This window comes from Anaerotignum propionicum, assembly GCF_024461735.1.
Classification (GTDB): Bacteria; Bacillota; Clostridia; order Lachnospirales; family Anaerotignaceae; genus Chakrabartyella.
The window spans coordinates 173,015-288,357 of sequence record NZ_JANGAD010000002.1 but is presented as its reverse complement, the minus strand read 5'-3'; the positions used below and the strand labels follow the sequence as shown (position 1 = coordinate 288,357).

General features: G+C 39.3%; 108 protein-coding genes, 2 other RNA genes, 1 pseudogene, 3 riboswitches and 1 other annotated feature (1 of these 115 cut by a window edge). Of the genes and pseudogenes, 45 read left to right on the top strand and 66 right to left on the bottom strand.

The genetic code is table 11. The annotated features are described in order from the left end of the window. The first annotated feature begins 457 nt into the window (after positions 1–457). The 5 genes from NE558_RS03945 to NE558_RS03925 all read left to right on the top strand — a co-directional run bounded on the left by NE558_RS03945 (position 458) and on the right by NE558_RS03925 (position 4,021). Positions 458–598, top strand: coding sequence for a hypothetical protein (locus NE558_RS03945; RefSeq protein ID WP_256148609.1), 141 nt, complete (start codon positions 458–460; stop codon positions 596–598). Between the two features lie 2 nt (positions 599–600). Next, the gene (locus NE558_RS03940; RefSeq protein WP_256148608.1) at positions 601–1,638 is read left to right on the top strand and encodes a hypothetical protein; all 1,038 of its coding nucleotides are present in this window, start codon (positions 601–603) and stop codon (positions 1,636–1,638) included. A 172-nt stretch (positions 1,639–1,810) separates the two neighbouring features. Next, entirely contained in the window at positions 1,811–2,920 is a 1,110-nt protein-coding gene (locus NE558_RS03935; RefSeq protein WP_256148607.1) for a stalk domain-containing protein, read from the top strand. A gap of 129 nt (positions 2,921–3,049) precedes the next feature. Next, positions 3,050–3,256: a hypothetical protein gene (locus NE558_RS03930; RefSeq protein ID WP_256148606.1), complete on the top strand. Its 207-nt coding sequence runs from the start codon at positions 3,050–3,052 to the stop codon at positions 3,254–3,256. Positions 3,257–3,508: 252 nt separating this feature from the next. Continuing rightward, positions 3,509–4,021, top strand: coding sequence for a hypothetical protein (locus NE558_RS03925; RefSeq protein WP_256148605.1), 513 nt, complete (start codon positions 3,509–3,511; stop codon positions 4,019–4,021). Positions 4,022–4,506: 485 nt separating this feature from the next. Here the strand turns inward: NE558_RS03925 and NE558_RS03920 are convergent, their stop codons facing one another. Next, the gene (locus tag NE558_RS03920) at positions 4,507–6,150 is read right to left on the bottom strand and encodes a glycosyl hydrolase (RefSeq protein ID WP_256148604.1); all 1,644 of its coding nucleotides are present in this window, start codon (positions 6,148–6,150) and stop codon (positions 4,507–4,509) included. 117 nt (positions 6,151–6,267) lie between these two features. Here NE558_RS03920 and NE558_RS03915 point away from each other — a divergent pair, with 117 nt between their 5' ends. The 3 genes from NE558_RS03915 (at position 6,268) to NE558_RS03905 (ending at position 9,699) form a co-directional block, all read left to right on the top strand. Beyond that, on the top strand, positions 6,268–6,984 hold the full coding sequence (locus tag NE558_RS03915; RefSeq protein ID WP_256148603.1) for a LytR/AlgR family response regulator transcription factor: 717 nt from the start codon (positions 6,268–6,270) through the stop codon (positions 6,982–6,984). After that, positions 6,981–8,291: a sensor histidine kinase gene (locus NE558_RS03910; protein ID WP_256148602.1), complete on the top strand. Its 1,311-nt coding sequence runs from the start codon at positions 6,981–6,983 to the stop codon at positions 8,289–8,291. Before NE558_RS03915 ends, NE558_RS03910 begins: the two co-directional genes overlap by 4 nt. A gap of 103 nt (positions 8,292–8,394) precedes the next feature. Beyond that, positions 8,395–9,699 (top strand): sensor histidine kinase, encoded by a 1,305-nt coding sequence (locus NE558_RS03905; protein WP_256148601.1) that lies wholly within the window; start codon positions 8,395–8,397, stop codon positions 9,697–9,699. Positions 9,700–9,800: 101 nt separating this feature from the next. Here the strand turns inward: NE558_RS03905 and NE558_RS03900 are convergent, their stop codons facing one another. The 6 genes from NE558_RS03900 to NE558_RS03875 all read right to left on the bottom strand — a co-directional run bounded on the left by NE558_RS03900 (position 9,801) and on the right by NE558_RS03875 (position 16,041). Next, positions 9,801–10,490, bottom strand: coding sequence for a stalk domain-containing protein (locus NE558_RS03900; protein ID WP_256148600.1), 690 nt, complete (start codon positions 10,488–10,490; stop codon positions 9,801–9,803). Between the two features lie 34 nt (positions 10,491–10,524). Beyond that, complete coding sequence (locus tag NE558_RS03895) at positions 10,525–12,417, bottom strand: hypothetical protein (RefSeq protein ID WP_256148599.1); 1,893 nt, start codon at positions 12,415–12,417, stop codon at positions 10,525–10,527. A gap of 232 nt (positions 12,418–12,649) precedes the next feature. Continuing rightward, the gene (locus tag NE558_RS03890) at positions 12,650–13,555 is read right to left on the bottom strand and encodes a hypothetical protein (RefSeq protein WP_256148598.1); all 906 of its coding nucleotides are present in this window, start codon (positions 13,553–13,555) and stop codon (positions 12,650–12,652) included. Between the two features lie 108 nt (positions 13,556–13,663). Then, positions 13,664–14,659, bottom strand: a complete 996-nt coding sequence (locus tag NE558_RS03885; RefSeq protein ID WP_256148597.1) for a stalk domain-containing protein — start codon at positions 14,657–14,659, stop codon at positions 13,664–13,666. 87 nt (positions 14,660–14,746) lie between these two features. Beyond that, complete coding sequence (locus tag NE558_RS03880) at positions 14,747–15,712, bottom strand: hypothetical protein (protein WP_256148596.1); 966 nt, start codon at positions 15,710–15,712, stop codon at positions 14,747–14,749. Positions 15,713–15,879: 167 nt separating this feature from the next. Then, complete coding sequence (locus tag NE558_RS03875; protein WP_256148595.1) at positions 15,880–16,041, bottom strand: hypothetical protein; 162 nt, start codon at positions 16,039–16,041, stop codon at positions 15,880–15,882. A 135-nt stretch (positions 16,042–16,176) separates the two neighbouring features. Here NE558_RS03875 and NE558_RS03870 point away from each other — a divergent pair, with 135 nt between their 5' ends. The 3 genes from NE558_RS03870 to NE558_RS03860 all read left to right on the top strand — a co-directional run bounded on the left by NE558_RS03870 (position 16,177) and on the right by NE558_RS03860 (position 18,851). Next, positions 16,177–16,500 (top strand): helix-turn-helix domain-containing protein, encoded by a 324-nt coding sequence (locus NE558_RS03870; protein WP_256148594.1) that lies wholly within the window; start codon positions 16,177–16,179, stop codon positions 16,498–16,500. Between the two features lie 266 nt (positions 16,501–16,766). After that, positions 16,767–17,711 (top strand): hypothetical protein, encoded by a 945-nt coding sequence (locus NE558_RS03865; protein ID WP_256148593.1) that lies wholly within the window; start codon positions 16,767–16,769, stop codon positions 17,709–17,711. 198 nt (positions 17,712–17,909) lie between these two features. Next, the gene (locus NE558_RS03860; protein ID WP_256148592.1) at positions 17,910–18,851 is read left to right on the top strand and encodes a tyrosine-type recombinase/integrase; all 942 of its coding nucleotides are present in this window, start codon (positions 17,910–17,912) and stop codon (positions 18,849–18,851) included. Positions 18,852–19,121: 270 nt separating this feature from the next. On the opposite strand, the gene rnpB is transcribed toward NE558_RS03860, so the two are convergent. The 8 genes from rnpB to NE558_RS03820 form a co-directional block, all read right to left on the bottom strand. After that, an RNA gene (gene rnpB, locus NE558_RS03855) (RNase P RNA component class A) lies at positions 19,122–19,453 on the bottom strand. A 33-nt stretch (positions 19,454–19,486) separates the two neighbouring features. After that, positions 19,487–21,148 (bottom strand): nucleoside kinase, encoded by a 1,662-nt coding sequence (locus NE558_RS03850; protein WP_256148591.1) that lies wholly within the window; start codon positions 21,146–21,148, stop codon positions 19,487–19,489. Positions 21,149–21,168: 20 nt separating this feature from the next. After that, positions 21,169–22,293 (bottom strand): Nif3-like dinuclear metal center hexameric protein, encoded by a 1,125-nt coding sequence (locus tag NE558_RS03845; RefSeq protein WP_256148590.1) that lies wholly within the window; start codon positions 22,291–22,293, stop codon positions 21,169–21,171. Beyond that, positions 22,284–22,970, bottom strand: coding sequence for a tRNA (adenine(22)-N(1))-methyltransferase (locus tag NE558_RS03840; RefSeq protein ID WP_256148589.1), 687 nt, complete (start codon positions 22,968–22,970; stop codon positions 22,284–22,286). The genes NE558_RS03845 and NE558_RS03840 overlap by 10 nt, the downstream gene beginning before the upstream one ends. Positions 22,971–23,210: 240 nt before the next feature. Further along, complete coding sequence (gene rpoD / locus NE558_RS03835; RefSeq protein ID WP_066046721.1) at positions 23,211–24,284, bottom strand: RNA polymerase sigma factor RpoD; 1,074 nt, start codon at positions 24,282–24,284, stop codon at positions 23,211–23,213. Positions 24,285–24,323: 39 nt separating this feature from the next. Continuing rightward, positions 24,324–26,102, bottom strand: a complete 1,779-nt coding sequence (gene dnaG / locus NE558_RS03830) for a DNA primase (protein ID WP_256148588.1) — start codon at positions 26,100–26,102, stop codon at positions 24,324–24,326. 330 nt (positions 26,103–26,432) lie between these two features. Then, positions 26,433–27,446: a deoxyguanosinetriphosphate triphosphohydrolase gene (locus tag NE558_RS03825; RefSeq protein WP_256148587.1), complete on the bottom strand. Its 1,014-nt coding sequence runs from the start codon at positions 27,444–27,446 to the stop codon at positions 26,433–26,435. Between the two features lie 216 nt (positions 27,447–27,662). Further along, positions 27,663–28,451 carry a metallophosphoesterase gene (locus NE558_RS03820; RefSeq protein ID WP_256148586.1) on the bottom strand — a complete coding sequence of 263 codons (789 nt, stop codon included), beginning with the start codon at positions 28,449–28,451 and terminating at the stop codon, positions 27,663–27,665. A gap of 126 nt (positions 28,452–28,577) precedes the next feature. On the opposite strand from NE558_RS03820, the gene NE558_RS03815 reads away from it, so the two are divergent. After that, complete coding sequence (locus NE558_RS03815) at positions 28,578–28,952, top strand: hypothetical protein (protein ID WP_256148585.1); 375 nt, start codon at positions 28,578–28,580, stop codon at positions 28,950–28,952. Positions 28,953–29,318: 366 nt separating this feature from the next. Here NE558_RS03815 and NE558_RS03810 read toward each other — a convergent pair whose 3' ends face one another. Together NE558_RS03810 and NE558_RS03805 are read right to left on the bottom strand one after the other, a co-directional pair. Further along, complete coding sequence (locus NE558_RS03810; RefSeq protein ID WP_256148584.1) at positions 29,319–29,579, bottom strand: hypothetical protein; 261 nt, start codon at positions 29,577–29,579, stop codon at positions 29,319–29,321. Further along, positions 29,576–30,043: a hypothetical protein gene (locus NE558_RS03805; protein ID WP_256148583.1), complete on the bottom strand. Its 468-nt coding sequence runs from the start codon at positions 30,041–30,043 to the stop codon at positions 29,576–29,578. Before NE558_RS03805 ends, NE558_RS03810 begins: the two co-directional genes overlap by 4 nt. Positions 30,044–30,166: 123 nt before the next feature. On the opposite strand from NE558_RS03805, the pseudogene NE558_RS03800 reads away from it, so the two are divergent. Beyond that, positions 30,167–30,379, top strand: a pseudogene (locus tag NE558_RS03800) (hypothetical protein); the annotation flags it as partial. A 253-nt stretch (positions 30,380–30,632) separates the two neighbouring features. Here NE558_RS03800 and NE558_RS03795 read toward each other — a convergent pair. The 3 genes from NE558_RS03795 to NE558_RS03785 are packed head-to-tail and all read right to left on the bottom strand — an operon-like array spanning position 30,633 to position 33,564. After that, a complete protein-coding gene (locus NE558_RS03795) occupies positions 30,633–31,922 on the bottom strand; it encodes a TRAP transporter large permease (protein ID WP_256148582.1) in 1,290 nt (429 codons plus the stop codon). Next, positions 31,919–32,407 (bottom strand): TRAP transporter small permease, encoded by a 489-nt coding sequence (locus NE558_RS03790; RefSeq protein WP_256148581.1) that lies wholly within the window; start codon positions 32,405–32,407, stop codon positions 31,919–31,921. The genes NE558_RS03795 and NE558_RS03790 overlap by 4 nt, the downstream gene beginning before the upstream one ends. A 20-nt stretch (positions 32,408–32,427) precedes the next feature. Then, positions 32,428–33,564, bottom strand: a complete 1,137-nt coding sequence (locus tag NE558_RS03785; protein ID WP_256148580.1) for a TRAP transporter substrate-binding protein — start codon at positions 33,562–33,564, stop codon at positions 32,428–32,430. Positions 33,565–34,115: 551 nt separating this feature from the next. Here NE558_RS03785 and NE558_RS03780 point away from each other — a divergent pair. Continuing rightward, positions 34,116–34,829 carry a GntR family transcriptional regulator gene (locus tag NE558_RS03780; RefSeq protein ID WP_256148579.1) on the top strand — a complete coding sequence of 238 codons (714 nt, stop codon included), beginning with the start codon at positions 34,116–34,118 and terminating at the stop codon, positions 34,827–34,829. A gap of 143 nt (positions 34,830–34,972) precedes the next feature. Here the strand turns inward: NE558_RS03780 and thiE are convergent, their stop codons facing one another. The 4 genes from thiE to NE558_RS03760 form a co-directional block, all read right to left on the bottom strand. Then, complete coding sequence (thiE, locus tag NE558_RS03775; RefSeq protein ID WP_256148577.1) at positions 34,973–35,614, bottom strand: thiamine phosphate synthase; 642 nt, start codon at positions 35,612–35,614, stop codon at positions 34,973–34,975. Continuing rightward, positions 35,601–36,428, bottom strand: a complete 828-nt coding sequence (thiM, locus tag NE558_RS03770; protein ID WP_256148576.1) for a hydroxyethylthiazole kinase — start codon at positions 36,426–36,428, stop codon at positions 35,601–35,603. The genes thiE and thiM overlap by 14 nt, the downstream gene beginning before the upstream one ends. Before the next feature lie 186 nt (positions 36,429–36,614). Then, positions 36,615–36,721: riboswitch (TPP riboswitch) on the bottom strand. A 47-nt stretch (positions 36,722–36,768) separates the two neighbouring features. After that, a complete protein-coding gene (locus tag NE558_RS03765) occupies positions 36,769–37,683 on the bottom strand; it encodes a recombinase family protein (protein ID WP_256148575.1) in 915 nt (304 codons plus the stop codon). A 317-nt stretch (positions 37,684–38,000) separates the two neighbouring features. Beyond that, positions 38,001–38,270: a hypothetical protein gene (locus NE558_RS03760; protein ID WP_256148573.1), complete on the bottom strand. Its 270-nt coding sequence runs from the start codon at positions 38,268–38,270 to the stop codon at positions 38,001–38,003. A gap of 77 nt (positions 38,271–38,347) precedes the next feature. On the opposite strand from NE558_RS03760, the gene NE558_RS03755 reads away from it, so the two are divergent. Both NE558_RS03755 and NE558_RS03750 read left to right on the top strand, forming a co-directional pair. Beyond that, complete coding sequence (locus NE558_RS03755; RefSeq protein WP_256148572.1) at positions 38,348–39,073, top strand: S8 family serine peptidase; 726 nt, start codon at positions 38,348–38,350, stop codon at positions 39,071–39,073. Further along, the gene (locus NE558_RS03750; protein WP_256148571.1) at positions 39,073–39,510 is read left to right on the top strand and encodes a hypothetical protein; all 438 of its coding nucleotides are present in this window, start codon (positions 39,073–39,075) and stop codon (positions 39,508–39,510) included. The genes NE558_RS03755 and NE558_RS03750 overlap by 1 nt, the downstream gene beginning before the upstream one ends. A gap of 106 nt (positions 39,511–39,616) precedes the next feature. Here NE558_RS03750 and NE558_RS03745 read toward each other — a convergent pair whose 3' ends face one another. Further along, on the bottom strand, positions 39,617–40,336 hold the full coding sequence (locus NE558_RS03745; protein WP_256148569.1) for a helix-turn-helix domain-containing protein: 720 nt from the start codon (positions 40,334–40,336) through the stop codon (positions 39,617–39,619). A 703-nt stretch (positions 40,337–41,039) separates the two neighbouring features. On the opposite strand from NE558_RS03745, the gene brnQ reads away from it, so the two are divergent. After that, on the top strand, positions 41,040–42,344 hold the full coding sequence (brnQ, locus tag NE558_RS03740; protein WP_256148568.1) for a branched-chain amino acid transport system II carrier protein: 1,305 nt from the start codon (positions 41,040–41,042) through the stop codon (positions 42,342–42,344). A 118-nt stretch (positions 42,345–42,462) separates the two neighbouring features. Here brnQ and NE558_RS03735 read toward each other — a convergent pair whose 3' ends face one another. From NE558_RS03735 to rpoN, 5 genes are all read right to left on the bottom strand, one after another. Further along, complete coding sequence (locus NE558_RS03735) at positions 42,463–43,845, bottom strand: NAD(P)/FAD-dependent oxidoreductase (RefSeq protein WP_256148567.1); 1,383 nt, start codon at positions 43,843–43,845, stop codon at positions 42,463–42,465. A gap of 469 nt (positions 43,846–44,314) precedes the next feature. Beyond that, the gene (gene alaS / locus NE558_RS03730; RefSeq protein WP_256148566.1) at positions 44,315–46,957 is read right to left on the bottom strand and encodes an alanine--tRNA ligase; all 2,643 of its coding nucleotides are present in this window, start codon (positions 46,955–46,957) and stop codon (positions 44,315–44,317) included. 66 nt (positions 46,958–47,023) lie between these two features. Further along, positions 47,024–47,246: a binding site (T-box leader), on the bottom strand. A gap of 325 nt (positions 47,247–47,571) precedes the next feature. Beyond that, positions 47,572–47,781, bottom strand: a complete 210-nt coding sequence (locus NE558_RS03725; RefSeq protein WP_256148565.1) for a hypothetical protein — start codon at positions 47,779–47,781, stop codon at positions 47,572–47,574. Positions 47,782–47,934: 153 nt separating this feature from the next. Continuing rightward, on the bottom strand, positions 47,935–49,371 hold the full coding sequence (locus tag NE558_RS03720) for a PLP-dependent aminotransferase family protein (protein ID WP_256148564.1): 1,437 nt from the start codon (positions 49,369–49,371) through the stop codon (positions 47,935–47,937). A 20-nt stretch (positions 49,372–49,391) separates the two neighbouring features. Continuing rightward, a complete protein-coding gene (gene rpoN, locus NE558_RS03715; RefSeq protein WP_256148563.1) occupies positions 49,392–50,753 on the bottom strand; it encodes an RNA polymerase factor sigma-54 in 1,362 nt (453 codons plus the stop codon). Positions 50,754–51,259: 506 nt separating this feature from the next. On the opposite strand from rpoN, the gene rsxC reads away from it, so the two are divergent. From rsxC to NE558_RS03630, 17 genes are all read left to right on the top strand, one after another. Beyond that, the gene (gene rsxC / locus NE558_RS03710) at positions 51,260–52,651 is read left to right on the top strand and encodes an electron transport complex subunit RsxC (RefSeq protein ID WP_256148562.1); all 1,392 of its coding nucleotides are present in this window, start codon (positions 51,260–51,262) and stop codon (positions 52,649–52,651) included. Between the two features lie 18 nt (positions 52,652–52,669). Further along, a complete protein-coding gene (locus tag NE558_RS03705; RefSeq protein ID WP_256148561.1) occupies positions 52,670–53,632 on the top strand; it encodes an RnfABCDGE type electron transport complex subunit D in 963 nt (320 codons plus the stop codon). After that, the gene (locus NE558_RS03700) at positions 53,629–54,168 is read left to right on the top strand and encodes an RnfABCDGE type electron transport complex subunit G (protein WP_256148560.1); all 540 of its coding nucleotides are present in this window, start codon (positions 53,629–53,631) and stop codon (positions 54,166–54,168) included. The genes NE558_RS03705 and NE558_RS03700 overlap by 4 nt, the downstream gene beginning before the upstream one ends. Further along, positions 54,168–54,767 carry an electron transport complex subunit RsxE gene (gene rsxE / locus NE558_RS03695; RefSeq protein WP_256148559.1) on the top strand — a complete coding sequence of 200 codons (600 nt, stop codon included), beginning with the start codon at positions 54,168–54,170 and terminating at the stop codon, positions 54,765–54,767. The genes NE558_RS03700 and rsxE overlap by 1 nt, the downstream gene beginning before the upstream one ends. Before the next feature lie 17 nt (positions 54,768–54,784). Then, positions 54,785–55,363, top strand: a complete 579-nt coding sequence (gene rsxA, locus NE558_RS03690; RefSeq protein WP_256148558.1) for an electron transport complex subunit RsxA — start codon at positions 54,785–54,787, stop codon at positions 55,361–55,363. 19 nt (positions 55,364–55,382) lie between these two features. Then, on the top strand, positions 55,383–56,279 hold the full coding sequence (gene rnfB, locus NE558_RS03685) for an RnfABCDGE type electron transport complex subunit B (RefSeq protein ID WP_256148557.1): 897 nt from the start codon (positions 55,383–55,385) through the stop codon (positions 56,277–56,279). 471 nt (positions 56,280–56,750) lie between these two features. Then, positions 56,751–57,008: a DUF4321 domain-containing protein gene (locus NE558_RS03680; protein ID WP_256148556.1), complete on the top strand. Its 258-nt coding sequence runs from the start codon at positions 56,751–56,753 to the stop codon at positions 57,006–57,008. Positions 57,009–57,215: 207 nt separating this feature from the next. Continuing rightward, positions 57,216–58,244, top strand: coding sequence for a rod shape-determining protein (locus NE558_RS03675; RefSeq protein ID WP_256148555.1), 1,029 nt, complete (start codon positions 57,216–57,218; stop codon positions 58,242–58,244). Positions 58,245–58,290: 46 nt separating this feature from the next. Beyond that, positions 58,291–59,136: a rod shape-determining protein MreC gene (gene mreC / locus NE558_RS03670; RefSeq protein ID WP_256148554.1), complete on the top strand. Its 846-nt coding sequence runs from the start codon at positions 58,291–58,293 to the stop codon at positions 59,134–59,136. After that, the gene (mreD, locus tag NE558_RS03665) at positions 59,133–59,645 is read left to right on the top strand and encodes a rod shape-determining protein MreD (protein WP_256148553.1); all 513 of its coding nucleotides are present in this window, start codon (positions 59,133–59,135) and stop codon (positions 59,643–59,645) included. The genes mreC and mreD overlap by 4 nt, the downstream gene beginning before the upstream one ends. 96 nt (positions 59,646–59,741) lie before the next feature. Continuing rightward, a complete protein-coding gene (locus NE558_RS03660; RefSeq protein ID WP_256148552.1) occupies positions 59,742–62,579 on the top strand; it encodes a penicillin-binding transpeptidase domain-containing protein in 2,838 nt (945 codons plus the stop codon). A gap of 14 nt (positions 62,580–62,593) precedes the next feature. After that, complete coding sequence (minC, locus tag NE558_RS03655; protein WP_256148551.1) at positions 62,594–63,226, top strand: septum site-determining protein MinC; 633 nt, start codon at positions 62,594–62,596, stop codon at positions 63,224–63,226. 143 nt (positions 63,227–63,369) lie between these two features. Then, a complete protein-coding gene (gene minD / locus NE558_RS03650) occupies positions 63,370–64,167 on the top strand; it encodes a septum site-determining protein MinD (protein WP_256148550.1) in 798 nt (265 codons plus the stop codon). Positions 64,168–64,200: 33 nt separating this feature from the next. Continuing rightward, positions 64,201–64,485, top strand: coding sequence for a cell division topological specificity factor MinE (gene minE, locus NE558_RS03645; protein ID WP_066046648.1), 285 nt, complete (start codon positions 64,201–64,203; stop codon positions 64,483–64,485). Between the two features lie 98 nt (positions 64,486–64,583). Next, a complete protein-coding gene (gene rodA / locus NE558_RS03640; RefSeq protein WP_256148549.1) occupies positions 64,584–65,732 on the top strand; it encodes a rod shape-determining protein RodA in 1,149 nt (382 codons plus the stop codon). Further along, the gene (locus tag NE558_RS03635) at positions 65,729–66,124 is read left to right on the top strand and encodes a methylglyoxal synthase (RefSeq protein WP_066046645.1); all 396 of its coding nucleotides are present in this window, start codon (positions 65,729–65,731) and stop codon (positions 66,122–66,124) included. Before rodA ends, NE558_RS03635 begins: the two co-directional genes overlap by 4 nt. Before the next feature lie 4 nt (positions 66,125–66,128). Then, positions 66,129–66,440, top strand: coding sequence for a DUF1294 domain-containing protein (locus NE558_RS03630; RefSeq protein ID WP_256148547.1), 312 nt, complete (start codon positions 66,129–66,131; stop codon positions 66,438–66,440). A 197-nt stretch (positions 66,441–66,637) separates the two neighbouring features. Here the strand turns inward: NE558_RS03630 and spoIIR are convergent, their stop codons facing one another. The 13 genes from spoIIR to tenA all read right to left on the bottom strand — a co-directional run bounded on the left by spoIIR (position 66,638) and on the right by tenA (position 84,001). Then, positions 66,638–67,321 (bottom strand): stage II sporulation protein R, encoded by a 684-nt coding sequence (spoIIR, locus tag NE558_RS03625; RefSeq protein ID WP_256148545.1) that lies wholly within the window; start codon positions 67,319–67,321, stop codon positions 66,638–66,640. Between the two features lie 56 nt (positions 67,322–67,377). Then, entirely contained in the window at positions 67,378–68,445 is a 1,068-nt protein-coding gene (locus NE558_RS03620) for a Ger(x)C family spore germination protein (RefSeq protein WP_256148544.1), read from the bottom strand. Then, complete coding sequence (locus tag NE558_RS03615) at positions 68,438–69,541, bottom strand: GerAB/ArcD/ProY family transporter (RefSeq protein ID WP_256148542.1); 1,104 nt, start codon at positions 69,539–69,541, stop codon at positions 68,438–68,440. The genes NE558_RS03620 and NE558_RS03615 overlap by 8 nt, the downstream gene beginning before the upstream one ends. Positions 69,542–69,544: 3 nt before the next feature. Continuing rightward, positions 69,545–71,017 (bottom strand): spore germination protein, encoded by a 1,473-nt coding sequence (locus tag NE558_RS03610; protein WP_256148541.1) that lies wholly within the window; start codon positions 71,015–71,017, stop codon positions 69,545–69,547. Between the two features lie 136 nt (positions 71,018–71,153). After that, positions 71,154–72,371 carry a TolC family protein gene (locus tag NE558_RS03605; protein ID WP_256148540.1) on the bottom strand — a complete coding sequence of 406 codons (1,218 nt, stop codon included), beginning with the start codon at positions 72,369–72,371 and terminating at the stop codon, positions 71,154–71,156. Between the two features lie 215 nt (positions 72,372–72,586). Next, positions 72,587–75,502: a copper amine oxidase N-terminal domain-containing protein gene (locus tag NE558_RS03600; protein WP_256148539.1), complete on the bottom strand. Its 2,916-nt coding sequence runs from the start codon at positions 75,500–75,502 to the stop codon at positions 72,587–72,589. 584 nt (positions 75,503–76,086) lie between these two features. Then, positions 76,087–78,321 (bottom strand): copper amine oxidase N-terminal domain-containing protein, encoded by a 2,235-nt coding sequence (locus NE558_RS03595; RefSeq protein WP_256148538.1) that lies wholly within the window; start codon positions 78,319–78,321, stop codon positions 76,087–76,089. Between the two features lie 566 nt (positions 78,322–78,887). Then, complete coding sequence (locus tag NE558_RS03590) at positions 78,888–79,718, bottom strand: YihY/virulence factor BrkB family protein (RefSeq protein ID WP_256148537.1); 831 nt, start codon at positions 79,716–79,718, stop codon at positions 78,888–78,890. An 8-nt stretch (positions 79,719–79,726) separates the two neighbouring features. Beyond that, on the bottom strand, positions 79,727–80,479 hold the full coding sequence (locus NE558_RS03585; protein WP_256148535.1) for an SDR family NAD(P)-dependent oxidoreductase: 753 nt from the start codon (positions 80,477–80,479) through the stop codon (positions 79,727–79,729). 319 nt (positions 80,480–80,798) lie between these two features. After that, the gene (locus tag NE558_RS03580; protein WP_256148534.1) at positions 80,799–81,827 is read right to left on the bottom strand and encodes an ABC transporter substrate-binding protein; all 1,029 of its coding nucleotides are present in this window, start codon (positions 81,825–81,827) and stop codon (positions 80,799–80,801) included. Then, positions 81,824–82,567 (bottom strand): ABC transporter permease, encoded by a 744-nt coding sequence (locus NE558_RS03575; protein WP_256148533.1) that lies wholly within the window; start codon positions 82,565–82,567, stop codon positions 81,824–81,826. The genes NE558_RS03580 and NE558_RS03575 overlap by 4 nt, the downstream gene beginning before the upstream one ends. Continuing rightward, entirely contained in the window at positions 82,564–83,319 is a 756-nt protein-coding gene (locus NE558_RS03570) for an ABC transporter ATP-binding protein (RefSeq protein ID WP_256148532.1), read from the bottom strand. The genes NE558_RS03575 and NE558_RS03570 overlap by 4 nt, the downstream gene beginning before the upstream one ends. 16 nt (positions 83,320–83,335) lie before the next feature. Further along, entirely contained in the window at positions 83,336–84,001 is a 666-nt protein-coding gene (gene tenA, locus NE558_RS03565; protein ID WP_256148531.1) for a thiaminase II, read from the bottom strand. 205 nt (positions 84,002–84,206) lie between these two features. Further along, a riboswitch (TPP riboswitch) is annotated at positions 84,207–84,315 on the bottom strand. A gap of 242 nt (positions 84,316–84,557) precedes the next feature. On the opposite strand from tenA, the gene NE558_RS03560 reads away from it, so the two are divergent. After that, positions 84,558–85,313: a threonine/serine ThrE exporter family protein gene (locus NE558_RS03560; protein ID WP_256148530.1), complete on the top strand. Its 756-nt coding sequence runs from the start codon at positions 84,558–84,560 to the stop codon at positions 85,311–85,313. Positions 85,314–85,326: 13 nt separating this feature from the next. Further along, the gene (locus NE558_RS03555; RefSeq protein WP_256148529.1) at positions 85,327–85,794 is read left to right on the top strand and encodes a threonine/serine exporter family protein; all 468 of its coding nucleotides are present in this window, start codon (positions 85,327–85,329) and stop codon (positions 85,792–85,794) included. Positions 85,795–86,016: 222 nt separating this feature from the next. On the opposite strand, the gene recR is transcribed toward NE558_RS03555, so the two are convergent. From recR to dnaX, 3 genes are all read right to left on the bottom strand, one after another. Continuing rightward, a complete protein-coding gene (gene recR / locus NE558_RS03550; protein ID WP_256148528.1) occupies positions 86,017–86,613 on the bottom strand; it encodes a recombination mediator RecR in 597 nt (198 codons plus the stop codon). Between the two features lie 16 nt (positions 86,614–86,629). Beyond that, positions 86,630–86,965: a YbaB/EbfC family nucleoid-associated protein gene (locus NE558_RS03545; RefSeq protein WP_256148527.1), complete on the bottom strand. Its 336-nt coding sequence runs from the start codon at positions 86,963–86,965 to the stop codon at positions 86,630–86,632. 75 nt (positions 86,966–87,040) lie between these two features. Beyond that, positions 87,041–88,633, bottom strand: coding sequence for a DNA polymerase III subunit gamma/tau (gene dnaX, locus NE558_RS03540; protein WP_256148526.1), 1,593 nt, complete (start codon positions 88,631–88,633; stop codon positions 87,041–87,043). Positions 88,634–89,053: 420 nt separating this feature from the next. Between dnaX and NE558_RS03535 the strand changes: the two genes are divergently transcribed. Beyond that, on the top strand, positions 89,054–89,389 hold the full coding sequence (locus NE558_RS03535) for a hypothetical protein (protein ID WP_256148525.1): 336 nt from the start codon (positions 89,054–89,056) through the stop codon (positions 89,387–89,389). Between the two features lie 170 nt (positions 89,390–89,559). On the opposite strand, the gene ffs is transcribed toward NE558_RS03535, so the two are convergent. The 5 genes from ffs to NE558_RS03510 form a co-directional block, all read right to left on the bottom strand. After that, positions 89,560–89,823, bottom strand: an RNA gene (ffs, locus tag NE558_RS03530) — signal recognition particle sRNA large type. Between the two features lie 167 nt (positions 89,824–89,990). Then, positions 89,991–90,458, bottom strand: a complete 468-nt coding sequence (tadA, locus tag NE558_RS03525; protein WP_256148524.1) for a tRNA adenosine(34) deaminase TadA — start codon at positions 90,456–90,458, stop codon at positions 89,991–89,993. Between the two features lie 13 nt (positions 90,459–90,471). Beyond that, positions 90,472–91,800, bottom strand: coding sequence for an FG-GAP repeat domain-containing protein (locus NE558_RS03520; RefSeq protein ID WP_256148523.1), 1,329 nt, complete (start codon positions 91,798–91,800; stop codon positions 90,472–90,474). A gap of 127 nt (positions 91,801–91,927) precedes the next feature. Next, a complete protein-coding gene (locus NE558_RS03515; protein WP_256148521.1) occupies positions 91,928–92,461 on the bottom strand; it encodes a spore maturation protein in 534 nt (177 codons plus the stop codon). A 4-nt stretch (positions 92,462–92,465) separates the two neighbouring features. Beyond that, positions 92,466–93,041, bottom strand: coding sequence for a nucleoside recognition domain-containing protein (locus NE558_RS03510; RefSeq protein WP_256148520.1), 576 nt, complete (start codon positions 93,039–93,041; stop codon positions 92,466–92,468). 352 nt (positions 93,042–93,393) lie between these two features. On the opposite strand from NE558_RS03510, the gene NE558_RS03505 reads away from it, so the two are divergent. The 3 genes from NE558_RS03505 to NE558_RS03495 all read left to right on the top strand — a co-directional run bounded on the left by NE558_RS03505 (position 93,394) and on the right by NE558_RS03495 (position 95,886). Next, a complete protein-coding gene (locus tag NE558_RS03505; protein WP_066046600.1) occupies positions 93,394–93,654 on the top strand; it encodes an AbrB/MazE/SpoVT family DNA-binding domain-containing protein in 261 nt (86 codons plus the stop codon). A gap of 203 nt (positions 93,655–93,857) precedes the next feature. Beyond that, positions 93,858–94,670, top strand: a complete 813-nt coding sequence (locus tag NE558_RS03500; RefSeq protein WP_256148519.1) for an AAA family ATPase — start codon at positions 93,858–93,860, stop codon at positions 94,668–94,670. Between the two features lie 16 nt (positions 94,671–94,686). Beyond that, positions 94,687–95,886, top strand: coding sequence for a vWA domain-containing protein (locus tag NE558_RS03495; protein ID WP_256148518.1), 1,200 nt, complete (start codon positions 94,687–94,689; stop codon positions 95,884–95,886). 707 nt (positions 95,887–96,593) lie between these two features. On the opposite strand, the gene NE558_RS03490 is transcribed toward NE558_RS03495, so the two are convergent. From NE558_RS03490 to NE558_RS03425, 14 genes are all read right to left on the bottom strand, one after another. Continuing rightward, positions 96,594–97,535 (bottom strand): L-lactate dehydrogenase, encoded by a 942-nt coding sequence (locus NE558_RS03490; protein ID WP_256148517.1) that lies wholly within the window; start codon positions 97,533–97,535, stop codon positions 96,594–96,596. Positions 97,536–97,589: 54 nt separating this feature from the next. Further along, complete coding sequence (locus NE558_RS03485; RefSeq protein WP_256148516.1) at positions 97,590–99,128, bottom strand: L-lactate permease; 1,539 nt, start codon at positions 99,126–99,128, stop codon at positions 97,590–97,592. A gap of 137 nt (positions 99,129–99,265) precedes the next feature. Beyond that, complete coding sequence (locus NE558_RS03480) at positions 99,266–99,487, bottom strand: hypothetical protein (protein WP_256148515.1); 222 nt, start codon at positions 99,485–99,487, stop codon at positions 99,266–99,268. 263 nt (positions 99,488–99,750) lie between these two features. Continuing rightward, complete coding sequence (gene trxA / locus NE558_RS03475; RefSeq protein ID WP_066046587.1) at positions 99,751–100,065, bottom strand: thioredoxin; 315 nt, start codon at positions 100,063–100,065, stop codon at positions 99,751–99,753. Positions 100,066–100,417: 352 nt separating this feature from the next. Beyond that, positions 100,418–100,765, bottom strand: coding sequence for an Hpt domain-containing protein (locus NE558_RS03470; protein WP_256148514.1), 348 nt, complete (start codon positions 100,763–100,765; stop codon positions 100,418–100,420). Then, entirely contained in the window at positions 100,713–101,846 is a 1,134-nt protein-coding gene (locus tag NE558_RS03465; RefSeq protein ID WP_256148513.1) for an HD-GYP domain-containing protein, read from the bottom strand. Before NE558_RS03465 ends, NE558_RS03470 begins: the two co-directional genes overlap by 53 nt. A gap of 239 nt (positions 101,847–102,085) precedes the next feature. After that, complete coding sequence (murI, locus tag NE558_RS03460) at positions 102,086–102,889, bottom strand: glutamate racemase (protein ID WP_256148512.1); 804 nt, start codon at positions 102,887–102,889, stop codon at positions 102,086–102,088. Positions 102,890–102,907: 18 nt separating this feature from the next. Further along, the gene (locus NE558_RS03455; protein ID WP_256148511.1) at positions 102,908–103,981 is read right to left on the bottom strand and encodes a D-alanine--D-alanine ligase family protein; all 1,074 of its coding nucleotides are present in this window, start codon (positions 103,979–103,981) and stop codon (positions 102,908–102,910) included. Between the two features lie 199 nt (positions 103,982–104,180). After that, on the bottom strand, positions 104,181–104,765 hold the full coding sequence (locus tag NE558_RS03450) for an ECF transporter S component (protein ID WP_256148510.1): 585 nt from the start codon (positions 104,763–104,765) through the stop codon (positions 104,181–104,183). A gap of 191 nt (positions 104,766–104,956) precedes the next feature. Further along, positions 104,957–105,073: riboswitch (FMN riboswitch) on the bottom strand. Positions 105,074–105,608: 535 nt separating this feature from the next. Beyond that, positions 105,609–105,839 carry a 30S ribosomal protein S18 gene (gene rpsR, locus NE558_RS03445; RefSeq protein WP_066046580.1) on the bottom strand — a complete coding sequence of 77 codons (231 nt, stop codon included), beginning with the start codon at positions 105,837–105,839 and terminating at the stop codon, positions 105,609–105,611. Positions 105,840–105,866: 27 nt separating this feature from the next. Next, entirely contained in the window at positions 105,867–106,298 is a 432-nt protein-coding gene (locus tag NE558_RS03440) for a single-stranded DNA-binding protein (protein ID WP_066046578.1), read from the bottom strand. 15 nt (positions 106,299–106,313) lie between these two features. After that, positions 106,314–106,601: a 30S ribosomal protein S6 gene (rpsF, locus tag NE558_RS03435; protein ID WP_066046575.1), complete on the bottom strand. Its 288-nt coding sequence runs from the start codon at positions 106,599–106,601 to the stop codon at positions 106,314–106,316. Positions 106,602–106,756: 155 nt separating this feature from the next. Next, complete coding sequence (locus tag NE558_RS03430) at positions 106,757–107,194, bottom strand: DUF6773 family protein (protein WP_256148509.1); 438 nt, start codon at positions 107,192–107,194, stop codon at positions 106,757–106,759. A gap of 17 nt (positions 107,195–107,211) precedes the next feature. Further along, entirely contained in the window at positions 107,212–107,412 is a 201-nt protein-coding gene (locus NE558_RS03425) for a helix-turn-helix transcriptional regulator (RefSeq protein ID WP_256148508.1), read from the bottom strand. A gap of 172 nt (positions 107,413–107,584) precedes the next feature. Between NE558_RS03425 and NE558_RS03420 the strand changes: the two genes are divergently transcribed. The 3 genes from NE558_RS03420 to NE558_RS03410 all read left to right on the top strand — a co-directional run bounded on the left by NE558_RS03420 (position 107,585) and on the right by NE558_RS03410 (position 111,481). Then, the gene (locus NE558_RS03420) at positions 107,585–108,625 is read left to right on the top strand and encodes an MBL fold metallo-hydrolase (protein WP_256148507.1); all 1,041 of its coding nucleotides are present in this window, start codon (positions 107,585–107,587) and stop codon (positions 108,623–108,625) included. 54 nt (positions 108,626–108,679) lie between these two features. Next, entirely contained in the window at positions 108,680–110,824 is a 2,145-nt protein-coding gene (locus tag NE558_RS03415) for a Tex family protein (protein ID WP_256148506.1), read from the top strand. 156 nt (positions 110,825–110,980) lie between these two features. Further along, positions 110,981–111,481, top strand: coding sequence for a hypothetical protein (locus NE558_RS03410; protein ID WP_256148505.1), 501 nt, complete (start codon positions 110,981–110,983; stop codon positions 111,479–111,481). Positions 111,482–111,585: 104 nt separating this feature from the next. On the opposite strand, the gene NE558_RS03405 is transcribed toward NE558_RS03410, so the two are convergent. After that, positions 111,586–114,180, bottom strand: a complete 2,595-nt coding sequence (locus NE558_RS03405; protein ID WP_256148504.1) for a cation-translocating P-type ATPase — start codon at positions 114,178–114,180, stop codon at positions 111,586–111,588. A gap of 365 nt (positions 114,181–114,545) precedes the next feature. Here NE558_RS03405 and NE558_RS03400 point away from each other — a divergent pair, with 365 nt between their 5' ends. Together NE558_RS03400 and NE558_RS03395 are read left to right on the top strand one after the other, a co-directional pair. After that, a complete protein-coding gene (locus NE558_RS03400) occupies positions 114,546–114,776 on the top strand; it encodes a hypothetical protein (RefSeq protein ID WP_256148503.1) in 231 nt (76 codons plus the stop codon). 237 nt (positions 114,777–115,013) lie between these two features. Then, a protein-coding gene (locus tag NE558_RS03395) for a DUF805 domain-containing protein (RefSeq protein ID WP_256148502.1) crosses the window boundary here: on the top strand, positions 115,014–115,343 show its 5' portion. The gene runs 93 nt beyond the window's last position; 330 of the gene's 423 nt are visible here — the first part of the coding sequence; it begins with the start codon at positions 115,014–115,016; its stop codon lies beyond the right edge, outside the window.

Sequence of the window (115,343 nt, the reverse complement as noted above, 5' to 3'; positions counted from 1 at the left end):
TTTGGGTTTTCCAAAGTTTTATTTCCTTATTATTTTTTATTATATTGCCTTTTTATACGCTCGTCTTGCATTCATACATTTTTGGATTAAAGAAAGATAATGCCAAAAGTATGATAATTTATGAAAACAAATCATTATAATGCAGTACTGTATGCAGTTTGAACTGCCTTATAATAATGTTTGACACACATTTGAAGGGAGGTATACTTATGAATCCTAAATATATAAAATATCATTTAATCATAATTTACATTTTGCTTGCACTGATTTTATACTTTTGTATTAGGTCTTTTGAGCAGAATGAACTTCTTAGACGGATGATTTTAGTGCCAGAGCTATTCAAGTAAACATCGTTAATTTTAATAAAGCAACAAATGATCATTTAACGAAATAGCATTTTAACTGGGGTTAATAAGCTGTCATAATTTGAATCATTTGACAAGGAGATTATATTACTATGAAAAAGTTATTTGTATTGATGCTATGCTTTTTATGTTTTACTGGCTGTACAGCAACATCAGCGGAAATTAATGCGAAAAAAATTGATGCTTTTGCTCCAATGGATATAGTATCAATCAATCCGATACAGAAAAAATAAATTTGCCAAATGAAGCAGATATACTTTTCTTTGATGATAAACAAATTATCTATTCCATAGAAGAGTGGGATAAGAGCAATGAATTTTTAAATATACGATTTTATAAGTACACTATTGAACAAGATACAGCTGTAAAGTTATTTGACCTCACAGACTATAAATTTATTTCTGGGCGAATATCTAGTTATGATGGCAAACTGTATATCCCTTGCTTATTTAAGAATGATATAAATAAAATTTTTGTGGTGAATTTGTCTACAGGAGATACCTCTGCATTCTATGAATGGACTGGCAATACATTTATTTGCAATACGTATATAGAGAATAACACCTTATTTGTATTTGAAATCATTTCCGCAGACGAAAATGCATCAAGTGAAGGTGGTACCAATTACAAAGTCACTGCGTTTAACCTGCAAAATGCTTCTCAAAAAGAAGTTTTGTCTGGTAAGTATCAGAATGGGACGGGAGATGTAATTTCCTGCATTACTGTAAATGACGGCGCAATGTATCTATACACATTGAAATATGATAATTACAACGAGAGCACTCACATATTAACTTACAATATATCCTCAGAGAAGTTTGCTGAACTACCCCAAATCTCAAGTAAACTATCAAAAATTGGTGATGATCCAGTTATGGATATGTATGCACTTGGAAATAATTTAATTTTCCATACTCTAAATGGACAAATATTAGTAGAACAAATTCAGACCAATAAAGATTTGGTCCCTTTGATGATTCCGGATGAATTGGGTTCTGACATAAGTAGTCGTTATACAGTATTAGATTCTTTAGTAAATACAGATGATTATTTATACTTTGCAACTACAAATACTCAAGAAAATACTATTTACAAGTTCGACTATGCGAAACAAAAATTTGTACCAATTCAATTTAACTTTTATCAAGATAAATTGAATATTTTAAATCATTATTTCACAAATCCATCTGGGGATATCCTCATGAAAAGCAAGAATGACTCTAACGCAGAAGTAAATTATTTTTTTGTAAAAAAAGAACTTCTTGAGAAATGACCCTTTAAATACTTTAATTACTTCATTGTACTAAAATTTAAGAAATCATAACCCATAGCCAGTTTTGCTTAAGTTCTGTATGGATAAAAAATCAACTAAAAATATAGTTGGCAAAGGGAAAATTTTCACGAGATCTTCCCTTTAAACTAACATACTAGAGGTGTTATTTATAATGAAAAAAAATATTTCAAAATTCGTCAGCATAATTTTAGCTAGCAGTTTATTTTATACTTCTGCCTTTGCTATGAACGATACATTGGTTGCTAAACCATCAAAAAACACTATAATTTTAGAAGAAGATGGCGGACAAAGAGAGATTTCAAACATTTCAATCTTTTCAATTAAAGATAAAAATTATTTTATGCTAAAAGATATTGGCTTTCTTCTAAATTTAGGAGTTAACTGGAACAGTAATAATAAAAAAATTGAGGTTTTATTATCAGAGCCATATAGCCAATTATCTCCCAATTTAAATAAACATATCGAAGGTAGACAGATCATACCAGCCACACAAACAATTTCAGTAGATGGCAAAGATAATACTTTAAACGGGTATAATATTGATGGATATTTATATTTTCCAATAAGTGATATTGCACAAGCACTAAACTTTTCGTGTAAATGGGATAAAAATACGAAAACAGTTGTGATAAGCAAAGAAAAAAAATTGCCTGATGATACAGAATTAAAGGTACCGGAAAATATTGATGATTTAGTAAATTTATATCTTGACGAGAGAATTGAACATAAAACGATTGAAACAAATGATGTGACTTATATTACCGGTTCAAAAAATTATGATTCAATTGAGAAATACATCAAAGAGAATATTGATAAAAAGTTTAATATGAAAGATTTTGTGGTTAAGGAGTCTTCTCCAATAAATAATGTTTCAATTTATTCCGATAATGAAGAATCACAGGAATACATAAACCAGTTTGTTTCTCCAATAAATATTTTAGATGTACGCTTCTATGTGGACGGTTATCCCACATTCTACGGATACCGCATCTATGTATTTAGTGGCTATGCTAAAATAATTAATTACATGGGTAAATGGAATAATGATTTTGACAAGTCAAAAATTCAAGCCTTTAAATATACCGACGAAGAGCTGAAGCAGATGGCCATAGATAAAGATGGTTTTCAGAATAAATACCCTATTAAAGATGTACGGATACAAAGATTCTTTGATATGGAAACATTAGAGTTTAAAGCAGACGTTGAAATTGTATATTTACAAGACAATAGATATGCAATTGTAAAATCTAATAGATTTTAAATAATGGTTTTCGTTATTGCGTTTTAATACCCCAAAAATATTAAATTTTAGAGTTAAGAAAATAACAGATAAATTATACCCTAATCTTCAATTTGAATTCTAAGTAGTGAATTTTTAAAGGAGCCTAGTATGAAAAATAAAAGAAAAAACATTAGAACATTAACAATTATTTTAATTCTATTCAGCCCTTTGTTTGGAGGGCTTATTGGTAGATTTGTTGGATATTTAAATATCTTAAATATGCCTCATATATATTTAGATGCTGGATTGTGTTATTTAGGGGCTATTGCTTGGATAGTAGCATCGCTATTCTTTTATTTTACTTATGAAGAATAGTCGAAGAATTTTTATCATTTTGTATAACTACATAACTCAAATTTTTCATTAAATTTTATACCTAATGCCCTCAAAAAACATCCCCATCTAATTTGCATTAGATGGAGATGTTTTAAAGGATTACATTACATAAAGGGGATTTGTAGCAATATATTGTAGTATTTGATACTAAAAAACTATAATGATACCTTATCATATGATAATGGTATCATTATAGTGGTCAAGCTTTTATTACTTAAATCGAGGGATCATATGAATTTATTAGATAGTCTAAAAACAAAAAAATTTTTTATAATTTGTATTAGTATAATATCATTATTGGAATTATACTGGGGATTTCAAGTGAGCAAAGAGTATAGAGGAAGTTATTCTGTGTCTATTTTTATTCCATTCTTAATACAACCCTATTGGTATTATATATTATTGTTTAGAAAGCAGAGAACTTTTTTAAACATAAGAATTTTGGGAATTGCTCTGATATCATTCATTTTACCTTTATTAATTTATTGTACTATCCCAAATTATACATACGATGACGGAAAACGTCTTATAGAACAGTATATGAACTTGGATAAAAAAGCTGAATTTATTAAATATTCGTACAGTGAATCTACGATACCTGTACTTAATTGTGAAAAATCATTGTTAAGTTCTAAACGAGAGTATTATTATGGTATAAAACTAGATAAAGATAATGAATATGTTACAGTAAATGCTGTATCCGGTAAAGTAACACCTTTATCAGAAGGATATTGGGATGAATAAGTTAGTACGTTTCCCCCTATTAATATGTACGGCGTGATTAGCTTAGTTAATTAATAAATAATTTCCGTTTTATCCTTAGTATAAAAATTACTACTTTGCTTGCATCTAAAAAAGTTAATGTATTTCTTCCATTAGTGTTTTAAAGGTTGGTTATGTTTATAACACTTCCCACATTTCTTGTTTTGTTTTATCCAAATTAATACTGGCTATAGGTAAATATAATTACCAGCTTTATTATTTAATTTCAAAAAACAACCCCATCTAATTTGCATTAGATGGGGTTGTTTTAAAGGATTTACATTACATAAAGGGGATGTGTAGCAATAAACACTTAAATTTCCAGCTCTGTCGCAGGAAAAAAAATAAAACTGCTTAACTTTTAATTTAAGAAAACAAATTCTGTGACTGCCTTAGTCTCCATGTTTTTGTTGTTTATTATTACATACTATAATATGCAAATAAAAAACCAAATATAACTAAAACTCCTATTTTTCTTTAATATTTATCAAATTATTTTCTTGCTTTGTTAACGTATAAGCTTTTGTCTTATTATAACCATTGCTAGACTTAATCAAGACCTTTAACTCATGGATTCCTGTGGACACTGTGCTTGCATCTATATTGCAGGTATAAGGTATTTGTCCTTGAGAAGTAACCTTTTTGCCATCAAATGAGTATTCGACTGTCACAGGAATATTTCCAGGCAAAATACAATAGGTTGCCAGCTCAATCACAGGAAGATTATCTTGATAGCTTCCTGCATTCACATAAGCCTTTGATGTACCCCCCATTTGTTTAATAAAACCCTCGTTACTTTCAACGAATGCTTGATATTGGTTCATCATTTGTGAGCTATTGCTTAATGAATATAAATATTTATTGCTACTTCCTAAATCCACATCAAAGTAAACAATACCCTTCACTTGAGGATATAGCATATTGGCATAGGAATACAGCATTTGGATTCGTTCTTTTGCAAAAGAATTTAAGTCCAGAGTTTTCCCATTAATTCCATAGCCCACACCACATTCTGTAATAATAATGGGTTTCTTGCTCCCGTATCTGGCAACGATATTCTTAAGCTTTGTAAGGGGATTTGCGTATGCCCCATTTCCATAATACATTTCCTCAAAATCTTTACCTACTACAGGATTTTGAGGATTTCTATATTTATTTGTATACAGAGACACACCCACCCAGTCAACATAACTGTCCCCTGGATAGTAGTCAGAAATATCAACGTTCCAATTTGACACGTCATTGGGGGAGAACACCAATGCAACATTCGGCGCTGTCTTCCTTGCAATATTAGCTATCTTAATGTATGCCTGTTTATATAGACTAGGGTCCGCAAGGTTCTGCCATACGTTCATCTCTCCACCAATTCTAAGCAAAACCGGTGCATCTAAAGACTTTAAATACTCCATGGTTTCTTTTAAGTAAGCATCAGCATCTGACTGCATGACAAGCTTTAACGTATCATTTTCCCCTGGCATATTCATGGCAATATGTATCAGCCTATTCCCGTCTGCATAAGGTCGAATCATATAATCAAAATCTTCTAAGTTATCTTGCAAACATTCAAAGTAGAAAGAAACTGCTGTTTCGTTTTCCATGGGTGCAACACCGCCACTGGAATAAACTCTGCCGTAATATGTACCGGTCTTTGGCTCATTTTTCGCCCCATAAAACGGAATAGATGCTGTGTTTTGGGTTACAGCATACACTTGTGTCATAGGATTAATTTTGTTGATTCTCTCCTTGGCAAGCTTAACCCCATCCGCAAACCCTAAATATTCCCCATAGGGAATTTGTGCCTTTAATATTTCAATTGCATTTCCATAATCCGCAGTATTTTCAAAGGCCTTATACATGGCCTCATACGTCGTGTATAAAATCTCCGCCCTGTCCTTATCCATAGGCTTGTCCTTAAAAATAGCTACTATTTCCTTCCCATATTTTATAATATCACTATTATTTTCTGAATTCCTTGCATTAATAAAAGGCTGTTGCACCTTCCAGTATGCACTGGGAATTGCTCCAAAAGCACATACAGAAAACAACAAAGATACCATAGTGCTCAGCAAAATAAAAATAACATGTTTGCCTCTTTTTGTTCCAAATCTCATCTTTATCTCTCCTTTTTCTATTGAACTTTAATCTAAGTAGATTCTTATTTGACAAATCTTTATTATTGCGACAAATCACAATATGTGGTAATATTACCCTTGTTTGGGGGAATTTTCATGTATTCAATTGCTTTGTGTGATGATGAAGAACACTTTTTAACCTTATTAGAACAAGAAATTAAAAAAAGTTTTCACTTTCATAACATGGACATTAATTTATTAAAGTTTTCAAGTTCGTATGATTGTTTGTGCTCATTCAAAAGTAATATGTTTGATATTATTTTTCTAGATATTAATATGCCTCATATAAATGGATTTGAGCTTTCTTCTTTACTTAAAGAACTCAATAAAAATATAGAAATTATTTTTATTACAAGCCTAGATGATGTTGTCTACAAAGCCTTTGACTATAAACCTTTTGGATTTATACGTAAACAGTATCTTAAAGAAGAAGTTAAGAATCAAGTAAATCGTATCATGCAACTGGCGCAAAAACAATGTGCAAATATTCTTGTTGAAGATAAAGACAATAACTGTGTCTTGCCCGTTCCTATTCATGAAATTCATTTTATTGAAAACCATAAAAATTATATAAACATACATACCAAAAATGGGATCTATAAGAAACGTCAAACTATGTATAGCATTGAACAAGAATTAGCTCCATATGGTTTTTTCAGAACCCATGCTGGTTTTATAATTAATATAAAGTATTTGATAGGTATCAAAGAAAATATGGCTATATTAGAAAATCAAATTGACATACCAATAAGCCCATTAAAAAAGAAAAAGGCTCAACAAATTTTTTTAGCCAAATTTCGGAGGAACATATGAGTGTAATGAAATTTCTATTTGAAACCAGTTTTAATCTTTTATATTTTTTGATTATTTTTAGTTTTTTAGGTGAATTTAATGGATATAAATATACCGGTTTAAAAAAGAAAATTCACTATTTATCTTTTTTTCTTTTTCTTCTAACCTTTATAACATTATCGGATAGGATAACGGGCTTTTCAGAGTACTCGGCTTTAATAATACTTTTCGTCCTAATAATCTACACACACACATCATTAAATGGTAGCCTTTTTAAAAAGATTTTAAGTTGCATATTAATATTTTTTGGACATGCCCTAATTTCTACGGTTTTACTTTTCTTAGGAAGTATACTTTTCCATAAAACAATGGTAGCTTTAATAGATCATATGACTATCTATAGAATTATTATATGCTATTCCACAATGTTTGTTTTATTTGTTTATTCTAAGGTATTGATAATGCTCCTAAATATTAACTATAAAAACATACCTATGAAAATCCTAGTGGCAACATTATCAATCCCTTTTACCTCTATATTTACACTGGCTTTAATTATGGAGGCCGGAATCAGTTCCGATTTTGATAATAAACTGTTTTTTTATCTTCTCATTTCGGCTATTGGCGTCATCATCGTTAATGTTATTGTTTTCGTACTATTCTTTAGGCTAAGCATAGAATATGAGAATAAAATCGAAGTTGCTATTTTACAAAAACAACTCGAACATAATAATGAAATAAAAGCTCTATATACCCAAGTCCAAACCATTCGGCATGATTTTAAAAATAACCTAATCTACATACAAGACTGTATAGATCAACAAAACTATTCTTCATTAGAAAGTTTTATTACAGCGCTAAATAAAGATATAAGAAATACAAAAAAGTTTGTTTTAACTAATAGTAATATCCTGAACTCTATAATTAACACCAAAATCGCCCAAGCCTTTGAAAGTAAGATTAATGTTACATATATAATAACAGACACCTTTCCTTTAAGCGTAAACGAACTTGATTTATCAGTAATTCTAGGAAATTTACTTGATAATTCAATAAAAGCTTGTGAAAATGTTGCTGAAAATAAAAATATTGATCTTGTTATCAGCCAAGACGCCAACGGATTTCATGTAGAAGTATCAAATACCATAAATGAATCAATCTTAAGTGTTAATCCCAACTTAAAATCCAGCAAGCCCGATCAACAAAATCATGGATTTGGCATTAAAAGCATTAAAAATCTGGTAAAGAAAAATAATGGTGTGATTGATATATATGAAAATGTCTCCTGTACTGTATTTTATGTTCATATTTATTTTCCAAATAATTGATCACTTTAACAAGAATAACTTCCAGTGATTCTCTTGTTACCATTTTGGGTTTATTATCAAGCAAATTATAGATAATGAATTAACACTAAGAGGTGAATAAAAAATGCAAAAATTTCTCATAGAAACTAGTTTTAATATTCTCCATATTCTCATTACATTAAATTTTCTAGTAGAATTCAATGGTTATATGAATAAATCAAATAGAAATAAGTATTCTTTTTTTACCTTTTTTATTCTATTAGTTACAGCCATTTCTATCGGAGATATGATCACCATTTTTTCTGAATTCGCAGTTCTAGTTGTTTTATTATTAATTCTGCTATTTACCTTTTTATATTTAAAAGGAAGTACTTCTAAAAAAATGATAAGTTGTTTTTTAATTATTTTTGGTCACATAGTGATAAATACGCTTTGTCTTTTTATCGGAAGTTTACTTTTTAACAGAACTATTAGAGATATAATAGAAAATTTTACAATTTATCGTATATGTATTGCATATACAGCGATGCTTGTCCTTTTTATATACTCTAAGCTAATACTAGCATTTACCACTCTAAGCTTTAAAAATGTTTCTGCTAAACTATGGGTTACAATATTATTAATTCCATTTATCTCTATCTTTACATTAGCGATGATTATGGAATCAGTAATATATTCAAGTGTAAATAACAAAACTTTTTTATACCTACTTATTTCAGCAATTGGTATTATTATTGTTAATATTATTGTTTTCGTTTTATTCTTTAGACTAAGCAAAGAATATGAAAATAAAACCGAGGTCGCTATCTTACAGAAACAACTTGAACATAATACTGAAATAAAAGATCTATATACCCAAGTCCAAACCATCCGGCATGATTTCAAAAACAACCTAATCTACATACAAGACTGTATAGCACAAGAAAACTATTCTTCATTAGAGGGTTTTATTGCAAAACTGAATGATGATATGATAAATACAAAAAAATTTGTTATAACAAATAGTAATATCCTAAATTCCATAATTAACACTAAAATAACACAAGCCTTTGACAATAAAATTAACATTACATATTCAATACCGGATACCCTTCCTCCTAGCATTAATGAACTTGATTTATCAGTAATTCTAGGAAATTTACTCGATAATGCAATAAAAGCTTGTGAAGAAGTCCCTGTAAATAAAAAGATTAATCTTGATATCAGCCAAGACGCCAACGGATTACATGTAGAAGTATCAAATACCATAAACGAATCAATCTTAAGTGTTAATCCCAACTTAAAATCCAGCAAGCCCGATCAAAAAAATCATGGATTTGGCATTAAAAGCGTAAAAAACCTCGTAAAGAAAAATAATGGTATTATTGATATATATGAGAATGAATCTTGTACTTCTTTTTATGTTCATATTTACTTTTCAATCAATTAATTACGAGAAAGTATTGGGAAAACCCAATACTTTCTTTATTCTTTTTTCTATAAAAAATCAATTTAATTCTATAATTATTGATATTTGAATATTATATACATTTACCACACTTTCACATCAGCGAAACCATAATAGCCACCTTTAATATACATCTTGACATTAAGACCATAATTAAGAGGCACCGAAATTGTTCTTGTTCCCTCATCACCCTTTAAAGCCTCTTCCTTTACAAGACGGCCATCAACATAAACCTCTAATGTTGGATTATTTTTATATGTACCATCTAAATGACCTACATCAAAACTCAATTGTTCATATTTTCCATTTGTATTGATAAGTACATAAGCCTCGTGCGTACTCCCAAAATACCAGCCATTCAATTCAAACCCATTGGTCCGTTTTTCGCCTGACATTTCAAAATACTTATTGTCCGAACTTTTATATACTTTATAGAAACTCCCATCATAAGGAGGGCATAGATCAGTTAAATACTTTTCCTCTCCAGGTACTTGTCCCAAATATACAGTATTCGTTTTTCCATCCCAGCTAACCTTCTTGCCTACTGCCTCTCCAACGGCTCGAACAGGCAAGTATGTGGTCCCATTTGCAATAAAAGGCTCTGCATCCCCTGTTTCTACAAGAATCCCTTCATTCACCACCTTTATATTTTTGTAGAGTGCTGTTATATTTTCCTGGGTACTTTTTGCTATTGCCGGTACCACAGCTCCCATAATTGTTGCTGAAATTGTCATTCCCATTGCTATGTATTTTACTTTTTCATTATTTTTCATATTTTTCCCCTTTTCTCATTATTCTAAGCTATATCTAATTAGTAACAACTTCCCTCTTGCCAAACGTAAGCACCTTTTTTTCATCGTGAAGGGATGAAAAAGTCATTTTAGGACACATAATCTCAACAGTATATTCGTTTATATTTTTGAAGTTAAAATCAGTTATTTGGGACATATCCAGCTCCCATACAATCGATTCTTCCACCTTCTTAACAGGAACATTTTGCTGTATATATTCAAATCCTTGTAGTTCTCCATTTTTACGGCTTAGCGAAGACTGCATATCCACAAGTGCACCACGCTTCGTTTTCCCAGGAGAAAACGCCCACTGCACAAGATTTACATCATATTCCCCAAACTTCACTGCAAATTCATACTCAGCAGAACCCAAAAGAGAGCCGGGCAAATCAGTTAAATAGAATTCTTCTAACCCAGGAATGGTTAGTTGAAAGACAGCCTTTTTATTATCTAAAATATCCACCTTTAAACTTGCTTCATCCGCCCTCAACTCTTCATTTAAGTCATCCGGTATGGTAGTGAGCCCAAGGGCATAGTTCAACATAAACTTCTTAAAATCAAATCCACTCTCTGTCGATATAAAAGCATAATCCGAATGTAGTTTTTCTGTTGCTGTATATTTTGTTTTCCACTTTTCTATATACTCATAGAATTTTTCTTCCCCTACATCTTCTCCATTTATGTTATAAGCTGTTAATTTATTTCCGTTTTCCCCATCAATTAACTGAATCTCTGCAATCGCTGTTTTGTATATAGCCGAACCTTCCTTTGAATACTCCGAAATGCCATATATCTTATTTTCATTGGAACGCACAGAGAAGATATGCTCACTTCCATCCTCCACAGAGATATAATGCTTCATGTCAAAATCATTAAATTCGCTTAAATTCCTAAAATACGTTGTATTAACTATCTTCAGCTCTAGCTCTTGTAGCTGATTGTCCTTAAATTGGCAGGCAAAAACTCCAAGGGCACCAGAGGGTGCTATTTCACCAAAAATAACTTCAGGATAGCTGTCTAGGTTTAAATCTGTTACAGCAATCACATCAGGTAAAACGCCATTTCCCATATAATCAGCCCACGCTTTTTCTATCTGATTCACGCCATATTTGTTGAAAATGCTTTGTTTACCAAGAAGTTCCGATGTCACCTTTAACATGGCCTGCTCAGGATGATTGTCTCTTCCACAATACTGACTAGATAACAAATCGAATTGCTCAGTAGAAGTTATGTTGTATTCTAGTGAATCTTTTAAAAATTCACTTTCAACCATGGGGACGTCCTCACCTTCATTATAAAAGTTATTTTCGTACCCCAGTAGTTCCCCATTAATACCTACTAAGTCAGTTGAAATTTTTTTATAGGTTTTAATGGTTTCAAAATTATTATTCTTATACTCCCATATTTGGTACTCCATTTCGCTTTCCGATTCTCCTGCGTCGTTAATACCACCAGTAACAAAATTTGAACTTAGAAGATAATTATTCTTTTCTCCTTTTAACGGCATGATACTTCCATGTGTTCCAGGGTTCTCCTCGAAAATCGACATTAAATTATTTCTTGCCTTGTCAAATCCATACACGCAAACTGTATATTCAGAATCATACCTGCAAACAACATAAAATAATTCCTTCAATCCGTCACCATCAAAGTCAATTAAGTCGCAGGTCATAATCCCTCTTGGAAAACCATCTACCGAATCATCATATAACCCATATCTGGCATATTCCTCAATGAGTTTGCTATAATATAGCTCATATGCGTTTTTCATTTCAGAATTCTGGCTATTACTCATTGCCAAGCTACCAGATAGCGTTTTTACATTGTCTTTAACTCCATTACTGCAACCACAAAAAGCAATCAGTATTAACACAGAAATTGCAATGACTGCCATACCCCTTCTTTTCATATTTCTCTCCTCATTTTTTAGACCTTAATAATAAAAATCTATACAATACACCTATAGCCTTTCATACATATCATAGGGGTAATTTGTACATTTTTCGATATCCTTCATATAGATACTATTTTTCTTCCCATAATCAGCGTCAAATATATATTATTTTCAGAACCTCCATTGTTGCAACTACAAAAAAATTACATCTAATATTGAACTACAATTATAATATTAAACTTTGAAATCAAAATTCACCAGCAATGAATTTCTTTAATTTTTCCTCTCTTTCATATATTGATGGAAGAATACTAAACATGCTTGTTTTTTTGCCAGTATAATCATAAGAATGCAAAAGACCGAAAATTTCGTTTTTAAGTCCAATTTTGACAACAAATATATCTGTTTTAAATTCTCTATCCCTTAAATATGATCTAATGAGTATATTTTTCATAAAAACACCCAAAGATTTCAGTTTCTCAAAAAATAATGTTATTAAAGTAACTAAACCAAATGAAGCCAGAAAGCTATTATCAGAATTATTTCTTGATCCTCCTACAACACTAATCGCCATCATACAAATTGCCGTTATAATGAAATAATAGCATTTATAGATTAAAAACAGCAGAAAATAAACAAAATTTGATATTTTCATAACCATCTCAAGGTAGATACTCTTTTCAAGGATAACCCCTAATTCTTTTGCCAGTAAAGCTTGTTGTTGAAAATCCTCAAGATTTAAAAAGTTTTTGTTTAAAATAATTGTTTTTCTGGAGACAGCTTTTACGTATGTATCTATCTTGTCAGAAAAAAATAATTCAATATTATTTATTTGAGTAAAATTATTGTCGCTTGCTCTATATAGTAAATCCTCAAAATAGACGCCAACTACACTTCTTTCATCTGCCTTTTCCGCTTTATATAATATTCTGATGACCATATCTCCAAGCTTATGAAAGCTTAACGCCATTAAAGAAAAATAGACGACTATACTTAAATCAAAATATCCTTTGTGATCAGAAAAAAATAAGTCTGCAACCCCTAAAAATAAAATAAAGTTAACAATGATATAAATGAATACACCTAAATTTTTAATTGATAGAATGCCTTTAAAATAATGCTTTTCTTCTACCATATCTGTATTAACTTCCATAAGTCTCCCCCATAAATCTAGAATTTAATAAGAAACCTGAATTTAGCGAGATTTTAATTAATACTAAATTCAAGTTTCATAATTTGTAAGCATATTTATGTTATTTTCCTACTTTTTTTGGTTTTGCTCTTCCAGCCACTTTTGATGACCAGCTTTAACACGTGCATCACCTTCCGCTTGCTCCTGTTTGCGTATTGCGATATACTCATCCAAAGATTTGCCCCTATATTTCTGTTGCTGACCGTTATACAAATGATGGAAAACAGACATTTTTAAAAACCGCTCTGTTTTATCTAAGTATCTTACATTATAAAACCTAGCAAAATAAATGACTTGACCATTGATTTGGTGATTTTGTACCGCTAAAGCATGTATACCGGCTTGATGGATTACTTCACTGATTTTTACGGCTGTCTTGTACTGATTTTCACTGCTTAATAATGATATCTGATAAATAATTTCTGACATATAGTATCCAAACTGATTCACACCTATTAGCAAATTAGCCTTGTCATTTGGCACTTTTTTGACCATATCTTTATAAAGTCCAGCCAGTTTATAAATACTATCCATTTTCTTTGTTTCATCTTGCTTTTCCATGGTTTTTACAATATTTATGAAATTTTCATGTTCTTTCTGTGTATTAAAATATTGAAACGTAATATAGTTTAAGTTAGGTTTTCTAACCACCATATTTTTGGTACTAAGTATATTATCATACAAAAATGCAATTGTATTTGAGGGCTCTAAAAACAAACCGTCCTCGCTATATTCAACGGAGCCTTTTTTGTTATCATCTTCAATTTTTACATAGACAGGAACGTCTCCCAAATATACATAATTCGTCTTCTTATCCCACGTGACTTCTATTCCCATCGTATCCGATATGGCTCTAAGAGGCAAATACACCGTTCCATCTATAACGGCCGGCTTCGCACCTTTCAAATCAACACTAGCGCCTCCATATATGACATTTATGTCTTTATATTCGGCATCTATACTAGACACAGCGCTTTCTGCCATGGCTGGAACCACATTGCCCAGCATTGTTAGTAAAACTAAAATACACATTAGAGATATTTTTATATTTTTGTAGTTTTTCATTCCGCCTCACCTTTTCTATAATAACCTCTCCATTTTTGTTTATAACAATTCCCCTTCACTTCTACCAAAGTATCAAGTACTAAAGCTTTAGTTAAGATTTATGCTTATTGTTTTTGTTCCGCTATTCCATACAACGTCAAACCCCATTATTCCCCCCAAATCTCTTAACTTGTAATAATTATTTCCAGCGATGTTATAGCCAGTGACATTTGCACTTTGATCCACAAAATTATGCATATAACTAGAAGTGGTTGTTGTTGCAGTTGCATTATTTTGTTTGTTCCCAATTTTCAATTCATTCCCTGTAGCTTCATACTTGCTTCCACCTGTGGTGGTGATAATTTTATCTGCATCCTTATCATACCGAACGCTAAACTCATATTGGGTTCCCCTCAACGCCATGGCTACATCCCTGAGCATAAAATAACTGCTTCCGTCTATATTGTAGGCCTCAGTTTGTATATTTTTTCCTGCTACATTTAAATTTACTGAAGTAACAGAAGCTTTCTTTTCCTCAGCCTTAACCGGGGTCATATTCTTATTCCCCGCAATTTTTATGAAGCAAAGAACAGTTTCGCCCCCACTCTCAGGCATATCGGAATTGAGCTTGTAAGGCGATACAGGCCCGAGAACATATCCATAACTTGCATCCTTCAAATCATAGAAAACTTGTGTGTTTGGCTTCAATTCTCCCGGATCTCTTCCATCTGTATAGTAAGTCCCGTCTGAAAGAATAACCCCTCTTTCTACCATCTTCCAATCCTTGCCCTTGTAACTGGCCATTGTTAACATAGGAGGATAATCCAATTTGTCAATCTGGAAGGTTAGTCTGGCACCTTGGGGCACTGTATAAACAACCGTAGTATAGGTTTCTCCATCATAATTGATTACTTCATTTGTTTTTGAAAGCAACTCTGAAACCTCGATTTTAAAATTAGTTATTTTTTCTCCCATGTAACTGTCTTGGGTCACAATCGTTTCTGCATAAACATTAAAGCACATAGCACAAGTCAATAATGCAACTGCTGTCAGTAGTCTAAATGATTTCTTCATAAAAATCTCCCCGTTTCTGTGAATTTGTCACCACTTTTGTTATGTAACTAACTTTTAATTCATGTTAACAAGCATTAAAAGGCAAATCTATTGTTTGGGATAATTCGTCAAATTCTGGGATAAAAATATAATTTCAAATTTGAATTCATTTCATCATCCCAACTATACTATTCTTTTGATTGAAGTACCAACTCCTGCGTCTTTATTAATAAGTGTGCAATACTGAGAATATGTAGTTGCAATGGCTCAGACAGAGTTTCATAAATATTTTTAATTTCTTTTCTCCCTTCCTCAGTACTATTATAATCTCTTCTATAATCTCTTCGCATTTTCCTCGCCCCCTAGAATACTTTGTATTTAATTATATTATAATATTAGTCCAATGAATTCAATGTGTCAACATTTTTTTCCAGTTAGATTGCATTGAGTTCAAATTTATGATACATTTACTTAGAGGTGGTTGTATGAAGGAAAGACTAAAAGAATTACGAAAAGAATTAGGACTAAGCCAAAGAGCCTTTTGCCAGGCGCTCGGTTTGCATCAAGCGACTTACGCAAGTTTTGAAACAGGAGAAAGACCAATTAAGGAAGCCTATATTAAGTTAATTTGCAAAGTTTATAATGTCAACGAAGAATGGCTCACAACTGGAACCGGTAAAATGTTTCTGCCTAAATTTGCTTCAAGTACATTAGAACTAATAGAAATTTATGACGCATTAATACCCCCCTTGCAAGATTACTTGTTGCAACAAATAAGGGAACTGAAAAAACTTCAAGATCGTCTTTAAAAAACTCTATAAGCCCAGAAAAGGGCTTTTTTTTATGCAAAAAACATTTCTAAAGCACCTTTTGCCATTACTCGAACACCTTTTTCGGCAAAAGGTGTTCTACCCCCTCCTTGAGCTCTTTATTTTTCCAGAAATCTATGCAATCCTATACGCAACCCGTAGTAGCTGGTTTTTATAAAGCATACAATCATGAAAATGTGCGCTCCTAAAAATAAATAAATATTAGTAAGTTGGTATCAATTGTAGAAAGAAAGGAAGTTGAAATAATGGTACATACATTACAGTTAAGATATACTCTCACACCTAATGACCTTATCCAAATTCAAGAAAAAAAGGGAGATTTTAAACATACAGACGTATTATTCAAGGAAGCCGGTCTTAAGGCCTCTATTCATTTCAGAAAGCAGTATGCATATGAAACTACAGACCGTGAACACTGGTACGTCAAAATACACGTTAACCTACAGGAATTGCTGAATAAGGGTACAGCAAAAAATAATGATCTCGAGGTTATATATAATAAATTATCGGAATTTGCTAAAAACTTTTCTGTAGCCGATACTCCCAGGTTGATTTTACAACGAATAGACTTTAAAAAGGATTTTGTTATTGCCGACGATATACTTAGACAAACATACGTGGAACTAATTAAAAAATCATATCAAAAATGGGGGTACTTTATCAAAAATACAGCCTATAAAACCTCCGTTGAATTTGCAAACAAAAGCAGAAAGGTAATAGTGTATGATAAAAATAAAGAGCGCTGTAATAAGCATACCTTCCCTAAAACCTATGAGCAAGATGTGCTCAGGATTGAGGTGCAATTAAAAAGGCGATATATTGCCAACCACAAGCGTAATACCGGTTTGACTGACTGTTTAGATAATTATCTTACCGAGGAAATGAATGAAGCTTACTTTAACCAGTCCGTTCTGCCTATTATTTTTACGGGAAGTTATAGGACAAAAGAAAACTCCCAAGAAATCATTGATTCTAGCAAATATAGAGCAGACAAAAAGGAAAAGCTGAAAGAGTTTTTGGAATATATTGAGCATACTGGCATGAATACAGCAAAAGAATACTATACTGTCAACACATTTAAAAGGTACATAACCGCTTTAAAAGACCTGGATATAAATCCAATAATGTTAGCAAATGAACTTACAACAGCGCAAGGCATTTGTATCGAAACACTTCCTGCTCTTCTATGAATATTTTTCCAAAAACATATTGACAATTGAACACTAATGCTGTATCATTTATTTAATTAAATATTAAATATTAAATATAAAACTCTATTGAGTGATTGGACATTTGTTTCCGTGTATAAGTCTGTCTATACGGTGATACAAATGATTACAATCACTCTTCTTTTTTTGCTAAAGAAGAGATATCGGAGGTTTATATATATGAAAAATGAAAATGAAAAATTGACCCTGAAGAAAATGAAAAAAGAATTTGAAATATATCTTTACGCAAAAGAAAATGCTAAAGATACAATAAAATCGTATAACACAGATATAAACCAATTTGTTAATTTTTTAAATCGCAACTATACAAGCAAAACCTATATTGATGATGTTGACTTAAGAATCTTGGAAGATTATAAATTGTTTTTACTTGAAAAAGTAAAAAACAATAAAATCAAGTCCAAAACAAAAGATAGAAAAATAGACAGCCTTAAGACTCTTTATAAATTTCTTGAATCTAGATACGGAAAAGAAAATTTAGGAGAAAAACTAGTACTAAATAGAACTAAGAAAAATGGTTATAACTCTGAAACAGGGGAAATTGCAAATAAAATCAAATTTTTAACAAAAGCAGAAACCAAAGAACTGTTACAAAAAATAAGAGAAAGTAACCATATTGATAAATTAAGAGATTACTGTATTGTTTTATTAATGCTTTCTACCGGGATGAGAAGTTGTAGTGCCAGAGAAGCTAGATGGGATGATATAGATTTCATTAACAAAAGACTTGTTGTTAGAAATAATAAAGCACAGAAAACACATATAATTCCTATTAAAGAAGAACTGTGTCATGCTCTTGCCAGCTACTGTATGGCAACCCAAAATACTTCCGAAATCATTTTTTTGAGCAACAAAGGGAAGCCAATATCCAGAACCGCATTTAACAATACCATAAAGAGAGTTCTTAAATACATAGGTATTGATGAACAGGGTCTATCATCTCATATTTTTAGACATTCATTTGTCATGAGTATGCTAGCAAACAAGACAGAACCGGAAAAGATAATCCGCTTCACGGGACACTCCAGCGTAGCTGAGCTGGAACCCTATATACATTTTAATGTGGATGATCTAAGAGATTGTCTTCAAGATGTTGCTTAATTTTATACAAAAGCCTAAAGATTATATATCAACTAGTCTTTAGGCTTTTTCTTTTATCGTGTTTAAAATTTTTTCGTTAATATTTTATATTGCCATTTCAGGCAATCCTAAGTATAATGAAGAAAATCTAATACTGCAAAAAATGAGTATTTCAAATTAGGAACCCGGCATTATATCTTGTAAAAACAATACAATAAGTAATTTTTGTGTTATCCAAAAACGTAAAAAACCCCCTAAAATCAATGATTTCAGGGGGTGAATACTTAAAGTATAGTGAGCAAGCCATATAAGCCGGGTTCTGTCGTGGACAGTCATCTATCTTGGTCTGTTGTTGCCAACAGCATCATGCGACATGATTGAAACAGGACGAGCAGTCCTCACGTTTCATTTCGTCTTGCTTCGAGTGGGGTTTACAGAGCCTCCCCTGTTACCAGAGAAGCGGTGGGCTCTTACCCCACCTTTCCATCCTTACCTGCAAAACAGGCGGTTTATTTCTGTTGCACTATCCTTAGAGTCGCCTCCACCGGTCGTTAACCGGCACCCTGCTCTATGAAGCCCGGACTTTCCTCACCTTTATGGGGCGCGACTATCCAGCTTACTCACGGATATCATTATACGACATCCCGTTTCTATTGTCAAACCTTGAAGCAACTGCCTCCAACAAATTCCTTGATCAGCGAATTATTGGGAATTTCAAGCCCGGGTGCCGCTAAGAAGTATCCTAAAAACTTAATAAGACGCTTAGCAGTAATATATTCAGGCTTTGAGGTATCAACCGCAAACAAAAGAGGCTCTGCATACTGCTTTAATACGCTTAACTCATAAATTGTAGCTGAATTAAAAATTGCATCTGCATTTTCTTGATAAGGAAAAATATTTTCTTCCTCACCTTTTTTTACCATATTCCATGATTCAATAGTGGCCGCTGCATCCCTGCCTCTAAACTGATTATCCCGAACCATTCGGCGAATCAAACGGCTATCGGAAGTGGAAATCCTATTATGGTCATCAATATTCAACTGGGTAATTGCATTAATAAATATTTTAAACTTATTCTCTTTAGGAATCTCTGAGGTCAGCATATCATTTAATCCATGAATACCTTCAATTACTAAAATCTCATCGTGATCCAGCTGTATATAATTCCCTTTATACTCCCTCATTCCAGTTACAAAGTTGAAGGAAGGCATCTCCACTCTATCGCCTGCAATAATATTTTTTAAATCCTCATTTAGCTGCTTTAAATCCAAAGCATAAATACTCTCAAAGTCTTTATTGCCTTGCTCATCCACAGGAGTAAAATCTCGATTCACGAAATAATCATCCAGAGATATTTTATGTGGGCGAACCCCTAATGCACGAAGCTGAATGCACAAACGATTAGCAAAAGAGGTTTTACCGGAAGAAGAAGGCCCAGCAATTAAAACCATCTTCACCTGATCAATGCGATGAAAAACCTGATCTGCAATTTGAGCAATTTTCTTTTCGTGGAGAGCTTCGTTTATTCTAATTAATTCGCCAAATTCCCCTCTAACCAAGGTATTATTCAAATCCGCAACATTGGCAACACCCATTAACTGGCACCATTTCATTTGCTCCATAAACACAGCACTGATTTTTTCAGGATTTACAAATGGAGGAATGCAATCTGGATTTTGGGTGCTAGGCATACAAATCATAAAACCACTTTCATGAAGTATCAGCTCAAATACCCCCAATACCCCTGTTGAAAACGGCATGTATCCATAAAAATAATCGTAGAAACCATCCATCTCATAAAGATTCACGTTTGATGCACGGCGAAAACGCAGGAGCTCCACTTTATCTTGCATACACTGATCTTTCATAATGCCTATGGCCTTATGTTTGCCGAAGGTATGCTTCACAATGGGCAAATCTGCCTTCACATATTCGTCCATCTTCTCTTTCAGACGTTTTAACAAAGCATGATCAATGGTTAGATCATCACTGAAAATTTCACAATACAAATTGCCTCTTAAAGAATGCTCAATAATCAAAGCTGCATCTTTTCCATACAAGTCCCAAACGGCTTTTGCCAACAAAAATGATACCCCTCTATGATATATACGCTTTCCCTCTTCATCTGATATATCAAAAAATGAAATCGGCTCACTTTCATGAATCGCACTGCGCAACTCCCGAAGGCGGTTTCCTTGCTTCGCTACCATAATATTGCCTATGCAGAAATCCTGAAAGCCCTTTGCTAACGCTCCATAAGTAATTCCTTCCTCAACCATAGTGCTCTTACCCATAACGTTAATCTGTAACTGCTCCAAAAACATCTCCTCCTATATCATCAAATTGTCCAAAAAGTCTGCCCATTCACCTTAGAACATACCACCTCTAGTGTCCATCCTTTTTCTTTTGCTTCCTGCTGTAATGCTTTTTGCAAAACAGGAACGATAATTACTTCACTGGCATAATGGGTAATATCTCCTACACAGAGTCCCATTTCCAAGGCTTTTTGAGCTTCATGAAATTTCAAATCTCCAGTTAAATATAAGTCAGCACCTTGTTTTTTTGCCGCCCCCATAAATTCTACACCACTGCCTGTACAAAGGCCTATGCGCCTTATTTCCTGGTTAGGATTTCCCACAAGGCGAAGAATATCTTGCACATTTAGCTTTTCCTTTAAAAGTTTGGCAACTTCAGAAAAAAGCATAGGCTTTTCTAAATCTCCAATTCGGCCAATTCCTTCTTTTTTGCCTTTTTGTTCCACAATATAAATATCATATGCTACCTCCTCATAGGGGTGCACCGCCTTGATTGCCTCAATGATTCCATCCACCTTATTGAACGGTGCAATGGTTTCCAACCGACACTCCGGCGTTTTTTCCAAAACACCTTCTTTACCGATATAAGGTGTCGTTCCCTTTAATGGAAAAAAAGTGCCTTCTCCTTGGGTTTGAAAGGTACAATGGGAATAGCCACCAATATGCCCTGCACCAGCCTTACACATTGCATCTCTCACTGTGTCTAAATGAGTGTGGGGTACATAGACAACAATCTTTCTTAATTCTTCTTTATATGTTTCTTCCAAAATCTCCACATTGGTAAGCCCAATGATTTTGGCTAAAACATCATTGGTGCCACCCTGAGCCACATCCAGATTGGTATGGGAAGAAAGTGCAGCAATTTCATTTTCAATCAACTTATAAATACGTCTTCCCAAGGTATCGTTTTTTGTGATACTATTTATTTTTTGAAAAAGAAGCATGGGATGATGGGTCAGTATCATATCTGCTCCAATTTCAACAGCTTCTTCTATCACAGCATCTATCACATCCAGCGCTACCAAAACCTTTTTCACAGGATGCTCATAATCCCCAACGGCAAGACCGGTATTATCCCAATTTTCAGCTAAACTTGGTGGTGCAATGCCCTCCATAAATGTAACAATATCCTTCACTGTTACCAACATGCCAAAGCCTCCCTCACAAACGCAAGTCCTTCTTTCAACTGAGTCAGGCGCTCCTTGGCACTTTCCGTATGGCTTTTTTGAAGTTTTTCCTCCAATAAAAGATACTTTTCTTCCTCAGCAAGTAACAACTCTTTTAGTAATGGTTCTTTTTCCCATAATAACCTTTTACCATATAAATAGTCAATCTCTCGCTGATAATTTTCCGCTCCAGGAATACAGCGCATAACGGTATAATATTTGCCATCTTCCTTTATCATCAACTCTGTTTCAATCATAAAGCCAATGCCATGCAAATGACGGCGCACCTGATCCACATCATGCTGTGGTGCCAAAATCAGCTCCTTAAGGGATTGCACTACCTCAGGACTATCCTCTAATATGCGTATCATCAGCATACCACCCATACCCGCAATGATCGCAGTATCCACCTCTCCCGGCTGTAATGTGGTGAGGCCGCTTCCCAAACGGGTCTCAATCACGCCTTGGGCTTGATGCAATAATATATTCTCCTGGGCTTTTTCCAAGGGGCCCTTACGCACATCACAGGCAAATGCCTTTTTCAGCTTTCCTATTTTATGTAGATAAATGGGCACATAACCATGATCCGTTCCAATATCAGCAACAATGGGATAGGAAACCAAAGCCGAAACCCCTTGCAGTCTTTTCGAGATATCCATATTGAATTCCTTTCTATGTCAAAGTCTATTCCAATCTTTTTAGATTTACTACGTTTTTACATTATGAGCTAAAAAATAGCGTTTTAACCGATTATAAATCAGCTTTTCATTTTATATACGTAGTGATCCTGCGAATGCAGATGGTAGTCACATCTTGTGCACACACAGAATTGAATTTTCCTATAGTTTTTGAAAAAAAGAACGGGCGAAAATAGAAAATTCGCCCGTTTTAACATTTAATTATTCCAAGTAATCCTTTAATTTTTTACTGCGGCTGGGATGGCGAAGCTTTCTTAAGGCCTTAGCCTCAATCTGGCGAATACGTTCACGGGTAACGTTAAATTCTTTTCCAACCTCTTCCAAGGTTCTTGCTCTTCCATCATCCAGACCAAAACGAAGGCGCAATACCTTCTCTTCCCTGTCTGTCAGGGTATCCAGCACCTCAATAAGCTGTTCCTTCAACAATGTGAAGGCCGCCGCCTCTGCAGGTGCAGGAATATCGTCATCAGGGATAAAATCTCCCAAATGGCTATCCTCTTCCTCGCCGATAGGAGTTTCTAAGGAAACAGGTTCTTGGGCAATTTTCATAATCTCCCGCACCTTATCTTCGGACATCTGCATTTCCGCTGCCAGCTCTTCCGCAGTTGGTTCACGCCCCAATTCTTGCAAAAGCTGTCTGGAGATACGAATCAATTTATTGATTGTCTCTACCATATGCACGGGAATACGGATGGTTCTTGCCTGATCGGCAATGGCACGGGTAATTGCCTGTCTGATCCACCAGGTGGCATAGGTACTGAATTTATAGCCCTTATGGTAGTCGAATTTCTCAACTGCCTTAATGAGACCTAAATTGCCTTCCTGAATTAAATCCAAAAACAGCATACCTCTGCCCACATAGCGCTTCGCAATGCTGACAACCAGACGCAAATTGGCTTCGGCAAGCTTTTTCTTCGCTTCCTCATCGCCATCCTCCATGCGCTGTGCCAAATCAACCTCTTCATCTGCGCTTAACAGGGGAACCTTCCCGATTTCCTTCAAATACATACGCACCGGGTCATCAATATTGATGCCCTCGGGCAATGTCAGATCCAGATCCTTTTCAATCTCCTCTTCCGCATCCATGTTACCCAAAACGTCAATTCCTTGAGATTCTAGATACTCATAAATACGTTCAATTCGGTCGGGGTCAAGGTCCAAATCCGCCAAATGATCCATGATCTCTTTATATTCTAATACACCTTTTTTCTTCTTTCCATGCTGCACCAATTCCTCTAAACGGGTCAACAACGTAGTTTCTTCGACGGATTTCAACGCAATCCTTCCTTTCTCTGCTCTTATAGTCTAACCATCTTAAATGGTAATATACAGGGAATCCAGCATTCTTTTGGCTTCCACCAGCCTTTGTATCTCTTCCACCGTAGCGGCGGCAGCCGTCAATTTGTCGATTTTCGTCCGTTTCAGTAGTTTTACCGCTTCATTCATCGCCTTTTGTAAATCTTCCTTACTTTGGGCGGGAAGTTGGATTGCGAAAATTTCCGTTACAGGCTTTTGCTCGGCTCCGTTTTCAAAAAAACTTACCAGCTCTGCGGGAAACACATTCCCCACATCCCGCCATAATTGGCCAATTGCCTGGAAAACCCGATAATAGATTTCTTCGGTAAAATCCTCTTTCTCTAAAACACTTACTAACTTTTCGTAAATCTTCTGCTCCGATGCACAATAATACAAGATACTTCTTTGGGCCTCCATAAGTCCCTTTTCCCTATGGTGAACCACATTACTTGCCTTTTGATTCATTTGCCGTCTTTTTTCGGCCTCATTTTGAAAAGCTATGTCCTCTTTTTGCACACGCTTATCAATTTCACTGCGGATTGCTCCTTCTTCCACCCCTGTCATACGGCTTACCTCTCCGGCATAGACATTGCGCTCAATGGCATTATCCAGCTTAGAGAGGATGTCTGCCGCCTCCGTGGCAAAGCGCACACGATGTTCCGGATTCTCCAAGTTATATTTCTTTTGAATACAAGCAATCTCAAAGGAAATATAATGGACAGCGTTTACCAAGAGCTTTGAAAATTCAACGGCTCCGTTTTGCTTGATAAAATCATCGGGATCCTTCCCATCAGGCACCTGGGTCACCCGCACCCGAAAGCCGTTAGCCGTTAAAACAGGTATGGCTCTTAAAGCCGCATTTGTGCCCGCTTCATCACTATCATATAAAAGTATAATATCCTCGGCGAATTTTTTCAGGGCACGGGCGTGCTCCTGATTAAACGCCGTTCCCAGTGCCGCCACCACATTATGAAAACCTGCTTGATAAAGGGAAATCATATCCATATAACCCTCTACCAAAATCAGTTCCTTTTTACGGGCGGCTCTGGCAAAATTCAAGCCGTATAGGTTTCTGCTTTTGCTAAACAGAATTGTTTCCGGAGAATTTAAGTATTTTGGCTCCCCTTTCCCAATGATTCGCCCACCAAAGCCAACAACCCTGCCTTGTGGATCAAAAATGGGAAACATCAACCGACCACGAAAACGATCATGATATCCATTTTTCTCTTTATTCTCGATAACCAAGCCGCTTTGCAGCATATCCTGAATGGAGTAGCCCTTTTCCCGCAAATGCTCCATTAAGGCATTTCGTCTCTCCGGCGCATAGCCTAAGCCGAATTTCCGGCTGATATTGGGTTGGAGCTTTCTTCCTTCCATATAACTGCGGGCAACAGCGCCTTCTTCACTTTGCAAAACCTCGTGATAAAACCGCCCCGCCACACTATGGATTTCAAACAGCCTTGCCTTCAACTGCTCCGCCGCCAAAGCTTGTCCGCTCTTTTCCGGCTCCGGCAAAGCAATATGCACACGCTCTGCCAGTTTTTTTAATGCCTCAGGAAAATCACAATTTTCCATCTCCATAACAAAGCCGAAAACATTCCCTGCGGCACCGCAACCAAAGCAGTAATAAAATTGTTTTTCGCTGTTGACGGAAAAGGATGGAGTTTTTTCATTGTGAAACGGGCAAAGTCCGAAATAAGTACCGCCTTTTTTCTTCAGAGGAACATACTGCGAAATGACCTCAACGATATCGTTTTGTAAACGAACCTCCTCCACGATTTCACGGGGATAGCGCACAACCAACACCTTCCTTTTTCCCTTCGCTTTTCTATAAACAGTCCAAAAGGAAGTGAACCTTTCCCTGCACTTCCTTCTCGAATATAATAATTCGACAGAAGCTTCAAAAATCCTTTCGCTAACCTTCATTTTGTATATATGCCCAAAAATTTATGAAAAAATGACATCATTTTATAAAATTACATCCATCAATCAAAGAAACTGCCTCCATGGCCGCAATAACCCTTTGTTACTGGGATTTTCTTCCTTCGGAAAGCTATCCTCTAAAACATCCGCAAAAATAAGCATGTGATACCAATTATATGAAAACAAGGAATAAAGTAACAATTCTTAGAGCTTGCTCCACTCCTTTGGAATAAACAGCTGAGAATATTTTGCAACTGCGAAACGATCCGTCATACAAGCGATATAATCACAAGTCACCTGCCAAACAGGCTCGCCCTCTTGCAGCAGCTGTAAAAACTCCCCTTCCATCACCTCAGGATGCTCAATATAATACTCATATAAATCTCCTATGATTTTCTCCGCCTTTTCATGCTCCTCTATGGCAACCCGACTCATATAAACCTTGCGAAACATAAATTCCCTTAAGTTTGTCAAGGTCTCCCTCATTTGACTGCTCATATGAATTTTATTAATACCCGAACTGTTAATAATGGTATCCCGAATCATGGCATTGATGCGGCTGCTGGAGGTAGTGCCAATCAGTGCCACAATTTCCCCAGGGATATCCTGAGGCAAGAGCATTCCTGCCCGCACAGCATCATCAATATCGTGATTGGTATAAGCAATCTTATCAGAAAGCTGCACCACCATTCCTTCCATGGAGGATGGTGCCCCGCTGGTGCGGTGATTCAATATGCCGTCCCGCACCTCCCAAGTTAAATTCAGACCGGCACCATTTTTCTCTAACCTCTCAACCACTCTCAAGCTCTGTTCGTTATGAGAAAAACCACCATGGGCTTCACAAAGCTTGGATAGCTTTCGTTCACCGGCATGCCCAAAGGGGGTATGCCCCAGATCATGCCCCAGAGCGATGGCCTCTGTCAAATCCTCATTGAGGCACAAAGCCCGTGCAATACTCCTGGCTATTTGGGAAACCTCTAAGGTATGAGTTAGCCGTGTGCGGTAATGGTCACCTTCCGGAGAGATAAATACCTGGGTTTTATGCTTCATGCGCCGAAAAGATTTGCAATGTATAATTCGGTCTCTGTCCCTTTGGAAATCTGTGCGAATATCGCACTTTTCCTCAAACCGCTCTCTTCCCTTAGTATCAACGCTTTTTTTCGCATATTCACCAAGCAGTTTTTCCTCTCTTGCCTCTTGCAAAAGTCTCAACTCCATGCTATCCCTCCTTTGGTGGGTCTCTCTGTTATTCTTATACTAGAAAAATACGAGATTCTCTGCAAAAATCCTCTTTTGTGCTCAGGAAAGATTATGAAACCAGCCTTTGCAAAGAAATGAGCCATCCTAATTTGGGATGACTCTCATTTATATTCTTCGTTTTATAGAAATATGACCATTAATCTTATCTTTTCTATTTATTAAGTGGTATTAGCCTCAATCCGGCACCTTGCCACCGCCACCGTATTCTGCGTATTTCTTTCCTCTTACCTGAATAAATTCCAGTTCAGGATAACGCAGTGCTGTCAAATAGCCGCCATAAACACAGCCCTGATCAATATCCACCGTATTCTGCACAATGTGCGGGCCTTCTGCAACCGTGTGACCATAGACCACAAAGGTCTTTCCGTGATAATCTGCCGCCCAATCTAAACGGATTGGCTTGCCGTTGTTTTCAAAGACTCCTGTTGTTTCCCCATAAAGGCATACTGCCCGAATTTTGTTGGAAAAGCGTCCCATAGAATCTTCCCGCAACCCTCCGTGGACAACTGCCAGCCTGCGCTTGTCCAACAGTAAATAATAACATTGGCTTTCATAACAGCACATAAATCGATTGCGAAAAGCAATTCTTTCTTCCTTGGTTAGCTTTTCAAACTCCTCCACAGTATTTTCTAAGCCATGGGAGAGACGAACCTTATTCCCTAAAAAATAACGGTAAAGCTTATTACAATGGTTACCATGAACCCAGAAAGCACCTGCATAAGCCACCTGATCCATCCAGAATTCCAATGCAGCTATATTCTTTGGCCCTTTATCCGCCACATCACCCACAGAAATCATTCTTCTGCCCTTTGGGTGAAAATAGGCTTGTCCTTTTTTTTCATATCCCAATTTGCTCACAAGCTCCATCAGTTCATCGTAACAACCATGGACATCGCCAATGATATCAAATTTATTTTCTTTGAATTCTAAAATACGGAAGTTTCGTTCCCGATGCTCTCTCATACCGTCATTCCACTCCTTACCTTCCTTCTTACTATATCATAAAAAAGTTCGTGGGTGAAAAAAAAGAAGAAAAATATTGCCCATTTGCTCATATATTTAATAAAACGACATTACGGAGGTAATTCCATGTATCATAATCCAAATTTACCATATCCTTTTTCTTCTCGTACTTGCGGACGCCCTATTTATCAACGTCCCACACCTGTATCAGACTGGGGAAGTATACCCACTGCACACCCAAATTGTAAGGAGCTCCCGGTTTGCAGAGAACAGCCCGTTTGTGAAGAGAAAACCCGAAAGCAACCTGTTTGTGAGGAAAAACCCATTTGTGTAGAAAAGCCTCAAGTTAAAAACTGTCAGCCTCAACCGGCGAACCCGGTATGTGAAGATCCTTGCCGTAATAACTCTCTCACATGCGCAAATTCCTGCAATGATTCCTGTTGCAACGGAAATCAACTGATTTTCTTATTCGTGATACTATATTTATTCGGAATGAATTGATACCTTTTCCCTACATCCATTTTTCCTGTTTGTAACATCAAAAAAGCCCGCTGTCTTTCCAGCATGGGCTTTTTATTTTGTAAAAATAATCTTTCACGATAGCTCAATAAAATTCTGTCCAAAAAATCATACATTATAACACGATTTATTCCAATAATCTGGTGTATATATCATTAACCCTACTGCTTTTTTCGTAGACCTTCCCCTTCAAAACTGTTTTTTATACAGAGTTCTTACATATATAAATATCCACGATTCTAGTAAAGGCTAGTTCCTTTTTAAAGGAGCACAAAAAAGCGGCATCTGCCAAATGCAAACACCGCCAAGAAACTTAAGTAAAAGAAATTTTGGGCTCTTTGGTGGAAATTAATAGCCCAGCATGGACATTACTTGAACCATACGCTCCTGCTCCTCTTTTGGTAAGGTAGCACTCACTGCCGCCAAAAGAGCCTTTTGCTGATCCTCAGGCAATTTTCCGCCCTCCGCCAACCGCTCACCAAACTCCAACAATACATCAAGTCGTTCCATGCCTGTTTTTCCACGGCTTTTTTCCGCCGCTTCCCGTATCAATTTCAGTCTTTCTTCCCCTAATGCCTGTACTTCTGGGATATCCCAATCTTTGCTCACGATTGCCCCTCCTTGCGATCCATAATATTTCTAATCTCCATAATTTTGAGCATAGTATCTATTTGCATTTTATCTTGTGGTGCTAAATAAGGTTTTACTGCTTGCAGCAAATTATGCCTGCGGTATACAGGATCCTCCTGTTTTTCTCTTGTTTCCAGTTTGGTCCCCTCTAACACCCGCCTTATTTCCATAAAACGTGCTATGACAAAAATATTTTTTTGAAATTCCATATCCAAAAATGGAATGGCAGAAAATAAAATATTTTCTCCCTGTGTAGTGCCAAAGGGTGACTCTTGTACAGAAGCTTCTTTCACTTGAATGTCCTGAGGCTTTTGCTCCTCCGCACTCCCAAAAAGACGACGCAGCCGCTCTACTTTCTCCATCATACGAAAGGCATCGCTTCCATCCGCGCCCATCATCGTGCTCAAAAGCTTCATCTGATCGCCGTTCAATTTATCCTCCATTTCACACCTCCCCCAACAAGCCTTTTAAAAAGATATGATGAACAGAAAGAAAAAATACCTTTGCCTATTCCCAAAAACTCATTTTCACATATTTTAATAGAGAAAGAAAGGAGATGTTTTTCCATGTCTTTTCCAAATTATTCGTCCCAAAGAGGCGAAGCCAAAACCTCTCCTGAAACCCTTTTCACAGGAAAGGGAATCGGTATTGCCTTCCTGGATACAGGCATCTCTCCCGTTGCGGATTTTATTTCGCCACTCAATCGAATTGCCGCTTTTCGGGATTTTGTAAACGGAAAAAAAGAGCCCTATGATGATAACGGTCACGGCACCCATGTGACGTAATCGAACCTGTGAATTCTGGCATAAAAATATATATCTAGAAAAACGAAGAACCCCCTTTCTTTTCAGAAAGAGGGCTCCTCCGGAGTTCAATATGCGTCTCAGCTATCCTAAGATAGGGGACATCTAAATTAATAATAATAGAACATACAAATTGCAGCAAATAAGATAACCGCACAATCAAGCAAGCAATCCTTTGCTTTATTTACATTAACCATAACCCATAACTTCCTTTCATCCTAGTAAAGCCTTAGGATAGTATATTAGGCAAGAACAGGGAGATTGCTGGTACATAAGTAATCAACATCAGTGTGGCAATCATCAAAACCAAGAATGGTATAATACCTTTTATGACATTATCCAACGTAGTTTCACCCACACGGGAGGCGACGAACAAGTTTACGCCCAGAGGAGGTGTGATAAAGCCGATTGCCAAGTTAACTACCATAATAATACCAAAGTGTGTTACGTCTACACCCATTGCTGTTACCACAGGGAACAGAATAGGAGCCAAAATCATAATTGCACACAAGGTTTCCATGAAACAACCAACAATCAACAGCAATACGTTGATTAACAAGAGAATCAAAATCTTGCTATCAGTCAAAGAAGTTAAGAAAGTTGCTACTGTCGTAGGGATACGTCCCAATGTAAGAACCTTGGAGAAACCAGCAGCACAACCGATTACAATCAAAATGGTTGCTGTTGTTTCACAAGCATTTTTAGTAACGTTCAATAACTGTTTAAAATTCATTTCTTTATAAACCAAACAGCCGATAACCAAGCTGTAGATTACAGATACAGCCGCAGCTTCTGTTGGTGTAAAGATACCACCGTAAATACCACCCAGAATAATGACAGGAGAAAGGAGCGCCCATTTGGCATCCCAAGTTTCTCTTAATGCTCTTTTTACTGTAAATGGTTCGGTATCTCCCTTATATCCCATTTTTCTAGCATAGTAATAGGAATAACCAATCAAAACAATACCAATGATGATACCGGGAATAAAGCCTGCCATAAACAGCTTACTTACAGAGCTGTTTGTGGTAACGCTGTAAACAACCATAGGGATGCTGGGAGGGATAATAACGCCAATGGAACCTGCCGCAGCAATCAAAGCCAATACGAACTTTTTGTCATATCCTTTTTGTATCATGGTGGGAACAACCATACCGCCTACCGCTGCAACGGTTGCAGGGCCGGAACCGGAGATTGCCGCAAAGAACATACAAACTACTACCGTTACGATAGCCAAACCACCTTGGATACGACCAAAATAAACGTTAGCAACATTCAGCAATCGGCGAGAGATGCCACCGCCGCCCATTAATTCACCGGCAAAAACGAAAAACGGAATCGCCATAATGGGGAAGGAGTCTGCACCGGTTACAAGGTTCTGTGTAATAAAGCCAAATGTCAGCTGTTTTGTGTATAAAATATAAGATAATGATGCAATACCCAAGGAAAAACCGATGGGAACGGTCAAAACCAAGGATACAATCAGTGCACCAAAAACAACAAGAGCAATACCACTTGTCATGCTTCCGCCACCTCCTCATGATTCTTAATCGCTTTTATTCTTCTCAAAATACATTGAACTTGGCGAATCGCAGTTAAAACAAAACCAATCAAAGGTGCCGCATATACGTACTGCATAGGAATACGCATAGCAGGAGAGAGCTGACCGCTCCATGTGATTTTTTGGAACACTGTAACCGCTGTCACTGCAATAAATACAGAGAAACCTAAAACAATCAGTTCACTTAAAATTTCGATATAAGGTCTCAATTTCTTTGGATACAGATTAATCGCCGCATCGATACGAATGTGCTTTTCACGACGAGCAGTATAGCTTACTGCAAAATAAATCAGCCAAATAAACATATATCTGGATAATTCCTCAGACCAAACCAAGGAATTTTGGAATACGTAACGCATGATAACCTGAATGCCAATGATGACACTCATCAAAAACATCAATGGAATAATAAAAAATTCTTCCAAATGATCATTAAAGAATTTCATTTTACTGCCTCCCCTCTTAATTACGAAGCTGACCCTTCAACGGGATATTTAGCTTTTGCCTTTTCTACCTCGCTATACAGTAAGTCTACGACTTCTGGATTAGTAACTTTCTTGTAAGCCAAATCTTTAACACCAACGCATGCAGCCTTAAACTCTTCCACTGCTTCCGGTGTTAACTCTGTATAGGTCATGCCGGGGTAGTTTTTGATATTTTCCAGTGCAGCCGCTTCGTATTTAGAACATCTTTCACGCTCATAATTTACAGCTTCTTTAGAAACCTTCATAACGATTTCTTGTTGCTGTGGTGTAAGGCCTCCAAATTTTTCCTGACTCATCAGAATCAAATAAGGGGAGTAAATATGCTTTGTGTATGTATAGAATTTTTGTACTTCACAGAACTTTGTCTGCCATGTTAATTCTGCACCATTATCCTGACCATCTACTGTATGCTGCTGTAATGCAGTAAACAATTCAGTAAATGCCATAGGTGTAGGGTTTGCGCCATAGCTCTTCCACTGTGCCAACTGTAATTCGTTCTCCATAATACGGATTTTCAGCCCTTTCAGGTCAGAAACCTTTTCAACCTTTCTATCAGAGGTTGTTAAAGTACGGAAAGAATTTTCCTGGAACTGTAAAAGCTTAAATCCTTTATCTTTAAGACCTGCAGCAAGGGTATCCCCCAAAACGCCGTCAAGTACTTCATAAACTTGTTGCTTATTATCATATAACCAAGGAATATCTAAACAGAAAATATCATTACTAAAAGACGCTACTGTTGCATTTGTAGCCAATACGATATCATAATTCCCAAATTGACAGCCTTCCAATAATTCACGCTCGCTGCCTAAAACGTTGTCTGTATAAATATCACAGCTTAATGCACCATCGCTTTCTTGCTCAAGACGCATTTTAAAATACTTTGCTGCGTCAATTGTTGCAGGTGCATTTCCTAACGCATAAATAAAACGATAGCAATCAGGCTTTAGTTCTACGCCTGAATCAAAATTATCTGGCTCAACCTTTGCTTCCACAAAACCCGTAGGTGTTGCAGGAGTATCAGAGTCACCTGATTTTGTATCCTGAGGCTTTTCCCCACAAGCAGTGAGTCCTAGCGCCATAACTGTTGCCAATGCAGCAGCTATCCCTCTTTTCAACATAGATTTCCCTCCTAAATATTGAACAGTTTCCGGTTTTCTCTCCCCAAAAACAAAAAAAAGCGTTTTTGGAATCATCTTTCGTGTACTTACTATGTAGTCCCGGCCGAGGATACAAGATGATTACTTCACAAAAAAACTTCTTTTCAAAACAATTAATCATCTTTTTCTATTATAAATATTCATTTTTTTGTAGTCAATCCGTAATAAAGACGAATAAAAGTCTCTAAAAGGGTACTTTCAAATCGTATTTTCATTATATTTTACTGAAATTTTAATCTTTATACCATATTTATACTCTAATCTAATATTATTGCACAAAAATTAAGGTCTTATTTTGTAAACACACAAATTTATAATAGCTAATAAATGTCGTATTTTCTAAAATAAATGTTTCATTTTTTGGTTTTTTTTGGATTTTTGAAATAAACCCTTATTTTTTCATGTTTTCAGGATAAAAAGTAGATTTTTTTTAGTTTCTGATGTATAATATTTTATGGGGAAAAGATGAAAGTGAAGCAACATAATCATGAACGTGAGGATGGGGAACAATTGTGGAGGAGAAGAAAGCACAAACATTAGAAGGCAAAAAAAGTACATTGGCAAATCAAATTTACCAAGACTTAAAAAACAGCATCACAAAAAAAGGTTATTCACCTGGGGAAAAATTGAATATTAAAGAATTGGCAAGAAGGTATAATGTGAGTGATACACCTGTGAAGCAGGCACTGCAACGTTTAGCCGATGAAAAAATGGTAATCAACATACCCAACAAAGGCATGAGCGTGCGTGCACTCACCCCTCATGAGCTAAACGACATATTTGATATGCGTTTAATGATGGATACCTTTTTTACCAAGGATATTATTTCAACCTTGAACTATAATGACGCCTTGCGTCAACAGTTGGTTGATAGCCTGGAAGAACAAAAAAGATTTGTACAGGCCAGTGAATCCTCTCTTCATCCAGAGAGATATTTTTCTATGGATATGGAATTTCACACCCTATATCTAACTGCGTCAGGAAATCAAAAGGCAGTTGATGTTTTTATCAATTTACAGCCCTTTACTTACGCAACGGGTACGTATCTAAATCAGCCCCATTATCGGGACTGCGAATGCGTTGCTGAGCATGAAGAGATTTTGAAAGCAGCCTTTGCAGGAGATTTGGATGGGTTAAACTGTGCAGTGAAAACCCATATTGAAAATTCCAGACGTGCTCTGCAGTTAATTTTCAAGGTAAATCAAATGGTTTTAGCCAATGAATAAAAAACCGTATTAAAAAATAAAAGGTCGTACAATAAGGGGCTCTTATGTGCGGCCTTTCTTCATTATATATATGTTAATTTTATAACATATCATCAACCAATCTCAGGGTACAAATTAATGAAAACATGTTATTTGACTTTGTGTTACGATTTTACAACACGCTCCAACTTTTGTTTCATTTCTGATGCTGCCTTTTTGATATCCTCTGCGGCAAAAATTGCTGAGACAACAGCAACACCATCAATACCAGTCCCTTCAAGCTCCATCACATTATGATGGCTGATTCCGCCAATGGCAACAACGGGTATCTCCACTGCCCCACAAATCGCCTTTAACTCCTCAAAGGTTACATCTGCCGCATCCAGTTTTGTTGAGGTCTGAAACATGGCTCCAACGCCCAAATAGTCAGCACCTCTGTCTTGGGCAAGCAGGGCTTCCTCAACAGTACGGGTGGAAACACCAATGATCTTATCCTTACCCAGCCTTTGGCGAACACTTCCTGTCTCCATATCACTTTGTCCAACATGAACACCATCAGCATCAACGGCTAAAGCCACCTCAATATTATCATTAATCACAAAAGGAACGTTATATTTTTTACAAACTTCTTTTACTTCCTTAGCCTGCTCCAGAAACTCTTCAAAAGAAGCATCCTTTTCCCGCAACTGCACAAAGGTTGCTCCCCCCAGCAATGCTTTCTCCACATCATCAGAAAGCTTTCTTTCATGTAACCATGCATGATCCGTCACTGCATATAACAACAAGCTCTTACTATCTAGATTCAATTTTCATGCCCTCCTCTAAAATCTCATCCGTCAAATTACTCATTGCATCAATTATATAAGTACGATAGGATGAGGTGCCATTCAATTCTGACTCCTTTAATCTTTGCAATGCAATCTCACCGCAAAGTCCCATTGCAGCCACCGCCGCCGCTGCTGCATCCAATAAATGATTTGAATTTGCCACGCAATACGCCGCTACCACACCACTGAGCATACAACCAGTTCCAGTTATTTTGGACATCAAAGGATTTCCATTACGAATTGCATATGCCTTTTCTTCATCGGCGACAATATCAATTGCCCCTGTCATTGCAATCACCGCACCTGTTTTCCCACTGAGTAGATTTGCAAACTGGATCATTTCATCCAAATTTTCCTCTGTTACACGGTCTGCAATGTCCGCATCTACACCCTTTGTTGTACCTTCTGTACCCCAAAGTGCCTTTAACTCTGAAACATTCCCCCGTATTACAGAAAACTGCACCTCATCCAAAAGGCGAATTGCTGTATCCGTACGTAATTTAGATGCACCGGCACCTACAGGATCCAACACCGTTACATGCCCCAGCTCATTGGCTCTTTTTCCTGCTAAAAGCATGGATTCAATGGTACGGGCATTTAACGTTCCTATATTGATATTCAGACCACCGCAAATACTCGTAATTTCTTCCGCCTCCCCTGCGTCATCAGCCATGATAGGGGAACCACCGCAAGCCAATAAAATATTGGCCACATCGTTTACTGTAACATAATTTGTGATATTGTGTACCAGAGGCACAGTTTCTCTTACATTTTTGATTAAATTTTTCTCCATTGTTTTTCCTCCTTAAAATTCCATTGGATTTTCCGGCGGAACCCTTCGAAAATTGATTTATGGTTTATTAATAACGGACAGCCCTTCCAAAACATTGCCTTGAAAATATAAGTAGCAACAAAAGGCCTTTCTTGTTTTGTCAACACCTTAGATGTCCGTTAAAAAAGACACTCCCCACGGGAGTGTCTTCATAAACGAAGTATGTCCCTACGTTGGCATTATCCAAATCAGGTTCACGGTCGAAGTATCGGTACTTCCTCTCAGCCTGCCTACAAGCTCCCATTTTTTTATAATCGGAATTACTTCCTGTTTTTTAGAATATCACAGGGTTTTCCGGTTGTCAAACGCTTTGTTTCCCTCGTCGGTTCTTCACCATCTTTTTCTGTATTTTTTCAAAAGACTTTTCACTTAGAATGGGCTCATGGGTATTCTTTACAACGATCCAGCTTTCCTTAGGAAGCTCAATGGTTTTTTTAGATTTATAACTAACCTTTTGTTCTCTCCCTTGCACCATATGTCCGATGTAGACAGGGTTTTTCAAAATTTTACGCACAGTTCCGGCCCCCCATTTCTTACAGACTTCTCTACCTAAATCCTGCCCTCTTTTTTGCTTTTCTTGGGAGGGTGTAGGGATATTCTCAAGGGTCAACTGTTCTGCTATTTTTTTGCAGGATAGACCAGACAGATACAGCTTAGCTATAATACGCACCACACTGGCTTCCTCCTCCAAAATTATTAAATGATGACGGTCAGAAGCGTCCTTCTCATAACCATAGGGTGCATAATTCCCCAAAAACTGCCCCATTTCCATTTTTCTTCGTAGTACAGATCGAATATTTTCTGAAAGCTCCTCACAATACCATTCATTCACTAAGCTATTGATTTGCCTTGCCTTTTTATTCTCTTTTTTTGATGTGTCAACTCCATCCACTACCGTGATAAAACGGATACCCCACAAAGGAAAGCGTTCATGCAAATATATCTCCGCCGTAGCCGCACTACGGGTAAATCGTGATTGGGTTTTACAGAGGATTATCTCAAATTTTTTATCCTTTGCATCCTGAATCAAGCGGCAAAAAGCTGGTCGATCCTCTCGTAAGCCTGAATAATCCTCGTCCTCATAAATATCATAAATTTCCCATCCGTTTTTTTGGGCATAAGCTATAAGCAGTATCCGCTGGTTTCTTATACTTTCGCTTTCTTCCCCCGTTCCATCCTCCACAGAGAGACGGCAATATAAGGCTGCCTTGGGCATAACTACGCCCCCTTACTCTTTCTTACTATCAATATATACCAGAGGGGTATCCACATATCCCAAAAAATATGAGAAATCGCTTGTGTTATACGAGGCTTAAGCTAACAGAGACTCTTTTATACTATGGATATGCTTCCGGGTATGGCAAGTGAATCAGGCAAACTTAATCACGAATAAGCTTTGCCGTTCATTCTAAATTCAATGCCAAAAACAGTTGAGTCCATTTGCTTATCAGCTTGAAGCAAACAATAAAATTCCCGCAGCTAAAAACTGCGGGAGAAATTTCTTATAACGAAATATTTATTCTTTTTCAACTCTTAATCCAAATCTTTAAAGATATATTTGTTACAGTTTGGACAGCAACTATCCTCGGCAATCTTCTTTCTACTATTGAGTGACTTTTTACAATGGGGACATTTATAATACTTGGTTTCCAAAACAAACGTAAACACTGCCAAAGCCACTGCAAAATAATAATTATGCAAAAACACAAAACTCATGGCGGCAACAGCTAATAATAAAATATAGATCTTTTGAAACTTTTTATAATTTGCCAATAACTTCTGTCCCTTTTCAGATATTTTCACAAAAGTCCCCCCAATTTTGAATGTCTATTCTTTTTTATTTTATCCCAACTAAGATATAAAAGCAACACAAAAGATACGTGACCCATGTCACGGGTATCGCCTGTGGCAGTGGTATTCTTTCCAATGGCCGCTACAAGGGAATTGCACCGGAGGCTCATATTATTTCCTTAAAAATTCTTGACAGCAACGGCCAAGGCAGTTCCTCCCACGCTGTTGCCGCATTAAGATGGATAATGGACAATGCTGCAAAATATAATATAAGAGTAGTAAATTTATCCATCGGTTCCAACGACAGAAAGGTGAATCAGCCTTTGAAGGAAAGCGTTGAAATTCTCTGGCGTAGAGGAATTGTTGTAGTGGCTGCCGCGGGCAATCCAGATGGACGAAGAGGCTATCAGCCTCCGCCACCCATCAGCCCCATGGTAATTACTGTGGGAACTTGGGAAGATCGAGATTATTTTACACGTCATAAGCCTTTCTCCCTTTTTACCAAGGAGTCATCCAATCTGCCGGATATCTGGGCCCCAGGAGAAAATATTGTTTCTGTTCTCTCCCCTGATTATAAGTTCAGCATGCCCAACCGCAGTCGGGAGAATATTATTTATCCCAATTATATATGTATGAGTGGTGCCTCTATGGCTACCCCCTTGGTAAGCGGAGCGGCCTCTTTGCTGTTAGAACGATTCCCTTATGTCAGACCCAACGAAATTAAGGCAGCTCTAACGAAAATAGCAGCCGAAAACGGAGGACTGTTGGATCAAAGTACCTGTCTGAACCAAACAGGAAAGGTGGTTTTAATGTAATGGAACGAAATTTAATTTATGAATTGACAAAAACACTTCAGCAAACAGATGGTCTTGAGAAAGACTTTCTGTCGATGTCTACGTCCTTAAGAGAAGCAATTGAGAGAAACTACATTCAGAAAATTCAGTTAGCCGCCGGTGACCAAAAGTCATTTACCGTGGAACATCCACCAAAGGAGGTTACCCTTCTTAGAGCAATCGCACCCTTCCTAGATGAAGGCGGTCGAGGGCAAATCCGTGATATCTGTCGTTCTTTGCTTTTTATTAATTCCTTACAAGGGGTAAATCAAAGCGTTGCCAACTTAACCCAAGATGGTGGTCTCCTTGCAGCTAGAAGTGCCGACGGAAGTCCCGATGAAGCAGGGGAAAATTTAAATCCCCAAGCAGCTAAAATTGCGGGGCTTTTAATGTCAATTGCATTAATGGATAAATTTTGAGGTAACAAGAAACCTTATTCCTTGCTTCAAAAAACTCTTCTCTAGCGAATTAAAAACACACAAAAAACCGATTGCTAAGCATATTTTATGCATAGCAATCGGTTTTTTATAGTTCCTGATTAATAACAAACATATTCATTTTCTTAATTTGTTTAAGGTCTTCCTTGGTCATTACCAATTGTTCTTTCATTTCCTCGTTCTCTACCATCACATCCAGAGACATTAAAAATTTAAATGCAACCGGCAAGATTGGTTGTGTGGAAAGCCCTGAAAACATCCCTACCAATCGGCGATTGTGGGTGAAAGAATTAATGGCATACATAAATACTTGCTCCACTTTGTTATTCTGATTCTCAAAATTGAAATTGGTAAATGCATCAAATTTTCGCATGTTTCCGTGATAAAGAAATTTGCAGTTGTAATAATTACTGTAGTCTTCTACATCTACATAAAAATTCGCTTTATAAATACCATTTTCCCCTGCGCCTTGCACCTCAATAATATTTTTGACAATTCGACCTTTTCTTCCATCATAGAAATACAAATAATATTTTGTTTTTCCCGTTTTCCGCTTTACAAGAGCATCCCCTTCTGTATCCTCAGAAGTTGTGACATTTTCATAATCCACAAGCTGATTTACAGAAATATTTAAGGCATCTGCGATAGAAAATAGGGTTTCAATATCAATTGAAATCTCACCATTTTCATATTTAGAAACTGTTGCTTTGCTTTTGTGAATCATTTCTGCAAAGACCTCAATTGTTAACTTCTTTAGCTTTCTGTAAAGCCTGATCCGTTTACCCACATGGATACTGACTTCTTTCATAATTTCCTCCTATTTTTGTTTCTATATGCTATTTAAAGTATATTTTGCGCAAATTTCAGTTTGTAATGCTGATAGTATTCTTCAATTTTGACGAAACTCCTTTGCAGTTTATAGTTGTTTTTTTAAAAATACCCATAGGGGCTGATAATCGTCCTCGGCAGGAAGACAATCCTTGTTTTTTCTGCTTGTTTTGAAAAAAGAACACCCCAAATATAACCACCCGAATCTACACTCATACATTTTTCCACTTACAGTGGAAAATTTCTGCATTTATTTCTGCATACACAAAATTTATTGTCCATGATTTCCGAACAGTTCTCTTCCTATTTCTATTCAAAACAGAGAAAATACTATAACTATTATTCAAATTTTTTTCAGTTCATTAGATAATATCACAAAAAAAATTAGATGAAAAATATTTTACCAGTAAATTTCATTTGCACATTGTACATTTCATAAAACTAATAAAAATCTTGATTTTTTACTAGTTTACGTTATATTTTATCAATTTTTTCTATTTAATCAATTATTTTTTTATTAAGAATATGTTTTTTCCACAAATTGTTTCACTTAAATATTTTTCATTAGGTTGATATTTTTGAGATTTTATTAGATAATAAGGATCATGTCGCAATACCATAAACAACCCCATTGCACATGAGAGAGAAAAGTTGAGAGTAAGTAATACAAGGAGGTATTATCTATGAACGGAAAGAAAAACAATATGGCCGACGTTGCGGTAATTGGTTTGGCATTATTCGCAATGTTCTTCGGCGCAGGCAACCTGATTTTCCCGCCTTACTTAGGTATTAATGCAGGTAGTGAATGGTTTTTAGGATTTATTTGTTTCTTTATTGCCGATGTTGGCTTGGCATTGGTGGCAATTTTAGCTATGATTAAAACAGGCGATGTTTCAATGAACGGTATTACAGGAAAATTGGGTAGAGTCCCCTCAGTCATTATTAATTCATTGATTGTATTATGTATCGGGCCCTTCCTTGCTATTCCTCGTACTGCCGCAACAACTTTCGAAATGGGAGTTCTTCCGATTTTCCCCAATTTTAGCTCTTGGGCATTCGGCGCAATCTTTTTTGGATTAACACTTGCTTTTACCATTCGTCCCTCCAGTGTAATTGACGTTATCGGTAAATATTTAACTCCAATTTTAGTTCTTTCTCTGTTGGCGTTGATTGTAATGGGTATTGTTAACCCAATTGGACCAATTGTAACTACAACCGGCTTTAATACCGTTAAAGAGGGTATTCTTTCAGGATATCAGACAATGGACGTTTTGGCATCTGTAGTATTTATTATCATTATCATTTCTGCTGCAAGAGATAAGGGCTATACTGAAACAAAATCAACCATGAAGGTTGTAATTCAGTCCAGTGTTTTTGCTGCAGGCGCATTAATGATTATTTACGGCGGTTTGGCTTACTTGGGTGCTACAACCTCTGGTGGCGGTTTTGAAGGTTTAAACCAGACAGGTTTGGTTGTTGCCATTACCCAGAAACTGGTTGGCAGCTATGGCGTATTAATGCTTGGTATTATTGTGTTCTTCGCTTGTCTAACCACAGCAATTGGCTTAGTATCTTCTTGTGCTTCCTTCTTTGAGGAATTAACACATGGCAAAGCTTCTTACAAAATGGTAGTTATTATTACCGTTGGCTTCAGCTATTTTGTATCCAATTTTGGTATCTCTACCATTATCAGCATTGCGGCTCCAATTTTGACATTGCTGTACCCCGTTGTTCTTGTTATGATTATCTTGACTTTCTTTGGCAAGAACATCAAAAACAATAACATCTATATCGGCGCTGCAGTTTTTGCATTATTGATTAGCGCTGCTGATGTATTATGCGGCTTTGGCTTACCTTTGACTTTTGTTAAGAGTCTTCCTTTGGCTGACTTCCAGTGTGGATGGGTTATTCCTGCTATCATTGGTGGTCTGATCGGAAAATTCATTCCTATGTCTGAAAAGGCAAAACAAACATCTGATTTTGCATAAGACCGTGCGTCTTATTCTTTAAAATGAATCGAACTCAATGATTCTCATAATCACAAAAAAGAGAGAGGGAAGGTCACAACACGTGTCCTTCCCTCTCTTTCTTATTTATCTCAATTTTTTATTTTTGCAGAATTTTATCCGCCACATACATTCCGTTTGCCGCCGCCTGGGAAAGAGACCTGGTAAAACCAGCGCCATCACCGATAGCATAAAGTCCAGGACAGTCATCCAACTGGAACTCTGTACATTTTGGTCTTGCTGAATAATACTTACACTCTATCCCATAAAGCAAGGTGTCATAATTCGCCGTACCCGGTGCGATTTTGTCCAGCGCATGAAGAGTCTCTATGATATTATCCAACTGACGTTTCGGCATACAAAGGCTTAAATCCCCAGCCACTGCATGAAGTGTTGGTCTTGTGGTGGATTTTCTGATACGACTTTCATCAGAACGTCTGCCAATCTCCAAATCTCCTAAGCGTTGTACCATGACGCCACCGCCACAAATGAGGTTTGCCAAGCTTGCCACATATCTTGCATATTCAATGGGCTTTTTAAATGGCTCTGTAAAACGGATGGTAGAAAGCAAGGCAAAGTTAGAATTCTCCGTCTTTCTGGCCTGATCACGGTAGGAATGCCCGTTTACTGTCAGCACGCCACCTGTATTCTCCGTTACTACATGGCCTCTTTCGTTAAAGCAAAACATTCTGGTGGTATCACCATATTGTTTGGAACGATACCAAATTTTGGGCTCATAGATTTTTTTGCTGAAATGATCCCAAACCATTGCGGGTAACTCAACCCTTACACCAATATCTACCTGATTATTTTTCAAAGGAATGTTATTCTTTTCGCACCAATCAGAGAAAAAGCGGCTGCCGACACGGCCTACGGCAAATATAATTTTGTCCGCCGTTATCACATCTTTCTCCCCTTTGTGTACCAAATGAATCTCCTTGGTATCTTTATTCACATCGGTAACTTCTGTATCGACAGCAATATCTACTTTATCTTCCAAATATTCAATCAACTTACGCATAGTATCAAAGTTGCTGTCTGTTCCCAGATGCTTTAGCTGTGCCTGCCCCATATGCAAATCATGCTGTAGGCAAAGGCATTTTAAATCATCATCGGGCATAAAACGGTCTGTGGTCGCACCGAATTTCACCAAAACCTCATCTGCCTGCTCGATGTAATGAATCACCGTTTGGGGCTCTAAAAACTCAGTCAGCCAGCCTCCGTATTCCGTTGAAATAACATACTTACCATCGGAAAATGCGCCTGCGCCTGCCATGCCCTCCATAATGGCACAAGAGGAACATTTGATACACTTCTCTACCTTTCCTGTCACAATAGGGCAATGGCGCTGCCGAATGGCATGACCTTTTTCCATAATTAAGACCTTCATTTGGGGATTGCTCTCAACCAAACGATATGCTGTCATAATCCCGCCGATACCACCGCCAATAATTGCTACATCATAATGCTTTTTTAAACTCATAGAAGCACCTCCTAATGTGGCATTCAAAAATGCCTTATTCAAAATATAACTATTTTTTGCATAAATATTCTTTGCGCGCAGAAAAAGAGCGAAACTTCTCTATACTTTTGTAAGAAAAGTTTCGCTTTACTTACGTCTTATTTTAACGTATTTCCCTCCCCAAGTCAAGAGGTTCTTTTTCAATTCCAATTAAAATCCGGTAACAATCACGCATAATCATTCATAAAACAAATAAATGTCTCCAATACACAGACAGATAGCAATGTTTCCTTTACAGTATACCCCAAAGAAGCATATCTCAGAAGTTTAATCCAAATTTACATCTTTTTTTTGGGTAGGATAAAAGAAAAAATAGGTGCCATGCATTTGGCACCTATCCAGTGTTGTTTCTCTGTAGCCATCCTTACTAGCAGGTTAAATCCTTAAAAACTGTGTTTCAAAGGTCATGGGCTTCGCCAGCTCCTAAAAATCACTTTATTTGCTGTGCAATGGTTTCTTTTGCAACTTCCAATGCCTCGCCAATTTTGGAAGCGTCTTTGCCTCCTGCCTGGGCCATATTAGGTCGACCGCCACCGCCGCCGCCGCAAGCTGCCGCTGCCGCCTTAACAATATTACCTGCATGAGCACCCTTTGCAACAGCATCATCCGTTACCATCACCATCAGGTTTACTTTGCCCTCTGCACCACCTGCCAAAACAACAATGCCACTACCAAGTTTATTCTTCAACTGGTCACCTAAGGTACGCATACCGTTGGCATCCAAGTCCTTTACTTCTGCCGCTACAACTACAACGCCCTTGATATCCACTTTTGCATTTAAAATATCTTCAACAGCACCACCAGCCATTTTGGCTTTCAGCTTCTCTAATTCCTTTGCCATTTCTTTCTGTTCAGCCATCAATTGTTCCACGCGGGCAACCAGCTTATCAGGGGTTGCTTTTACCAAACGAGAAATTTCCTTCAATTCCTCTTCCTGCGCCTGATAATGCTTCAAAGCTTCACTGCCTGTCACCGCTTCAATACGGCGCACACCAGCAGCAACACCATTTTCAGAAAGGATTTTAAAAGAACCAGCCTGAGCAGTATTTGTCAAATGGGCTCCGCCGCAAAGTTCTACGCTATAGCCTCCCATATCAACCACACGTACAACATCGCCATATTTTTCGCCAAACAAAGCCATTGCCCCTTTGTTTCTGGCTTCTTCAATACTCATTTCTGCCGTTTCAATTACATAGCTTGCAAAAATAGAGTCATTTACCATCTTTTCTACCGCCTTTACTTCCTCATCGCTCAAGGCTGTAAAATGGGTAAAGTCAAAACGCAAACGCTCAGGGCTTACATAGGAACCAGCCTGTTCCACGTGGGTTCCTAAAACGGTTCTCAGTGCTTTTTGTAGCAAATGGGTTGTACTATGGTTTCTTGCCGTTGCCATACGTCTTTCCCAATCCACCGTTACAACTGCCTTCTCATCAACAGAAATGGAACCCTCAATCACCTGACCCATATGGGCAATTTTGCCGCCGATTACCTTTATACAATCTGTTACCGATACAATGCCCTTAGAGGTTTTGATTGTTCCATGGTCGCCCACCTGTCCGCCGCTTTCTGCATAACAAGGTGTACTGCTGAGGAATACAGAAACACTATCGCCTTTTTGAGCCACACCGGCTACCTCATTATTTGCAACCAACGCCACAATTTTTGCATCCGAAACTTCCTTCACATCATAGCCTGCAAAACTTGTTTCCAATTCAACAGGGAGTTCATGATAAACGGTTTCAGCCGCTCCCATATAAGTGGATTTTCCTCTTGCCGCTCTCGCTCTCTCTTTTTGCTGTTTCATTTCAGCGGCAAAAGCATCTTCATCCACATTCATGCCTGCTTCTTCTAATATTTCCTTTGTCAAATCAATGGGGAAACCATAGGTATCATACAAACGGAAGGCTTTGTCACCACTCATTGTTGTCAGACCTGCGTCTTTCATCTCATCCATGTCTGACTTTAGGATTGCCATGCCGTTGTCAATAGTTTTATAAAAGCTGTTTTCTTCGATAGAAAGAATTTTATAAATATATTCCTGCTTGTCCACCAACTCAGGATAGGCCTCACCACTGCATGCGATGACAGATTTTGAGAGCTCTGCCAAGAATTCTCCTTCAATACCCAGAAGTTTTCCATGGCGTGCCCCACGGCGAAGCAGACGACGAAGGACATAGCCCCTACCTTCATTGGAGGGTAAAACACCATCAGCAGTCATCATCGTAACGGAACGGATATGGTCTGTAATGACACGAACAGATACATCAGTTTTAGCATTTTTACCATATTCCACATTGGCTTTTTGGCAAATTGCATCACGGATAGATTTTACAGTGTCCACATCAAAAATAGAATCCACGCCCTGCAAAATAGTCGCCATACGTTCCAAGCCCATGCCTGTATCCACGTTTTTCTGAGCAAGCTCCGTATAGGTTCCATCCACTTCAGCGTTAAACTGGGTGAGTACTAAGTTCCAAAACTCCATATAACGGTCGCAATCACAGCCTACACCGCAGTCTGGACTGTCACAGCCGTACTTTTCCCCTCTGTCATAATAAATCTCTGTACAAGGGCCACAAGGGCCTGTGCCGTGCTCCCAGAAGTTATCGGCTTTGCCCAGTTTTTTAATTCTGTCACAAGGCACACCAACGGCATTATGCCAAATATCACCAGATTCATCATCCTCTTCATAAATGGTAACATACAGCTTATCCTCAGGGATGCCTAAAACCTCTGTTACAAACTCCCAAGACCAAGGAATGATTTCATTTTTAAAGTAATCACCAAAAGAAAAATCACCCAGCATTTCAAAAAAGGTGCCGTGGCGTGCTGTTTTGCCAACGTTTTCAATATCACCTGTACGGATACACTTCTGACAAGTGGTTACCCTTTTGCTGGGAGGAATTTCCTGACCAGTAAAATATGCCTTCATTGGCGCCATACCTGAATTAATCAGCAGTAAGCTCTTGTCATTGTGGGGTACCAAAGGAAAGCTTTGCAAACGCAAATGCTCTTTGCTCTCAAAAAAGGAAAGGAAAGCTTCTCTTACTTCATTTACACCCATGTATTTCATTGTATTTCCTCCTAATCATTTCATCTCATTGTTCTTTGGAAAAAAATAAGCCCCCGATCACTAAGGATCAGGGACGATTAAACCGTGGTACCACCCTGCTTACGGCATAACGCCGTCGCTTTCATGCCGTTAACGCCGGCCTGCGCCGCAGCATACTCTAAATTCCGCCGCAGAGCTGTGAATATCCAAAAAGACTGCTTCTCTAACGGGCTCCCAAAAACCTTCCACCAATTGGTTTTCTCTCTGTAAAGGCCTGATGTTAAATACTCCTTCTTTTTATGGCTTTTTTCAATTCATTCAGTTAAGAAGATTATAGTAAGTCCCTTTTCGTTTGTCAAGAGAAAGGCGTATTACCTTAGGATGGTAAAACTGCAACTAAACCCTTGCTCTTTCAACTGCTCATAGCGTACAAAATAGTTGCAGATATATGGACATATCAAAACATACTGTTCTTGCTAATATTTCCAGAACATTCAGAATATATGTATGTATTTTATTTAAACAACGGAACTCTCAAAATGATAAACAAATCTCAACTTAATCAAACATAAGAATCTTGAAACCCTCTATTTTGCATTGAGAAATGAACCATCACCACCCATGCCAAAAGAAGTTTATTTTCTATCCTCTTTTTTATTCTCTAAAAAATAAATCAGCTTTACAAATCTGTATAAAGCAAAAAGCAAACAGAAAGTTCTTGCAATTACAACTCCTTCTGAAGAATAATCATATTCAAATTCCATTAATATTGTAGGCCTAAAAAAACAATACAAAGAAATAAAAATAACGATAAAATCAGCTGTAACGATATTGCTTTTATTCATTTGGTCTCAACCTCCCACACCTAATTCTTTGGAGCTTGCTCCGCCAAACAGTGTACCATACAGGCATGGTTATTGCATGGGTTTCCTTTCGACAATACATGACATATTCATGGTGTTCCCAAAACAAACCTCAACCAAAAATATCCCAATTTCCTAAAACAGTTTGTTCACCACCATGTTATCAATGGTTTCACTCATGCGTTTTAGCCCTACCTCAATTTTGCCATCCTCAAGGCCGCAAAAGCTCAATCGCACATGGCCACTGTCTCTGCCGCTGATTTCAAACTGACTCCCTGGGGTAAGAATTACATTCTTCTCCAGCATACGGCTGCAAAAGGCCTCAGCACTTATACCTTCAGGCAATTGAATCCAAAGGCTAACCCCTCCGTTTGGCAGCGAAAAGCTGGCTCTTCCCGCCAAATATTTTTTGGCAAAAGAGAGGGTATGACGGTATTTTTCCCCACCGAAACCACGCATGGTTTTCGCATGCTCCTCCCAGCCATTTTCCTTAAAATATTGCTCCATGGCTTTTTGAATAAAGCCTGAGGTTGAAATGTCTGTGGTATATTTTGCTTCCATAACCCCTTGATGAATCTTTTTGGGCAACACCATAAGACCCATGCGAAGGCCGGGCATTAATATTTTCGAGAAACTTTTAATATAAACCACTCTATTTTTATAATCCAATGCTTTTAAAGGCACCGGCGCTTCTTTGCTGTAATAAAAGTCGTAGAAATCATCTTCTTCAATGATATAAGTATCATATTTCTCTGCCAACTCCAGGAGGCGGCGCTTTTTTTCCAAAGAATAGGAAATTCCTGTAGGTGTTTGAAAATATGCCATCATATAAATAAACCTTGGTCGATACAGCTTCAAATAATCTTCTAAAACCGACATTTTCATTCCATCGTTCTCCATAGGAATCTCAATCAGCTTTGCTCCTCTGGATAGAAACGCCCCTGCCGCACCATAAAATGTGGGGCTCTCCACAAAAACCACATCTCCGAAATGAACCATTGCCTTAGAAATTACGTCTATGCCCTGCTGAGCCCCTGAGATGATTTGTACGCTGTCAGGAGATGTCTTAATGCCATAGGCCTCTATGTAGCTGCAAAGCTGTTCTCGCAAGGGCTGATACCCCATACTGTCGGTATAACGAAAAGCACCGCCCTTTTCCCGCTCCAGAACCTCATCAAAGGCTTTCTTAAAGGCATCCACGGGAAACAACTCGTGGGGCAATGATGTATTTGCAAAATTTATTGCCTTATCAAAAGATATTCCTACTTCAAAGCTGTGAAGGTTTCCCTTTGCAACCGGTGAAGGGATTGCCTCAACCGGCAAAGGGGAAACAAAGGTCCCACTGCCCTTTCTGGAATAAACCATCTGTTTGCTTTCTAAATGCTTATATGCAGTAACCACCGTTACATTATTTACCCCATACGCCTCTGCCATTTTTCGTATTGGTGGCAATTTGCTGTCCGGTGCAAGGCTGCCTTGAGAAATCAGCCTTCCAAGTCCATCAGCCAATTGCTGATATAAGGGGGACTGCCCTTCTTTATCTAATTTTATGTGAAAAATTGTATCCGACATAAAATCTCTCCCTTAACATCTTACTCGTAACGTTTTCTGCCTGATGCTCCTGCGATACCCATTCCTTCACGATATTTCGCCACGGTTCTGCGGGAAATCTGAATTCCTTCTTTTTGCAGTGCCTCCGTTAACTCTCTATCGCTAAATGGTTTCATTTTGTTTTCCCCTTCAATCATCAACCGTATTTTCTGTTGAATGCTATCGGCGGAAATGGTACCCGTCTCTTCCGAGGATAACGCCTTGGAAAAAAAGGAGCTTAATGGAAAAATCCCTCTGTCGCATTGCAGATATTTATCCCTTACCGCTCGACTCACCGTGGACTCATGAACCTGCATGCATTCGGCAATATCTGCTAATCGTAATGGTTTAATCTGCCCGTCAGGGCGAATAAAAAAATCTTCTTGATGATTCACAATGCATTTTGCTGTTTCAAGCAAAGTGCTCTCTCTTTTAGAAATACACTGAATTGCCCACTCTGCCTGTCTTAATTTATTAGAAATAAATTCCTTTGCCTCGTCAGATGCACCCTCTCGAAGCATTTTCAAATAAGATTGACTAATAAACAATCTAGGAGATGAGGAACTATTTACCGTAACCAACAGCTCTCCTTCTTGCTTTTGTACAAAAACATCTGGCAAAATATACTCAACGGGTTTTTCACTTAAAAACCCACGGCCAGGCTTAGGCTCACAGCCTTTTATTACCTCAAAAGCATCTCTTGCAGCCTCAAGGGTCACCCGCATCTGTTTAGCCACATAGCTTATCCTATTTTTTGCCAAATCCATCAAATATTTTTCAACCATAATAATGGAAAGAGGAGATGCATTCTTTTGCTTGAGCTGTATCAAAAGGCATTCCTGCAAGTTTCTGGCTCCAACTCCGGGAGGATCTAGAGATTGAAGAAGTCCAATAATGTCTTCGCTGCAACTTCCTTTTAAATGGTATTTTTTCTCCGCAGCTTCCAATGCGCCCTTTTCTAAATAGCCACTCTCTTCCGTGCTTTCAGCCAAAAAGCGCAATACACATTTAACCCCTTCATCCACATTTAATATATTGATTTGGAACAAAAGATATTCCCGCAGGCTTTCCCGCTCTCTCCTGCCAATGGAATCTCTTTGATCCCGCTCATCCTCTTGCTCCACACGATACATACTGCGATTTTGTTCGTCTGCTTCCTCCAGCCATTCCAGCTTGCGTAGCAGTTTATCTTCTTTCACAGCCTGCTCATCAGAAACCTCTTGCCACTCCAAGAGGGGATTCTCCTGTGTTAGCTCGTGAATATACTCTGTAAGCATAATTGTATTCATCTGTAAAATCTCAACAGACTGCTGCATTCTTTGAGATAAAATTTGCTTTTGTGCTAATTGCAGGGACAAATCCACGATATCACCCTCTTCTGTATATATTTTATTTTTAACAATAAGTTTCTCTCGTCTTTGGCACTTTTTTCATTTTATCACAGTTTACACTAAAAAAAAAGCTACATTTCTGCCATGTTGTAAAGAGTTTGTTGTTTTTGGCACTTTGTTTTTGTCTAATTGCCTTAAAAAACTAGGGGAAAAACCCCACCAATTATGGTAATATATTATCATTTACAATTTTAGATAATAATAGTAAACTAAAGTAGGTCTTAATATTTAGCATACAAATTGATTGTATGCCTTTCTATGCGTACAAAATAAGGCGATTCTACAATTTAATTGATGGATTTTGACAAAACCTTTTTTAGCAATATGTAGCTTTTGCAGTTTTTTTTACAAATATGTTGTGAAAACTTCATTTTTGTATTAAAATACTGCTGTTGTACGTATAGTTCTATCATTTCTTGAAGGTATAACTAATCTTCGCGCTTCCCAAGCGCAAAAAACACTTGACAGAGGGGGATAATATGCAAGCTTTAACGTTCAAACGTGGAGTTCATCCGCCTGATGGAAAAGCTCTGTCCGCAGAGCAGCCTATTCAGGTGATACTCCCAAAGGAAAACTCTGAATTGTTCTACCCCATGAGCCAGCACATCGGCGCTCCTTGTGAGCCTCTTGTTGCTGTTGGTGATCATGTAAAAGTTGGTCAGAAAATCGCAGAGTCACCCGCATTCATGTCTTCTCCAATTTTTGCCAGCGTATCCGGCGAAGTTGTGGACATCCGTCCTATGCTCGTTCCCGGCGGCGTAATGGTAAAATCCATCGTTGTGAAAAACGACGGCAAAATGGAAGAAATCGAAGGCTTGAACCAAGGCAGAGACTACACCAAAATGACAAACGACGAAATTCTTGCGGCAATTAAAGACGCAGGCGTTGTTGGTTTGGGTGGTGCTGGTTTCCCTACCCATGTAAAACTGAATCCACCCAAGGATAACCCCATTGATTATATTTTAATCAATGCGGCAGAATGTGAGCCATACCTCACATGCGATTATCGTTTAATGGTGGAAGAACCAGAACGTATTGTGAAAGGTCTCCAGATTATGCTGAAGCTGCATCCTAATGCAAAAGGTGTAATCGGCATTGAAATGAACAAGCCTAAGGCAATTGAGATTATGACAAAGGCTTGTGAAGGCATCAGCAATATTGTTGTTCAGCCCTTGGTGACAAAGTTCCCTCAGGGTTCTGAAAAACACTTGATTTATGCCATTACAAAAAGAGAAGTAAAATCCGGCGCTCTGCCCGCAAGTGCAGGCTGTATCGTTGATAACGTGGACACCGTTCTTGCAATTGAAAGAGCTATCGTAAAAGGTAGACCTTTGATGAGAAGAGTGGTAACCGTTTCCGGACAAGGTATCAAAAACCCAGGCAACTACAAAATCCGTATTGGTATGACTCTGCGTGATTTGGTTGATGCCATCGGTGGCTTTAACGAGGAAAATCCTCCTGTAAAGCTGATTGCCGGCGGTCCTATGATGGGTCCTACTCTTTATACTTTGGATGTTGCATCCGTAAAAACAACTTCCGGTTTGCTTTGCTTCACAAAAGAGGAAGCTTACATTCCCGAAGAAAGAAACTGTATTCGTTGCGGTAAGTGTGTAGACCACTGTCCTATGGGACTTATGCCCTTCATGCTGAACGCATTGGCACTGAAAGGCGAAGGCGATGCTTTTGTGGCTCACCATGGCTTGGATTGTATCGAATGCGGTAGCTGCTCCTATGAATGCCCTGCAAAGCGTCAGCTTGCCCAGTCCATTCGTGCAGTGAAGAAAATTGAAGCAGGCAAAAAAGCGGCCGCGGCTGCAGCTGCAAGAGCGAAAGCTGAAGCAGAGGCAAAAGCGAAAGCTGAAAAGAACTGAGAAGGGGGAGAATAAAACATGGCTAATTTTGTAGTATCCGGTACCCCTCACGTACGTTCTAAGGAATCTATCCAGAGCATCATGCGTGATGTAATCATTGCTTTGGTTCCTGCTTCCGTGATGGGCATTTATTATTTCGGCTTGAGAGCACTGATGCTGATGGTTGCTGCCATTGTATCTGCTGTTTTCTTTGAATGGCTGTATCAAAAATTACTGAAAAAACCCATTACAATCAGCGATTTAAGTGCTGTTGTAACAGGTTTGCTTTTGGCAATGAACTTACCCGCAGCTGCACCTGTTTGGGTTGCGATTGTTGGTAGTGCATTTGCAATTATCTTTGCAAAACAGCTTTTCGGCGGTTTGGGTCAGAACTTTATTAACCCTGCCCTTGCTGGTAGAGCTTTCTTATTGGCATCTTACCCTACCGAAATGACTTCTTGGACATCCGCAGGTAACTTCGGTGTAGATGCTGTTGCAGTTGCAACACCTATGGCACAGCTGAAGGGCGGCGTAATGCCCGATGCAAGCTTTACAGATGTATTGGTTGGTAACGTAGGCGGCTGTTTGGGTGAAACCTGTGCAATTGCTTTGATTATCGGCGGTGTTTATCTGATTGCAAAGCATGTAATCAACTGGAAAGTTCCTGTAATTTATATCGCAACCGTTTTCATTCTGACCGCATTAATCGGCAGAAAAGGTCTGCGTGTTCCCACATATGAAATTTTTGCAGGCGGCTTGATGCTGGGTGCATTCTTCATGGCAACAGACTACGCTTCCTCCCCTGTAACATCTAAGGGACAAATTATCTTTGCCATTGGCTGTGGTTTGTTGACAACACTAATCAGAATTTTTGGCGGTTACCCTGAAGGTGTATCCTACTCCATCCTGATTATGAACTTGACAGTACCCCTGATTGAAAGACTCACAGAGCCTACAATCTTTGGTGCACTGCCTAAAGTAAAGGAGGCGAAAAAAGCATGAACATGAAAGAAGTTATTAGACCTGCTGTGATATTGCTGATTATCGCCGGCGTTGCTGCGGCAGCTTTAGGTGCAGTTCAGTCCATTACTGCTGAACCCATCAGATTGCAGGAAGAACAAACAAGAGCAGCATCCATGAAGGCTGTTATGCCTGATGCTACCTCTTTTGAAGAAATTACAGATGCAGACTTAACAGGCTCCTTGACTGCTGTCTACAAAGCAGACAACGGCGGTTTCGTTATCACAACTGAGCCTAGCGGCTTTGGCGGCGCTGTAAATACAATGGTTGGCATTGATGCAGACGGCGTGATCACCGGTCTGCGTGTTACAAAACACTCCGAAACACCCGGTTTAGGTGCAAAATCCACCGATCCTTCCTTCTATGACCAGTTTACTGGCATGTCCGGTACATTGGCTGTAACTAAGGATGGCGGCGAAGTTGTTCCTATTACTAGCTCCACAATCACTTCCAGAGCCGTAACAAGCGGTGCAAATGACGCTTTGGAATGGTTTGCTGCGAACGGAGGTGCTTATTAATGGCTAACCCATTGAAAATTATTAAAAACGGTATTATTGACGAAAACCCTACCTTTGTGCAGGTTATCGGTATGTGCCCCACTTTGGCTGTAACAAGCTCCGCCATTAATGGTATCGGCATGGGTCTTTCCACTGCAGCGGTTTTGATTTTCGCCAACCTCTTCATCTCTTTACTGAGAAAAATTATTCCCGATAAAGTTAGAATTCCATGCTTTATCGTTGTTATTGCTGCATTCGTAACAGTAATTGAATTCTTGCTTAAAGCTTACTTGCCAGCATTGAACGCATCTTTGGGGCTTTATATCCCTCTGATTGTAGTTAACTGTATCATTCTTGCAAGAGCAGAAGCATTTGCTTTCAAGAATGGTCCTGTGGCTGCAATCTGTGATGGTATTGGTATGGGTCTTGGATTTACAATAGCTTTGGGCGTTTTAGGTTTGGTTCGTGAATTCATTGGTGCAGGTACATTATTTGATATTACTGTACTTCCCGCTGCATTCCCCAGAACATTACTGTTCGTTATGGCTCCTGGTGCATTCTTTACATTAGGTTGCTTGATGGCTGCTTTAAATCATTTCAGAAACAAGAAAAAAGCTTGAGAAGGAGGGGAAATTAAATGAATCTAATTTTATTGGTTTTGGCCGGGATTTTCGTAAACAACTACGTATTATCTCAGTTCTTAGGTATTTGCCCCTTCCTCGGCGTTTCTAAAAAACTTGAAACAGCAGTAGGTATGGGTGTAGCCGTTATCTTCGTTATGTCCTTGGCAGCAGCAGCAGCATGGCTTGTTTATGCTCTGATCTTAGTGCCTTTGAACATCACATATTTGTATAACATTGCGTTCATTTTGGTTATCGCATCCTTAGTACAGTTCGTAGAAATGTTCTTAAAGAAAGCTGCTCCTGCGCTTTATCAGGCACTGGGCGTATTCCTTCCTTTGATTACAACAAACTGTGCTGTATTGGGTGTTGCCGTTTTGAATATGCAGAAGAACTATAACTTCATCGAATCCGTATTAAACGGTTTTGGTGGTGCAACAGGCTTCGCTTTGGCGATTATTCTGTTTGCAGGTATCCGTGAAAGAATCGCAGACAATGATACACCGAAGGCCTTTGATGGTTTCCCTTTGGCTCTGCTTACAGCAGGCCTTATGTCCATCGCATTCTTAGGCTTCTCCGGCTTGATCAAACTTTAATGCAGGGAGGGTGACAAAAATGGACATGTTAAATATTGTACTGCCGGTCCTCAGTATCGGTGGACTCGGTGTTGTTTTTGGCGCAGGCCTTGGCATCGCCGGTGAGGTTTTCAAAGTTGAGGAAGACCCCAAAATTGGTGAAATTTTAGAGGTTCTTCCCGGCGCAAACTGCGGCGGCTGTGGATTCCCCGGTTGCGGCGGTCTTGCAACTGCAATTGCAGCTGGAAACGCACCTGTAAACGGTTGTCCCGTTGGTGGTGCTGCAGTTGCTGAAAAAGTTGGTGCTATTATGGGTGTTACAGCTTCTGCTGCCGACCCTGTTGCTGCATTTATTAAATGTGGTGGCACTTGCGAAAAAGCAAAAGATAAATATGAGTATTTTGGTATTGACGATTGTAATATGGCTGTTCAATTGGCTTCCGGTGGCGCTAAAAGCTGCTCTTATGGTTGCTTAGGACTTGGCAGCTGTAAAAAGGCTTGTGCTTTTGATGCAATCGAAATTCAAGATGGCATTGCAGTGGTTGATAAAGATAAGTGTGTTGCTTGTGGCAAATGCGTATCCGCATGCCCTAAGCATATCATTGAACTTCTGCCTGCTAAAAATAAAGTTAAAGTTCAGTGCTCCTCTAAGGACATTGGCAAAAACGTAATGCAGGTTTGCTCTGTTGGTTGTATTGCATGTAAAATTTGCGAAAAGAATTGTCCTTTTGACGCAATCCATGTCATTGACAACCTGGCAGTGATTGATTACGATAAATGTAAAGCTTGTGGTATTTGTGCGAATAAGTGTCCTAAGAACGTAATTACGGGCAAAAAACCCGCACCTCCTGCTCAGGCTGCTCCTAAGGCGGAGGCTCCTAAAACAGAAGCCACCAAAGAGGAAGCTCCTGCAAAGGAAGAAGCAAAAACTGAATAATTAATCCGTAACCAGTAGCCCCTTTTTGTAAGTTGAAAAGCTTATAGAAAGGGGCTTCTTTTCATTTAGAATGATGAATTGTAGCAAGAAAAAAGCTACATGTTTATTTACATCAAACATAAAATGACTCACCACTAATTCAACTCCAAAAAATATTTTTAAGGCCCTTCTAATTAAAATAGTTTTTAAAACTGCGGGTGTAAAATTGATGTTTAAAAAATTTCAGGATTCCAACATACCATTCAAGGAATATTTCGTTTTAACACTTTTTATTTCTAAACTGTTTTGAACTAGACTTTTTTCAACATATATTGACTTTTTGACCGACACTTTTAATTGATTTTTATTTTTTGTTCCCTTTACCCTATTTTCCAAATATGGTATAATTACTTGCAATAAGCAGCAGATTGAAATATACTGTTCTACGGTACTGTTGCATTTTTGCTCAGAAGAAGTTAGGGGGAGACAAGTTTGAAGGGGCAAACAAAAAATGTTTGGGTGCTGGTTTTATTTATTTTAGCCGGCGTTGTTCTTGGTGGGTTTATCGGAAGCCTCTTTGCAGATGTACCTGCACTAAATTGGCTGACCTATGGCAGCAAGTTTGGTCTTACCTCTCCGCTGGTTCTTGATATCGGCGTGCTTACCCTACAGTTTGCCATTACCATTCGATTTACCATCGCGGGAATTATTGGCATTTTCGTTGCATTCATGGTATACCGTAAGCTGTAAATATCATAGCCGCCTGGCGGCTTTTTTTCTGTCATTTTTACAGGATGGAAGAACTGCCCATTTCAATAAAAATGGCAGTCAATTTTTATTGAAAAGATTCATAAAAAGAGTTATGATAGAATATAAGGCTTTTTATAGAAATATTACTTATGCCAACAATGAAATCTGTATTAAAACAGGTTCTCTTATAGGAAAGGGGCTTTAAAAATGTTTTCTAAGGATATGGGTATCGACTTGGGTACCGCTAATACACTGGTATATATGAAAGAGAAGGGCATCATTGTAAATGAACCATCTGTTGTTGCCATTAACACACAAACAAAAGAGGTTCTTGCCGTTGGAAATGAGGCAAAAGACATGATTGGCCGTACTCCTGGCAATATCGTTGCCATTCGCCCCATGAAGGATGGTGTAATTGCAGATTTTGATGTAACGCAGGCAATGTTACGTTATTTTATCAACAAGGCATACGTTCGCTCTATGTTTGGCCCAAGACCACGCATTGTTATTTGCGTGCCTTCCGGCGTTACAGAAGTGGAAAAGAGAGCAGTTTTAGAGGCTGCCATTGCTGCAGGCTCTAAGGATAAAGACACCTATTTGATTGAGGAACCCATGGCTGCATCCATAGGTGCAGGACTTCCCATTGCCGACCCCACTGGCAGCATGGTTGTTGACATCGGCGGTGGTACAAGCGAGGTAGCCGTGATTTCCCTTGGCGGTATCGTTACCAGCACCTCCCTACGGGTAGCCGGCGACGCTTTGGACAATGCCATTGTGAACTTTATTAAAAGAGAATTCAACCTGGCCATTGGTGACCGTACAGCAGAGGAAATCAAAATCACCATCGGTTCAGCATATCCTTTGGAAAAAGAAGAATTGATGGAAATTCGTGGCAGGGATTTGATTAGTGGTTTGCCAAAAACCGTTGAAATTACCTCCATTCACATTCGTGAAGCACTAGCTGAACCTGTAAATTCCGTTATTGAAACCATTAAACAAACATTAGAAGCAACCCCGCCTGAATTGGCTGCTGATATTATGGAATTGGGAATTACCCTCACAGGGGGCGGCGCACTGCTGAGAGGATTGGATAGACTGATTTCTTCTGAAACAGGAATGCCCGTCCATATTGCCAATGAACCACTTAATTGTGTTGCAATGGGTACAGGTCTTGTTTTGGAGCACATTGACAAATTGAAATCTGTGCTGATCTCTCCCAGAAAAGCACTCTTTTAATCCAAAAATATAAGGGTATCCCCTAGCCTTGAAGGAGCGTTTCACTTTGATTCAATTTTGGGAAGAACATAAAAAGAAAATTATTGCTGGTTTTATCATCATTATAACTGTCATTGCATTATTTGCAGGCGGAAAAAACATGAATGCCACTTTGCTGGAAAGCGTTGTTGGCTTTGTTGTTACGCCCTTTCAGGATATCACAACGGGTATCGGGAACTGGGTGGAAAGCACTTCCGACTCTGCAAAAGATAAAACCGCTCTTTTAGAGGAAAATGCTCAGTTAAAAGAAGATTTGGCAAAGCTACAGGATGAAAGCAAACGTTTGGAGCAGTATGAAAAAGAAAACATACGATTATCCGCTTTGCTGAAAATTGCTCAGAAATATCCTGACTATAAAAGTACAGGAACAAAGATTATTGCAAAAAACCCCGGTGTTTGGTATAACACTTTTACCACAGACAAAGGCACGACAGATGGCGTTTCAGCAAATATGATCCTCATTGCCCCTGGTGGCGTGGTTGGCAAGATTTTGGAAAGCGGCAAAAATTATTCCAAGGCCCAATCTATATTAGACAGCAGAAGTGCCGTACCTGCCATGAGCCTGCGCACCGGCGATTTAGGCGTCGTAAAAGGTGATTACACCCTGATGAACAACGGTCTGTGTAAAATGGAATATATCGACGGCGAAGCCCAAATTGCAGTAGGTGATGAGATTGTAACATCACAACTTTCCGATGTTTATCCCGAAGGACTCTCCATTGGCAAAGTTACAAAAATCGAAACCGACGCCAATGGGTTGACAAAATATGCAATCATCGAGCCCTTTGTGGATTTAAAGCATTTGGGCACCCTTTTGGTCATTGATAAAAATTCAACGGAGGAAAACCCTTGAGAATCCTTGTTACAGCCCTAACGGTATTGATTAACTTCATATTGCAAACAACTTTATTTCAACATCTTGCTATTCAGGGGATTTTTCCCAACACTGCATTGATTATTGTTGTTTCTTACGCCCTTTTGCGGGGCAGCAACGAGGGCTGTATTGCAGGTATCTGTACAGGATTGTTGTTTGATATTTTTTTTGGTACAAGCAAAGGTTACTACCTTCTTTTATTTCTGGTTATCAGCTATTTCACTGGAAAAAGTCAAAAGAATTTTTATAGAGAGAACTATCTCCTGCCAATTATTTTTTGCACTATTGCAGCGGGGGCATATGAATTCATACACTTTGCCACAGAACTGATATTAAGAAAGGACGGAAATCTTTTATTTTTTATACTAAAAGTATTTCTTCCTACTATTGTTTACAACGCAATCGTTACAGTGCCCATTTACCGGGTTTTATTTGGCATCAACGAATGGTTGGAGCTGAAAGAAAAGTACAGATACCGCCTATTCTAGGCACAATCAATCTTGAAACAGGATGCCTCCCTTTGGTGTATCAAACACCATCTATAAATCATTCTGAACATTCGTCTGTTTCAATAGGAGGAACCGATGAGAAATTATTTAGACCATTTTCGTGAGCTATGTAAAAGCAGAATTTTCGTATTACTCTGCGGAATTTTTTTGCTTTTTTTCATATTGTTACTGCGTTTATTCTCCTTGCAAATCATCCATGGCCAGGAATATGATGCGTCCATTACTGCCAGCGTTTCCAAAACCGTAAATGTCCCTGCACCCAGAGGAAATATTTACGATCGCTATGGCAGGCCTTTGGCAACCAATACTGTAGCATATTCCGTACAAATTGACGACAGTATCACCCTTGATTTAACAGCTTATAAAGAAAATCTGATTCTTGAGCTAACAAAGAAATTATGGGAAAAGGGAGCAACTCCCTTTGATACGTTGCCAATCTCCTCCTCTGCGCCATATAGCTTTACCTTTGAAGGCACAGAACGGGAACAGAAAAAAGCAGCAAAAGCTTGGATAGAATCGCAAAAGCTTCCAGATACAATAAAGGATGAAGATGCCGGGGCAGCCCTTAATTATTTATTCGAAAAATATCATGCCCCTGCTGCCTATACTATGGCACAAAAAAGAGCCTATGTTTCATATTGTATTTCTTTAAGCGATAAAAACATCATGGCATTAACCTTAGCTCTGAAATTAGCAGAAAACGGAGAAACTCCTTCTGATGAGCTTCCTCTGGCAAGGGAATATCCCTATACCCTTCAATTTAATGAAAATCAAACCAGAGAAGATAACTGGAAAGAAAGCATCGGTATGAAGAATGAAGAGCTTCGCTATGACTCTCTTCAGACGCTGGACTATTTGCGTGACTATTTTGGCTTGCCGGAAGGTTTACCTACAGATATTGTTAGAGATACCTTAGGAATCCGTTATTCTCTGTATTTGCAACGCTATCAGCAGTATAAATCTGTTACTGTTGCAACAAATATAAGCGAAAAAACCTTGGCTTACGTGGAGGAAAATCAAGATATTTTTCCTAATGTTCTGGTGGATACCGTTTCTTTGCGAGAATATACCAATGGTCCATACTTTGCCCATATCTTAGGATATATTCGTCAAATGACAGAAGCTGATTATGCATTATATAAAAATGATTTAGATTCAGACGGGAACCCCATTTATACCCAGACGGATATTGTAGGTCAAACGGGCATAGAAAAGCTCTATGAGCGTCAGCTAAACGGTACCGACGGTAAGGTCTCCATAGAAGTTGATAACCAAGGGCGTCGTATGAGCGTGATTGATTCTACTGACCCTACTCCTGGCAAAGATATCTTTTTAACGTTGGATAGCGAGCTGCAAAAAGTCGCTTACGATACCCTAGAGGAACAGTTACGCAAATCTATCATCGGTAACTTAACCCATTCAGGGAAAAACTCCGTTTCCATCATTGATATGTATATTGCTATGATTAAGGCAAATCATATTTCAGCCGCAAAGCTTATGCGCTCTACCGATGGCGTGCAAAAACAGGTTTTTGACCGTTTTGCAGCAGCAAACCCGGACTTTTCCAAGGAGGATGAAGATGCCATTTCCAGAGTGCAGGCCTATTTGCTGGATAGTGTGGCTCGAGGCACTTTCTCTACAAGAGAAGCTCTTTTGGTAGCCATTGAACAGGGCACTTTAACTGCCACAGAGGAGGAAAAATCCGCCCTGCAAAACGGACATATTTCCCCTTTAACTATGGTATTGAATAAATTAAACAGTGGTGAATTCAGCCCTGCTGATACGGCTTTGGATCCTTGTACAGGTGCTGTTTTTGTGACCCGGGTAGGTACTGGTGAGGTTCTAGCCAGCGTATCCTATCCATCCTATGATAACAATGAGTTGGTAAACAACTTTAATAATTCCTACTATAATGATCTTTTGCAAGACGGAAATACCCCTTTGGTAAACCGTCCGCTAAAGCAGAAAAAAGCCCCTGGTTCCACCTTTAAAATGGTAACGGCCTTAGCGGCATTGGAAACAGGTGTAATTACCCCCAACACCCATATTCGAGACGGGGGAATCTTTAAGGACGCAGGGACCCCCTACGCTCGTTGCTGGCTTTACAGCAACAACGGAGGAACTCACGGCCTTTTAGACGTAGCAACGGCTCTAGAAGTATCCTGTAACTACTTTTTCTATGAAGTTGCCTTCCGAATGGGCAATGCGAAAGATGGCACAACGGAGGCTGGCATTACTACTTTAAATGAGTACATGGCCGCATTTGGATTGAACTCCTTAACCGGTTTAGAATTAGACGAATATGCTCCTACCATGGCTTCACCTTACTACAAGGAGCGTATCGTGAAAACCTTTAACCCTGATGCCACCACAAGCCAAACCCGCTGGACAGATGGTGATACCATCCGTGCTGCCATTGGGCAGTCGGTAAATAGTTATACCCCAGCGCAAATAACAAAATATGTTTCAACCCTTGCCAACGGAGGAACCTTGTACCGTTTGCATATGATTAGTCAATTGCAAAACCCTGATGGCTCTTTGTATTATAAAACGGATGAAGTTGCTGAAAACGTAAAGAATTTTCAAGATGCAAACCTAAAAAAGGTATATCAAGGTATGTATCAGGTTGCATCGGGTCCCAGAGGTACTTTGCGAAACTCATTTAAGAATTTTCCTGTAAAGGTTGCCGTAAAATCAGGAACCGCTGAGGAGGATAAAACCAGAAGCTCCCATACTTGGTTGGTTTGCTTTGCCCCTTACGAAGACCCACAAATCGCCATCACCGTTTTAATTCCCTTTGGTGAAGGCAGTGGTTCACCGGCGCCTGAGGTTGTGAAGGCAATTGTTACAAAATATCTAGGGTTAGACTATACTCCCGAAAATACCAATTTACAGACTGTTATGACACAATGATACAGGAGGGTATTATGAATTTAGAAAACTATGTAATATTTAAAGGAACGAAAGACGGGGTAACCGTACTGTTTCACGAGGATGCACCCTTTGAAGTTCTTTGCGAACAATTAGATAAAAAGGTTCAAGAGGCAGGAAAATTTTTTGACAACGTGAAAACCTCTCTAGCATTTAAAGGCCGCACTTTCTCTGATGAGGAGGAGCAGCAACTGCTACGTATCATAACAGAGCATACTACAATGGAAATTACATTTCTCAAAACAGAAAATAACGAACTTTTGCATTTAACCAATTTATTGGAAAAAGAAATGGCTCCTCACAATTTAACAAAATTTCATAAAGGCTCTTTGCGAAATGGTCAAAGAATTGATTTTGATGGAAGTGTTGTTATTATAGGTGATGTTAACCCGGGTGCAGAGCTAAAAGCTACAGGAAACATAATCGTTTTGGGTCAGTTAAAGGGAATGGCCCACGCAGGATGCCAAGGAATGACTGATGCATTTATCGCCGCTGTCTATATGGCCCCTGTGCAATTAAGAATTGGAGATATCATTACCCGATTTCCTGATGAGAATAAACGAGGAAATAAGTCTCCAGAATACGCTTTTGTACAAGAAGGGCAAATTTTCGTCATGGCGCTGTCGTAAAATAGGAAATCTTTTCTGTTTTTACTAAAAAAAATGGATGCAAATCTTGCTAGTTTTTGTTAATATAGTAATATATACGAAGCTCCCTATCGTAATTATTTTGGGAGAAAGAAAATTTGACTTCTGGATTAGGAGGAACATAAATGAGTGAAGTAATCGTAATCACCAGTGGTAAGGGCGGTGTAGGAAAAACAACTACAAGCGCAAACCTTGGCTGCGGTTTAGCGGTATTGGGTAAAAAAGTTGCATTAGTTGATGCTGATATTGGTCTGCGCAACCTGGATGTTGTTATGGGCTTAGAAAATAGAATTGTTTATGACTTAGTAGATGTTGTTGAGGGGAACTGTCGCCTGAAACAAGCATTGATTAAGGACAAGCGTTATGATGGACTTTTTCTTCTGCCAGCAGCCCAAACAAGAGATAAAGATGCCGTTTCCCCTGAGCAAATGCAAAAGCTTTGCGAAAGCTTAAAAGAGGAAGGCTTTGATTTTGTTATCATCGACTGCCCCGCAGGTATTGAACAAGGCTTCAAAAATGCAATTGCCGGTGCAGACAGAGCCGTTGTGGTAACCACACCGGAGGTTTCTGCTGTGCGTGATGCGGATCGTATCATTGGTCTGTTAGAGGCTAATGGTTTGAATAATCCAATGCTCATTCTGAATCGTTTGCGCATTGATTTAGTACAAAGAGGCGACATGATGAATATCGAGGATGTTACTGAGATTTTGGCTGTTGATATTCTTGGAGTTGTGCCCGATGACGAAGCAATTGTCATTGCCACAAACAAAGGCGAACCTGCTGTTACTAATCCCGAATCCAGAGCAGGACAAGCCTATCGGAATATTGTTCAACGACTTTTAGGTCAGGATGTTCCCATTATGACCTTTGAAGAAGCGCCTGTGAGCTTTTTTGAAAAGCTAAAAGGCCTTTTCCGCCATTAAAATCTTACTATCCAAACGAAAGGATGTGTCCCCATGGATTTCTTTAGCTTCTTTAAAAAGAAAAACGCACCGCCTTCCGGCAGCGTTGCAAAAGATAGATTGAAACTTGTTCTGGTTCACGATAGGGTAAACTGCTCCTCTCAGGTTCTTGAAATGTTGAAAACAGACATTATAAAGGTGATTTCCAACTATATGGAAATTGACGAAGAAGAACTGGATATCCAGATTACACAGACCCAATCCGAAGAAAATAACGGAACTGTTCCTGTTCTGTATGCAAATATCCCCATTAAAAGCATGCGTAAGATGCAGGATTAAAAATACAAGCGAGCCGAGAAAGGAGCATTCCTCCTATTCCCTCGGCTTTCCTTGTTTCAGCAATACGGGGCTTATCCCCGGTTGGAGGAATTAGATTCATGGAATGGAAAAAATATGTTCAAAATTTTGATTTACCCCTTCTAGCTGCCATTGCAATTCTTACCTTGTTCGGTTTGATTGCAATATCCAGCGCAACCCACGTAAATATGGGAGAAAGCACAACCTTTGTAGTCAAGCAAGCTGCATTTTTTATCATAGGAATTATATTGATGCTCATTGCAGCAAATGTTGACTATGAATACTTTGCGCAGTTTCATATCCCAATTTATTGCTTCAATTTGCTTTTGCTTCTAGCAGTACTTTTATTGGGTACGGGAGCAAAGGGTGCCGTAAGATGGATTGCCATTGGCCCTTTAACCATACAACCCTCAGAATTTGCCAAAATAATGATGATTATTTGTATGGCGCAAATGATTAAATTGAATTACAATAAGATAGACAGCCTGCCTTTTTTGGGATTCCTATTCGCATACATCATGATTCCCATTATATTAATTCAAAAGCAGCCTGCCCTTTCTGCAAGTATGGTACTCATTGCAATTTTTTGTATTCAACTATTTGTGGCAGGGCTTAGCTATACCTTTATACGAAATGTGGCCGTCATTACAGTGCCCATAATCGTATTCATCTTATGGGATGTTGCAAGAGAGCACCCACTGATTATGGATAAAATTTTTGAGCCTCATCAGTTTAACCGTGTTCTCTCTTTCGTAGATCCCAAAAGAGATGCAAGTCTTTACTATCAAACGGAAAAATCTATTAGTGCCATTGGCTCCGGGCAGTTTACAGGACAGGGACTTTTCAACGGAACACTGAACCAATTAAGCTACCTGCCTGAGCCCCACAATGACTTTATTTTTTCTGTTATTGGTGAAGAATTTGGTTTTATCGGCTGTATATTTGTTTTGGGAGTCTTGCTTTTTATTGTATTTCGTTGTATAGTAATAGCAATATCATCCAGAAATTTATTTAGTCAGTTAGTTGTGGCGGGAATCGCCGGAATGTTTGCATTTCAAACCTTTGTAAACGCCGGTGTTGCCCTTGGTATTTTGCCGAATACCGGTATGTCCCTGCCATTTGTCAGCTATGGCGGCAGCTCCATGTGGACCAATATGATTGCTGTCGGGTTGGTTTTAAACATAAGAAAAAAAGAAACAAAATCATTGTTTGAGGGAGGATTGTTATGAATATCGGTTTGATCGCCCATGATAATAAAAAGAAATTAATGGAAAACCTTTGTATTGCCTACAGACATATTCTTTGTAGACACGACATTTATGCAACGGGCACCACCGGTCGTCTTGTTGAGGAGGCCGCAAATTTGGTTGTGCATAAGTATCTCTCCAGTCGTTTAGGCGGACAGCAGCAGATGGGTGCGCAAATAGTAAATAACGATATTGATGTTATGATATTTCTAAGAGATCCCGTTTCTCCACAGGATTATGAATCTGAGATCAACTCTATCTTCCGTCTGTGTGATATGCATAATATCCCTGTTGCCACAAATCTGGCCACCGCAGAAGTGCTGTTATTGGCATTGGATAGAGGCGATTTGGACTGGAGAAACGTGGTGAGATAACTTTATGAACGAGATGCATTTTAATGGCACGGTGTTTGCCATATTGATGGGCTACTATCTTTTGATAAACCTCATTATTTATGGAACCATGGCTTTTGATAAAAAAGCCGCCATCAATCATAAGCGTAGAGTTCCGGAAAAGAATTTTTATCTCATGGCAATCTTAGGGGGAGGTCTTGGTGGTTTGCTGGCAATGATGTTCAAACGTCATAAAACACGCCATATGGACTTTATCTTTGTTTTTACCCTTACGGCTATACTGCATATCCTTGTAATATTCTTGATTATGGGAAAGTTTGTGGTTACCTTTGGTTAAAATATGTATTGCCAAATTCTTTTAAATTTAGTTCATAGAGAAAGAGTCATTTCATTGTCGCAAAATCAAAGCGGATATACTTTTAAAAGTATATCCGCTTATTATTTCAAAAGTAGTTTTTGCCCCCTTAACAAGCCATTCAACCAAGGCTTGTTAGGGGCATTCTTTTGTGAGAGGGAATCACAAAATCCAAAAGCTTACTCTCGTTCTTGCCACCATTCTACAACTTTAAATTTAATTTTGGGAGTTATCTTCTCTTGCTCCATAGCAGTAACAACCAAGAATTCCTCGTCAGTTAATGTGTTTTTTAATCTTTGGTGACTCTCCCCTGTAGAAAACCCCCAAGATGCGTCTACATAGCACATCTGCGGATAAAGCACACACCACCAATTTCGACCTTCTGCATCACCGATTTCAATACGTAAGGCATCATAAATACCCGCGGGAAAAATCAAATCATCATAGCGTTTAAAAGGAAATTCTTCGCGCACCAACGATACACTTACAGGGTAATCGTAACCCTGTGCAATCACCTCTTTTTGTGCCGACTTACAGATTTCTTCCTTTGCAGCACTTAAAGCGGCTAAAGTTTCTTCCTTACTTTCACAGGCGGATAAGAGTTCTCCATATTCCTTTAAAACCTGATCCCTTACCTTTAATTTCAGTGCCTGGTCCTCATCGGAGTCACTATTTGCCAACACATGAAAACGTACTACCTTTGCGGAAATTCCTCCCTGTATCATTTGGGAATATCCTTTTGTCCAATGGGCACCAAATGCTGCACTAAAACAAACACCTATCACAACAGCGGCACACCAATACCACTTTTCTTTTTTCCATAGTTCCTTTACTAATTTTCCAAATTGATATATTCTCTCCATATCCTCACCCTTTTTTCTTTGTTAAAGGGATGATTACCATTTTTTACATATTTTAATCAACGGATTCTACCTGTATCTCGAATTTTTACCTCAGGCTCAATGGTAATTGTTACATCCTTCCAAAAATCTCCTGAAAACTGGGGATTTTCACGACGTAAACGCACTGCCAAGCCAAGGAATTCTGCTGTGCTATTTTTTTTGCCGATTTCCATAGTTTTTTCTACCTCTGATTTTATAATTTCATTAAAAAGTTTCTCCATCTTCTTGGTGCCTTCTTCACTAAAAGCATCTGTATTTGTATTTCCCAAAAGCTCTCCATATAATTTTACATGAATATTACAGGTAGTGATTCCGTTTTGCTGTGTGTTAAAATCGTATTTAACATGACTACGGGCAATCCTCAATGGAATTATTTTGCCCTCAGACTGGGCATCTAAAACTGCACCCTCGGCCTCTCCAAGCAAAAGCAAATAACCCTGTTCCTCTTTGTCATCCAAGAAGGTAAGCAGCTTCGTGTCGGTCAAGACAACGCCACCGCCTAGATAGAGCCCCTTTTCCTCAGGCTGTATTCTTGGCAAAACGCATGAACCTTTACGCTCCTTTAGTTCGGTAAAAAAGGTGTCCATATCCAAACCTTTTGTTACGCCAACTTCCTTTGCAGTATTTTTAAAAAACTCCCAAAGGTAAAGACCCGTACCATCATCCTGCTCCAGCATAGCATCTATACATGCCTCTGCTGTTGACGCCGTTCCCAAAACCGTCACCTTTTTGGAAATGTCTTGACTACGCTTTAGCTCTTCCAATAAAGACTTCAACATTTCTTTATCCTCTAAAATGCTTTTCCCAAAAACAATCATTTTTAACTGTCCCAACTCAGTTTTACGTGAACTTCGGCTGTCATTAAAAGCAATGGCATCTGCTAAAGTTTTCCCTTGACAAACCATCTTCTCCGGTTCTCGCTCCTGGGTCTTTGCAGGGGCGAAGGAAATGGTATATCCTGCTTCTCCCTTATCTACTCCCATGGTTATCATATATTCTCGATCCTCAGGGTCTCTCTTATCCCAACAACCCGTAGTAATAAAAAGGGGCAATATTGTAATAATAATCCACTTCCATTTATTCATGTCTGCCCCTCCCTTTGATTACGTCTATAAAAAGCATTAAAATCGGTAGAAGTATGAAGAAAATACCACTCAACCAAGGTGCCACCCCTGCCCTCAGCCAATAGGCACCGGCCATATCTTTGGGCAACAATGCCACGATAAACAGTAGTGGTGCTAATAAAATAAGCCACCGATTTCGAGTTATCTTTTTCGTCCGAAATAATCGGTTAAAGAGCTCAATGCCAAAAAAAATCATCCCTGAAACATACAAGAACGTGGTAACCATCCACAACCAAATTAAAAATAAATCCTGCCGTCCTAAAAAGATGCCGGAAAAACTTACTCTCTCCATCATCTGCAGGGTAGGCATAAGCTTTTCAGCTAATACCTCTGTTCCATAAACTGCAAGAGATAAAAAGACCAAAACGGAGATTACTGCTGTAGCAAAAATACAAGTCAGCCAAATTCGCCTTTTCATATGTCTTCTTTTTTCCAAGCTTGGAAAAATGAAAAAGAATACCATAAAACCTTGCAATAATGGAGCAAAGGATGGCATACTATCTTTCATTCCTTTAAGATCAGGAAATTGTATGGGTAATACCCGATTGTAGCCCGATGAAATAGCCACAAAAATCAACACAAAAATAAGGGGAATAAATACTAAGAAAAATAATATTTCACCGACTCTAGCGGTGCATTCCATCCCATATGAGGCCGCTAAACAACACAAAAATAGAGTTAAGGCGATTAGCAGCCACTGAGGGGTTCTTGGTAACATAGAGGAAGATACAACGTCACAGAACAAGCGCAATTCCATTGCTCCGTCGAAAATCAACTTCCCTCCAAGCCCAAAAGCCAAAGCCTTGCCAATGACCCGGCCAAAGGAGTGTTTATACCACTCCACCGCTGTATAGGAAGGATGTCTTTCTCCGCAATACACCAGAAATACCGCTAAAATGGAAGATAAAACACCCCAGATAATTGTAACAATCCAGCAAGCATTTCCTGCCACCACTGCCGCATCACTGGGCAGAAATAAAACCGTAGTTCCAAAATAATATAACAGCAGCAATATTTCTAACTGCCGCACAGAAATCTTATAGTTTTCTGCAAACATAGTTTATGCTCCCCCTTTCCGCCCCCTGGCTGATGGCTTTGTGAAAATCGGGCGACGTTTCATTTTTTGCAATGGCATACGGAGTATTGTATCCTCCCAGTCTATGTCATCATTGACTGACGCCGAACAAAATGGATACATAAAGGGAATTCCATAGGATGTCAGGCTGCACAAATGGGCTAATATGAATAACAAAGCAATCCAAAGGCCAAATAACCCGAAAATGGCCGATAAAAATATAGTTAAATACTTGCTAAGTCTTAACCCAGAGACCAAAGCAATATTAGGAATGACAAAGGAGCAAATCCCTGTAAGTGCAGAGATAATGACAACGGTGGGGCTGACTATTCCTGCCTCTACTGCTGCCGACCCGATAATGATACCACCCACAATGCCAATGGTGGAGCTTACAGGTGAGGGTAAACGAATGCCCGCCTCCCGCAGAAGTTCAAAAGCCAGCTCCATAATAATTACCTCTCCTACCACGGAAAAAGGTATGCTCTGCCTTGTGGCGGCTATTTTTATTGCCAAGGCAGTGGGTATCAACTCCGGATGGTATACTGACAAGGCGATATAAAGTCCCGGTAAGGCAATGGCAACCACCGCTGCCACATAGCGTATGGCTCGTATAAAGCTCATAATCTGCCAGCGGTCATAATAATCCTCCGCTGCCTGAAAAAAGACATTAAGGGTAACAGGCAGCATGACAACAACAGGTGTATTGTCTATAACCAATACCACCCTGCCTTCTAATAATGCCGAAGCCGCTTTATCAGGCCTTTCCGTCATCTGTAATTGAGGAAAAGGAGACGCCCAACGTTTCTCCAAAAGCTGTTCCACATAACCGCTATCCAAAATTGCATCTAAATTAATGGTATCCAGCTGTTTCTCCACAAGTTCCAGTGTTTTTGGCCGCACCAAATCTTCCATATACATTAGGGCAACATCGGTCTTGCTCCGTGTACCGATTTTTTTCCTCTTTAATTTAAGTTTGTTATCCCGGATTCGACGTCGAATTAATACGATATTTGTTGCCATTACCTCTAAAAAAGCGTCCTTAGGCCCCAGCACTACCACTTCTGTTTGCGCCTGATTGACACCACGAGAAGGAAAGCCTTTTGTGGAAACTTCAAGGGCGAAGGCATTTCCTTCCATGAAAAGTACCGTATCCCCCAATAGAACAGCGTCCAACGCCTGTTGAATTTCATTAATCTTACTTACCTCACCTACGGCAATAATATCTTCCATGAAAACGTCTAATAAACCGCTTTCATTACATTCCTTATAACGACTCATTAAATTGGTCATAATAAAATTATTTATTGTTTCCCCATTTACGATATTATCTGTATAAATCATAAAAAGCCTTGATTTTCCTCTGCCAACAACAAACTCCCGCATGATCACGTCTCCACAGTCGCGGAAGGCTTCCTTGATTGTAATCATATTTTCCGACAGATTTTTTGAAATCTGCATAAATTCCACCGCCTTTCCTTTTGCTTATTTTTCCAAAAAGAAAGGAAACTATACCTAGCGCTGGTCTTCTTTTCAATTACTTAAAACAAATAAAAAAACGCCCATATTTGCATGGACGTTTTTCTAATTCTATTATTTAGCCTTCAGCACTATCATTGCTTGCGCTGCCACCACTTTTACTGCTTCCGCTGGTACCTGTACTTCCACCAGCAATTAAACTAGTGTTTTTAAATGTAAACACTTGCATATCATAACTTCTTGCAAAACTTTTCAATGCAAACTCATCCTTTGTAACTGCTAATTGAGCCTGATCCAAAGTAAGCTTTGTTGTATTACCAATTTTATAGTTTACTTCAGCAGTTTTTAAAGTAGCTTTTGTCTGTTCCAAATCAGCTTTTAACTGATTATAATTTACTTCCGATTGTTGCAATTTAATATATGCATTGCGAATAGCAATCTCTTTATCCTCTTTTGCCGATTTATAGGCTCTTTGGGCAGATTCATATGTAAGCTTATTCTTTTTATTGGTACTATCTAATGTAGACTCCGATACAAAGTTTTTATTAAACTTGGCATCTTCCACAGCCTGCTCTTTTAACAGAATGGAATAATCATTCTTCATAGACGCATTAATATATGCCTCCAAAGACCCTTGTAATACATAGGGTTCAAACTCAACATCATACTCTATTACATACTTTTTATCTGCTGATTCACCCATCAGATTATTCAGGTTTATGTACATTTGTTCCAAATTTCTTTCCAGCTGATACACATTTACCTTGCTGGTATCATATTCGGCTTTTAATTGATCCAGCTTATACTTGCTGAGCATCCCCAAATTATACTTGGTTTGTCCCTGTTCATATAACGTTTTCTTAATTGCCTGCATTTCCTTTAATAATTCAAGAGACTCTTCATTTTCTACAATAGATGAAAACGTGCTTTTCACAGTAGTTTCTAACACCAAATTTGTAATTTGGGTGGAGTATTTAGTTGCGGTCATACCACTATTTGTAGAATAAATGCCGGATGTGTAACTATATACCCCATCATTTACCCATTTTTGATATTCATAGGTTGGAACTGAAAAAGTACCTACTGCATCCCAAATATCTTCCTTTGTTTCCTGCAAAAAATCACTTTGCTTCTGTAAATCAGCCAAATCTACACTATGTTTTTTTGCCTTTTCCAAAGCTTCCTCAACAGTCAAAACAGGGGTTGCCTGTTCTCCTTGGGTTGTAACTGTTTCTGTAGTTGGAGCAGCCTCTGCGGCATATGCTGTAGTACCAAAAAGAGTTACCACCAGAGCCAGTGCCACAGCACCTCTGGCGCTCCCGATTATTTTTTTCATGGTATTTCCTCCTTAAAGGTTCATTTGCTTTTATAATAAAACCAATTATATCATATTTTTACGAAAATACCAGTGAATTAAGGATATCTTAATCATTTCTTATGTTGTTTTTATTGTTTTTCCTGAAACTTACAACAAAAAAGGGGCAGACATTGTCTGCCCCTTTCGGGATACTTAAAGGCAAGCCTTTAAGATTTTATTTCAGTTGCAATTGATTAGTTCAATGTAGCTGTCTTTGTTGCTGCATCCCAGTTAACGTTTGTTACGCCCAAAGCTGTGCCTAAATCTCTCAAAGGCAAGAATGTTCTGCCGTCTTTGATTTCAGGAGCTGCGGATGAAGGGATAGCGGAACCATTTACATAGATTGTCTTCTGACCAACAGTCATAGTGATGATTCTCTGAGCATACATAACAGTTACTGTTCTTGTTTCTGCGTTCCACAATACGTTGTTTGTGTTTACGCCAAGAGCCTTGGAGATTGCTCTTACAGGAAGCATTGTGTAACCAGCTGCACTGATGTAAGCAGGTGCATCCAATTCAACTTTAGCTTCGCCAGCAAGCAAGTAAGCTTCGCCAACAGGTACAACTACCTTTGTTGTGAACAGGTTGTCATTGTCTCTACCGGATGTTACTACGTTGATGAAAGCTGCTTTTACAACATCGCTGTAATCGCAAACGTCATCTACATAGCTGTCTTTCTTTGTTTTGCTTTCGGAAGGACGATCACCAGATGTCCACTTCTCTACGGAATCTGCATCAGGAGCAAAGAGAACCTGTCTGTCGTAAGCTTCATTCATTGTTGTAGTGATTTCCAAATCGTAAGCGCCTGCAGGGATGTTTCTCTGCATGAACAGTTTCATATCGGAAATTGTTACGGATGCTGCCTTGTCAGATTCTTCTTTAACTGCGAACTTCACTGTGCCCTTATCAGCCTTGTCATCTTTCAACTTCAGATCGGAATCCTTGTCGATTGTGAATGTAGGGTCATCTTCGAATGTAATATTACCAGTCTCGATGTTGAATTTGAATGTTGTATCCTTCTTCCACAGACCTTCTTCAGCTTCTGTGATTACGATAGGAGTCTTAACATCTGTGTTTCTGTAGTCGATGATTACATCGTTCTGCTCTGCCTTAACTGTGTAAGGTTTAACAAATTTAGCAATTGTTACTTCCTGCTTGTCAACCAAAGCGCCTTCGAATGCCAATTTAACGTCGCCTTCGAAAGTAGGATCAGCTACTAATTCAAGCTGGAATGTAAGCTCTGCGGGATCTTTTTCCAATATTGTATCAACATCGTTGAATACTCTCTTCTTGAACTCGAAGTTCTTGTGGTCACCATCCTGGTATGCTGTCTTGAATGCAGCTTCCCAGTCAGATTTATTAGCGCCTTCAGATTCTTTTTTACCGTCTCTTACAATTTTGAAATTGTCAGCACCATTTACTTTAACATCTGTTACATAAACGCCTTCAGGCAAGTTGAAGTTAAAGCCCTGTCTCATGGACCAAGCGCCAGGGAAGCTTTCTTTTGCTGTTACTTCCAAGGACAAGTGATCGGAATCATCTGTGATACCAGTGTTTTCCTTATCAACGCCACTGTAGATTACAGGAACATCTTCATCTGCATCTACTGTTAAGCTTACTTTGTAATCTACAACTTTAGCTACTTCGCAAGAAGCGGAATCCATGTTGTTGGATCTTGCTGTGATTGTAGCTACTGCACCAGATTTAGCTGTAGTTGCTTCAACCTGTGTTTCTTTCAATGTGATTTCGTCTTTACCTGCACCAGTAGCAGTAATCTTTAATTCCATTTCTTTATCATCTACCCAAGATACATCTGCATCAGTACCAGCTGTACCTAAATGACCTTTTACGAATTCAAAACCACTGTTCAGCTTTAATTTGATAACTTGATCCTTTGTGAATTCACCAACAGAAGTTTCAATCTTCAAACCGTTGCTGTTCAATGTTACAACTTCATCTGTAGCTACGTCTACAGTCTTTTTGATGGAAACTTTCAATCCTTTGCTTAAAACAGAAGCAAAAGTCAAGTCATCAACCTTTACCATCTTAGAATCAACGGATACAGTTGCCTTTTTACCTTCGCTGGTTTTGTCCATAATGGAAACCAAATCAAGGAAGATTACATCATCTTTGCTTAATTTACCAACGATTGTGAATTCCAATTCGTCTGAATCAGTAAATTTAACATCTTTAAAAGTAACAACACCATTGCCAGTGCCTGCAGCTGCAACTGCTGCATCATAAGCAGCCTGTGCTTTTGCTGTATTATCTTTTGCTGCATTCAATGCATCCAACTGGGTTTTCACCTTTGCTGCTGTTGCATCTTCAATAATCTTATCATATTCAGCCTTAGCCGCTTCATATTCTGCTTTAGCTTTGTCGTAAGCTGTCTGAGCTGTCTGAACTGCTGTTTCAAGAGGAGCTACTGCATCCTGCTTTACTACTAGGTCTGCTTTAGCAGCAGTCCAAGCAGCTTCCTTAGTGGAATCTGCTAAATAAGCAGCATATGTTGATGCTACAAGCTCTTCTGCTGTTTTTACAGCTAACTTTGCAGTTTCAACAGCATCTTTTGCATCTTTTAAATCGTCTACTGCGTCACCTGATTCTGTTGTACCAGGTTTGTAATTCCCCTCTGCTGCTGTCAATCTTGTTGTTTTAGGTACGGTTACTGTTGGAAGCGCTTTAACAGCATCGTCATAATCCTTTTGCGCCAATGCTTGTGCTGCTTTTTCATCATCTAGCTTCTTTTTAGCAGATGCCACAGCTGTATTGTTGTTATCTACAGTGGTGCTGTCATCCAAACGGATACCAAGATTTTTGGACACATCGAATTTATCCTTGTCAAAATCAGCATTGTCCAGAGTTACTGTTACATCCATTTCTGGAGTTGTAGAAGTAGATTGCTGATAGGATGCTGATGTTACCTTCAGCTGAAGTTCAGGGATATCAGATACTGTACTTGCATTGATTTTGCCGTCGAAAGTTTTGTCTTTTTCTAAAGCATCAATGACTTTAGCTGTTGCTTCAACATCGCCCTTTGCAAATGCAGTTGCAGGTACAAGGGAAGCCACCATGGCGCCAGCCATAACGAAAGAAATAAATTTCTTCATCGTTTAATTCCTCCTTTTAACATTTAAGTATTTGTTTGTGTTTCGTTTTATAATTATACAACGAATGCTTTTCAATTGTGCAACTTTACTACCAACGTCCCTTTCCGTTTCGTTTGCCAAACCTTAGTTTCTTTATTCTCCCCTCACACCCATTTAAGAGAGCAAAACGCCGTCCCTAAGCTCTGCCTCCCGTCCCGTTCCGTTTCATCAATAGGAAAGCATTACCATTTACTATGCAAGATTATTATACGCAGGGATTCTTAAAATGGCAAGAGACATTGGCAAAATGTAACATAACTGTAATATAGGAGCAACGTTGCCCAAATATGCCAGTTTCACAGCACTTAGAGAGGTTTTCAATACCTTGGGGCTTGTCCCATTTCATGACCAAGATATAGGGGGGTATAACAAAAAAAAGGACACTATATGCCCCTTTTGCTTTTTCAAAAAAGTTTTACCTTAGTCCCACAATCTCTGATTGTAACATAAAAAGAGAGGCAGACCATTGTCTGCCCCTCCTTAACAGGTCAAGGGAAACTCCCTTGTGGGGGTTTGAGGACTAAGCCCTCAAGTTCCTGCATTTCTTATTTGCTACCGTTCAATGTAGCTGTTCTTGTTGCTGCATCCCATGTGATATCAGTTACACCCAAAGCTGTAGCCAAATCTCTCATAGGCAAGAATGCTCTGTTGTTTGTGATTTCAGGTGCTGCGGAAGCAGGGATGGAAGAACCGTTTACATTGATTGTCTTCTGACCAACTACCATAGTAATGATTCTCTGTGCATACATAATTGTGATTGTTTTTGTTTCAGCACTCCACAATACGTTGTTTGTGTTTACACCAAGAGCCTTAGATACTGCTCTGATAGGAAGCATTGTGTAGTTAGTTGCGCTGATGTAAGCAGGAGCGTCCAATTCAACTCTTTCGGAACCAGCCATTAAGTAAGCTTCGCCAACAGGTACTACTACCTTTGTTGTGAACAGGTTGTCATTGTCTCTACCGCTTGTTACTACATTGATGAAAGCTTCTTTTACAACTTTGCTGTAATCTGCAACGTCATCAATGATGTTGTTGTCTTTACCATCTGCTGCATAGATTGCTTGTTTGTCATAAGCTGTGCTCATTGCTGTATCAGCCTTCAGGTCATAAGCGCCTGCAGGTACGTTTCTCTGCATGAACAATGCGATATCTTTAATTTCTACAGTTGCTACTTCGTCAGATTCGCCCTTTACAGTAAATGCAAGCTGACCATCTTTTGTCTTTTCATCTTTCAATTCCAAACCGGAATCGTTTACAGAGAAGGTTGCGTCATCTTCAAACTGAATCATGTCGCCTCTATCTACTGTAAGTGTGAATACAGAGTTAGCTGCCCATAAGCCTGCTTCTGCTTCTGTAATTGTGATAGGTGTTTTAACAGATGTGTTTCTGTAATCGATGATTACGTCATTCTGTTCTGCTTTAACTGTGTAAGGTTTAACGAATTTTGCTACAGTTACTTCCTGTTTGTCAACCAAAGCGCCTTCAAAGCCTAATTTTACATCGCCTTCGAAAGTAGGGTCTGCTACAAGCTCTAACTTAAAGGTAACACTTGCAGGATCAGTAGCAAGGTTTGTATTTACATCATCAAATACTCTCTTTGCAAATGTGAAGCCGTGGTAATCGCCTTTATCGTAAGCTGCTTTGAAAGCTGCTTCCCATTCAGTTGTACCAACTGCTTTACCATTCTGTAAGAAGTTTTCTGCTTCAGTAACGTCTACGTCTGTTACGTATACGCCTTCAGGCAATGTGAAGTTGAAGCCCTGTCTCATGGACCAAGCGCCGGGGAAAGTTTCCTCTGCTGTTACTTCTAAGGTCATGTGATCGGAATCATCTGTCAAGCCTGTGTTTTTAACGTCTGTACCACTGTAGATTACAGGTACATCTGCGTCTGCATCAACGGAAACGCCTACTTTGTAATCAACAACCTTAGCAACTTCTACGGAAGCTGTGCCAACGTTTTTCGCTGTTACTTTGATTGTAGCTACGTCGCCAACCTTTGCGGATGTAGCTTCAACTTTGATACCTGTCAAAGTGAATTCATCAACGGAAGGTGCTGTAAAAGTAGCTTCGTTGCCATCAATCTTCCAATCAGTAACGCCTGTTACTGTGGAATTTGCAAATTCAAAGCCTTTGGAAAGCTTTAAAGTGAACTGTGTACCTACCACGTAAGAATCATCAACAGAGGGTTCGATTTTTAAGCCCTTGCTGTTAATTTCTGCTACTTCGTCAACAGCTACACTTACTGTTTTCTTAACGGAAGCTTTGATACCTTTGTCCAAAACGGATGCATAAACTAAATCATCAGCTTTTGCCATTTTGGAATCAACGGATACAGTTGCTGTTTTACCAACAGAAACCTTTGTCATTTTGGAAGCCAAGTTAATTGCAAGAACGTCGTCCTTCTTAAACTGGCCTGTCAGGGTGTAAGTTACTTCATCTTCTGTAAATTCCTTTGTTGCTACAGTAACTGCTGTTGAAGGTGTTTTAACCATTGCGTTAAAACCAGCTGCATCTTTTGCAGTAAATTCTGCACCATCCAAAGATACTGTTACATCAACTGTAGGTGCAGTGCCGCTACCTGTTGTATAGTCTGCACTTGTAACCTTCAATTGTAATTCTGGTGCGTTGGCTGTATCAATCACACCGTTGAAATCTTTGCCTCTTTCCAAGGCATCGATTACTTTAGCTGTAGCAGTTACATCGCCTGCCGCAAACGCTGTTGCGGGAACAAGTGAAGTAACCATGGCTGCAGCCATCAAGAAAGATATTACTTTCTTCATCGTTACATTCCTCCTTTAAAAATATGTACTTTGTTCGTTTTCGTTCGTTGCATAATTATAAAACGAATGCAGTTCAACTCCTCCCCAGACCCCTTGTTCGCAGTCACATTGTTTGGCTGTCTTTGAAACATTGCTTTTCTTTCACCCATTCAGCATAAAAAAACTTTGTCTCTCCGATTGCCTCCCTCCATGGCGCTCCAAAATATCTGCAAGCGTTATTTACTTTGCCTGCTCATTATACGAAGCCCAAAAATGTTTTGCAATATGTTATGTCAATCTGTAATCTAATTGTAATAGCAGTGAAATATTGATGAAATTTTTGTGCAATATTTTACTTGTATATGGTTATATATGAAAATTTAACCATATATTATTACTATTATTTGGTATTTCACCTACATTGTTCCTATTTTTACATTTTTGCAGATGGTTTAGGGTTTTGCTACAAAACGCTGCTTATTTCTATATTATGGTAACCTTTTTCACTTTTGCTCCCCCATTAATTCTTTCACGATTTTTCTCCACAAAAAAAAGTTCTAATTGGAAAAATCCAATCAGAACTTTTTTTACTGAAATTCTCTACGCAACACCTGATTAAAAACTGCCCCCATGAGCAATGCTGCAACACTGGCGTTCAGCCACACCAGAAAAGCTATAATGGCACTGATAGAGCCATAAATCACAGAGTACTTTCCCACATGATCCACATAATAGGCAAATCCTGCAGAAAACAATATCCACGCCGCCGTGGAAAGAATCGCCCCAGGAAAAACAAATCGTTTTAACGGTCGCTGGTTGGGGGAGAGAAAATAAACACCGCTAATAAAAAACAATACGCCAAGGGAAATGGGTAAAAACCTTATCCTCGACCATAAATCAATAAAGGTCTCCGCCATGGGAATGAAAATACTGATGAATTCCAGCACTTCTTTACTAATCAGCAACACCATAAGCAATACCGGGACAAAAATAATCATTAGAAGAGAAAGGAATAAAATGCGAAGATTGTGTTTCAGCATTTTTTCATCACCATAAATGCTATTGATTGCCCCAACAAGACTACTCACCGCCCGCAATGGAAACCAAACGGTGAAAACCAAACCGAAGGTCAGCCATGCACCACTACTGGTTGCCGTCATATGGGCAATGGTCAAATTAATCAATGTGACCACATCCGCAGGCAGCAATTTAGAGGCATCCCCTTCTACTGTTATCATTGGCAAATGCAAAAAACCCAAAAGTGAACTAATAAAAATTAAAAACGGAAAAATTGCAAAAACAAAATAATAGGTTAAAGACGCCGCTGTTTTGCTAATACCATTGGAAAAATATCCGTCCAATGTATGAAAAATCACCCGTTTCCAGCGACGGTCTGCCTTTTCACCCAAGCCCAGCATCACCCTTCTCAACCTTTCTTTTTATGCTGAAAGTAATACGCCGCTTTCAGCTGGGCTTTCTCCCCAAGAAATTTACGTCCAAATTGGGCAAGCTTCATGGCAATACCGGGTATAATCACCACTTTATGCGCAAACATCTCCTTAATGGCATACTTAGCTACATCGAAGGAGCGCAACCCATTTAGAGAAAAGCTGACTTCTGCCCGTTGGTTAAAGCCTGTATCCACAGGGCCCGGGCAAAGGGCAGAAATGTGCACTTGGCTTCCGTCTTGGCGTAATTCTTCATAAATCGCCTCCGTAAGCCTTAACACATAGTTTTTTGTGGCATAATAGGTTGCCATTAAAGGGCCGGGCATAAAACCCGCCGCAGAGGCAACATTTAAAATATAACCGCTGTCTCGCTGACGAAAATCCTCTAAAAACAGTTTTGTCAAAATATGCACCGCCCGCACATTCAAATTCAACATATTCAGCTCTCGCTCCAGAGGAATCTCCCAAAAATGACCAAAGGTACCAAAGCCTGCATTATTCACCAATATATCAATATCTTGCTCTTTAACCTGTTCATAAAGGGCAAAGCATTCTTCCTCCACAGATAAATCAGCCGAGATAATCTGTGCCTGGGTTTTTAAATGCTTTTTCACTTTGGCAAGCTTTTCTGCATCTCTACTCACCAAAATCAAATCATAACCCATACGACTTAAAACCAAGGCGATATCTCTTCCGATGCCCCCTGATGCTCCTGTCACCAACGCTTTCATTGTTTCACATCCTAATCCTATTGATTTGAAAGTTTTTATTTATTATTTCTAATGTATTCTATTGTATTATACTTTTATTTTAGAAAAATATCAATTTGAGGTCAGAATCATCCATATTTCTTTAAAGTAAAAGAATTGAGGTCATATTTCCTTCTTTTTCTATAAGAATCTTATATAATGGGTTATCCATAATTAGAATCTAAAATAAAACCGCCCAAGGGGTTTTCTCCGAAAGTGTCAGAAAATTGCCCTGAGGCGGTTGGAAAGCACATTTAATTAGCCTTTCACATGAAGGCAAAACTTTATCATTGCGTTTTCTTTAATCCACTAAATTTACAACCATAGATGTTACATCAGTCTTTTGAGAAAGAATGCCTCTCTCATAAAGCCAGTCCGCATTTTTCTGCCAAACCTCTACTTCTTGGTGCAAGAAAGGTGCCTCTGAAGTTTCCATAACAGGCAGCAAGATATCCATGCTTTTTTGTTCCACGGACTTAGACAGTGGGAAATTCTCTGCATTTTGGTTATCTAATAATACTTGCAAGCTTTCCTCAGGGTTCGCCTTCATATCTTCAAAGCTCTTTTGGCAAGCACGTAAAAATCTCTGAATTTTCTCAGGATTTTTCTCCACCGCATCCTTGCCAGCTAAAAATACCAGCTCATAAGCCTGAGGTATGCCGAATTCGGTAGGATAAAAATAATTAATCGCAAAACCGTTTTCCTCTAGCTGAGGTACCTCATGGTTTACCATATTGCCAATTGTGGCATCCACCTGACCTGTAGTCAAAGCAGTCATTAAATCAAAGCCAACATCTATGAACTGGCAATCCTGTGCGCTAAGCCCCACATTTTCCAGCATAGACTTTATTTGCTCTTCAGAAAGGGTGGTTCCGGAATACCCGATTTTCTTTCCCTTTAAATCTTTGGCACCACTAATTCCACTATCTTTTAAAGCAACCACTACATTGAGAGAGCTTTGTGTCAATGCACCTACAGATACAATGGGTACCTTTTCCTCTGTAGCCGTTAAAATGGCATCTTGCAAATAATACAGACCAATATCCGCTTTGCCCGCCGCAGGCATAGAAATGCCATCATTCACATTAGAAGGAAAATTAATAATCAAGTTTAAGCCTTCCTCTGCAAAATAGCCCTTTTCAATCCCCGTATACAAAAAACTATGGATAGCATTGGGATACCAATCCAAAACAATTGAGAAATCCTCCAGTTTATTATCTATTTCAGGTGCATTCTTATCTGCACTGTTTTTATTTGCGCCACAGCCTGCCGCACCAATTGCCATAACTGCCGTCATTAAAAAAGCAAAAATTCTTTTTTTCATTCTCATAATTCCTTTCTCCAAGTAATTGTTTTATTTTCGATTATTGTAATCACCCAAACTGTCAGCATTGCCACAACGGAGAGCAATACCACCGGCGCAAACACCCCTGCGCCATCCAACTGAGTCATCATTCTTTTACTAAAATAACCTAGCCCCTTTTGTGCCCCCAACCATTCGGCGATTGCTGCACCGATGACGCTGAGGGGAATTGCCATTTTGATTGCCGAAAAAAAATGGGGCAAAGCAGTGGGAAGCTTCAATTTTAGAAAAATATCTTTTTTTGAGGCGCCATATGTATACAAAAGCTCCTCCATTTCCCGTTTTGTAGACTTAAACCCATCAAATACTGTAATAGCAATGGGGAAAAAGGTCATTAGAATTGTGACCAAAACCTTACTCCAAATAGAATATCCAAACCAGAGAATAAACAAAGGCGCAATGGCAGTGGTGGGTATGGTCTGGGACGCAACAATCACCGGGTATAATGCCTTTTCCAGCTTTGGGTTCCAATCCATAGCGATGGCAAGCAATAACCCAAGAACTACGGAAATTAATAGTCCCAAAGCAGTGACCCCCATGGTTGCAGGCAAATGCACCGTAAACAGAGGTACTCTCAGCTCCCAAAGTCGAACTATAATGCCTAAAGGCGAGGGTAATATGTAAGCGGCATCGATCCCCATGGCAACACCTTGCCAAAGCATTAATAAAATCAGTACCAACAGCGCAGAAGGCAGGTTTTTTTTCATAGACTCACACTCCTTCTCAGCTTTCCAATGAGACTTTCCTTTAACTCTACAATTTCTGCCTTTTTCAAATCTTCCCGTTTTCTAGGATAATTCAAAGGTACCTCTATGCATTCCATTTCCGTAAATGGTCTTGAATCCTGTATGATGTACACTCTTTTTGCCAAGAAAATAGCCTCTTCCACATCGTGGGTGATAAACAAAATGGTCTTATGATAATGCACCCATTGCTGCAACAGCCATTCTTGCATTTCTACTCTTGTAAGATAATCCAGAGCACTAAAGGGCTCATCCAACAAAAGCATATCCGCCCCTGAAAGTAGGGTTCTGGCGAAAGCCGCTCTCTGTTTCATTCCTCCCGATAAATCCTTGGGGAATTTTTGTGCATACTCCAGCAACCCAACTTGAGCCAAAACCTTTTCTGCCCTTCTGCCTTGCTCTTCCATAGACACCTTTGCAAGCTCCATGGGAAGACAGACGTTTTTCTCAATGCTGCGCCATGGGAAAAGCAAGTCTTTTTGGGGCATAAAGGCACTATAGTTCTTTATGGTTTCAATCGGTCTTTCGTCTACCAATATTTTTCCTTGGTCAGGCTTTTCTAATCCATTGATCAGACGAAAAATGGTACTTTTTCCACAGCCACTGGCACCAATGATTGCCACCAGCTCCCCATTTTCCACTTGAAAAGACAAATTCTCCACCATTCCCAGCTCATCCTCTGGATAGCGAAAGGATACTCCTTCAAACCGCAGCATCACGCCACACTCCTTCTTAGTCCCCCATGTCCATATGGTAGGCCATCTCCCAAAAATCTCTTTCGTAACGGCAGCAATTTAAAAAGATTTCTTTTAAATAAGCTTCCTTTTTTGCAGAAATATCTGCACCAAACTCGTTCACAGCGTCAATAATTTCTTCTACACCACCAATGTATTCTTGAGAGGAATACCCTTTCACCCATTCGCCATAAAGGGGATGCTCCAAAGCACCGGGGATATTTTTGTGATGCTCTCCAATCATTTGATAGCTCCATGCACAGGATAATACTGCCGCCAGTACATCCAAAATATCTCCCTTAAAAGCAACCTCCAGCATATAGGAGGTATAGGATTGATTTGCCAGTGCCGTTTTTGTAGCGGCAACCTCCTCTTCGGTAATGCCCAGACGTTTCATATAAATCTTATGTACATCCATTTCTCCATCCAGTGTGTCATGCACCATACAAGCAAAACGTCTCATAAGACCTTCATCCTCCGCCTTTACAACGCCCAAAGCAAATACCTTGGAATATTGCAATAAATAGCGATAATCCTGCACCATATAAAAGCGGAATCGATCCTCCGCCAAAGTGCCTTCTCCCAATTCCTTTACAAAGGGCTGTTCCAAATATCCATTCCAAATATGTTTAACTTCTTCATACAACCTATCTGTTAATTTCATTTCCTTCCACCTTTCTGATTCATTTTTTCAGAGCAAAGCCTATTTTTCCGGCGCTTTTTTGCCCTTCATGCCATTGCCTTCCTTGGTTCTTAAGGCTTTTAAAGTCATTTATCCATTGCAAGAGAGCATCCGTTTCCCACAATTGGATGAAAGACTTTGATTACAACAAAAAAAGTCTTTCCCCAATTGGGAAAGACCTTATGCTTTCAAATATAAATTGCTTCCCTCCGTTGGTTCTAACCACATCAAGTTCAAAGGGTTGGAAAACGAATTCCTCTCAGCTTCAACGAATGAAAGCACCCCCAGCCTTATTTATTCAGTTGTATTGTAACAGTATAGTATAAATTTACAGTCTTGTAAATAAAATTATCCTTAGTTTGGAAAAATAAGCAAAACAACGCAATTGGCAAAAGCTTTTTTTTGCAAAAGAGCTGAAAAATAGGTCTAAAAAAGCCTTTTATTTTCTAACGCGGCCTAATTGAATATTGCTTTTAAATCCGTTATACTTTAGGCTGTATACCACAAAAACTCTCCCTTTACGAAAAGAGGTATTTATATGATGGATGACAATTTACTTTTAAAATTTGCTTTGGATGCGGGAGAGCTTATGCTCGCCAGTGGCGGCGAAACCCATCGGGTGCAGGATACCATGCATCGTATTTTATCCGTCAGCCATTCCACAGGGGTGGAGGCTCTGGCAATGAGCACATTTTTGATTGTCAGCATCCCAAGTAAAAAATCGGGCTCTCTCACCTTAACCAGGGGGGTATATAATCGTTCGGTAAACTTCGGAAAAATCTGTTCTGTCAATGAAATTTCAAGAGCCTTTGTTTCAAGGCAGATTACTCTGAAAGAGGCTGCCAATCGGCTGGAAAAAATCAGTCATACCTCTGCCTATCGCCCCATCTCCCGTATTATTAGCTCCGGTGTTGCTTGTGGGGGATTTACTTTGGTTTTAAACGGAAAATGGATTGACGCCTTAGCCGCCTTTTTGTTTGGAATTCTCATTGGTATTTTAATCAATCAAAGCGGAAAAACAAAATTGCCCAGTTTTTTCACTTGCCTCATCGGTGGGTTTATTGCAGGGGCAGGTTCCGTGATTTTTCAAAGATTCGTACCCTCAGCGGGAACAGATATGATTATTATTGGCAGCATTATGCCTATGCTCCCCGGTATGACAATGACCAACAGCATTCGTGACATCATGGAAGGACACTATATCAGCGGAACCTCCAAGATGGCGGAGGCCTTACTGATTGCCTTTGCCATTGCTGGCGGCGTTGGCTTCGGGATTACCACAATGGGGCACTAAGGAGGAGAGAAAAATGGAGTTTCTTATCATATTGTTTCAAAGCTTTATGTCCTTTTGCGCTTGCGTTGCTTTCTCCGTTGTATTTAATGCACCAAAAAAGGAATTGATTTACTGCGGAATCTCCGGCTTTTTAGGTTGGTTTTTTTATGCCGTCCTTTCGTTGTACATAAGCCCTACCATGGCCACTCTGATTTCCTCGGCATTGGTTACGGCATTTTCCCGTTTTGCTTCTTATCACAGGCAAGCACCTTCAACCTTATATCATATTCCCGGAATTATGCCCATGGTGCCCGGTACTGTAGTTTACAACACCATGGCTACAGCCTTAGGCGGCATGATTTTAGAAACCTATTCTAACATTTTACTGGGATTAAAGCTGGCGGGAGCCATTGGCGCTGGGTCAATTTTAATACTAGCCCTGCCTTATTCTTTCTTTGAGATTATTCCAAGGCGGAAAAAAAAGATCAAGGCAAACCCTTGAGGGCTTTGCCTTCAAAACACAAGGGATAAAAGCAAGACCTCCAGGGCTTTGCCCTTGACTCATTATTCAAGGGCAGACGATGTCTGCCCTTTTGTTCTTTAAAAATTAAATAAAATGCCACTTTTTAGAAAAAGAAAAAAACCGCATATATATGCGGTTTTCATAAAAATTATTGGTCTTGCTTTTTTCAAAAAGCAAGTGGGGTTTGGGGGCCCCAAGGTCTTATAACTCACGCCTACCCTCTAAAGCACGGGATAGGGTTATTTCGTCAACATATTCTAAGTCTCCGCCAACAGGTACGCCATTGGCAATTCTAGTAACCATAACGCCTAAAGGCTTTAAAAGCTTACTGATGTACATGGCAGTAGCCTCCCCCTCCACATTGGGGTTTGTAGCAAGAATAACCTCTCTCACCGAGTCATCCATACGGGAAACAAGCTCCTTAATACGGATATCTTGGGGGGTAACCCCTCTCATAGGTGAAATTGCTCCATGCAAAACATGGTATACACCATGGAACTCCTTGGTACGCTCGTAAGCCGCCATATCCCTTGGATCCTCTACAACCATAATCACACTGTGGTCTCTTTTCAGATTTGCGCAGATTGGACAAAGCTCCTCCTCCGTCAAATTACAGCAAACGGAACAGTACCGCACCTTATCTCTGGCCTCAAGAATGGCTCCCGATAAACCGGCAACCTCGTCTCGTGGCATATGAATGATATGAAACGCAAGCCTTTGCGCCGATTTCCCGCCAATTCCCGGTAACGCCGCCAATTCCTCAATCAAGCGGGTCATAGGATTTCCGTAATAATTCATAGTATCCCTCTTTTGATCAGAAGCCCATGCCCATTCCGCCGGTCATTCTGCCCATTTCATTATTATACATTTCTTCTACCTGACGAATTGCTTCGTTTACAGCAGACATAATTAAATCTTCCAGCATTTCCACATCATCAGGGTCAACCACATCAGGATTCAGCTTTAATTCCTTAATCTCCTTCTTACCTGTGATAACCACCTTGACAGCACCGCCGCCACTGGTCATCTCCAATGTTCTTTCGCCCAATTCTTCCTGTTTCTCTTGCATCTGCTTTTGCATTTTCTGCGCCTGCTTCATCAAGTTATTCATATTCATCCCGCCCATACCGGGAAAACCGCCTTTTGCCATTGTGATTCCTCCTCAAATTCTAATTTCTTCTATTTGTACTATTTTATAATAAAATACCTATTCCATGCAAGTCTTTTACTCCTCAAAATCCGCCTCCGGGAAATAACTGCCTATAAGACTCTCAAATTCAGCATCTTCCGCTTTATTCTCAGCCTTGCCATAGGTTGCCTCATACCAGCGGTCATACTCCTCTTTGGTTATGGCCTGTAATGAGAAGGACTTGCCCATTGCTTTATCCAATAAGGCTTCAATTTTTTCCATATTTTTTTGCAGCATATCTGTTAAAGCGGCGTAAGCACAAACCAAATAGACCAAATCGTCCTCTTTGAAAGCAATGTCCACCTGTTTCAGCTGACTTCTTAAAATAATATCCTCAACCTCATTGCGAAGTAAAGGCCATTCTTCTTGTAATTTCTTTTTATCCTCGGGCAGAGCAGGGGGCCTTTTTTTGGGCTTTGGTGCCTCTTTTTTTGCCACTTTTTGCTCCATGGGCTGCATCTGTACGGAAACACCTTGGGCAACCTGACGCTCCAATCCTGCAAGCCTTGCCGCTAAAGCTGTCATATCTGTCTGTGTCCAAGGGGAACACAAACGCAAAAGCTCAACCTCCAATAAAATCCGCTCATTGGTACTGTATCGCATATCCCCTTGCAAATAAGAAAACCTCTCAATAAGAAAAATTGCCTCTTGTGGGGATATAAATGCACTACAACCCTTTAGCCTCTCCAAATTTTCCCCGGAAAGATCCAAAACTCCTGTGGCATCCCCAAGGGTACTTACCATGAGATAATTTCGCAGATGCCCCAAATATTCAGAAACGAACTGTTTGATATCCCTGCCTGAAAGCATCATTTCCTCAACCAGCTCCATGACCCGTCGGCTATCCTTCTTTCCCAATGCCTGGGTCATTTCAAAAAGCACCGTTTGATCCACAGCACCCATTACATCCAAAACCATCTCCAGTGTTACTGTCTCACCACTATAAAAGGCAAGGCACTGATCTAAAATACTCAGGGAATCTCGCATAGAGCCATCCCCCAGCTGTGCCACATAGCGCACTGCCTCTGGGGTAATATCCTGCCCTTCCTCCGCCAAATATCCCATCAAGGTATTGGTAATATCATCTGTGGTAATTCTTCGAAAATCAAACCGCTGACAGCGGGAGAGAATGGTTGCAGGTACCTTTTGAGGGTCTGTAGTTGCCAAAATAAAAATGACATGGGCAGGGGGTTCCTCTAAGGTTTTCAGCAATGCATTAAAGGCGCTGTTGGACAGCATATGCACCTCGTCAATGATATAGACCTTATAATACCCCTCTGTAGGGGGATACTTAACTTCCTCTCTAATTTCCCTTATATTATCCACGCTGTTATTTGATGCAGCGTCTATTTCAATTACATTGACACTTCTGCCCACCAATATGTCTTTGCAAAGGGCACATTCATTGCAAGGTTCTCCATCTTCTGTGGGAGAAAGGCAATTAATGGCACGGGCAAATATTTTTGCAGTAGAGGTTTTTCCCGTTCCCCTAGTCCCGCAAAACAAATAGGCATGGGAAACCCGCCCTGATTTGATCTGGTTTTTCAGGGTTTTTACAATATGTTCCTGCCCAATGACTCCACCAAAGGTATTGGGTCTGAACTTTCTGTATAGCGCCGTATAAGACATGGTCTCCCTCCTTCTTTTATAACTTACGTCAGTATACCATATGGTTCAAAAAATGAAAAGCGTCGTTAAACGCCTACCATTGCCAAGGAAAACCAACTTTTTACAATTATTTTTCCAAACTGGTTAACAAACACTTTTTATGAGACAAAATTCTTTTCCAAGTAGAATTGATTATGCTAACCATATTTGTAAATAAAGTTCTTATTTTCAAAGTTTATGTCAAACGGATTTTTTTGTAAAATTATTACATTTATGATATGATAAATGTAATTTAATTTATGAAACTTTATCCAACCAAAGTCTACTCTTTCATGTTATTTCTTATCCCCGCAAGATGGTTTCATGCCCCAGTAATATTGTTTAAAAAAAGATTCTCGATTCTGCAACGGAAAATACTCTATTTTCAAAGGAGCATGATTGATGAAAAGCCAATGGGAAAATTACAATAAAAACCTCTTAGAGTATTTAACAGTCATAACCCAAAACAATTATATCTCAAACCTGTTTTATGACACACCTTTTTTGGTATTAAGCAGGGCAATTGCATCAATTCCTGCTGACGCCTTTACTGTAGCCCAATGGGAGGAAGCAGCCAACTACTTACTGCGAGAGAAAATATCTTTTTCTTCCAGCCAACAGGCAATTTACTATCTCTCCGTTCTTGGGTGGTCTATATCAGCTACTCCTTACATTTTGTTGGAGGATAGAAGTAATTTCCTTGAAAAGTCATGGCAAAATAGAAAAACAACCATCTAAAAAGGCAGTCACCGCATTAACGATTTCTGCCAAAACCCCTCATATGAAAAACATAAGCCCGCATTGCAAGGATTTACAAGAATTTTCTTGTATCAAGCAATGGGGCCTTTTTCTTTTTTACAACATACGTATTTTTTTGAATCTTTATCAATGCATTTATTTATAGAAATCCGTGCATCTGTTTTTGTTGCACCGCCCAACACGTTACCATGTTCTGCAACTACTCTCTGGCACCCTCACAACACACAGAAGTAGACCGCTTAGTGCTGCTGCCTTCCGACCCTGACACGATTCACAGGCTCCTGTTGCGTAAGACCCGAGCATCAACGCCGCTTCCCATGGGCAGACTATCAAACGCTGCACCGAGAACAGACATCACCCCCACTATAGCGGATTGTGGGTACAGGGCGCCGCTACCTCCCCGGCTAGCACGGAAATATTACCGAAATAATGATTGCTATTTTCTTCTAAAACAGCAAACTGTTTTGCTCAGTGACCCTCATTCTGATTCCTTAAAATCAGTTCCTAGGCTTTAACACCCTACCAAATAGATTATCACTTAGAAATAGCCTTATTAGTATAACCGTTTTTTATGTCTCTGTCAACACAGCCTCTCCGTTTTACGAAACCGTTTGAAAAACAAGCGCATAAATTGACTACATTCCTCTTGCAAAATACCTTCCTCCACAAGCACCTGATGGTTGAACCTAGGCTCATCCAGAAGATTCATAATGGAACCGGCACACCCTGCCTTACTATTTCTTGTTCCAAAAACTACCTTAGGAATTCTTGCTTGCACAATGGCTCCCGCACACATAGGGCATGGCTCCACGGTGACATAAAGGATGCAATCCTCCAAGCGCCAATCCCCAACGATAGCCGCCGCCTTATTTATCACATCAATTTCAGCGTGACATAAAGGATTTTTTGCAGTATTTCTTAGATTATAGCCACGCGCAATGATCTCTCCGTTTCTCACCATCACAGCACCAATGGGTACCTCTCCCGCATCAAACGCCTTCTTCGCTTCTGCCAGCGCTTCCTTCATATATTGTTCCGAATCCGTCATTTTCATTCCCTCTCTAGGATGCAGGCTTGGAAAGAAAAAGCTTGCCCGTCCTTGTCACGTCTTCTGTTACATTCCAATAATCATCTATTCCATCGCCATTCCAATCACAGGGATATATAGCCTGCCCATATTGAATATCTTCGTTGGAAGAGCGCAGTCCTTTCTCTGTTAATATATAGCGGATGGCTGTGCCTGTGGCATCACAAATATAAACTTCCTTTACTCCATCCCCATTTAAATCGCCGCTATATAAGGCACCATATAAGCTTTCTACACCCAAGTGGGTACTCCAAAGCTTTAATAAACCTGTTTCCATATGATGATACATATATAAATCCATGCCATCGGTCATCAGATATTCCGCTGTGCCATCTCCATCCAAATCTGTAATAAGACACTGGGTTACCCTGTGACGCAGGGATTCCCGCTGGGTTTTGTGCCAACCCTCTCCACCCGATTCATAGGTCTCCATTGCCTGACCTGTAAACAAAAACAACTTACCTTTTTCGGAGCCTAAAGCAGTTCCACCACCGCTTTCCAAGGGAATTTCAGTGATAGGCTGTAATTTGGAATCATAAAAAACGATTTTTTCAGCTCTGTTTATTTCACCTTCACCTTCAATGGCCTCTTCTGCCATTTGGGCCCAAAGAACCACCAGCATGTCCTCATTACCATTCTCTAAGAAAACTGCCGATACCGCTTCCACACCCTTTGCAGGATTTATTTTGCGCATTCTGCTGATAACCTTACCGGAAAGATGATACAATTCCACCTTGCCATCTTGAATAGAAGCAACTACACCGCTGCGGTTTTTTGCTACAAAGCCATCTGCAGGCAAACTACCGTTCAGCTCTCGGTATCCACTTTGAATGCCTGTCCAATTCTCGTAGGCAGTAAAGCCTCCATTAGCTAAAAAAGGATTGCGTTCTCGCAAACTATACTCTTCTTCATCATAACCACCGACATAATATACCCCAGCCAGATGATTGCTCACAAAAATGCAATTCACCTCTCCTGCGGTATCCCCATTGTAATGCAAAAGTTCCGCCGTAGCGATAACGCTTTGACTACCTACAACAGATTTTAAAGGATATCCTGCATCCTGAGAGGCGTTAAATAAACGGGCATTTTCTTCGGTATCCTGAGGAATTTCACCGCCGTGAAAAGATAGACTATCTTTATCATAGCTCCAATAAAATTCATCCATTACAGCATCAATTTGTGCCACATATGCCTCCTGCTCCGCCGGAGTCAGGCTTATGCTTTGATCTCGGTCTTTCCCGCTGCAGCCTGTGATGCAAAATAAGCACATCCCGATGAACAGCATCATTGCTTTTTTCATATTCTCATTCCTCTCAAAGGGCTGGTCTTCCTTTTTATACTAAAAAGATTTATGAAGTCCAATTAATAAATTATGTTTCATATATAATTTCCTTCTATTATATAATAAGCCCTCTGATTTTTCAAATTCATTTTCCAAAGACCATCTCCACTAAAATAACTGCGGCAATCACGCCAGCAAAGTTTGCAATTAAAGCACATGGCAAGGTATATCGAGTCTTTCTAACTCCCACTGACAAAAAATATAAGCTCATGGTATAAAAAACCGTTTCTGTACAGCTCATCATTACTGAAGAAACCCGACCCAAAAAAGAATCAGGCCCGAAGTTTTGAAAAATGTCCAGTAAAAGCCCCGTTGCCGCCGAGGAAGAGACCAAACGTATAATGCTAAGGGGGGCCAATTCCGCAGGAAACCCCACCCGCTCCACTATTGGCCGTATGAAGTTTGTCATGATATCTAAGAGTCCTCCCCCACGGAAAACCTCTACAGCAACAATTAAGCCGATTAAGGTTGGCAAAATATCCACCACTGTTTTTAGCCCTTCCGTTGCCCCTTCCAAAAAGACTTCATAAAGCTTTACCTTTTTCAAACAACCAAAGCACACGATAAATAACACCGTGGCAGGGATAATATAATCCGATATTACCAATAACAGCCGCATAGTTTCACTCCGTTCTGTCCATTATTTTAGCCGCAACAATGCCTATAAGAGTCGTTAAAAATGTGGCAACTATGCCTACCCCCACAATTTCAGCCGGCGCATGGGAGCCAAACTCCGTGCGGTAAGCCAAAATATTCATTGTAACCAGCTGTAAAGAGGACATATTTACCGTTAAAAACATACACATTGCACCTGTGGCTCTTTCTTTCTCCTGATTCAGCTTCTGCAGTTCCTTCATTGCCATTAACCCTGCCGGCGTGGCCGCCCAGCCTAAACCCAAAAAATTCGCGGCGAAGTTTGCTGCTATGTATTGTCTGGCTTTATGATGTCTTGGTACAGACGGGAATAAAAAATCCATAGCAGGCGTTAATTTTTCGGCCAAAATATCAATCATGCCGCCCTTTTCTGCTATTTTTAAAATTCCTGACCACATAGCGATCACACCTGCCATTGTAATTGCCAGTTCCACGGCACTCTTCCCCCCGCTTAAAACCGCCGCTGTAACCATATCCATTCGGCCTAAAAACGCCCCGGTCAAAATCCCTCCGATAATAAAAAATCCCCATATTGCATCCAGCATATTACCGCCTCCTTGTCCCTTTATCCTTTAATCTATGCTTGTACCCCATACATTCATGCTTGACCTACGCAAAAACTTTACCTTTGCCATCAAAATAATTGATAGATTGTTTGAATGAAACAAGCTTATTCTTCAACATATTTCATAATTTCTCTTTTTTTCTAATCTTTTTTTTATCTAATTTCTTTAGATTTGTTTGCTATGCATAAAATTTTCTCTATTTGGAGGGTTACATTTTCCTTTTCTTACCAGTAATTTTTTGTTGTAATTTGTCGATTTTCGTGTTAAACTTTTCCTAAGTTGTTTAAAAGTAGTTACCTAAACAGAAAATTACAATTCAGAGGTGAATTAAATGAAATCTACAGGAATTGTTCGTAAAGTAGACGAGCTAGGCCGAGTAGTTCTGCCAATCGAGCTGCGCAGAAATATGGGAATTGAAATCAAGGACTCTTTAGAGATTTTTGTGGAAGAAGATTCCATTGTTCTTAAGAAATATGAACCCGCTGATATTTTTTCCGGCAGCATGGAAGACCTGATTGACTATAAGGGCAAAAAGGTTTCCAAGGCTTCTATCTTGGAAATGGCAAAGTTGGCAGGCTTGGATCTGAAGTAAAACGAATAAAAAAGAGCAAAAGGGTATTGACTTTGTCGATATCCTTTGTTTTTTATATGAATTCTTCCAAAAAAATCCATATACTATGGTTTTATACCGCTTTTCTCAAAAGAAAAGCGGTATTTTTATTGACAAGTCTATATTGTATCTCATAAAATAACATTATTATGATTAAATTTTGACAAACGAAGGGTGGAAACGACATGAATACAACATTTCAAGGCAGCAAGGATTATGTGGCAAGTGACGAATTAATGCGCTCCGTCAATATTGCCATTGCCCTCCAAAAGCCTTTGCTCATCAAGGGTGAGCCCGGCACCGGCAAGACAATGCTGGCAGAAGCAATCTCCACCGCATTGGGAAAAGACCTCATTATTTGGAATATTAAGTCTACCACAAAAGCACAGGACGGCCTTTACGTTTACGACGTGGTTCAGCGTTTGTATGATAGCCAGTTCGGCAACGAAGGCGTAGATGATATTCAGAAATATGTAAAGCTTGGAAAATTAGGCGAGGCTTTTACCTCAGAAAAACAGGCTATTTTATTGATTGATGAGATTGATAAGGCGGACTTAGAATTCCCCAACGACTTACTCTGGGAGTTAGATAAAATGGAATTCTATATCCCCGAGACAAAGGAAACCGTTAAAGCAGTACAACGCCCCATTGTTATAATTACGTCAAACGCAGAAAAGGAACTGCCCGATGCGTTCTTGCGTCGCTGTATCTTCCATTATATCGAGTTCCCTGATGAACAGCAGATGATAGAAATCATTAAAGTGCATTATCCTGATGTGGAAGAGCACCTTTTGGAGCAGGTTTTGGAAACCTTCTATTGGATTAGAGACCTGTATAACATTCAGAAAAAACCCAGTACATCCGAGGTAATCGATTGGATTCAGGCTTTGGTTCTGGGTGGCATTGACCCTGACAAAATTAAAGAAAAAGTGCCTTTTGCTGGGGTATTGTTAAAAAAGAACGAGGATATTGACACCATGAGGAGATATTTAAAGTAAAAGCAGGTGAGCCGATATGTTTACTTCATTTTTTTATCTGCTTCGTGCCAGAGGGCTTAACGTTTCCCTGAACGAATGGATGTCTCTGGTGGAAGCATTGGACAAGGGCCTTCACGGCTCCAGCTTTACGGGCTTTTATTATCTTTGCCGCAGTGTGCTTGTAAAAAGTGAAACGGACTTTGATAAATTTGACGGTGCCTTCCTAGAATTCTTTAAAGACATGGAATTTGCTACCGATGAATTGCCCAAGGAGCTTTTAGATTGGCTGGAAAATCCCGCTGATGAACCGGGAAAAGAGTTTGACATGGCTCGTGCTATGGAAAACGAGCGTCTATCGCAAAGTGAAATACAAAAAATGTTTCTTGAGCGGCTGGAAGAGCAAAAGGAAGAGCACAACGGCGGTAGCTATTGGGTTGGTACCGGCGGTGTTTCCGTTTTCGGCAACAACGGCTTCAGCCCAAGGGGAATTCGTGTTGGCGGTCAAGGCGGTCAACGACGTGCTTTTCAAGTGGCAGGAGAGCGAAAATTCCGAGACTTCCGTCAAGATAACACCTTGGATACCCGCCAGTTTCAAATGGCCTTTCGTAAACTTCGTCAATTTTCTGCCCGAGCAGAGGAAGCGAGAACAGAATTTGATATTGACGAAACCATCCGTGAAACTTGCGATAATGCTGGGAACCTAAAGGTGGTTTATGAAAAGCCAAGAAAAAATACAGTTAAGCTTTTGCTGCTGATGGACAGTGGCGGGTCTATGGAATATTACAGCAGGCTTTGCAGTGCACTATTCCAAGCTGTAAGCAAGTCTAATCATTTTAAAGATTTAAAGGTATATTATTTCCACAATTGCATTTATTCCAGATTATACACCGAGGCAGATTTAAGCCCTCGTGATACCATTTCCACTGAATGGGTATTAAACAACCTCAGCAGTGAATATAAAGTTATCATCGTAGGTGATGCCCAAATGGAGCCATCAGAGCTGTTAAACCCCAGTTTCTATTCCTTCGGGGTAAGGAACGAGGTAACAGGTATGGAATGGCTGCAAAAATTTAAGGACAAGTATCCTCATGTTGTTTGGCTAAACCCTTCTGAGCGTCCTACTTGGGGCGGCTGGTGGGCAAAGACCTATGATATTATTCATAAAGAATTTGATATGTATCGCTTGTCCCTGGAAGATTTAAATAGTGCTTTAAAAAAGCTTATGGTCTCAAGATAATATCTGCTGTATCGGCAAAAACCGATACAGCTTTTTTCTATGGTATTCCCTTTTCCTAAACTTGATTTCCTTTACTCTATAAAAAACTTTGCTCAAGAAAAAAAGAGTAATCCCAAAGGTCATGTTTAACCTTAGGAATACCCTTTTTGCCCTAATAGAGAGCTGTTTTCTCCACTGCTGTTTTTGATAAACTTACCTTTTTTCAGTATAACAACAAATCAAAGAATAGCAGAAAAAGATTGATTTGGGAAATCATTGAGCATACACACTATCCCTACCCCGTCTGGTGTTTATGCCCACCACCCCTATCATCAAACCAAAGGCATAGGGAGGTTTTGGTTTGGCTATTTCTCTTCTAATCTTTTTTCTATTGCAGTCCTATTTTCAAAATAAACCCCTCATCAGGACTAGTTACTCTAATCAACAAAAAGGAGGATTTGGAGGGATGTACCAAGGTACGTTTTCCTTAATGTTTCACAGGTTAATTCCCAAATGGGAAATCTATTTCAAATACAGGTTACCATTAAGCTTGTTCTCAAAAACAGTTTGTGGAATATGATCACTGGCGGAAAAGAGCATTGAAAGATGGATTCTTTACAAGGAACGGTCGCCCGAGGGCGGACTTGCAAAAGCCATAAAATAACAGGTTTATGCCTGTTAATCACAACACTCTTCTCTTTCAGAGATTTATATATAAAACCTTTTCCTTATGCTTCCTCGGTGATATAACCGATATTGGTACGGATTACATCACAGGAATGCTGGAACGCTTTTAATTCTTCTTCGTTTAAGCGCAATTCAAACACTTCCTCAACACCATCTTTGCCAATCACACAAGGAGTGCTAATGAAAATATCACTTTGCCCATATTCACCGTTTAACTGTGTACTGCAAGGCATAACCACCTTTTCATCATGGAAAATAGCATGAACAAAACGTGCAAGGGTTGACGCAATGCCATACTCCGTACAGCCTTTTCCAGCAAAGGTTACCCAGCCACCTTTTGTAGCTTCTTCCAAAACCGCCCCATGATCCACTTTGTATTTCTCATTTTCCTCAGCAAGCTCTGCAAGGGGTTTGCCGTTTACAGTCACATGAGACCAAGGAGCCATTTGGGAATCCCCGTGCTCACCCATGGTATATGCCACCAGTGATTTATGATCAACACCTGTCTCTCTGGACAAAACAGCCTTAAAACGAGAACTATCCAAGCCTGTACCTGTACCGAATACACGGGATCTATCAAAACCGGAGAGCTTATGCACCTGTCTTGCAACAATGTCGCAAGGGTTTGTAATATTAATGAAAATACCTTGGAACCCCGCATCCACCACCTGCTTTACAAAGCTGTTTACCATGCCGATGGATACATTCAATTCATCCAAACGGTTATTACTCTTGGTAATAACGCCAACGCTGACAACAACCACGTCGCAATCCTTCAAATCAGCATATCCACCGGTGCGCACCTCTACCCGATGGGGCAGATAAGCAACGCTGTCTCTTAAATCTTGACACTCGCTGATTGCTTTTTGCTCATTTATATCCACTAAAACCAATTCATCTACAATCCCCTGTACCGCTAAACTATAGGCACAATGGGCACCAACATGACCGACTCCGACAATACCAACACTTCTTGTTTTCAATTGAAAAACCTCCTAATATGAAATTGTATTTTGTTATATTCCAAGATGGAATAATTATAAGCCAAAGCCAGAAAAAAGAATATGTGTGTAAAGCATACTCAACGTCATATAAATTATCAAAATTACGGCAAACGCTGCCATAGTACGTTTCAAAACTTCCCCTTCTTTGCCAATCACCCCTACGGTTGCACATGCAGCAACAACATTATTGGGACAAATTAAATTACCCAAGGAGCCTCCCGCATTCTGCCCTGCAAAAACTGTAATAGGGTTTAGTCCCAACATGTTTGCCGCATTCAAATGCATGGGTGCAAACATAATATTGGAACCAAGGCCTGTGCCTGTAATAAAAGAGCCAGCAGAACCAATAGCAACTGCCGCCGCAGGATACAACGGCCCTGCCGTATTGGCAATGGTGGAAGCAATTAATTGAATCATGCCCGTTTGACTATTTTGCATTATATAAGAAACTGTCAATAAGGAACCCATGGTAACCAATACAGGAACCACTCGCGTGATTGTCTGCTTCATGGTATCAAAGAACCCTTCTGCACTGACGCCCAAAATAACACAACCAATGCAGGCACACAAAAAAACTACAACATCAACCCAAACAATATATCCAAAGGTTGTCAAAATCGAGAAAGGTACCGTATAACGTACCAATGGGAGCAATACTACCAATACCAAATAGGGAGACAATGCATGAAAAGAGGAATAATGGCGAAGCTCTTTTTCATTTTTACCACTAAAACTATTTTCACCTTTATAACGATACTCTTCAGGGGTTTTGATTTTCACCAGCTTCAAATAGATAACAGAGCAAACAATAGAGAGCAAGCCTGTTCCAAGGCTGGTAATTTCAGGCCCAATAAAGTTAGAAAGTCCAAACATAATAAGTCCTGTGCTGATTCCAGCAAATAATAAATAAGGTATAATTCCTTTAAAGCCTTTCTTTCCAAACGCAATCATTACAATCAAAAACGGAATCACAAAAACACCAAACATATGAATTCTACCAACCATAGCGGAATTTAAGGAAGCGGTACTAATGCCTTGCTCCACCAAATAAGAGCCACCTGTGATAGTGGTAAGGCCAGCACCTCCCCATGAACAAGGTGTGGCATCACCTAACAGCGCAACCACAATTGCCACAATGGGGTCAAACCCCAGACCAACCAAAAACGGTGCGGCAATTGCCGCCGGAGAGCCTGCTCCTGCAGCACCCTCTAAAAAGATAGGCACCATAAGCCCAACAATAATCAGCTGTGCTCTACGGTCATCAGTAACACCAGCCAAAGTATTTTGCACCTGCTTCATAGCCCCTGAGCGCTGCATCAGGTTTAACAACAAAAAGGAAGAAAAAACCAGCATAACAATTTTTGTGCCTTCTTTAATACCCTTCCATAACAGCCCATCTATCATGGTAACGGTATCCTTAAAAACTGCATCTGCAGGGCTAAAATATGTAAAAGCAAGAATAATAATATACACTAGCCCTACCGGTGCGACCTTCATTGCAGGTTTTTTTAGAACAATGATTCCCACCAAAATTAATACCAAGGGGCTAAGTGCCATTACAAAATCCATCATAACCATCTCCTTTTTCCCAATTCTCAATATGTTCTTTGCTTCTTGTAGCTCCATTTTTCAAAAATAAAAGGACCCATGGCGATCGCCACGAGTCCCTTTCCTCTTTTATGCCTAAGAGTGTTCTTTCTTGTCTCTTCTCATATTATAGAGGCATTTCTCACATGACAATCAGCACTATTCTTCTCTTTGCCCATAATAATCACCACGAGGACCAGAAGGATAGCGCTAATAATCAGCTGGATACCATATTGAGTTGTATACAACGCAATCGTATTCATAGGAAATACCTCACTTTTCTTTTCTAAAAATGGAATAGCAAAACAATACCACGTTCTTTTAGGGGTGTCAACGCCGCTCATTTTGCCTTCTTTTCGTAAATTGTACAACTTTTTATACAAAATATTTTTTGTACCAACAAAAATACCAATGTTTTAGAAAGAAATGTATTTATTGACATACAATTTTCCGAAAATATTTTTTTATAGGTATTCTGTATACTTTGTACTCCATTTATTTTCTACATTAATGTGCGAAAATAAAATAAATACAAAAATACCCCCGAGCATATGCCCGGGGGTTCATACAAACAAATATTCACGAGGAGAAGTACTATCAATACTAATTATACAATACTATCCAGCTTTTGCTTTAAAACAGTAGGAGGGGTTACACCAACAACTGCATCAACAGGTTTACCATCCTTAAAAAATAACATATTGGGTACACTCATAATCTGATATTTTTGCGCCAAATCCATAGATTCGTCAATATCAACCTTGAAAACCTTAGCCTTACCTTCATATTCAGCGGAAAGCTGCTCCAAAACAGGGCCCATCATCTTACAAGGTCCACACCATGTAGCTGAAAAATCAACTAAAACGGGGACTTTACTCTCTAATACTTCTTTTTGAAATTTATCTGATTTAATCTGCAACATTTTACATTCCTCCTAGTTCTGATTTTCTCCAAAAATTCGAAACCTATTCTTTGATTTGAGTATAGCATAGGTACCAGAATAAATCAATATTTTTTACTAAATAATAATCATTCTTATTGACTTAGTCACATAACGCATTCACAAAAAGATTTTTTTACCCTGACAGCTTGCAGGATAAATTTATTATATTCATTGCTTTATTTTTTATTATATAGAATAAATCTTTTTCAATAGGGTAATAATCACTATTGAGGATGTTATTCTCCCCCATATAATAACATTCTTTCTACTTCTTCCCCTTAAAAAAGGGTATCCTTACAGTCAAATGACGAAAGGGTACCCTTTTTCCTATTTATTTTAAAGCTTCTATAATCAAAAGGTACGCTTCCTCAACCCGAGGCATATGGGTTTTTGCTAACTCCAAATCCCCCCTTCTGAGTGCCTCTGTAGCGGGACGCAAAGCTTCGCAAAGGGTTTCCATTGACAAATTTGTTGCCAAACCCAATAACGTATGCGCTGCCCGAAATGCCGAAGAGGCTTCCTCTACCACCAAGGCTTGTCTTAATTTTTCCATATTTAAATCCCTTGGAAATTTTAATAAAAATGTCTCATAGAGGCCTTCATTACTCATAAATCGCTCCACGCCGCTATGCAGATTCACCCCTGCCACTGTCAGCTTGGCTTTCTCCAGTTTTTCCACATCCACACCCACTTTGCTGTGATTGCATCATCTCTTTTATTTGTTGGGAGAGTTTCAAAAATTCTTCCATGAATGCCGGATTAAAAATACCACATTCTCCACCTATAATCATTTCTACCGCTTTTTCGTGGGAATATGCCTGCTTATAAATTCTTTCACTGGTTAATGCATCATACACATCCGCCAAAGAAACAATCTGAGACCATGGTGATATTTCATCTCCCTTTAGTCCGTCAGGATAGCCCATGCCATCCCACCGTTCATGATGGTGTCTACATATATCATAAGCATAATGATAAACGGAATTATGATGAATTGCAGGTATCTGATCTAACAATTCGCATCCTCTTACGGTATGAGTTTTCATAATCTGAAATTCGTCTGGGGTAAGCCTCCCCGGCTTATTTAAAATATAGTCAGGAATTGCGATTTTTCCCACATCATGCATAATTGCCGCAGTGGCAATTTTATTTATCTCCGCTTTCTTCAGTCCTTTTCCAAAGGCAGTTTTTTGCAGAAAGAATAATGTCAAATCGTGAATTCTTTTAACATGCTCTCCACTTTCGCAGTCTCGAAACTCAATGGCGGTGGCCAATGCCCCAATCATTGCATTGTTCAATCCCTGAATCTCTTTCGATTTTTCATCCAGCTCTATTTCTTGTAATTGCACTTGTTGGTTTAATTGATTACGCATGGTACAAAGCTCCATAATGCTTTCCATGCGCTTTTTTACAATATGGGCGATAATGGGGCGTTCAATCACGTCCATAACACCCAATTCATACCCACGAAGGGTTGATTCTTCCGTACACTCAGCCGTAATCAAAAAAACGGGCACCTTTTCCATAAAATTTCGCTCATGCAAAATTTCCAGAACACCAAAACCATCCATTACCGGCATGATAATATCCAGAACCACCGCTGCTAAGCCCTCTCCATGGACATCAATTGCCTCCAAAGCCTCTAACCCGTTTTCAGCCTCCAAGACTGTGTACTCATCTTGAAAAATTTCACGGAGGATTACACGGTTTACTTCAACGTCATCTACTACCAATATCGCCCTTCTTTCATTCGCCGCCATGCTTTTCCTCCATTTCAGATTTTTATTAAACGACTCGCAAATGATTCCCTTTGGCTGCCCTATGATTAACTAAGAGCTTGTACCCCTTTCAACTACTTCGAAAGCCCCGCAAAAATTGGGCGGGGTGTTTCGAATGCCCGTTAAAACAATAATTGGTAAATTTTACCTTCATTATAGTATAACATAAGGGAAAGAGAGGGTAAAGATTTCATAAGATACAAAAATATAATTAACGAACCTTAAAATTGCTCAATATCTATAATCTCCGGTGCATAACCTTGTTTCAGAGCCTTTTGGCAAATGGAATAAAACATATCTGTATAGTCACTCAGATAAAAAGTTCTTTCTCCTTCCTTTTCCTCAAGGTTAACAATTCCTTTTTCCTGCAAAAACAGTTTTACTTGTTTTGCCGTGGCTTTTGCCGGATCAACCAGTTTTACCTCTTCCCCCACAATGCCACCGATACACTTCTTCAGCAAGGGATAGTGGGTACAACCCAAAACCAAGGAATCGATGCCTTTTGCCATCAAATCCTCCAAATATTTTTCTGCTGCCAAGCGAGCCACCTGATTATCCGTCCAGCCCTCCTCGGCCAAAGGAACAAACAGGGGACACGCTCTGGAAAACACCTGCATTTCCCCATCTTTTTTACAAATCATTTTTTCATATGCCCCAGAGCGTACTGTGGCCGACGTTCCGATAACACCGATTTTTTTGTTGTGTGTGGAGCGAAGGGCTTCACCCACCCCTGCGTCCACCACTCCAAAAATAGGTACATCAAAGGCACTATGCAGCTCTTCCAAGCTGTTAGAGCTGGCTGTATTGCAGGCAACAATAATCGCCTTTACTTCCTTGGTTAGCAAAAAACGAACATTTTGCTTGGAAAACTTCGTTACTGCCTCCTTAGACTTGCTGCCATAAGGTAAGCGGGCCGTATCGCCAAAATATACGATATTTTCATGAGGCATGACCTTCATGACCTGTTTTACAACTGTCAATCCGCCCACTCCCGAGTCAAATATACCAATCGGTCTTTTATCCATAAGGTTCCTTCTTTCCTTTCAGCCTCGGATTCCATTATCACGGTTGAGGGCCAATTCAATCAAGCAATCCATTAGTTCTGCTTTTGGTACTCCGGCTGTTTCCCACAGCATGGGGTACATACTAATGGAAGTAAAACCAGGCATGGTGTTGATTTCATTAAACAAAACCCGCCCTGTTTCCTCCTCCAAGAAAAAGTCAACCCGGGCCAAACCACTGCCATCTACCGCCTGATAAATTTTTGCGGCAATCTTTCGTATGGTTTTCTCTTCATCTGCCGTAATTGGAGCAGGGATTACAGTGCGGGACTCGCTGTTGTTATATTTCGCATCATAGTCATAAAATTCTGCAGCCGGCAGCACTTCGCCGACACCGCTTACTACAGGCTCCTCATTGCCAAGAACAGAGCATTCAAATTCTCTGCCGATAATCGCCTCTTCTACAATAATTTTTCGGTCATACTCTGCTGCCAAGTTGATTGCATTGACTAAAGTTTCTTTGTTCTTAGCCTTGCTAATGCCCACGGATGAACCTGTATTTGCTGGTTTTACAAAGCAAGGATAGCCCAGCTTCTTTTCAACCCGCTCCACCAGTTTATCCATATCCTCCAGCTCCTCTTTTTGAAACCAAATGTATTTGGCTTGAGGGACCCCAGCATTTTTGGCAATTATTTTTGTAAATACCTTATCCATGCAGACAGCGGAGGATAAAACACCGCAGCCGACATAAGGAATACACGCCATTTCCAATAGACCTTGAATGGTTCCGTCTTCCCCCCATGCACCATGCAGAGCAGGAATTACCACATCCACAGGAATTACCTTTACATGACCGTTTACTATTTTCAAAAGGGCTTTTTGCTTTGCATCAGGGCTTATAATTGCGGGGGTTGCATATTTCTCCCACTGGCCTGTTTTGATGTGCTCTGTAGGGCCAGTATAAACAAGCCATTCTCCTTCTTTTGTAATGCCAACGGGGATAACCTGATACTTTTTACTATCTATTTCATTAATCATCGTTGTTGCAGACATTCTGGAAACTTCGTGTTCTGACGACTGTCCGCCGAATAATACGATTACAGTTTTTCTATTCATATACAAACCTCTTTTCTGCTCCTGAAAGCTGAGTCCAATCAGTACCATTATATGCAATCTATCATTGGCTGACAATAAAAAAATTGATAATTCCTTATTTCAGCTTATTCATGGCAAAAAAAACAAGTCGTCCTCTGTGTTGTAACAGAGGAACGACCTTTCTCATCAGAATTGTTCAGCCACAAATGCTTTAATTGGATTAAGCATTACCCTTTAAAAGATGGGAAATGGATTTATACAACAAAAACGTCATAGTGCCGTTGATACCCGCCTTTAATAAGTTAAAAGGAATGATGATGGGAACCAGCATAGGGATAATTTTTTCTAAAGGCATATTCATGAATAACGGTGTGAATATCATGTTCATGATAACCATAGCCCCTGTCTGAACCAAAGCACCAACTACAAGAGCAAGCACTGCGTTTTTTCTTGTTTTATTTTTCTTATAAATGCTTCCTGCAACAAATGCACATGCGCCTGTGGCAAAAATGTGCATTACGATACCAATAATCCCACTGCCTGCACTCACTGTTAACCCCTGAATAATAGAAACCACGATTGCCAGCAATAAACCTGCCACGGGACCAAAGGCAAACGCACCAATTAAAATTGGGATATCCGCAGGGTCATATTCCAAGAATGCTGCCGCAGGGATCAAAGGAAAGTGAATTGCAGACACCAACACAATGGAGATAGCCCCCAGCATTGCCAAAGACACCATAACCCTTGTGGACATTTTTTTGTTGTTTTTTGTTACTGTTACTTTTGAAGATATGTTTTCCATTTACTTCTCCTCCATTTTTGTCTAAAATTTTCAGGTTATCGCCAAGAATTAAAAGCGAACCTCTTCTTTCCAAGGGGCTTTGCCCCACAGCAAAAGAAAAAGCCTGAAAATCTTCAGGCTAAATAAGCAAAATAAAGGCCGACGCAAATCCGCAGAAAAAAATTTATTTTTCCACAAAAAAACATCAAACTTTTATTCTTCTTCCATCCAGACTATACTGTCGGTTTTGGAGTTACACCAAATCCTGCGCAAGTGCGCTCGCGGACTTTACCGCCGATCGGGAATTTCACCCTGCCCTGAAGAATTTCATATATTCAATTACAGTCACATTATAAATCCAAGGGAAAGGAAAGTCAACACCAAATAATAAGATTTTTCTGCATTGTTATGGAGATTTCGCCAATAATGCCCTGGAAAGTTAAGGTTTGGACGATTCCTGCTCTTGCGTATCCCTTGCATTTTTACGTTGTTCTTTCCCTTTTTTTCTAAATATGCTCAATGCTAAATTTAGTACAACCAGTGCGATTAAAAATCCTAAAAGCATCGGCAGCACCGGGGGTATGTTCTGCCCCTGTTTGGCTGCAGTTGTCAACATAAAGACTAACAAAGCATTCCCTACCTTTCGTTATTTTAATATCTTATTACAAACCCATGGAATCCCTTTCTGTAAAGTAGAAAGAGTAATTTTGTTGATTCAAGAGATGGGATTGTTTCAATCATTTTCTATACTGTTTTTAAAAGCTTTTATTGAACCATCCATTTTAGATACTATATAATATAGCATACCAGTTTTTTGTGCACAAAAAAAGCCCTTATTGCAAAGCAATGGGCTTTTTACATTTATTAATCCTGTGTATAAGGCATCAGGGCTACGTGTCTTGCTCTTTTAATAGCAGTTGTCAACGCTCTCTGGTGCTTAGCGCAGTTGCCTGTAATTCTTCTGGGAAGGATTTTGCCTCTTTCAGAAACATATCTTCTCAGCTTATTTACATCCTTGTAATCTACGGTTGTTATTTTATCCGCACAACATTGGCAAACGCGTTTTTTTCTACGACCACGTTTTTTCTGAATCATGTCTAAGTCCTCCTTCTTTACTGAATTTTAGAAGGGCAGATCGTCATCTTCGATGCTTTCATCGATTGGGTAAAAGCCATCATCTTGGGCTGTCTGCTTTGGTGCAGCGGGGGCATCGGCCTTATGGCCTTCGAAGGATGCTTTGCTTTCAGCAAAGTATTGCTCCTCTACCACAACGTCTGTGCTCCAGCGTTTTTTGCCCTCGTTATCGTCCCAGGAACGAACCTGAAGTCTGCCGATAACGCTAACCATCTGACCTTTTTTGAAGTATTTTTCCGCGAATTCGCCTGCTTTACCAAAGGAAACACAATTGATAAAGTCAGCGTCGGGCTCGCCTTGGCGCTTGAAACGGCGGTTCACCGCCAAAGAGTATCTGGCTACGGCCAAAGGTTCATTTCCCTGAGAATATCTAACCTCGGGGTCCTTGGTCAATCGACCCATAAGAATCACTTTGTTCATAGGATTTCCTCCTTCTTACGCCTCTTTGCGAATAATGAGATAACGTAAAACGTTTTCCATAATACGCATACGAGCTTCAACTTCTGCGGGAGCATTAGCGGGAGCTTCGAATGTTGTGAAGCTTAAGAAACCTTCGTTTACTTTTTTAATTTCGTAAGCAAGCTTTCTTTTGCCCCAATCATCAACTTTTTCGATTTTCGCGCCGAATCTTTCCAAAGTAGCCTGAACTTTCGCTACTTCTTCTACTCTGCCTTCTTCGTCCAGTGCGGGACTTAAAACCATAGCTAATTCGTACTTGTTCATGTGGGTTACACCTCCTTTTGGACATATGGCTCTCCCCTTATCGGGAGAACAAGGATTTGAGTCGGCACAATTACCGACTCTAAAATAAAATATCACAAAAAACCAGCTAGTGCAAGCTTTTTTTCCTGTTTCTCAAGATTTAAAGTCTTTTTTGCTTAATCTCCATATTCCTGTTCCAATTTTTTCATTCTGCGCTCCTCCAAACGAATAAAGATGGCTCTGGCTACAAAAAACACAACACAGAAGGTAACTATATAAGAAATTGCAAATTCCTTTGAAACCTGCCTTCCGCTAAACAACCAAAACAGAAAGAAAAATACAATCCCCACAAGGGCTCCTGCAATATTTCTTTTTGGGCTCATCTGCTGACGAAGGTTTGTAGCAAGCACCACGCCCAATTGACGACTACGCACCATTTGGTAAATAGGAGCCACGATCATAATTACATACTCTGTGATACACTGGGACAAATCCATTCTAAAAAATAACACTTTTACTAAAAAGACCGCCACAACAAAAAGATAAGTTAACTGAAATAATTCCCCATAAATCTTATTTTTAGACTGTTCCACTCTTTCATCTTTCATTTTCATATTAAATGCCTCCTATTCTATTTTTCTTCCTCCCAGAATAATTCATCCAACGTTTTACCTAAAGCTTTACAAAGGGCAATGCATAAATTAATGGTTGGATTGTATTTCCCCGCTTCAATCATGCCAATGGTCTGCCTTGTTACGCCAACCCTTTGGGCAAGCTCATCCTGAGAAAGATCCAAAGCCGCTCTGGCAGACTTAATTTTCAAATTTTTCATTTCACCACTTCCTCTCTTGCTATACCTTTGTTATACAATATATTATTCTTAATGTCAACTATATTTTACATAAAAAATAAAATAAATTGCATTTTGCAACATAACTTGTTTTATAGCCCCTTTCCAATTATAATAGTAGGTAACAGTGAACGAAGGAAGAAAGGTGAAACCAATGATTACAAAAGTGTATGAGAAACCAAATATTTTTAAAATAGATGTACCTCTCCCTAATAATCCCCTGAAAAACTTAAATTGCTATGTGGTGCAGGATAGCGGGGAAAGCCTGATTGTAGATACAGGTTTTAATCGCCCCGAATGCAAAGAAGCCCTTCTTGAGGGCTTGCGGGATCTAAATGTGGATTGGTCAAAAACAAATATGTTCCTTACCCATCTTCATTCTGACCACTCAGGCCTTGCCCCTGCAGTGATGCACGGAAAACAGGGTAAAATTTATATGAGCAAAAACGACCACGACTATCTTGGGTGGATTTTGAACGGGAACCGTTGGGATACCTTCGATGAAATCTATCGCAAAGAAGGTTTTACCAGAGAGCAACTTGCTTGGTTGAAGGAAGAAAACCCCGCCAGAGGCTTTGAGCCTGATTACTATTTTGATGCCATCACTGTGGGTGATGGTGATATTTTAAAAGTTGGCAGCTTTGCTTTTCAGTGCATATTTGTCCCCGGACATACACCAGGACAAACCTGTTTATATCTCCCCGAGGAAAAATTGATGCTCTCTGCCGACCATATTTTATTTGATATTACACCAAACATCACTTCTTGGGTAAATATAGAGGATTCTCTAGGGGATTATTTGGAAAGCTTAGTGAAAATTCGTGCCTTTGATATGAAAACCGTTTTGCCCGCCCATAGAAAAAATGAAATGGATGTATATGTACGCATAGAAGAAATTATCCATCATCATTTGATTCGCTTGGAAGAAACCATTGATGCATTAGAGCAATTCCCCAATACCCATGCAACGCAAATCGGCTCTTGTTTAAAATGGTCCATGCGAGGAAAAACTTGGGATGAGTTCCCTCTTTCCCAGCGTTGGTTTGCCGTGGGAGAAACCATGTCCCATTTGGATTATTTAATCAAACGAGGCTTGGTAGAAAAAACGGAAGATGAATGTTACAGCTATTCCTTAACAGATAGCGCTGTGGCTTGTAAAGAAAAACTGAATAAGCTCTGGCAAATATATGCTTAAATACAACTCCAACAAATTATTTTGTATAAAAAAATGAAAAAGGAAGGCGTAAGCATGGATATTCTAAAACGATTACAAGAAGAACTAAATATAAAGACTTTTCAAGTGGAAAATACAGTATCCCTTTTGGATGAAGGCAACACCGTGCCTTTTATTGCAAGATACCGAAAGGAAATGACAGGCTCCTTAGACGACCAAATCATTCGTCAACTTGCAGAGCGCTTAACCGCCCTGAGAAATCTTGAAGAAAAACGGGAGCAGGTGCGTTCCTCCATCGAAGAGCAAGGCATGCTTACCGAGGAATTAGCACAAAAACTGGCGGATGCAATGACACAAACGGAAATTGATGATATCTACCGCCCTTACCGCCCAAAACGCCGCACCAGAGCCTCCATTGCTAAAGAAAAGGGCTTGGCCCCTTTGGCAGAAATGATTTGGGGGCAGGTGCTTTTGACCCCTTTGGCAGAGTATGCCGCCGCTTTTGTGGATGAAGAAAAAGGCGTATCCTCTGTGGAAGAAGCCATAGAAGGCGCAAAGGATATTCTGGCAGAACAGCTTTCCGACGATGCAAGCATTCGTCAGCTCCTGCGAGAGGAATGGCTGAAAAACGGCCTTCTTCTTTCTCAAAAAACAAAGGACGAGCCTTCTGTTTATGAAATGTATTATGATTACAGCGAACCCCTTAAGACCATCGCATCCCATCGCATTCTAGCCATTAACCGTGGCGAAAAAGAGGGCTTTCTTTCGGTTAAAATCCAAGGGGAAGAAGAGCCACTTTTCGAAAAAATGGGACGAGTTGTCATCAAGAAAAACAGCCAAACCGCTGAAATCCTCCATGAAGTTATTGAGGATAGCTATAAGCGCCTGATTGCGCCTTCTTTAGAGCGTGAGCTTCGTAACGATTTTACGGAAAAGGCAGAAGAATCCGCGTTGGGTGTTTTTCGTGAAAATTTGAAACAGCTTTTATTACAGCCACCCATTGCGGGCAAGGTTGTCTTAGCCTTAGACCCTGCTTTTCGTACAGGTTGTAAGCTGGCCGTGATTGATGAAACAGGAAAACCTTTGGAAACGGCGGTGATTTATCCTACACCACCTCAAAATAAAAAGGAAGAGGCAGAAAAAACATTGAAGCGCCTCATTGAAACCTATGGGGTTTCATTAATCTCCATCGGCAACGGTACCGCTTCTAGAGAGTCGGAGCAGTTTGTTGCAGAGGTTTTGAAAGGGTTAGACCGAAAGGTGCAGTATATCATTGCCAACGAGGCAGGGGCTTCCGTTTATTCCGCATCCAAGCTTGGTGCAGAGGAATTCCCTCAGTATGATGTATCCCTGCGCAGTGCTGTTTCCATCGGCAGAAGAATACAAGACCCATTGGCGGAACTAGTTAAAATAGACCCCAAATCCATCGGTGTGGGGCAATATCAGCATGATATGAACCAAAAACGCCTTGGCGAAACCCTAGGGGGTGTGGTAGAAGATTGCGTAAACAGTGTGGGCGTCGATTTAAATACTGCAAGCCCTTCTCTTCTGTCTTATGTAGCAGGAATCAACAGTACCGTTGCAAAAAATATCCTGTTATATCGTGAGGAAAACGGAAAATTTAAAACACGCAAGGAATTGATGAAGGTGCCGAAGTTAGGGCCCAAGGCATTTTTACAGTGTGCTGGATTTTTACGTATCCCTGAAAGCACCATGGCCTTAGACCACACAGGAGTGCATCCCGAAAGCTATGGAGCGGCAGAAAAGCTTCTCCGCGCCTGCGGCTTTACCCTAGAGGATGTGGCAAAAAGGCAGGTATCCAGCTTAAGCAAAAAAATAACCTCCCCTGAAAAAATGGCAGAGACACTGGGCATTGGTGTTCCAACCTTAGAGGACATCATCAAGGAATTGGAAAAACCCGGACGTGACCCTCGTGAAGATGCCCCTGCTCCAATTTTGCGCAGTGATGTTCTTTCTATGGAAGATTTGCAAGAAGGTATGATTTTGACGGGGACCGTTCGAAATGTCATTGACTTTGGTGTATTTGTGGATATTGGTGTGCATCAAGACGGCTTAGTGCATATCTCTCAAATTTGCAACCGCTTTATCAAACATCCTCTGGAGGCAGTGAAGCTGGGGGATACAGTAAAGGTAAAGGTACTTTCCGTAGATATAGAGAAAAAGAGAATTTCACTAACCATGAAGAACGCGGAATTATGAATCCATGGTTATTCCTACTTAAAAATTTCTTGACTTTTTCTTTTCTTTTGCTGTAGAATACAAAATAAAAAAATGAATGGTGCGTATAATGGTTCAGCACAAGACTACTTTGGTCTTGTGCTTTTTTTACGCCCAACAAAAAAGGAGATTAAAACAATGGAATTTTTTATGAAACTGCCCCGAAACAAGAAAGAATTTGCTCTTTTTTTAGGAATTGTATCTGTATTATCTGTAAATATAATTGCACCTCTCATTTCATGCTTTGAAATGGGATTCACTGTGCATACTTGGGGTGCTACCCTACGGATAATTCCATTCCTTTGGCTTTGTGTAATCATCCTTGTGTTATTCACACATAAGCCTGCCCAGTGGCTTACAGCAAAACTCGTATCCAAGCAAGATAGCTTTCACCCACAAATCATCATAAATATTCTTTGCACGGTATTTTTAATGTCTATTTTCTTAACCGTCATTGGTACATGGATTGGCACCCGCCAATTTAGCTTGGTTCCTACTCAAACTTTCTTTTATAAATGGCCCAGAAATTTTACAATTTCTTTCTTTGTAGAATGCTGCATCGCCCAGCCCATAGCCCATCAAATAATGAAGAAGGTACACACATTGCAAGGCAATAATTCCAGCGTTGTAGAAGAATAAGATAGTAGCATGTAGCATTGTAACAATTTATCTTTACATTCAAAAAGGGCAAGCATTCATTGCTTGCCCAAGATCATCTAACTATAAAATATAAAAACTCTTATTTATCTACCCCTTGCCAAACGCTCCAATTGAATAATCAGCGTAGGAACGAATGCCAGACCAACAATCTGCAAAATATGTGTTACTGTTAAAGCGTCATTGATGTCAAACAATTGGTGCAAACCGGAAAACATCAGCACTGACATTAACAAAATACCACCAATGGCAAAGGCACCATAGCTATAAGGGTTATTGGGCAGGCGGAAGATGGAGCGTGTCCCCCTGCAATTAAAACCATGGAACAAACGAGCTAAACAAAGAGTTGCAAATGCCATAGTAGAAGCTAAACCAGGGTTTTCTCCCAAACCAACATAAAAACCTACGATGGTCACAACAGAAATCAAACCGCCTTGCAACACCAACCTTTTTACAAAATCCGGAGTTAAAATACTTTCTTTTGGATTTCTTGGTTTATCGTTCAATAAATCCCCTGTGGGTTTTTCCATATTTACTGCCAATGCAGGCAAGCTATCTGTTAGCAAATTAATAAACAATAGCTGTACTGCTGTAAAGGGTAATGGCAAGCCTAATAGGGAAGTAAACAATACTGTTATAATTCCTGCAAGGTTGCCTGAAAGTAAAAACTGAATGGAATTTTTGATATTTCCATACACGTTTCGTCCGTTGCCTACAGCTTTTACAATGGTTGCAAAGTTATCATCGGTTAAAATCATTGCAGCTGCATCCTTCGATACCTCAGTACCCGTGATACCCATGGCGATACCAATATCCGCCTGCTTTAACGCAGGGGCATCGTTTACGCCATCACCAGTCATTGCGGCGATACAACCGTTTTCCTGCCATGCCCGGACAATTCTGATTTTATGCTCCGGAGAAACACGGGCATACACAGAAATTTCTTTCACCATGCCCCGCAATTCTTCATCACTGATATGCTCCAATTCTGCACCTTCAACGGCTCTGTCCCCTTCCTGCAAAATACCAATCTCTTTTGCAATGGCAGAAGCAGTTACCTTATGATCCCCTGTAATCATAACAGGACGAATACCTGCCCGCAGACAGTCGGCAACAGCAGGAGCAGATTCCAAACGGGGAGGATCCATCATGGCTATCAAGCCAATAAACGTTAAATCCTTTTCATCCTCCAAAGTCAAACGGCGCTGTTCCCCAATTTCTTTTTTTGCGAAAGCCAAAACGCGAAGGCCTTGAGAAGAAAATGCTTGATTTTCGGCAATGATTCTATCCAAATCTTTTTGGGTAATTCCCCTTACCGCTTCATTTTCTACAATATTATTGCATCTGGAAAGCAAAACATCAGGAGCACCCTTTGTCATCATCAGATGTTTACCATCAAGCTGATGCAAAGTGGACATGAGTTTTCGGTCAGAATCAAAGGGAAGCTCGCTTAAGCGAGGATACTCTCCTCTAATATCTCCCTCATGACCACCTGTTTTTCGGCAAAAACTGAGCAAGGCCGTTTCCGTTGGATCACCGATTTTGGCATCTCCGCTGATTGCACCATCGTTACAAAGCACCCCTGTTACAATAAGCTCTCTATGCTGTTTTTTATCACAATCCACATCATCTGCATCCGTGGTGCCACTCAGGGTGAAAACCTTTTGCACCGTCATTTTGTTCTGGGTTAAGGTACCTGTTTTATCTGAACAGATAACAGAAACACAGCCTAAGCTTTCCACCGCACGAAGGTTCTTGATAATGGCATTTTCTTTCGCCATTTTTTGGGTACCGATTGCTAACCCAATGGTCACAATAGAGCTTAACGCCTCAGGAATTGCCGCCACCGCCAAAGCAACAGCAAACATCAATGCATCTGCTAAAGCCTGACCACGCCATACGCCAAGACCAAACACAATCACACAGATAGCCAGAATGACAAAAGAAAGCTTTTTCGAAAAATCATCTAGGCTTCTTTGCAGTGGTGTTGCTTTTTCTTGGGCAGACTCCATCAAGTTAGCGATTTTCCCAATTTCCGTATCCATTCCCGTACCTGTTACTAAAACAACAGCTCGCCCATAAGAAATCAACGAGCCGCTAAAAACCATATTTAAGCGGTCTCCCAAGGGAAGCTCCTCTTTTTCAATTAAATCAGCAGATTTATTTACATTTTCCGATTCACCTGTTAGAGCGCTTTCGCTGACCTGTAAAGAATGATTCTCTAAAATACGACCATCTGCCGCCGCTACATCCCCTGCTTCTAAAAGCAAAATATCCCCGGGAACCAGCTTTACCGCTGGAACCTCCATCTTTTCCCCATCACGAATGACTCTAGCATTGGGAGCAGACATTGCTTTTAGACTTTCCAAAGACTTTTCGGCCTTAAAATGCTGAACCGTTCCTAATATTGCATTTAAAATCAATACTGTAATAATAACAATGGTGCCTTCCATTCCCCCTGTTAATGCGGAAATGATGGCGGCTACAATTAAAATGACAACCAGAAGATCTGCAAATTGCTCAAAAAAAACTTGAACAATGCCCTTACGCTTGCCTTCTCGCAGCTTATTTTCCCCGTACTTCTCTAGCCGCTGTTCCGCATCTTCCCCCGAAAGCCCATGCTTTGAGGACTCATATTCACGGAATAGCTCCTCCTTCTTTCTCATCCAAAGTTTATCCATTTTCATTCTCCTTTCGGTGCACATAAAAAAGACCTTTATTGCACCCATACAAATCTTCCGGTACAATAAAAGTCTTGCTTCCTAAGAATACTAAGCATTCTCTGGGCAACGTCCGGGCTGTTTGGCCGTGATGACGAACGTTGGCGTCGCATAATGCGAAAGCTACTCCCTCTTATTTGTATGAATTCTACCATATCAAGCATGGAAAATCAATACAAATTTTCCATGTCACCGAAAAATCTTCCCATTTCAGTATTCCCAAACAATTCTAACTATAGTCTTGTATATTTTTTAACATATCTCTTTTCATATGCATGTTTATTTGGTATACTAGACAAAACTCAGTTGGAAAAGGAGGGAATGGTATGATTCACGAAAAATTTACAGTGACAGGGTTAAACGAAATGGTTTATCACTTAAGAGAATACAAAGATAAAACTGACTGGCGTATTGATTTTTACAACATTTACGGTGCGTTGTTGCTTACCTTCGATAGCGATGAGGAGACCTTAGAGCGTCTGCGGGATGAAAATGATGCCTATCAAATGGTTACTGAATGGATGGATGTTGCCCTGATGATGGGCAAGGAATATTAATTCCAGTGCAAAACAGAGGATTCCAACAGATGTCTTACCCATTGACACCATTGCGAAAGCCTGAATTGTTTTTTCACACACATATAAGCTTGCTTTGCATTGCAAAAGATTGCACTGTAATGCAGGCTTTTTTCGATAGAAATATAAATATGATTTTCAATTAACTTCCATATGTTGTTGACTTATGTAAAATTATGGTATATCCTTTTCATATATTCATAAGGGGGTTATTTATTTATGCAATGCTACTTAGAAATACTTAAAAAATATGCCGTTTTTAAAGGACGTGAAAGCAGGAGAACATTCTGGTATTTTGTATTATTTAATTGTATTTTTTCTCTTATCATCTACTTCATAGATAAAATCTTGCATTCGGATATTTTATCAACATTTTATTCTCTTGCGGTTTTCTTACCCCATCTTGGAGCATCTATCAGAAGATTACATGATATTAATAAATCCGGCTGGTGGGTTTTACTATCATTTATTCCCCTTGCATTCTTTCTAATTATCATACCTCTAGCCTTAGTTTCAAAGAGCGCATTTTTTGGGGGATTAATTCTAATT

Bases quoted from the DNA above. Each gene is read 5' to 3' on its own strand.
- NE558_RS03945 (WP_256148609.1), top strand. From the start codon at position 458: ATGAAAAAGTTATTTGTATTGATGCTATGCTTTTTATGTTTTACTGGC.
- NE558_RS03935 (WP_256148607.1), top strand. From the start codon at position 1,811: ATGAAAAAAAATATTTCAAAATTCGTCAGCATAATTTTAGCTAGCAGT.
- NE558_RS03930 (WP_256148606.1), top strand. From the start codon at position 3,050: ATGAAAAATAAAAGAAAAAACATTAGAACATTAACAATTATTTTAATT.
- NE558_RS03925 (WP_256148605.1), top strand. From the start codon at position 3,509: ATGAATTTATTAGATAGTCTAAAAACAAAAAAATTTTTTATAATTTGT.
- NE558_RS03920 (WP_256148604.1), bottom strand. From the start codon at position 6,150: ATGAGATTTGGAACAAAAAGAGGCAAACATGTTATTTTTATTTTGCTG.
- NE558_RS03915 (WP_256148603.1), top strand. From the start codon at position 6,268: ATGTATTCAATTGCTTTGTGTGATGATGAAGAACACTTTTTAACCTTA.
- NE558_RS03910 (WP_256148602.1), top strand. From the start codon at position 6,981: ATGAGTGTAATGAAATTTCTATTTGAAACCAGTTTTAATCTTTTATAT.
- NE558_RS03905 (WP_256148601.1), top strand. From the start codon at position 8,395: ATGCAAAAATTTCTCATAGAAACTAGTTTTAATATTCTCCATATTCTC.
- NE558_RS03900 (WP_256148600.1), bottom strand. From the start codon at position 10,490: ATGAAAAATAATGAAAAAGTAAAATACATAGCAATGGGAATGACAATT.
- NE558_RS03895 (WP_256148599.1), bottom strand. From the start codon at position 12,417: ATGAAAAGAAGGGGTATGGCAGTCATTGCAATTTCTGTGTTAATACTG.
- NE558_RS03890 (WP_256148598.1), bottom strand. From the start codon at position 13,555: ATGGAAGTTAATACAGATATGGTAGAAGAAAAGCATTATTTTAAAGGC.
- NE558_RS03885 (WP_256148597.1), bottom strand. From the start codon at position 14,659: ATGAAAAACTACAAAAATATAAAAATATCTCTAATGTGTATTTTAGTT.
- NE558_RS03880 (WP_256148596.1), bottom strand. From the start codon at position 15,712: ATGAAGAAATCATTTAGACTACTGACAGCAGTTGCATTATTGACTTGT.
- NE558_RS03875 (WP_256148595.1), bottom strand. From the start codon at position 16,041: ATGCGAAGAGATTATAGAAGAGATTATAATAGTACTGAGGAAGGGAGA.
- NE558_RS03870 (WP_256148594.1), top strand. From the start codon at position 16,177: ATGAAGGAAAGACTAAAAGAATTACGAAAAGAATTAGGACTAAGCCAA.
- NE558_RS03865 (WP_256148593.1), top strand. From the start codon at position 16,767: ATGGTACATACATTACAGTTAAGATATACTCTCACACCTAATGACCTT.
- NE558_RS03860 (WP_256148592.1), top strand. From the start codon at position 17,910: ATGAAAAATGAAAATGAAAAATTGACCCTGAAGAAAATGAAAAAAGAA.
- NE558_RS03845 (WP_256148590.1), bottom strand. From the start codon at position 22,293: ATGTTGGTAACAGTGAAGGATATTGTTACATTTATGGAGGGCATTGCA.
- NE558_RS03840 (WP_256148589.1), bottom strand. From the start codon at position 22,970: ATGGATATCTCGAAAAGACTGCAAGGGGTTTCGGCTTTGGTTTCCTAT.
- NE558_RS03825 (WP_256148587.1), bottom strand. From the start codon at position 27,446: ATGGAGTTGAGACTTTTGCAAGAGGCAAGAGAGGAAAAACTGCTTGGT.
- NE558_RS03820 (WP_256148586.1), bottom strand. From the start codon at position 28,451: ATGAGAGAGCATCGGGAACGAAACTTCCGTATTTTAGAATTCAAAGAA.
- NE558_RS03815 (WP_256148585.1), top strand. From the start codon at position 28,578: ATGTATCATAATCCAAATTTACCATATCCTTTTTCTTCTCGTACTTGC.
- NE558_RS03805 (WP_256148583.1), bottom strand. From the start codon at position 30,043: ATGGAGGATAAATTGAACGGCGATCAGATGAAGCTTTTGAGCACGATG.
- NE558_RS03795 (WP_256148582.1), bottom strand. From the start codon at position 31,922: ATGACAAGTGGTATTGCTCTTGTTGTTTTTGGTGCACTGATTGTATCC.
- NE558_RS03790 (WP_256148581.1), bottom strand. From the start codon at position 32,407: ATGAAATTCTTTAATGATCATTTGGAAGAATTTTTTATTATTCCATTG.
- NE558_RS03785 (WP_256148580.1), bottom strand. From the start codon at position 33,564: ATGTTGAAAAGAGGGATAGCTGCTGCATTGGCAACAGTTATGGCGCTA.
- thiM (WP_256148576.1), bottom strand. From the start codon at position 36,428: ATGGAGAAAAATTTAATCAAAAATGTAAGAGAAACTGTGCCTCTGGTA.
- NE558_RS03765 (WP_256148575.1), bottom strand. From the start codon at position 37,683: ATGCCCAAGGCAGCCTTATATTGCCGTCTCTCTGTGGAGGATGGAACG.
- NE558_RS03750 (WP_256148571.1), top strand. From the start codon at position 39,073: ATGGAACGAAATTTAATTTATGAATTGACAAAAACACTTCAGCAAACA.
- NE558_RS03745 (WP_256148569.1), bottom strand. From the start codon at position 40,336: ATGAAAGAAGTCAGTATCCATGTGGGTAAACGGATCAGGCTTTACAGA.
- brnQ (WP_256148568.1), top strand. From the start codon at position 41,040: ATGAACGGAAAGAAAAACAATATGGCCGACGTTGCGGTAATTGGTTTG.
- NE558_RS03735 (WP_256148567.1), bottom strand. From the start codon at position 43,845: ATGAGTTTAAAAAAGCATTATGATGTAGCAATTATTGGCGGTGGTATC.
- alaS (WP_256148566.1), bottom strand. From the start codon at position 46,957: ATGAAATACATGGGTGTAAATGAAGTAAGAGAAGCTTTCCTTTCCTTT.
- NE558_RS03725 (WP_256148565.1), bottom strand. From the start codon at position 47,781: ATGAATAAAAGCAATATCGTTACAGCTGATTTTATCGTTATTTTTATT.
- NE558_RS03720 (WP_256148564.1), bottom strand. From the start codon at position 49,371: ATGTCGGATACAATTTTTCACATAAAATTAGATAAAGAAGGGCAGTCC.
- rsxC (WP_256148562.1), top strand. From the start codon at position 51,260: ATGCAAGCTTTAACGTTCAAACGTGGAGTTCATCCGCCTGATGGAAAA.
- NE558_RS03705 (WP_256148561.1), top strand. From the start codon at position 52,670: ATGGCTAATTTTGTAGTATCCGGTACCCCTCACGTACGTTCTAAGGAA.
- NE558_RS03700 (WP_256148560.1), top strand. From the start codon at position 53,629: ATGAACATGAAAGAAGTTATTAGACCTGCTGTGATATTGCTGATTATC.
- rsxE (WP_256148559.1), top strand. From the start codon at position 54,168: ATGGCTAACCCATTGAAAATTATTAAAAACGGTATTATTGACGAAAAC.
- rsxA (WP_256148558.1), top strand. From the start codon at position 54,785: ATGAATCTAATTTTATTGGTTTTGGCCGGGATTTTCGTAAACAACTAC.
- rnfB (WP_256148557.1), top strand. From the start codon at position 55,383: ATGGACATGTTAAATATTGTACTGCCGGTCCTCAGTATCGGTGGACTC.
- NE558_RS03675 (WP_256148555.1), top strand. From the start codon at position 57,216: ATGTTTTCTAAGGATATGGGTATCGACTTGGGTACCGCTAATACACTG.
- NE558_RS03660 (WP_256148552.1), top strand. From the start codon at position 59,742: ATGAGAAATTATTTAGACCATTTTCGTGAGCTATGTAAAAGCAGAATT.
- minC (WP_256148551.1), top strand. From the start codon at position 62,594: ATGAATTTAGAAAACTATGTAATATTTAAAGGAACGAAAGACGGGGTA.
- minD (WP_256148550.1), top strand. From the start codon at position 63,370: ATGAGTGAAGTAATCGTAATCACCAGTGGTAAGGGCGGTGTAGGAAAA.
- minE (WP_066046648.1), top strand. From the start codon at position 64,201: ATGGATTTCTTTAGCTTCTTTAAAAAGAAAAACGCACCGCCTTCCGGC.
- rodA (WP_256148549.1), top strand. From the start codon at position 64,584: ATGGAATGGAAAAAATATGTTCAAAATTTTGATTTACCCCTTCTAGCT.
- NE558_RS03635 (WP_066046645.1), top strand. From the start codon at position 65,729: ATGAATATCGGTTTGATCGCCCATGATAATAAAAAGAAATTAATGGAA.
- NE558_RS03630 (WP_256148547.1), top strand. From the start codon at position 66,129: ATGAACGAGATGCATTTTAATGGCACGGTGTTTGCCATATTGATGGGC.
- spoIIR (WP_256148545.1), bottom strand. From the start codon at position 67,321: ATGGAGAGAATATATCAATTTGGAAAATTAGTAAAGGAACTATGGAAA.
- NE558_RS03620 (WP_256148544.1), bottom strand. From the start codon at position 68,445: ATGAATAAATGGAAGTGGATTATTATTACAATATTGCCCCTTTTTATT.
- NE558_RS03615 (WP_256148542.1), bottom strand. From the start codon at position 69,541: ATGTTTGCAGAAAACTATAAGATTTCTGTGCGGCAGTTAGAAATATTG.
- NE558_RS03610 (WP_256148541.1), bottom strand. From the start codon at position 71,017: ATGCAGATTTCAAAAAATCTGTCGGAAAATATGATTACAATCAAGGAA.
- NE558_RS03605 (WP_256148540.1), bottom strand. From the start codon at position 72,371: ATGAAAAAAATAATCGGGAGCGCCAGAGGTGCTGTGGCACTGGCTCTG.
- NE558_RS03600 (WP_256148539.1), bottom strand. From the start codon at position 75,502: ATGAAGAAATTTATTTCTTTCGTTATGGCTGGCGCCATGGTGGCTTCC.
- NE558_RS03595 (WP_256148538.1), bottom strand. From the start codon at position 78,321: ATGAAGAAAGTAATATCTTTCTTGATGGCTGCAGCCATGGTTACTTCA.
- NE558_RS03590 (WP_256148537.1), bottom strand. From the start codon at position 79,718: ATGCTGGGCTTGGGTGAAAAGGCAGACCGTCGCTGGAAACGGGTGATT.
- NE558_RS03585 (WP_256148535.1), bottom strand. From the start codon at position 80,479: ATGAAAGCGTTGGTGACAGGAGCATCAGGGGGCATCGGAAGAGATATC.
- NE558_RS03580 (WP_256148534.1), bottom strand. From the start codon at position 81,827: ATGAGAATGAAAAAAAGAATTTTTGCTTTTTTAATGACGGCAGTTATG.
- NE558_RS03575 (WP_256148533.1), bottom strand. From the start codon at position 82,567: ATGAAAAAAAACCTGCCTTCTGCGCTGTTGGTACTGATTTTATTAATG.
- NE558_RS03570 (WP_256148532.1), bottom strand. From the start codon at position 83,319: ATGCTGCGGTTTGAAGGAGTATCCTTTCGCTATCCAGAGGATGAGCTG.
- tenA (WP_256148531.1), bottom strand. From the start codon at position 84,001: ATGAAATTAACAGATAGGTTGTATGAAGAAGTTAAACATATTTGGAAT.
- NE558_RS03560 (WP_256148530.1), top strand. From the start codon at position 84,558: ATGATGGATGACAATTTACTTTTAAAATTTGCTTTGGATGCGGGAGAG.
- NE558_RS03555 (WP_256148529.1), top strand. From the start codon at position 85,327: ATGGAGTTTCTTATCATATTGTTTCAAAGCTTTATGTCCTTTTGCGCT.
- recR (WP_256148528.1), bottom strand. From the start codon at position 86,613: ATGAATTATTACGGAAATCCTATGACCCGCTTGATTGAGGAATTGGCG.
- NE558_RS03545 (WP_256148527.1), bottom strand. From the start codon at position 86,965: ATGGCAAAAGGCGGTTTTCCCGGTATGGGCGGGATGAATATGAATAAC.
- dnaX (WP_256148526.1), bottom strand. From the start codon at position 88,633: ATGTCTTATACGGCGCTATACAGAAAGTTCAGACCCAATACCTTTGGT.
- NE558_RS03535 (WP_256148525.1), top strand. From the start codon at position 89,054: ATGAAAAGCCAATGGGAAAATTACAATAAAAACCTCTTAGAGTATTTA.
- tadA (WP_256148524.1), bottom strand. From the start codon at position 90,458: ATGACGGATTCGGAACAATATATGAAGGAAGCGCTGGCAGAAGCGAAG.
- NE558_RS03520 (WP_256148523.1), bottom strand. From the start codon at position 91,800: ATGAAAAAAGCAATGATGCTGTTCATCGGGATGTGCTTATTTTGCATC.
- NE558_RS03515 (WP_256148521.1), bottom strand. From the start codon at position 92,461: ATGCGGCTGTTATTGGTAATATCGGATTATATTATCCCTGCCACGGTG.
- NE558_RS03510 (WP_256148520.1), bottom strand. From the start codon at position 93,041: ATGCTGGATGCAATATGGGGATTTTTTATTATCGGAGGGATTTTGACC.
- NE558_RS03505 (WP_066046600.1), top strand. From the start codon at position 93,394: ATGAAATCTACAGGAATTGTTCGTAAAGTAGACGAGCTAGGCCGAGTA.
- NE558_RS03500 (WP_256148519.1), top strand. From the start codon at position 93,858: ATGAATACAACATTTCAAGGCAGCAAGGATTATGTGGCAAGTGACGAA.
- NE558_RS03495 (WP_256148518.1), top strand. From the start codon at position 94,687: ATGTTTACTTCATTTTTTTATCTGCTTCGTGCCAGAGGGCTTAACGTT.
- NE558_RS03485 (WP_256148516.1), bottom strand. From the start codon at position 99,128: ATGATGGATTTTGTAATGGCACTTAGCCCCTTGGTATTAATTTTGGTG.
- NE558_RS03480 (WP_256148515.1), bottom strand. From the start codon at position 99,487: ATGAGCGGCGTTGACACCCCTAAAAGAACGTGGTATTGTTTTGCTATT.
- trxA (WP_066046587.1), bottom strand. From the start codon at position 100,065: ATGTTGCAGATTAAATCAGATAAATTTCAAAAAGAAGTATTAGAGAGT.
- NE558_RS03465 (WP_256148513.1), bottom strand. From the start codon at position 101,846: ATGGCGGCGAATGAAAGAAGGGCGATATTGGTAGTAGATGACGTTGAA.
- murI (WP_256148512.1), bottom strand. From the start codon at position 102,889: ATGGATAAAAGACCGATTGGTATATTTGACTCGGGAGTGGGCGGATTG.
- NE558_RS03455 (WP_256148511.1), bottom strand. From the start codon at position 103,981: ATGAATAGAAAAACTGTAATCGTATTATTCGGCGGACAGTCGTCAGAA.
- NE558_RS03450 (WP_256148510.1), bottom strand. From the start codon at position 104,765: ATGGAAAACATATCTTCAAAAGTAACAGTAACAAAAAACAACAAAAAA.
- rpsR (WP_066046580.1), bottom strand. From the start codon at position 105,839: ATGATTCAGAAAAAACGTGGTCGTAGAAAAAAACGCGTTTGCCAATGT.
- NE558_RS03440 (WP_066046578.1), bottom strand. From the start codon at position 106,298: ATGAACAAAGTGATTCTTATGGGTCGATTGACCAAGGACCCCGAGGTT.
- rpsF (WP_066046575.1), bottom strand. From the start codon at position 106,601: ATGAACAAGTACGAATTAGCTATGGTTTTAAGTCCCGCACTGGACGAA.
- NE558_RS03430 (WP_256148509.1), bottom strand. From the start codon at position 107,194: ATGAAAATGAAAGATGAAAGAGTGGAACAGTCTAAAAATAAGATTTAT.
- NE558_RS03425 (WP_256148508.1), bottom strand. From the start codon at position 107,412: ATGAAAAATTTGAAAATTAAGTCTGCCAGAGCGGCTTTGGATCTTTCT.
- NE558_RS03420 (WP_256148507.1), top strand. From the start codon at position 107,585: ATGATTACAAAAGTGTATGAGAAACCAAATATTTTTAAAATAGATGTA.
- NE558_RS03415 (WP_256148506.1), top strand. From the start codon at position 108,680: ATGGATATTCTAAAACGATTACAAGAAGAACTAAATATAAAGACTTTT.
- NE558_RS03410 (WP_256148505.1), top strand. From the start codon at position 110,981: ATGGAATTTTTTATGAAACTGCCCCGAAACAAGAAAGAATTTGCTCTT.
- NE558_RS03405 (WP_256148504.1), bottom strand. From the start codon at position 114,180: ATGGATAAACTTTGGATGAGAAAGAAGGAGGAGCTATTCCGTGAATAT.
- NE558_RS03400 (WP_256148503.1), top strand. From the start codon at position 114,546: ATGATTCACGAAAAATTTACAGTGACAGGGTTAAACGAAATGGTTTAT.